88 protein-coding genes, 3 tRNA genes and 7 pseudogenes (1 of these 98 running past the window's edge) are annotated in these 115,343 nt (G+C 58.6%); 61 read left to right on the forward strand and 37 right to left on the reverse strand.

The window, feature by feature from the left end; translation table 11 throughout:
• Positions 1-114: 114 nt before the first annotated feature.
• From PKE98_RS19380 to PKE98_RS19390, 3 genes are all read right to left on the reverse strand, one after another.
• Entirely contained in the window at positions 115-969 is an 855-nt protein-coding gene (locus PKE98_RS19380) for a sulfurtransferase (RefSeq protein WP_271196967.1), read from the reverse strand.
• A 267-nt stretch (positions 970-1,236) separates the two neighbouring features.
• A tRNA-Asn gene (locus PKE98_RS19385) sits at positions 1,237-1,312 on the reverse strand.
• Positions 1,313-1,408: 96 nt separating this feature from the next.
• On the reverse strand, positions 1,409-2,605 hold the full coding sequence (locus tag PKE98_RS19390; protein ID WP_271196968.1) for an amino acid aminotransferase: 1,197 nt from the start codon (positions 2,603-2,605) through the stop codon (positions 1,409-1,411).
• A 187-nt stretch (positions 2,606-2,792) separates the two neighbouring features.
• Between PKE98_RS19390 and uvrB the strand changes: the two genes are divergently transcribed.
• Positions 2,793-4,808 (forward strand): excinuclease ABC subunit UvrB, encoded by a 2,016-nt coding sequence (gene uvrB / locus PKE98_RS19395; protein WP_271196969.1) that lies wholly within the window; start codon positions 2,793-2,795, stop codon positions 4,806-4,808.
• 11 nt (positions 4,809-4,819) lie between these two features.
• Here uvrB and PKE98_RS19400 read toward each other — a convergent pair whose 3' ends face one another.
• Positions 4,820-5,923, reverse strand: a complete 1,104-nt coding sequence (locus PKE98_RS19400; RefSeq protein WP_271196970.1) for a DNA alkylation repair protein — start codon at positions 5,921-5,923, stop codon at positions 4,820-4,822.
• Positions 5,924-6,291: 368 nt separating this feature from the next.
• Here PKE98_RS19400 and PKE98_RS19405 point away from each other — a divergent pair, with 368 nt between their 5' ends.
• The 5 genes from PKE98_RS19405 to PKE98_RS19425 all read left to right on the forward strand — a co-directional run bounded on the left by PKE98_RS19405 (position 6,292) and on the right by PKE98_RS19425 (position 11,014).
• Entirely contained in the window at positions 6,292-6,420 is a 129-nt protein-coding gene (locus PKE98_RS19405) for a PA1414 family protein (RefSeq protein WP_271196971.1), read from the forward strand.
• Between the two features lie 137 nt (positions 6,421-6,557).
• Positions 6,558-7,568, forward strand: coding sequence for a DUF2804 domain-containing protein (locus tag PKE98_RS19410; protein ID WP_271196972.1), 1,011 nt, complete (start codon positions 6,558-6,560; stop codon positions 7,566-7,568).
• A gap of 118 nt (positions 7,569-7,686) precedes the next feature.
• A complete protein-coding gene (gene slyA / locus PKE98_RS19415; RefSeq protein WP_271196973.1) occupies positions 7,687-8,124 on the forward strand; it encodes a transcriptional regulator SlyA in 438 nt (145 codons plus the stop codon).
• 335 nt (positions 8,125-8,459) lie between these two features.
• A complete protein-coding gene (locus tag PKE98_RS19420) occupies positions 8,460-10,580 on the forward strand; it encodes a FimV/HubP family polar landmark protein (RefSeq protein ID WP_271196974.1) in 2,121 nt (706 codons plus the stop codon).
• 137 nt (positions 10,581-10,717) lie between these two features.
• A complete protein-coding gene (locus tag PKE98_RS19425) occupies positions 10,718-11,014 on the forward strand; it encodes an Rdx family protein (protein ID WP_271196975.1) in 297 nt (98 codons plus the stop codon).
• Here the strand turns inward: PKE98_RS19425 and PKE98_RS19430 are convergent, their stop codons facing one another.
• The 4 genes from PKE98_RS19430 to PKE98_RS19445 all read right to left on the reverse strand — a co-directional run bounded on the left by PKE98_RS19430 (position 11,015) and on the right by PKE98_RS19445 (position 13,743).
• Positions 11,015-11,506, reverse strand: coding sequence for a hypothetical protein (locus PKE98_RS19430; protein ID WP_271196976.1), 492 nt, complete (start codon positions 11,504-11,506; stop codon positions 11,015-11,017). It abuts the gene before it with no gap.
• Between the two features lie 121 nt (positions 11,507-11,627).
• Positions 11,628-12,521 (reverse strand): DMT family transporter, encoded by an 894-nt coding sequence (locus PKE98_RS19435; RefSeq protein WP_271196977.1) that lies wholly within the window; start codon positions 12,519-12,521, stop codon positions 11,628-11,630.
• Positions 12,522-12,568: 47 nt separating this feature from the next.
• Positions 12,569-12,904, reverse strand: coding sequence for a tRNA-binding protein (locus tag PKE98_RS19440; RefSeq protein WP_271196978.1), 336 nt, complete (start codon positions 12,902-12,904; stop codon positions 12,569-12,571).
• 89 nt (positions 12,905-12,993) lie between these two features.
• On the reverse strand, positions 12,994-13,743 hold the full coding sequence (locus tag PKE98_RS19445; RefSeq protein WP_271196979.1) for a helix-turn-helix transcriptional regulator: 750 nt from the start codon (positions 13,741-13,743) through the stop codon (positions 12,994-12,996).
• Between the two features lie 139 nt (positions 13,744-13,882).
• Between PKE98_RS19445 and PKE98_RS19450 the strand changes: the two are divergent.
• Both PKE98_RS19450 and PKE98_RS19455 read left to right on the forward strand, forming a co-directional pair.
• Positions 13,883-14,689: pseudogene (locus tag PKE98_RS19450) on the forward strand (UDP-2,3-diacylglucosamine diphosphatase); the annotation flags it as partial.
• Positions 14,690-14,766: 77 nt separating this feature from the next.
• Positions 14,767-15,804, forward strand: coding sequence for a glycosyltransferase family 4 protein (locus PKE98_RS19455; protein ID WP_271196980.1), 1,038 nt, complete (start codon positions 14,767-14,769; stop codon positions 15,802-15,804).
• A gap of 138 nt (positions 15,805-15,942) precedes the next feature.
• On the opposite strand, the gene PKE98_RS19460 is transcribed toward PKE98_RS19455, so the two are convergent.
• From PKE98_RS19460 to PKE98_RS19470, 3 genes are all read right to left on the reverse strand, one after another.
• Positions 15,943-17,331 carry an adenylate/guanylate cyclase domain-containing protein gene (locus PKE98_RS19460; protein WP_271196981.1) on the reverse strand — a complete coding sequence of 463 codons (1,389 nt, stop codon included), beginning with the start codon at positions 17,329-17,331 and terminating at the stop codon, positions 15,943-15,945.
• A gap of 181 nt (positions 17,332-17,512) precedes the next feature.
• Positions 17,513-18,097: an HD domain-containing protein gene (locus PKE98_RS19465; RefSeq protein WP_271196982.1), complete on the reverse strand. Its 585-nt coding sequence runs from the start codon at positions 18,095-18,097 to the stop codon at positions 17,513-17,515.
• Between the two features lie 168 nt (positions 18,098-18,265).
• Complete coding sequence (locus tag PKE98_RS19470; protein WP_271196983.1) at positions 18,266-18,583, reverse strand: Mpo1-like protein; 318 nt, start codon at positions 18,581-18,583, stop codon at positions 18,266-18,268.
• A gap of 170 nt (positions 18,584-18,753) precedes the next feature.
• On the opposite strand from PKE98_RS19470, the gene PKE98_RS19475 reads away from it, so the two are divergent.
• Positions 18,754-19,755 carry an AraC family transcriptional regulator gene (locus PKE98_RS19475; RefSeq protein ID WP_271196984.1) on the forward strand — a complete coding sequence of 334 codons (1,002 nt, stop codon included), beginning with the start codon at positions 18,754-18,756 and terminating at the stop codon, positions 19,753-19,755.
• Between the two features lie 145 nt (positions 19,756-19,900).
• Here PKE98_RS19475 and PKE98_RS19480 read toward each other — a convergent pair whose 3' ends face one another.
• Positions 19,901-21,355: a TrkH family potassium uptake protein gene (locus PKE98_RS19480; protein WP_271196985.1), complete on the reverse strand. Its 1,455-nt coding sequence runs from the start codon at positions 21,353-21,355 to the stop codon at positions 19,901-19,903.
• A gap of 160 nt (positions 21,356-21,515) precedes the next feature.
• On the opposite strand from PKE98_RS19480, the gene PKE98_RS19485 reads away from it, so the two are divergent.
• The 13 genes from PKE98_RS19485 (at position 21,516) to rluB (ending at position 53,597) form a co-directional block, all read left to right on the forward strand.
• Positions 21,516-22,064 (forward strand): nitroreductase family protein, encoded by a 549-nt coding sequence (locus tag PKE98_RS19485; RefSeq protein WP_271196986.1) that lies wholly within the window; start codon positions 21,516-21,518, stop codon positions 22,062-22,064.
• 425 nt (positions 22,065-22,489) lie between these two features.
• Positions 22,490-27,556, forward strand: a complete 5,067-nt coding sequence (locus PKE98_RS19490) for a hypothetical protein (RefSeq protein ID WP_271196987.1) — start codon at positions 22,490-22,492, stop codon at positions 27,554-27,556.
• 294 nt (positions 27,557-27,850) lie between these two features.
• Positions 27,851-31,876 (forward strand): beta strand repeat-containing protein, encoded by a 4,026-nt coding sequence (locus PKE98_RS19495; protein WP_271196988.1) that lies wholly within the window; start codon positions 27,851-27,853, stop codon positions 31,874-31,876.
• Positions 31,877-32,141: 265 nt separating this feature from the next.
• Positions 32,142-34,688, forward strand: coding sequence for a calcium-binding protein (locus tag PKE98_RS19500; RefSeq protein ID WP_271196989.1), 2,547 nt, complete (start codon positions 32,142-32,144; stop codon positions 34,686-34,688).
• A 115-nt stretch (positions 34,689-34,803) separates the two neighbouring features.
• Entirely contained in the window at positions 34,804-37,320 is a 2,517-nt protein-coding gene (locus PKE98_RS19505; RefSeq protein ID WP_271196990.1) for a calcium-binding protein, read from the forward strand.
• Between the two features lie 63 nt (positions 37,321-37,383).
• On the forward strand, positions 37,384-39,852 hold the full coding sequence (locus PKE98_RS19510) for a calcium-binding protein (protein ID WP_271196991.1): 2,469 nt from the start codon (positions 37,384-37,386) through the stop codon (positions 39,850-39,852).
• Between the two features lie 92 nt (positions 39,853-39,944).
• On the forward strand, positions 39,945-42,458 hold the full coding sequence (locus PKE98_RS19515; protein ID WP_271196992.1) for a calcium-binding protein: 2,514 nt from the start codon (positions 39,945-39,947) through the stop codon (positions 42,456-42,458).
• Positions 42,459-42,526: 68 nt separating this feature from the next.
• Positions 42,527-45,067 carry a calcium-binding protein gene (locus PKE98_RS19520; protein WP_271196993.1) on the forward strand — a complete coding sequence of 847 codons (2,541 nt, stop codon included), beginning with the start codon at positions 42,527-42,529 and terminating at the stop codon, positions 45,065-45,067.
• Between the two features lie 113 nt (positions 45,068-45,180).
• Positions 45,181-47,733 carry a calcium-binding protein gene (locus PKE98_RS19525; RefSeq protein ID WP_271196994.1) on the forward strand — a complete coding sequence of 851 codons (2,553 nt, stop codon included), beginning with the start codon at positions 45,181-45,183 and terminating at the stop codon, positions 47,731-47,733.
• 133 nt (positions 47,734-47,866) lie between these two features.
• Positions 47,867-49,585, forward strand: coding sequence for a type I secretion system permease/ATPase (locus PKE98_RS19530; RefSeq protein WP_271196995.1), 1,719 nt, complete (start codon positions 47,867-47,869; stop codon positions 49,583-49,585).
• Positions 49,582-50,907: an HlyD family type I secretion periplasmic adaptor subunit gene (locus PKE98_RS19535; RefSeq protein ID WP_271196996.1), complete on the forward strand. Its 1,326-nt coding sequence runs from the start codon at positions 49,582-49,584 to the stop codon at positions 50,905-50,907. Before PKE98_RS19530 ends, PKE98_RS19535 begins: the two co-directional genes overlap by 4 nt.
• A gap of 2 nt (positions 50,908-50,909) precedes the next feature.
• Positions 50,910-52,217 carry a TolC family outer membrane protein gene (locus tag PKE98_RS19540; RefSeq protein ID WP_271196997.1) on the forward strand — a complete coding sequence of 436 codons (1,308 nt, stop codon included), beginning with the start codon at positions 50,910-50,912 and terminating at the stop codon, positions 52,215-52,217.
• A gap of 114 nt (positions 52,218-52,331) precedes the next feature.
• Positions 52,332-53,597: a 23S rRNA pseudouridine(2605) synthase RluB gene (gene rluB, locus PKE98_RS19545; protein ID WP_271196998.1), complete on the forward strand. Its 1,266-nt coding sequence runs from the start codon at positions 52,332-52,334 to the stop codon at positions 53,595-53,597.
• A gap of 58 nt (positions 53,598-53,655) precedes the next feature.
• Here the strand turns inward: rluB and fabB are convergent, their stop codons facing one another.
• The 3 genes from fabB to PKE98_RS19560 all read right to left on the reverse strand — a co-directional run bounded on the left by fabB (position 53,656) and on the right by PKE98_RS19560 (position 57,642).
• Positions 53,656-54,876 (reverse strand): beta-ketoacyl-ACP synthase I, encoded by a 1,221-nt coding sequence (gene fabB / locus PKE98_RS19550; RefSeq protein WP_271196999.1) that lies wholly within the window; start codon positions 54,874-54,876, stop codon positions 53,656-53,658.
• Positions 54,877-54,887: 11 nt separating this feature from the next.
• Positions 54,888-55,403 (reverse strand): 3-hydroxyacyl-[acyl-carrier-protein] dehydratase FabA, encoded by a 516-nt coding sequence (fabA, locus tag PKE98_RS19555; protein WP_108098153.1) that lies wholly within the window; start codon positions 55,401-55,403, stop codon positions 54,888-54,890.
• Between the two features lie 307 nt (positions 55,404-55,710).
• Complete coding sequence (locus PKE98_RS19560; protein WP_271197000.1) at positions 55,711-57,642, reverse strand: ATP-binding protein; 1,932 nt, start codon at positions 57,640-57,642, stop codon at positions 55,711-55,713.
• Between the two features lie 232 nt (positions 57,643-57,874).
• On the opposite strand from PKE98_RS19560, the gene PKE98_RS19565 reads away from it, so the two are divergent.
• From PKE98_RS19565 to sixA, 3 genes are read left to right on the forward strand one after another with little or no spacing between them, the layout of a single operon-like run.
• The gene (locus tag PKE98_RS19565) at positions 57,875-58,897 is read left to right on the forward strand and encodes an NAD(P)H-dependent glycerol-3-phosphate dehydrogenase (RefSeq protein WP_271197001.1); all 1,023 of its coding nucleotides are present in this window, start codon (positions 57,875-57,877) and stop codon (positions 58,895-58,897) included.
• 33 nt (positions 58,898-58,930) lie between these two features.
• Positions 58,931-59,281 (forward strand): DUF4389 domain-containing protein, encoded by a 351-nt coding sequence (locus tag PKE98_RS19570; RefSeq protein WP_271197002.1) that lies wholly within the window; start codon positions 58,931-58,933, stop codon positions 59,279-59,281.
• Positions 59,281-59,739, forward strand: a complete 459-nt coding sequence (gene sixA / locus PKE98_RS19575) for a phosphohistidine phosphatase SixA (RefSeq protein WP_271197003.1) — start codon at positions 59,281-59,283, stop codon at positions 59,737-59,739. The genes PKE98_RS19570 and sixA overlap by 1 nt, the downstream gene beginning before the upstream one ends.
• A 105-nt stretch (positions 59,740-59,844) precedes the next feature.
• Here sixA and PKE98_RS19580 read toward each other — a convergent pair whose 3' ends face one another.
• The 10 genes from PKE98_RS19580 to PKE98_RS19625 form a co-directional block, all read right to left on the reverse strand.
• Complete coding sequence (locus PKE98_RS19580) at positions 59,845-60,747, reverse strand: hydroxymethylglutaryl-CoA lyase (RefSeq protein ID WP_271197004.1); 903 nt, start codon at positions 60,745-60,747, stop codon at positions 59,845-59,847.
• A gap of 153 nt (positions 60,748-60,900) precedes the next feature.
• Positions 60,901-62,847 carry an acetyl/propionyl/methylcrotonyl-CoA carboxylase subunit alpha gene (locus tag PKE98_RS19585; RefSeq protein WP_271197005.1) on the reverse strand — a complete coding sequence of 649 codons (1,947 nt, stop codon included), beginning with the start codon at positions 62,845-62,847 and terminating at the stop codon, positions 60,901-60,903.
• Positions 62,844-63,644, reverse strand: a complete 801-nt coding sequence (locus PKE98_RS19590) for a gamma-carboxygeranoyl-CoA hydratase (protein ID WP_271197006.1) — start codon at positions 63,642-63,644, stop codon at positions 62,844-62,846. The genes PKE98_RS19585 and PKE98_RS19590 overlap by 4 nt, the downstream gene beginning before the upstream one ends.
• Positions 63,645-63,671: 27 nt before the next feature.
• Positions 63,672-65,279, reverse strand: a complete 1,608-nt coding sequence (locus PKE98_RS19595; RefSeq protein ID WP_271197007.1) for a carboxyl transferase domain-containing protein — start codon at positions 65,277-65,279, stop codon at positions 63,672-63,674.
• A 143-nt stretch (positions 65,280-65,422) separates the two neighbouring features.
• Positions 65,423-66,586 carry an isovaleryl-CoA dehydrogenase gene (locus PKE98_RS19600; protein ID WP_271197008.1) on the reverse strand — a complete coding sequence of 388 codons (1,164 nt, stop codon included), beginning with the start codon at positions 66,584-66,586 and terminating at the stop codon, positions 65,423-65,425.
• A gap of 45 nt (positions 66,587-66,631) precedes the next feature.
• Entirely contained in the window at positions 66,632-67,009 is a 378-nt protein-coding gene (locus PKE98_RS19605; protein ID WP_271197009.1) for a MerR family transcriptional regulator, read from the reverse strand.
• A gap of 90 nt (positions 67,010-67,099) precedes the next feature.
• Positions 67,100-67,750, reverse strand: coding sequence for a DUF502 domain-containing protein (locus PKE98_RS19610; protein ID WP_271197010.1), 651 nt, complete (start codon positions 67,748-67,750; stop codon positions 67,100-67,102).
• Positions 67,751-67,771: 21 nt separating this feature from the next.
• Entirely contained in the window at positions 67,772-68,422 is a 651-nt protein-coding gene (locus PKE98_RS19615) for an RES family NAD+ phosphorylase (RefSeq protein WP_271197049.1), read from the reverse strand.
• Between the two features lie 29 nt (positions 68,423-68,451).
• Positions 68,452-68,856 (reverse strand): MbcA/ParS/Xre antitoxin family protein, encoded by a 405-nt coding sequence (locus PKE98_RS19620; protein ID WP_271197011.1) that lies wholly within the window; start codon positions 68,854-68,856, stop codon positions 68,452-68,454.
• A 72-nt stretch (positions 68,857-68,928) separates the two neighbouring features.
• Complete coding sequence (locus PKE98_RS19625; RefSeq protein ID WP_271197012.1) at positions 68,929-69,837, reverse strand: LysR family transcriptional regulator; 909 nt, start codon at positions 69,835-69,837, stop codon at positions 68,929-68,931.
• 160 nt (positions 69,838-69,997) lie between these two features.
• Here PKE98_RS19625 and PKE98_RS19630 point away from each other — a divergent pair, with 160 nt between their 5' ends.
• Positions 69,998-71,224 carry an acyl-CoA dehydrogenase gene (locus PKE98_RS19630; protein WP_271197013.1) on the forward strand — a complete coding sequence of 409 codons (1,227 nt, stop codon included), beginning with the start codon at positions 69,998-70,000 and terminating at the stop codon, positions 71,222-71,224.
• Positions 71,225-71,295: 71 nt separating this feature from the next.
• On the opposite strand, the gene PKE98_RS19635 is transcribed toward PKE98_RS19630, so the two are convergent.
• The gene (locus PKE98_RS19635; protein WP_271197014.1) at positions 71,296-71,574 is read right to left on the reverse strand and encodes a peptidylprolyl isomerase; all 279 of its coding nucleotides are present in this window, start codon (positions 71,572-71,574) and stop codon (positions 71,296-71,298) included.
• Between the two features lie 205 nt (positions 71,575-71,779).
• Between PKE98_RS19635 and PKE98_RS19640 the strand changes: the two genes are divergently transcribed.
• Positions 71,780-72,985, forward strand: coding sequence for a PilT/PilU family type 4a pilus ATPase (locus tag PKE98_RS19640; protein WP_271197015.1), 1,206 nt, complete (start codon positions 71,780-71,782; stop codon positions 72,983-72,985).
• Between the two features lie 3 nt (positions 72,986-72,988).
• On the opposite strand, the gene PKE98_RS19645 is transcribed toward PKE98_RS19640, so the two are convergent.
• Complete coding sequence (locus tag PKE98_RS19645) at positions 72,989-73,720, reverse strand: substrate-binding periplasmic protein (RefSeq protein WP_271197016.1); 732 nt, start codon at positions 73,718-73,720, stop codon at positions 72,989-72,991.
• 228 nt (positions 73,721-73,948) lie between these two features.
• Between PKE98_RS19645 and PKE98_RS19650 the strand changes: the two genes are divergently transcribed.
• Positions 73,949-74,194 carry a transmembrane sensor/regulator PpyR gene (locus PKE98_RS19650; RefSeq protein ID WP_271197017.1) on the forward strand — a complete coding sequence of 82 codons (246 nt, stop codon included), beginning with the start codon at positions 73,949-73,951 and terminating at the stop codon, positions 74,192-74,194.
• Positions 74,195-74,211: 17 nt separating this feature from the next.
• Here the strand turns inward: PKE98_RS19650 and PKE98_RS19655 are convergent, their stop codons facing one another.
• A complete protein-coding gene (locus PKE98_RS19655) occupies positions 74,212-74,796 on the reverse strand; it encodes a TetR/AcrR family transcriptional regulator (RefSeq protein ID WP_271197018.1) in 585 nt (194 codons plus the stop codon).
• Between the two features lie 140 nt (positions 74,797-74,936).
• On the opposite strand from PKE98_RS19655, the gene PKE98_RS19660 reads away from it, so the two are divergent.
• The 3 genes from PKE98_RS19660 (at position 74,937) to PKE98_RS19670 (ending at position 77,205) form a co-directional block, all read left to right on the forward strand.
• The gene (locus tag PKE98_RS19660; RefSeq protein ID WP_373877886.1) at positions 74,937-76,151 is read left to right on the forward strand and encodes a YbfB/YjiJ family MFS transporter; all 1,215 of its coding nucleotides are present in this window, start codon (positions 74,937-74,939) and stop codon (positions 76,149-76,151) included.
• Between the two features lie 66 nt (positions 76,152-76,217).
• The gene (locus PKE98_RS19665) at positions 76,218-76,703 is read left to right on the forward strand and encodes a glutathione peroxidase (protein ID WP_271197019.1); all 486 of its coding nucleotides are present in this window, start codon (positions 76,218-76,220) and stop codon (positions 76,701-76,703) included.
• A 10-nt stretch (positions 76,704-76,713) separates the two neighbouring features.
• Positions 76,714-77,205 carry a MarR family winged helix-turn-helix transcriptional regulator gene (locus tag PKE98_RS19670; RefSeq protein ID WP_271197020.1) on the forward strand — a complete coding sequence of 164 codons (492 nt, stop codon included), beginning with the start codon at positions 76,714-76,716 and terminating at the stop codon, positions 77,203-77,205.
• On the opposite strand, the gene PKE98_RS19675 is transcribed toward PKE98_RS19670, so the two are convergent.
• The gene (locus PKE98_RS19675; RefSeq protein ID WP_271197021.1) at positions 77,189-79,513 is read right to left on the reverse strand and encodes a hybrid sensor histidine kinase/response regulator; all 2,325 of its coding nucleotides are present in this window, start codon (positions 79,511-79,513) and stop codon (positions 77,189-77,191) included. The genes PKE98_RS19670 and PKE98_RS19675 overlap by 17 nt on opposite strands.
• A 104-nt stretch (positions 79,514-79,617) precedes the next feature.
• Here PKE98_RS19675 and PKE98_RS19680 point away from each other — a divergent pair, with 104 nt between their 5' ends.
• Together PKE98_RS19680 and msrC are read left to right on the forward strand one after the other, a co-directional pair.
• Positions 79,618-80,508: an ATP-binding protein gene (locus tag PKE98_RS19680; protein WP_271197022.1), complete on the forward strand. Its 891-nt coding sequence runs from the start codon at positions 79,618-79,620 to the stop codon at positions 80,506-80,508.
• On the forward strand, positions 80,505-80,987 hold the full coding sequence (msrC, locus tag PKE98_RS19685; RefSeq protein WP_271197023.1) for a free L-methionine (R)-S-oxide reductase MsrC: 483 nt from the start codon (positions 80,505-80,507) through the stop codon (positions 80,985-80,987). The genes PKE98_RS19680 and msrC overlap by 4 nt, the downstream gene beginning before the upstream one ends.
• A gap of 144 nt (positions 80,988-81,131) precedes the next feature.
• On the opposite strand, the gene PKE98_RS19690 is transcribed toward msrC, so the two are convergent.
• Positions 81,132-81,902, reverse strand: a complete 771-nt coding sequence (locus tag PKE98_RS19690) for a hypothetical protein (protein WP_271197024.1) — start codon at positions 81,900-81,902, stop codon at positions 81,132-81,134.
• 223 nt (positions 81,903-82,125) lie between these two features.
• Here PKE98_RS19690 and PKE98_RS19695 point away from each other — a divergent pair.
• The 7 genes and pseudogenes from PKE98_RS19695 to PKE98_RS19725 all read left to right on the forward strand — a co-directional run bounded on the left by PKE98_RS19695 (position 82,126) and on the right by PKE98_RS19725 (position 90,099).
• Positions 82,126-82,201 (forward strand) — tRNA-Glu (locus tag PKE98_RS19695).
• 24 nt (positions 82,202-82,225) lie between these two features.
• Positions 82,226-82,301 (forward strand) — tRNA-Gly (locus PKE98_RS19700).
• Between the two features lie 225 nt (positions 82,302-82,526).
• A pseudogene (locus PKE98_RS19705) lies at positions 82,527-83,795 on the forward strand (tyrosine-type recombinase/integrase); the annotation flags it as partial.
• Positions 83,796-84,163: 368 nt separating this feature from the next.
• Positions 84,164-84,337 (forward strand): annotated as a pseudogene (locus tag PKE98_RS19710) (group II intron reverse transcriptase/maturase); the annotation flags it as partial.
• A 143-nt stretch (positions 84,338-84,480) separates the two neighbouring features.
• Complete coding sequence (locus PKE98_RS19715) at positions 84,481-85,752, forward strand: IS4 family transposase (RefSeq protein ID WP_271197026.1); 1,272 nt, start codon at positions 84,481-84,483, stop codon at positions 85,750-85,752.
• 656 nt (positions 85,753-86,408) lie between these two features.
• The gene (locus PKE98_RS19720) at positions 86,409-88,889 is read left to right on the forward strand and encodes a LuxR C-terminal-related transcriptional regulator (RefSeq protein WP_271197027.1); all 2,481 of its coding nucleotides are present in this window, start codon (positions 86,409-86,411) and stop codon (positions 88,887-88,889) included.
• Positions 88,890-88,938: 49 nt separating this feature from the next.
• The gene (locus PKE98_RS19725; RefSeq protein WP_271197028.1) at positions 88,939-90,099 is read left to right on the forward strand and encodes an NAD(P)/FAD-dependent oxidoreductase; all 1,161 of its coding nucleotides are present in this window, start codon (positions 88,939-88,941) and stop codon (positions 90,097-90,099) included.
• Positions 90,100-90,471: 372 nt separating this feature from the next.
• Here PKE98_RS19725 and PKE98_RS19730 read toward each other — a convergent pair whose 3' ends face one another.
• The 4 genes from PKE98_RS19730 to PKE98_RS19745 all read right to left on the reverse strand — a co-directional run bounded on the left by PKE98_RS19730 (position 90,472) and on the right by PKE98_RS19745 (position 95,247).
• Positions 90,472-91,521 (reverse strand): DMT family transporter, encoded by a 1,050-nt coding sequence (locus tag PKE98_RS19730; RefSeq protein ID WP_271197029.1) that lies wholly within the window; start codon positions 91,519-91,521, stop codon positions 90,472-90,474.
• A gap of 79 nt (positions 91,522-91,600) precedes the next feature.
• Positions 91,601-94,594 carry a Tn3 family transposase gene (locus tag PKE98_RS19735; protein WP_271197030.1) on the reverse strand — a complete coding sequence of 998 codons (2,994 nt, stop codon included), beginning with the start codon at positions 94,592-94,594 and terminating at the stop codon, positions 91,601-91,603.
• 3 nt (positions 94,595-94,597) lie between these two features.
• Positions 94,598-95,008 (reverse strand): putative toxin-antitoxin system toxin component, PIN family, encoded by a 411-nt coding sequence (locus tag PKE98_RS19740; protein ID WP_032489630.1) that lies wholly within the window; start codon positions 95,006-95,008, stop codon positions 94,598-94,600.
• Positions 95,008-95,247, reverse strand: coding sequence for a ribbon-helix-helix domain-containing protein (locus PKE98_RS19745; protein ID WP_039594173.1), 240 nt, complete (start codon positions 95,245-95,247; stop codon positions 95,008-95,010). Before PKE98_RS19745 ends, PKE98_RS19740 begins: the two co-directional genes overlap by 1 nt.
• 201 nt (positions 95,248-95,448) lie before the next feature.
• Here PKE98_RS19745 and PKE98_RS19750 point away from each other — a divergent pair, with 201 nt between their 5' ends.
• The 4 genes from PKE98_RS19750 to PKE98_RS19765 all read left to right on the forward strand — a co-directional run bounded on the left by PKE98_RS19750 (position 95,449) and on the right by PKE98_RS19765 (position 99,278).
• Positions 95,449-96,084 (forward strand): recombinase family protein, encoded by a 636-nt coding sequence (locus tag PKE98_RS19750; RefSeq protein ID WP_271197031.1) that lies wholly within the window; start codon positions 95,449-95,451, stop codon positions 96,082-96,084.
• A 74-nt stretch (positions 96,085-96,158) separates the two neighbouring features.
• Positions 96,159-97,406, forward strand: a complete 1,248-nt coding sequence (locus tag PKE98_RS19755; RefSeq protein WP_271197032.1) for a tyrosine-type recombinase/integrase — start codon at positions 96,159-96,161, stop codon at positions 97,404-97,406.
• On the forward strand, positions 97,403-98,335 hold the full coding sequence (locus tag PKE98_RS19760) for a tyrosine-type recombinase/integrase (RefSeq protein ID WP_271197033.1): 933 nt from the start codon (positions 97,403-97,405) through the stop codon (positions 98,333-98,335). Before PKE98_RS19755 ends, PKE98_RS19760 begins: the two co-directional genes overlap by 4 nt.
• Positions 98,328-99,278: a tyrosine-type recombinase/integrase gene (locus PKE98_RS19765; protein ID WP_271197034.1), complete on the forward strand. Its 951-nt coding sequence runs from the start codon at positions 98,328-98,330 to the stop codon at positions 99,276-99,278. Before PKE98_RS19760 ends, PKE98_RS19765 begins: the two co-directional genes overlap by 8 nt.
• Here the strand turns inward: PKE98_RS19765 and PKE98_RS19770 are convergent.
• Positions 99,197-99,697: a hypothetical protein gene (locus tag PKE98_RS19770; protein ID WP_271197035.1), complete on the reverse strand. Its 501-nt coding sequence runs from the start codon at positions 99,695-99,697 to the stop codon at positions 99,197-99,199. The two genes, PKE98_RS19765 and PKE98_RS19770, sit on opposite strands and share 82 nt — an antisense overlap.
• 172 nt (positions 99,698-99,869) lie before the next feature.
• On the opposite strand from PKE98_RS19770, the gene PKE98_RS19775 reads away from it, so the two are divergent.
• Positions 99,870-100,070, forward strand: coding sequence for a site-specific integrase (locus PKE98_RS19775; protein WP_271197036.1), 201 nt, complete (start codon positions 99,870-99,872; stop codon positions 100,068-100,070).
• Positions 100,071-100,157: 87 nt separating this feature from the next.
• Here PKE98_RS19775 and PKE98_RS19780 read toward each other — a convergent pair.
• Positions 100,158-100,253 (reverse strand): annotated as a pseudogene (locus PKE98_RS19780) (IS66 family transposase); the annotation flags it as partial.
• Between the two features lie 81 nt (positions 100,254-100,334).
• Between PKE98_RS19780 and tnpB the strand changes: the two are divergent.
• Entirely contained in the window at positions 100,335-100,694 is a 360-nt protein-coding gene (gene tnpB / locus PKE98_RS19785; protein WP_271197037.1) for an IS66 family insertion sequence element accessory protein TnpB, read from the forward strand.
• A gap of 18 nt (positions 100,695-100,712) precedes the next feature.
• Positions 100,713-101,420: pseudogene (locus PKE98_RS19790) on the forward strand (transposase); the annotation flags it as partial.
• Here the strand turns inward: PKE98_RS19790 and PKE98_RS19795 are convergent.
• Complete coding sequence (locus tag PKE98_RS19795; RefSeq protein ID WP_271197051.1) at positions 101,406-102,095, reverse strand: tyrosine-type recombinase/integrase; 690 nt, start codon at positions 102,093-102,095, stop codon at positions 101,406-101,408. The pseudogene PKE98_RS19790 and the gene PKE98_RS19795 overlap by 15 nt on opposite strands.
• A 21-nt stretch (positions 102,096-102,116) precedes the next feature.
• Here PKE98_RS19795 and PKE98_RS19800 point away from each other — a divergent pair, with 21 nt between their 5' ends.
• The 14 genes and pseudogenes from PKE98_RS19800 to PKE98_RS19870 all read left to right on the forward strand — a co-directional run.
• The gene (locus tag PKE98_RS19800; RefSeq protein WP_271197052.1) at positions 102,117-102,257 is read left to right on the forward strand and encodes a hypothetical protein; all 141 of its coding nucleotides are present in this window, start codon (positions 102,117-102,119) and stop codon (positions 102,255-102,257) included.
• Positions 102,258-102,529: 272 nt separating this feature from the next.
• A pseudogene (locus tag PKE98_RS19805) lies at positions 102,530-102,718 on the forward strand (transposase domain-containing protein); the annotation flags it as partial.
• Positions 102,719-102,745: 27 nt separating this feature from the next.
• Positions 102,746-102,913: pseudogene (locus tag PKE98_RS19810) on the forward strand (IS66 family transposase); the annotation flags it as partial.
• Positions 102,914-103,216: 303 nt separating this feature from the next.
• Positions 103,217-104,419, forward strand: a complete 1,203-nt coding sequence (locus PKE98_RS19815; RefSeq protein ID WP_271197038.1) for an alkane 1-monooxygenase — start codon at positions 103,217-103,219, stop codon at positions 104,417-104,419.
• Between the two features lie 160 nt (positions 104,420-104,579).
• Positions 104,580-104,966 carry a rubredoxin gene (locus PKE98_RS27215; protein WP_373877888.1) on the forward strand — a complete coding sequence of 129 codons (387 nt, stop codon included), beginning with the start codon at positions 104,580-104,582 and terminating at the stop codon, positions 104,964-104,966.
• 43 nt (positions 104,967-105,009) lie between these two features.
• Complete coding sequence (locus PKE98_RS27220) at positions 105,010-105,540, forward strand: rubredoxin (protein WP_373877889.1); 531 nt, start codon at positions 105,010-105,012, stop codon at positions 105,538-105,540.
• Between the two features lie 32 nt (positions 105,541-105,572).
• Positions 105,573-107,024, forward strand: coding sequence for an aldehyde dehydrogenase family protein (locus PKE98_RS19835; protein WP_271197039.1), 1,452 nt, complete (start codon positions 105,573-105,575; stop codon positions 107,022-107,024).
• A 40-nt stretch (positions 107,025-107,064) separates the two neighbouring features.
• The gene (locus tag PKE98_RS19840) at positions 107,065-108,723 is read left to right on the forward strand and encodes a GMC family oxidoreductase (RefSeq protein WP_271197040.1); all 1,659 of its coding nucleotides are present in this window, start codon (positions 107,065-107,067) and stop codon (positions 108,721-108,723) included.
• An 85-nt stretch (positions 108,724-108,808) separates the two neighbouring features.
• Complete coding sequence (locus PKE98_RS19845) at positions 108,809-110,425, forward strand: long-chain-fatty-acid--CoA ligase (RefSeq protein WP_271197041.1); 1,617 nt, start codon at positions 108,809-108,811, stop codon at positions 110,423-110,425.
• Positions 110,426-110,528: 103 nt separating this feature from the next.
• Complete coding sequence (locus PKE98_RS19850) at positions 110,529-111,218, forward strand: OmpW/AlkL family protein (RefSeq protein WP_271197042.1); 690 nt, start codon at positions 110,529-110,531, stop codon at positions 111,216-111,218.
• Between the two features lie 1,110 nt (positions 111,219-112,328).
• Entirely contained in the window at positions 112,329-112,883 is a 555-nt protein-coding gene (locus PKE98_RS27225) for a methyl-accepting chemotaxis protein (protein WP_373877890.1), read from the forward strand.
• A gap of 522 nt (positions 112,884-113,405) precedes the next feature.
• The gene (locus tag PKE98_RS19860; protein WP_271197044.1) at positions 113,406-114,095 is read left to right on the forward strand and encodes a patatin-like phospholipase family protein; all 690 of its coding nucleotides are present in this window, start codon (positions 113,406-113,408) and stop codon (positions 114,093-114,095) included.
• A 17-nt stretch (positions 114,096-114,112) separates the two neighbouring features.
• Positions 114,113-114,442, forward strand: a complete 330-nt coding sequence (locus PKE98_RS19865) for a patatin-like phospholipase family protein (RefSeq protein WP_271197045.1) — start codon at positions 114,113-114,115, stop codon at positions 114,440-114,442.
• Positions 114,435-115,343, forward strand: partial view of an efflux RND transporter periplasmic adaptor subunit gene (locus PKE98_RS19870; RefSeq protein ID WP_271197046.1) — the 5' portion only. 168 nt of this gene lie beyond the right edge of the window; only the first 909 of its 1,077 coding nucleotides appear in the window; it begins with the start codon at positions 114,435-114,437; the stop codon falls past the right edge of the window. The genes PKE98_RS19865 and PKE98_RS19870 overlap by 8 nt, the downstream gene beginning before the upstream one ends.

Raw genomic sequence — 115,343 nt, forward strand, 5'->3', positions numbered from 1 at the left:
GGCATCACTCGATCTCCCGATTCGATGAAGCCCTTAAGCCTAAATGCGTTACCTATGTCTCCCGACACCCGTTACCTATGTCCCCCGGCTGAACACGTAACACACCCTACGACGTCAAAGGCCAGTGGCGACGGGGCGGCTCGGGTCGATGATCCATTCGCTCCATGAGCCGGCGTACAAAGGGGCCAACGGGTACCCGGCGAGGCTCAGGGCGAACAGGTTGTGGCAGGCGGTGACGCCGGAGCCGCAGTAAGCTACCAGGCCGTCTACAGAGCGTTCGCCCAGCAAGCCGGCGAAACGGGCATGCAATTGCTCGGCGGGCAGAAAGCGCCCATCGCTGCCGAGGTTATCGGTGAATACCGCGCACTGTGCGCCGGGGATATGGCCGGCCACCGGGTCAATAGGTTCGACCTCGCCTTTGAAACGCGGCAGGGCGCGGGCATCTATCAAGGTGAGCTCCGGGTCGCCTAGCAGCATTTCGAGCTGCTCGGCACTGAACACCAAGCTGTTATCAGCAACGCCCACAAAGTCGCCGGCGGTTCGCTCCGGTACCACGTGATCCAGCGGCAGGCCGGCTTCTTTCCAGGCCTTCAGGCCGCCATCAAGCAGGTAGACATTGTCGCGCTTGCCCAGCCAGACCAGCAGCCACCAGACGTGGGCGGCGAAGGCGCCGGGGCCGTCGTCGTAGAGAATCACTTCGCCGTCGTTGTTCAGGCCCCAGGCGCGCAGTTGCTCGACGAGCGTCTGCGGGTTGGGCAGCGGATGGCGGCCGGTGCGGCCTTTGACGATGGTGCCGGACAAGTGCTGCTCAAGGTCGGCAAACACGGCGCCGGGAATATGCCCCTCGTTGTAACTGCGCTGGCCGTACGCCAGGTCGTCGAGGGCAAAGCGGCAGTCGAGCACCAGGCGCGTGGTGTCTGCCGGGCGGCTGGCGAGTTCGGCGGGGGTAATCAGTTGCGCGAGGGGCATGATGGGCACCTGAAAGGAAATCGGGCGCTCATCATAAACGTAGATGTTGTTTTTATAAGGGGCTGCCAAAAACACGTAGGCATTAAAAAGCCCCGGTCGAAACCGAGGCTTTTGAAGTTGGCTTCACGACCTGGACTCGACAGCGAAGCTGAATGCGCTTTAGCGCTACCCGAAGGGTGAGGCCGCAGGCCGAATAACCTGGGACGACGTCCCGGAGAGAGTCCGACGGGAATAAAAAAGCCCCAGTCGAAACTGAGGCTTTGAAGTTGGCTCCACGACCTGGACTCGAACCAGGGACCCAGTGATTAACAGTCACTTGCTCTACCAACTGAGCTATCGCGGAACAGCTGTCTTGCGACAACGGGGCGTATCCTACTGATTCAAAAGGGGAAGTCAAGCGTGAGCTGGCGTCCCCTTTTGGTTTTTTTCAGTCAATGAATCAGAGCACGTTGGCGATAGCGTGAGTCACGGCGCCGAGGTTGCGGGTGTTCAGCGCGGCGACACAAATGCGGCCGGTGCTGACGGCGTAAATGCCGAACTCGTTCTTCAGGCGCTCAACCTGCTCGGCGGTCAGGCCCGAGTAGGAGAACATGCCGCGTTGCTGAGCTACGAAGCTGAAGTCGCGCTTTGCGCCCAGGGCCGCCAGTTGCTCGACCATGGCGGTACGCATATCGCGAATGCGCACGCGCATTTCGCCGAGTTCTTCTTCCCACAGTGCACGCAGCTCCGGGCTGTTGAGCACGGAGGCGACCACGGTGGCGCCGTGGGTTGGCGGGTTGGAGTAGTTGGTGCGGATTACGCGTTTGACCTGCGACAGCACCTTGGCCGCTTCTTCTTTCGACTCGGTGACGATGGACAGCGCACCCACGCGCTCGCCATACAGCGAGAAGGATTTCGAGAACGAGCTTGAAACGAAGAAGGTCAGCCCCGATTTAGCGAACAGGCGAACGGCTGCGGCGTCTTCTTCAATGCCGTCGCCAAAGCCTTGGTAGGCGATGTCGAGGAAGGGCACATGGTCGCGCTCTTTCAGCACTTCAAGAATGTTCAGCCAATCGTCGGTGCCCAGGTCCACGCCAGTCGGGTTGTGGCAGCAGGCGTGCAGCACGACGACCGAGCGGGCCGGCAGGGCTTTGAGGTCTTCCAGCAGGCCGGCGCGGTTTACACCGTGGGTGCTGGCGTCGTAGTAGCGGTAGTTCTGCACCGGGAAACCGGCGGATTCGAACAGCGCGCGGTGGTTTTCCCAGCTTGGGTCGCTGATGGCGACCACGGCGTCTGGCAGCAGACGCTTGATGAAGTCAGCACCGATTTTCAGCGCGCCGGTACCGCCCAGCGCCTGGGTGGTGACCACACGGCCTTCGGCCAGCAGGGCCGAATCAGCACCGAAAATCAGTTTTTGCACGGCCTGGTCGTAGGCAGCGATGCCCTCGATCGGCAAGTAGCCGCGCGGTGCGTGTGCCGCAATGCGGGCTTGTTCGGCTTGAGCGACGGCACGCAGCAAAGGAATGCGGCCTTCTTCGTTGCAGTAGACACCCACGCCAAGGTTTACCTTGGTGGTGCGGGTGTCGGCGTTGAATGCTTCATTGAGACCAAGGATAGGGTCACGCGGAGCCATTTCGACGGCAGAGAACAAACTCATGATGCGGGAGCTCGAAGAAGAGGGTGGTAAACCAAAACAACCGCCTTGCAACGCAGGTGCTAGGGGTTGCGCAAGTGGGCCGCTAGTATAGCGACCAAGGTTGCGTGGGGCGATAACGTCTGCACGCATTTCGCCAGGTTTGACGTAGGGTTTTTCGCTGCGTCACAGCCTTTTGTCGAGGTAAGTAATGTCGCAGTTTCAATTAGTGACCCGTTTCCAGCCCGCTGGCGATCAGCCAGAGGCCATTCGACAAATGGTGGAGGGCCTGGAAGCCGGGCTGTCCCATCAAACCCTGCTGGGCGTAACCGGCTCTGGCAAAACCTTCAGCATCGCCAACGTCATCGCCCAGGTGCAGCGCCCGACGCTGGTGCTGGCGCCGAACAAAACCCTGGCCGCGCAGTTGTATGGCGAGTTCAAAAGCTTCTTTCCGAATAACTCGGTGGAGTATTTCGTTTCCTACTACGACTACTACCAGCCCGAGGCCTATGTGCCGTCCTCGGATACCTTTATCGAGAAAGACGCCTCGATCAACGACCACATCGAGCAGATGCGCCTGTCCGCCACCAAGGCGCTGCTTGAGCGCGCGGACGCGATCATCGTCACCACCGTGTCGTGCATCTACGGCCTGGGCGACCCGCAGTCGTACCTGAAAATGGTGTTGCACCTGGACCGTGGCGACCGCATGGACCAGCGCGAGCTGCTGCGCCGTCTGGCCGATCTGCAATACACCCGCAACGACATCGACTTCGCCCGCGCCACCTTCCGGGTGCGCGGCGATGTCATTGATATCTTTCCGGCGGAATCGGACCTTGAAGCCATTCGCGTCGAGCTCTTTGATGAGGAAATCGAAAACATTGCCTCGTTCGACCCACTCACCGGTGAAGTGCTGCGCAAGTTGCCGCGCTACACGCTTTATCCGAAAAGCCACTACGTAACGCCGCGGGAAAACCTGCTGGATGCCGTGGAGCACATCAAGGTCGAGCTCAAGGAGCGCCTGGATTACCTGCGCGCCAACAACAAATTGGTGGAGGCGCAACGCCTGGAGCAACGCACTCGTTTCGACATCGAAATGATCGTGGAGCTGGGTTACTGCAACGGTATCGAAAACTACTCCCGCTACCTGTCTGGCCGCGCTTCAGGCGAAGCGCCGCCGACGCTGTTTGACTACCTGCCGGCCAATGCCTTGCTGGTGATCGACGAGTCTCACGTCAGCGTGCCGCAGGTAGGCGCCATGTACAAAGGCGACCGCTCACGCAAGGAAACCCTGGTGGAATACGGCTTCCGTCTGCCGTCTGCGCTGGATAACCGACCCATGCGCTTTGACGAGTGGGAGTCCATCAGCCCGCAGACCATCTTTGTGTCCGCCACCCCAGGCCAATACGAGGCTGAGCATGCAGGACGGGTGATCGAGCAAGTGGTGCGACCGACGGGCCTGGTCGACCCGCAAATTGAAGTGCGCCCGGCCCTTACCCAGGTCGACGACCTGCTTTCGGAAATCAAGAAACGCGTGGCCATTGAGGAACGCGTGCTGGTGACCACACTGACCAAACGCATGGCCGAAGACCTCACCGACTACCTGGCCGACCATGGCGTGCGCGTGCGCTATCTGCACTCGGACATCGACACCGTGGAGCGGGTGGAGATTATCCGCGACCTGCGCATCGGCGCCTTCGACGTGCTGGTGGGCATCAACTTGCTGCGTGAGGGGTTGGACATGCCCGAGGTGTCGCTGGTGGCAATTCTCGACGCCGACAAGGAAGGCTTCCTGCGCTCCGAGCGCTCGCTGATCCAGACCATCGGCCGCGCCGCGCGCAACCTCAACGGTCGCGCCATTCTGTACGCCGACCGCATCACCGGTTCCATGGAGCGCGCCATCGGCGAAACCGAGCGCCGCCGCGACAAACAGATCGCCTTCAACCTGGCCAACGGCATTACGCCAAAAGGCGTGAAGAAAGATGTGCAGGACATTCTCGAAGGCGCCGTGGTACCGGGCTCACGCAGCAACAAGCGCAAAGGCATGGCCAAGGTCGCCGAAGAAAACGCGCGCTACGAAAACGAACTGCGCTCGCCGAGCGAAATCAACAAGCGCATCCGCCAGCTCGAAGAGAAGATGTACCAACTGGCCCGCGACCTGGAGTTCGAAGCGGCAGCACAAATGCGCGACGAAATTTCCAAGTTGCGGGATCGCTTGCTGAAGGTCTGACGGGGCTTGGGTTACGGGATCAGATCAAATCCCGTGCTACCCAGCCGCTCTCCATTGACCAGCACATGGACTGCGTGGTGACCGTAGTAGTGCTTGCGGGTGGTCAGTTCGCGGATCTGCTGGCTGCGGCTCACCACCACCACGGCACCAGGCGCCAAGTCGAGGGTTTTCAGCTTGAACACCTTGCTGGCGCTCTTGCCCGAGGCTTTTACGTAGTCGATGGCGTAGTCCACCACTAACCGCTGCGCTGCTGCGCTGGTGGATTTGAGGGTGAACGACAAGGTCATGGTCTGGCCCAGCTGGAGCTGCTCGGGCGTAACGGCAAGTGCTGTCAACGCCACTTGCGCCGGCTCGCCCGCACCGAGCAAGGCCAGGGCGCGGCGGTTGCCCTGCTTGATCAGGCTGCGCAGGGCGTGGCGGATTATCCAGGCTGTGCGCGGGTCCGCCGGCGACCAGTTTCCCAATTGGCTCAGCAGCAGGTCGGGGTGGTCTTTGCTGATGTCGTTGAGGTGGTTGGCCACCGACTTGCGTACGTACAGGCTGGAGTCGGCCTTGAGGGTTTCCAGAATCGGCCAGGCCAGCAGCGGATCGGCTTGCAGGCGCGCCAGGCGAAATGACCACGGCAACCGTGGCCGCGGCCCTTCGCTGGCGAGGCGGCGAATGTGCTCGTGGTCGTCGTTGGCCCACGCGTGTAGGTAGGGCAGGGTGCGCTCCAGGTCGGCCAGCAGGAAATGGCGAATGGCGAATTCCGACGAGCCGAAGCAGGTGAAGTATTTCAGTGCTTGCATCGAGAGGTCGAAATGGTCGCGGCCATAACTGGCGACAAAGTGGGGCAGGCACAGGCAGACAAAGCCGCTGTTCAGTCGCGGGGCCAGGTCTTGGAGAATGGCCAGGGCGGCGGGAAAGTCGGCGGGCAAGGTAGCGTGTAGGCTTTCGCTAACACGCGCCATTCGCTGCATCACCGACAGCGCATCCAGCCCCTCACTGGCCAGGGCCACAAAGCGTTTGCCGGGGAATGCCGGATACACGGCCTGGGTCTGTTCGGCGATATGACGCAGGCGTTCGCGGTTGAAGATTTCCTTGAGCGCGGGCGCGCTGGTGTCGGTGGCGCTCATAAGAGTCCTGGTGGGCAAAGGCAATCAGGCGAGTCTATCGAGTATGTAGGACATACCGTACATCGGCTAACCCACAAATTTCGCTCGTTAAGCCCTGCGCGAAAGTGGCGCGGCGCTTGGGTTGGTGCCACTCTCAGCGTACAGCCAAATGTTTCACCGGGCTGTACGCGAAACATGCGGTTGCCACAGATCAAAGCACAATCGCTTTCAATAGGCGTAATCTGATCATAAGGTCGGGTAAGTCCTAGGAAGCATGGCCTTCGTGGTATGCCAGCGTGACTGTTTTGGGCTAGAGCGCTTGAGTTCCGAGGATGACGGCCGCATATAAAGAGGCGACCGCCCACTCGCTGTTTAGAGAGGAACAAACGATGAAAATGTGGCTACGTACTTTGGCCTGGAAACTGTCCGTTCTGTTGGGCACTACCCGTCTGCAACCCATCCCTATTCCCACCGAAGAACAGCAACGCCGAATGGCCGCGCAACGGCGCAGACGCTAAGCGCTCGCCGGTTTCTCATCAGCCCGGTGGTTGCCGGGCTGGCCGATTTTGTCGCCTGCCCTGGCGCTCATCGTCACTCCGGTCTGTTATACCCAGTGCTAGCATCCTCGGCTATTTCCGGGGGAGCTGCGCATTCGATGGACCGTCTGATTCAGGCCAATGGCCAACCGCATTTCGGCATTTTTCTTCAGGCGGTTGGTGAGGTTAACTACCGCGATTTCGACTTCCGCTCGCCCATGGGCCGTCCGCGCGGCGCCTTGGCCAAATGGCGGCGCTTTCACCAATTCCAATATTTCGGCCTGATCAGCGACCAGTTGATCGGCGGCTGCGCCCTGGCCAACCTGAGCCTGGCCGGTATCGGTTTTGTGTACCTGTTTCACCCGGCCAGCGGCCGCATGATCGAGCGTCAGTTCAAGCTGCCGCTGGGCATCGGTACGCGGTTTTCCCAACATCCCAATTCCGGCGTTTGCGAGTTGCGCAGCGGCAAGAACCTGCTGCGTCTGGAAAACCACGGCAGCGAAAAACGCCTATCGGTCGAGCTCGACGACGGCACCCGCATCGAGGCTGCCTTCAATGAGCTGGAACCGGCATTCCAGCCGATGTGCCTGAACACGCCCACGGCTACCGATGGTTGGGTGTATGCACAGAAGGTCGCGGGCGTGCGTTGCCAAGGCAGTGTGCAGAGTGCGCTGGGTCGTTTCGACCTCGCTGCCATCGATGCCTTTGCCCACCACGACTGGTCAGCCGGCTATATGCGCCCGGAAACCTTCTGGAACTGGGCCTGTTTGTCGGGCCAGGCAGGCGGGCAGCGGGTGGGGCTCAATCTGTCGTGCGGGGTAAATGAAACCAGCTTTACCGAGAACTGTTTTTGGCTCGACGGCGAGCTTATCAAGGTGGACACGGTGCGCTTCAGTTACGACCGCAATAACGAAATGGCGGCGTGGCGCATCCAGTCGTTCGACGGTCAGGTCGATCTGCATTTCGAAGCCCGCGGCCTGCATAAGGAGCGGTTGAACCTCGGGTTTATCGCCAGTAACTTCAAGCAGATTTTCGGACAGTTCCGAGGCGAGTTGCGACCCAATGGCCGTCCAGCCCTCGTAATTGATGGCTTATGGGGGTTTGTCGAGGACCAGTACGTCAAGTGGTGATGTGGGTACTTTCCTTGCTACGAACGTACTAAGTCTTACAACTCAACGTCTTCCACTTTGGTTTCGGTTATGGTTAGCTGGCTAATTATTAGTTTTAGCTGTGATGCCGAGCCCTTCTATGCCCCACACCGATCAACACCGTTTTGGTATGCAATTGGCCCAGCTGTCGCGCTCCTGGCGCGCCGAACTGGACCGCCGTCTCGCAGGCTTGGGCTTGTCGCAGGCGCGTTGGCTGGTGCTGCTGCACCTAGCGCGTTTTCATGATGAATTACCCACCCAACGCGAGCTGGCGCAGAGCGTCGGCGTAGAAGGGCCCACCCTGGCGCGCTTGCTCGACAGCCTGGAAACCCAGGGGTTGGTCAGCCGCCAGGCGGTGGCTGAAGATCGTCGCGCCAAGAAGATTTGCCTGAATGACTCGGCCCGGCCATTGATTGAACAGATTGAAGCGATTTCCAGCCAACTTCGCCTGGAGTTGTTTGATGGTATTGATGAAGACGAAATACGCCAGTGCCAATTAGTACATGCGCGCATTCTCGCTAATCTGGAAAAGCGTTAACTCCCGCAAGTAGTGGGGCAGACCAAGAGTGTCGTCCCCACCCGCCCAGTGTGCTTTGTAAGCTTTTTGACACCTTCGTCTCAAATTCCCTAAGTGCATCTTTTCTTTGCCATTTATTTGACTGTTTTTCCTTTCTTTTGCGTATCATGGCCAAATGCCGGGTTAACTACGTCACAAATTGCGAAACGTGACCATACTCTTAGGCTGGGGCCTACACGGATGTTTCTCCCCCATTCAGTCTTTTGCTAAACCTTTTGTTAGCACCACAAAACTGGAAGTGCGTGAATACTTGCGCGGTGGTGTGAACATGGAGCGGTAGTTACCGGGAGGCGCCGATGGTTCAGGTTCGACATTTATTGCTGGGGTTGGCCTCGGGCTCGGCTTTGTATTCTGGGTTGGTGTCTGCCCTGGGCCTGGGCGACATCACCTTGCATTCGGCACTCAACCAACCGTTGGTGGCTGACATCGAGTTGCTGGAAGTAGGCGACCTCACCGCCGCCGACATGAAAGTGCGTCTGGCCTCCGATGCCATGTACGCGCGCTCGGGCGTAGACCGCATCATCTTTCTCAACGACTTGCGCTTCACCCCCATGTTGCGTGGCGGCAAAAGCGTGATTCGCGTGGTATCGAGCAAACCGGTACGCGAGCCTTACCTGAACTTCATCGTCGAGTTGGCCCGGCCCAATGGCCAGCTGTACCGCGAATACACCTTGCTGCTCGACCCGCCAAATTCCTCGGCTTACAACAGCGTTGCCGCTACACCGGCAGCTTCTGCGGCGGCTTCGAGCAAGCCGCGCGCCAGTGCGCCGGCAGCACCGGCCAAACCCCGCGAAGTGCCACCAGCCAAGCTTGGCAAGCGTTATGTCGTGGCCAGCGGCGACAGCCTGTGGACCATCGCCACGCGCCTGCGCGCTCAGGGCAGCAACGCTTCGCAGCAACAGCTGATGGACGATATCCACGCCCTCAATCCGCAAGCCTTTGGCGGCAATGACATGAGCCGCCTGCAAGTGGGCGCCAATCTGTTGCTGCCCGATGCCGCGCCTGTTGCCGCCACACCAACCGATGCGGCCGAGCCGCCGCCCACCTTGAGCGTGGTGGATGACGCGCAGCCGGTCCCATTGCCAAGCACCCCGCTGGACCCGCAGGCCGAGATGATCGTGCAGATGCAGCGCCGTTTGGACAGCGAGCTGGCTCAACACGCGGACGAAAACACCAAGCTGCAACAATCCCTGGCTGACTTGCAGGTTCAGGTGCAGCAGTTGATGGAGCAATCTGCGGCCAAGGACCGGGAGCTGGCTGAGCTTAAAGCTAAGCTCAACGCCCAGCCGCCCGTTGCCCCTGCTGCCGATACCGACGCTCGCAAACTGCCGCCTGCCGTTGTTGCGCCCACTCCGGCACCGGCCGAAACCAATACTTGGCTCGGCGTGGCCTGGGGCCTGGGCGGTTTGCTCGTGCTGGCCTTGCTTGGCTTACTGTTCTGGCGCCGCAGCCGCCAGGAGCCTCAGCCCTCGCCGGTGGTCGTGGTAACCCCTGTACCGACGGCCGATGATGACGATGAGTTTGAGCTGGACGACATGGTCACTCCGGCCGCCGAGGTTGCCCCCGTTGCGGCTGCGCCGAGGGTAGCCGCCGCTATTGCCGAACCGCGCCCGAGCACTCCCAGCGACACCCTCGAAGGCGCCAATATCTATATCGCTTACGGCCGTTTCAGTGAAGCCGCCGCCAGCTTGCGCCGTGCCCTGGACGCTGAACCGCAGCGCAGCGATATTCGCTTCCGCCTGCTGGAAGTATTGGCGCAGTTGGGGGATGCCCGCGGCTTTCAGCAGGAGGAAGAAATTCTGCTCGACGCCGGTTATGCCGACGCGCCCATTGCCCAGCTCAAGGCCCGCCACCCCGACCTGCTTACCCGCCCGCAAACCGAGACGGCGCAGTTCGATGTGCTCGACGACGTGGTGCTGGAACTGGACGATGTGCAGCCGCTGGCCAGCGCAGCGCCGCCCGAGGACGATCAGTTCAATCTCGACGACTTCTCCCTGGACCCCGACTGGGACGTGATCAGCCCGTTTTCCGCCAGCGCCCGCAACAAAGCCGAGGCGGCGAACAAAGCCAGCAACGACGGCGAGCCGGCCGCCGACCTTGGCCAGGCCGTAGACGTGCTCAGCCCGTTCTCGAACACTGCCATGGTGGTGGAAGAAACCCACGACGAAGGCTGGTTTGGCGAAGGGCTGGATGATGACGCCTACCTAAGCCAACCGCTGGTGGAAGAGGGCGCTTCGTTGGGTGACCTGGACCATCTGGAAGCGCGACGCGACAACCTGGCCAAGTTCAACCAGGCGCTGGCGTTTATCGAACAGGGTCACCTGGAAAGCGCCTGCGACATCCTCAATGAGTTGATCAATGAGGGTGATGAGGAGCAGAAACGCGAAGCCTCTAAGCTCTTGGCAAAGATCGCTTAAGCGTTTGGTTTTTCGAACACCGCTCGCCGCGGCATTCTGAGTCTCGCCTGCGTGAGGGCAATGGAGTTAGCTCCCGTCATCCCCGCTCAGACGGGGATCCAGAATGTTGTGCCGAACACCCTCTTCCAAGGCACGTCATGACCCCAAAACCCGAAGTCACCATCACCTACTGCACCCAATGCCAATGGCTGCTACGCGCTGCCTGGCTGGCGCAGGAGTTGCTGTCCACGTTCAGCGATGACCTGGGCAAGGTCAGCCTGCAACCGGGCACCGGTGGCGTGTTTGTGATTACCTGCAACGGTGTGCAGATCTGGGAGCGCAAGGCCGACGGTGGTTTTCCCGAGGCCAAGGTGTTGAAGCAGCGCGTGCGCGATGTGATCGACCCGCAGCGCGACCTGGGCCATAACGACCGGGCCGCGCCAGCGGCAGACTGATCAGTTGATGCTGTAACCGCGCCCGTTCAGGCAGGCGCCCAGCGCGCGGCGGTAGTAGTCGGCAGCGCTTTGCGCAGGCGCCACGGTGGCGCTGGCGGGGTCGAAGCCGCTCTGGCTGACAGCCCAGCTGTGGCATTCATAGCGATCGCGGGCCTGCTGGTCGGCGGTCTGGCCGCGGGCCGGGTAGGCGATGACGTCGTAGCTGGTTGGTGGAACCGTCGCCACGGTTTGCGGTGCTTGCACCACGACGTATTCCTTACGATCGGCGTTCCACATGTAGTAGGAGCCGGCTGCGAGGAAGTACAGCGCGCTGCCAATCCACAGTTCACGCGCCGCATCCGGCAGGCCATGGCCGTGGCCGGGCCCGGGGCCGCCCCAGCCAGGGCCTGGGCCGCCGGGGCCACCCGGACCGCCACCAGGGCCGGCCAACGCCGGCAGCGTAATCAGGGCTAATAACAGGGCGATGCCCGAGCGGGGCAGTGAAGCGGTCATGTGGGGACTCCGATAGGTCTGGCGGCGCTTTGCGGCCGGTGTCCATTATCGAAGTGCCGGTGCGGCGTGGGTGTCAGGCCTGGGTAAAACCTGTGTAAACCCCTTGGTACATTTGCTTAGCTCAAGGCCGTGCGGCCTGGGCGTCCACCGGCTCCACGGCTTTGCCATCGCCCATGCGCGCCGAGAGAAAGATGGCGAAGATAATCAGGGCGCCGCCGGCCATCATCCGTACGGTCGGGGTCTCCGAGAAAATCAGCCAGGCGAAGGTGATGCCGTACACCGGCTCAAGCGCGAATACCACGGCGGCGGTGCGCGCCTTGAGCACATCCAGGCTGGCCACAAACAAGCTATGTGCCACGCCGGTGCAGAACACGCCGAGCAGCGCGATCCACAGCCAGTTCATGGCCGACACGCTGGCAAGTTCCGGCGCCGCAAACGGCAGCAGGCACAGGGCGACCACCAGGTTCTGACACAGCGCCGACTGCACCGGCCCGACCTTGCCGGAGCCGGCGCGGTTGACCAGCGACAGCAGCGCAAACAGCAAGCCCGAGAGCACACCCCAGAGCAGCCCCGTGGTGGCGCCGCTGGCCAGATTGAACTCGGGGGTGACCAGCACCAGGCCGATGCTCACCAGGCACACCAGCACGATTTCGTTGCGGCGAATACGCTCGCGGAAAATCAGCCCTTCGAGAATCACCGTTAGCGCCGGAAAACTGGTAAAGCCCAAGGTGGCGATGGCCACACCGGCGACCTTCACCGAGATAAAAAAGCTCACCCAGTGCCCGGCCAGTAACACGCCACCCAGCGTCAGGCGGCCCCAGTCATTGGCTCGCAGGCGTTGCCACGGAATGCGCGCAATCAGCCCGGCAAACGCCGCCAATGCCAGCACGGCAAACAGCGCGCGGCCAAACACAATCATGCTCGGCGTGGTGGTGGCGAGTTTGCCCAGCACCCCGGTGAAACCGAACATCAGGGCGCCGCAATGCAAAGCGGTAAGGGCGGAGCGGTGGTTCATGCTGGTCCTTGTCGGTGTGCTGTAGTGCTTTTGTGCAGGAGCGGTGTTTACGCCAGGCGTGCGCCGTTAGGCAAAGGCTGTTCGAAGGTGGCCAAGACTACCCGATTTTCCGCGTCATACGCGCCGGTTACCAGCACCTCGGAACGTACGCCGGCAATGGACTTCGGCGCGAAATTGCACACGCACAGCACCTGCTTGCCGATTAGGCTGGCAGCGCTGTAGTGGTCGGTAATCTGCGCACTGGAAGTTTTCAGGCCCAACGGCCCAAGGTCGATTTGCAGCACGTAGGCGGGCTTGCGCGCTTTGACGTTGGGCTCGGCATTGAGCACCGTGCCAACACGCAGTTCCACGCGCTCGAAGTCTTGCCACTCGATGGTCGCCATTGCCCACTCCCGATTGCTGAACGATCGCCGCAGTGTAGGGAGCGCCGCTCGCACTGTCTGTCGCCAGGCTCGCGGTTATTGTCGTCAGCCTATTGCTGGCGGCGCAGTTGCCGGGGTGTGGTGCCGTGGTGGCGGGCGAGGGCGGCGGTAAAGGCGCTCTGAGAGGTGTAGCCCACTCGCTGGGCAATTTCGCCCACGGCCAGTTGGGTATCGCGTAGCAGTTGCAGGCCGTGTTGCAGGCGCCGCTGGCGCACGTAGTCCATGGGCGTTTGCCCGGTTTGCTGCAGAAAACGTGCGTGAAAACGTGCCGCCGACAGACCGCTCACGCGTGCGAGGTCAGCCACTTGCAGCGGGTGGGCGGCATGCCGGTCGATATAGCTATCGAGGCTGGCCAACGGCAGTTCGCCGCGCTCGGCCAGCGGTACAGGCGCGCTGGCGATGCTCGCCAATAACAGCGCGGCACCTTGCTGGGCAATCACCGGGTCGTGAATCGGGCTCTGCACCAGCCAGCTCAGCAACTGCTGTTGCGAGGTGCCGAGGGTCAGGGTTTGTGGGCTGTCGAGCAGGCGTTGGCTGGTGGCAGCGTGGCTGCCGAGGCGGCTGTGCAGCCAGGCGCTGTCGGGCACGTCGAACACCATGCAGTCGCTACCCTCACGGCTTTCGCAGGCGTGGTGCGAACCGCCGGGGATCACTAGCAATTGCTGGCCGCGCAACAAGCTGCCATAGCCCTCCACCTCGAATTCCAAGCGCCCGTTCAAGCCGAAGACGATTTGCGCGTGCTCGTGGCTATGGGCGATCAGCTCATCGCTGTAATGACGCAGGGACAGTATCGAGTGCATGGAAAACTCCTCGGCAGAGAGGCGCAGTTTACCTGTGCAAAGGTCGCAGGAAAGGGTTGTCATCAGTTTGCCTTGCGCCTGTAATACGCAGGTCACCGCCGGGCCTCACTCTCCGATAAACCCTGCCGGAGGCCGCCCCATGAGCAGTGCTCAGCTCGCAAAACCCAGCCGCAAGCAACGTGTCCGCACCCTGTGGATTTCCGATGTGCACTTGGGTACCAAGGATTGCCAGGCCGAACACCTGGCGCAATTTCTCAAGCGCTACCAGGCGGACAAGGTGTATCTGGTAGGGGATATCATCGACGGCTGGCGCCTGCGCAGCGGCATCTTCTGGCCTCAAGCCCACACCAACGTGATTCGCCGTCTGCTCACCATGAGCAAGCGCGGCACCGAAGTGGTGTACGTCACCGGCAACCACGACGAGTTTCTGCGTCGTTACTCCAAGCTGATTCTGGGCAATATCCAACTGGTGGATGAAGCCGAGCACATCACCGCTGACGGGCGTCGCCTGCTGGTGGTGCACGGCGATCAGTTCGACGTGATCACCCGCTACCACCGCTGGCTGGCCTTTCTCGGCGATTCGGCCTACGAATTTACGCTCACCCTCAACCGCTGGCTCAATCACTGGCGGCGCAAGTATGGCTACGGCTACTGGTCGCTGTCGGCGTACCTCAAGCACAAGGTCAAAACGGCGGTGAACTTTATCAGCGATTTCGAAGAAGCCATTGCCCATGAGTGCAATAAGCGCGGCTTCAACGGCGTGATCTGCGGCCATATCCACCATGCCGAAATTCGTCAGATGGGCGAGGTTGAATATATGAACTGCGGCGATTGGGTAGAAAGCTGCACGGCGCTGATCGAACACCTGGACGGCAGCATCGAGCTGTATCGTCTGGCCGATGACCAGGCGCGACAAGCGCAGATCGCCGAGCTGGAACGGGCAGCGGCGGCCGTGGCGGGTGCTGCCGTCGGCGTGGCGATGGCCAGCGAGGCAGCCAGCGCCACGGCGCGCGAAACCGTTGTATGAGGATATTGATCGTCACTGATGCCTGGTCGCCGCAGGTAAACGGCGTGGTCACCAGCTTGCAAGCGTTGATTGCCGAGCTGCGTGGCCTGGGGCATCTGGTCAAGCTGCTGTCGCCTGCCGACTTTCGCCATGTGCCGTGCCCGACCTACCCGGAAATTCCGCTGGTGTGGGATGTGTGGAATGTGGGCGCAGCGATTCGTAACTTCCGTCCGGACTGCGTGCACCTGGCCACTGAAGGGCCGTTGGGCTGGACCGCGCGGCGCTGGCTGAAAAAGCGCGGGCTGGCATTCTCCAGCGCCATTCATACCCGTTTTCCCGAATACGTACACACCCGCTGGCCGCGGATTCCGCTGGCGTGGGGGTACGCCTACCTGCGTCGTTTTCACCAACCCAGCCAGGCCGTGTTGGTCACCACCGCACGCTTGCGTGCCGAGTTTCAGGGCTGGGGCTTGCAACGGCTACAGCTGTGGCGCAAAGGCGTGGACCTGGGGCGTTTCCAGGCCACGGTTGAGGTGCCCAGGCGCCTGGTGTTCCTTTACGTGGGGCGGGTGGCGCCGGAGAAAAATCTGGAGGCCTTTCTGCGCCTGGATCTTCCTGGAGAAAAACAGGTTATCGGCGACGGCCCGCAGCGGGCGGAGCTGCAGACGCGTTATCCGCAGGTCAGCTTTCTTGGTTACCAGCATGGCTCGGCACTGGCCAAGGCTTATAGCGAAGCCAGCGTATTGGTATTTCCGTCGCGTACCGACACCTATGGGCTGGTGATGCTTGAAGCCTTGGCCAGCGGTACGCCGGTGGCAGCGTTCCCGGTGCCGGGGCCGCTGGATGTGCTGGAGCAGGGTGTTAGCGGGGTGATGGACGAGGATTTGCGCAGCGCTTGTCTGGCGGCTTTGAGCCTGGACCGGCAGCGGTGTGAGCAGGCGGCGCAGAAATTGTCGTGGCGGGCGTCGGCGCTGGAGTTTCTGGTGCAGCAGCCGTTGTTGGATGGCGAGTTGGTTGAGGTGGGCGCTGAGAAGGTTGTGGAAGCTACCGCTTGAACCACATTCCAACACCGTCATTCCCGCGCAGGCGGGAATCCAGAATAGTCGTCACAGCGGAAATTCTGGATCCCCTCTGGTCGTAGTGCTGGAGGGTGAGGGACCTGCGCGGGGATGCCGGTAGAGTGGGCGCGGTTGTTAAACAATCACCTTGTCGCGCAACTTCTCCGCCGCCAGGTTCAGCGCCTGAATCACCCGCTCCTTGTCGTAGTTCTGAATGCCGTTGGTATCCAGGTACATGGAGAACCCCGGCAGTTCATGCTCGACATAGCTGGAAGCCGCGCCCAGGTCGCGGCGGAAATCCACCACCTGATAAATCTGCACCGGGCGGGTAAAGCCTTTGACGGTGATCTGACCCTTGTCGCGGCACATGATCACGTCTTTGACCAGCGAATAGGTTTCGTGGGAAATCAGAATTTCACCCGACTCGGCGGCACTTTCCAGGCGGCTGGCCAGGTTTACGTCGCGGCCGATGATGGTGTAGTCCATGCGCGTATCGGCGCCGAAGTTGCCCACGGTGCAGTAGCCGGTGTTCAAGCCCATGCGGATTTCAAGCGGCTTGGTAATGCCCTGGGCGCGCCATTGCTGGCGTAGCACTTTCATGTGTTTGCGCATGGCAATGGCCATGGACACGGCATTCACCGCGTCTTTTTTGGCGCCCTGGCTGGACGGGTCGCCAAAGAACACCATCACGCAGTCACCGATAAATTTGTCGATGGTGCCCCCGTACTTGAGGGTGATTTTCGACATTTCGTTGAGGTAGGTGTTGAGCAGGTCGGTCAGGGCTTCGGCTTCCAGCTCTTCGGACAGCTCGGTGAAGCCTTTGATGTCGGAAAAGAACACCGTCAGCTTTTTGCGTTGGGTTTCCAGGCGCACGGCTTTCTTGCCGCTGAAAATCGACTCCCACACCTGTGGCGACAGGTATTTGGCCAAATTGCGCGCCAGGCGGGCGGCTTTTTCCTGCTCACGTTTGATTTCGCCACGGGCGACGTCCAGCCGCAGGCCCTGTTGGTGCACAAAGTAAGCGGTGATGCAGATATACAAGGTACTGAACAGCACGCTGATTACCGATACCAGGGTCGGCGTGGTGGTTTTCAGCTCCGGTTGCACCAATACGCTGGTCAACACCATGGCGCTGACGGTTATCAGCAGCGCCAGGCCCAGGTAGCGCAGGCCGCCGATGATCAGCGCGCTGAACACCAGGGTCAGCACGATCATCAGGCTCGGCACCGCCGAGAAACCCAGCAGGGTTACTGCCGCACCGCTATGCAGCGCATCGATGAATAAAAGAACCAGATTGGTTTGCCGCGGGTGGTCGTGTTTGAAGCGTTGGCTCAGGTGGTGCGCCAGATGGGGATAGAGCAGGGCGTAGGGCACCATCCACAGGATGTTGTAGCCGAAGTAGTTGGTAAACGTGCCGGCCGCAATGCTGGCGGCCATGGCAATGTAGGCCAATACCCGCGAGTAGTACTCGCGAAGAGGCAAAGACGGTAAGTCAATGGGGCGCTCGATACTGGCTGACTTCATAGCGTTGACACGATCCCTGCTGATTTTCTGACGTCTCTGTAGGACGCCTTCGCTCTCTGCAAAACAGAGGCCATGCTTTAGATTGGTGGGGGATCATAACCAGCAAAAGTTTCAGCGCCAATAGCGCCCGCTGAAAGGCCGGAACCAGGGGCTCCGGCGGCTTTCAGGTGGCTTTATGCCATTACTTGGCGTGTTCGGTCGCAGCCTTGTAAACGGAGTTTTTCGGCTGGGCAAAAACCCGGCGCAGCATGGGTTCGAAAAACTCCAGCGGCAGGTGCTCGTATTCGGGGTCGAAGGCGGCGGCATCGTACTTGGCGCAGAACTCGATGGTCGGCAGGTATTGCGGGTGGTCCTTGAATTGCTCGCGCAGCAGTCGGTCCATGCCCAAGTGGTGGAAGAAGTAGTAGCCCTGGAAGATGCCGTGCTTTTCCACCATCCACAGGTTCTCTTCGCTGACAAAGGGCTTGAGCATCGCCGCCGCGATATCCGGGTGGTTGAAGGTGCCCAGGGTGTCACCGATGTCGTGCAGCAGTGCGCACACCACATATTCCTCGTCACGGCCGTCGCGGTGGGCGCGGGTGGCGGTTTGCAGAGAGTGGGTGAGGCGGTCGACCGGAAAACCACCAAAATCGCCGTCCAGCAGCTTGAGGTGGGTCATCACGCGGTCCGGCAACTGCTTGGCGAAGGCCATAAAGTCCTGGGCGATGATGGCCCAGTCTTCGGCGGTGCCGTCTTTCATATGGGTAAAACGGGCGTGTGCATTCATCAGGGTTCTCCGCGTTTTTATTGTTGTTTGGATAGAAAACTAATTCCCTTCTTAACGTGCCGCAGCGAAGGCCAGGCAAGGCAAAAGAGGTGAGCAAGCGCAGTTGGCTGCAGCCAATGAGCATTGCGAATCTGTCTTTGACGCCGCCTGGCCGAAGAGGCGGCGCGTTTAGAACGGAATTCGGCCGGTGAAGGCGTCTTTGAGCATCACCCAGTCGCCGGCGAGGCTCCAAAGTGGGTAATCGAATGTGGCAGGTCGATTCTTCTCGAAGATGAAATGCCCGACCCAGGCAAAGCCATAGCCGGCCAGCGGCATCGCCAGCAGCCACAACCACTGCTGCGTGAACAGGGCGTAGCCGAGAATGCTCAGCACCAACAGGCTGCCTACGTAGTGCAGGCGACGGCAAACGGGGTTGCTGTGCTCTTGCAGGTAGTAGGGGTAGAACTGCGCAAAGCTGGTGAAACGTTCGGCGGCTTGCGTGCTCATGGCACACCTCCTGTTTTTGTAGGTTGTAGGTAGGGCACGGTGAAACAAAGTGTAGGCCGAGTGTCTTCGTGGGCCAGTGACAATCAGCGCCACTTTGTTATCTTTGCGCACGTTGCGCGTTGGCGCGGCAACCCATTCTTGCCACAAGAACCTAGAACAAGAATTCCTGCATGAGCGAACGTACGACTTCTTCGAGTTGGGTCCTGGCCATCGTCAATGGCCTGGAAATGGGTGGCGTCGATTGCCGTCAGCTCTTTGCCGAACTGGGCCTGGACTACGAGGCCTTGACCGACCCCGACGCGCGTTTTTCCCAGGATGGCATGACCCGCCTCTGGGGGCGTGCCGTGCAGTTGTCGGGTAACCCGGCCATCGGCCTGAACCTGGCCAAGGTGGTGCGCCCGGCCTCGTTTCATGTGGTGGGCTATGCGTGCATGTCCAGCCGCAGCCTCAAAGAAGGCTTCACCCGACTGGTACGGTTTCAGCGAATTATTGCCGAGGGCGCCGACCTCAACTTCCGCCCGTTGCCCGAAGGCTACGCGCTCACCCTGGCCATCCACGGCGACCGCCTGATTCCGGCGCGCCAGAGCGCCGAGGCGTCGCTGGCCTACACCCTGGCGTTCTGCCGCTGGATTACCGGCAAAGAGCTGCGCCCGCTAAAGGTGTGTTTTCAAGGCGAGCCGCCGGCTGACCTGGCGCCGTACCAGCAAGTGTTCCAGGCCCCGCTGCAATTCAACGCCGAGCACTACGCGCTGGTGTTCGAACGCGCCGACCTCGACGCGCCGATTCCCAGCGCCAACCCGGCATTGGCACAGTTGCACGACCGCTTCGCCGGCGAATACCTGGCGCGTTTCTCCGAAAGCCGCATGACCCATCAGGCCCGCCAACTGTTGTGCCGTTTGCTGCCCCAGGGTGAACCCAAGCGCGACACCGTGGCCCAGGCCTTGCACTTGTCGCAGCGCACCTTGCAGCGGCGTTTGCAGGAGGAGGGCACCAGTTTTCAGCAATTGCTGGACGACACTCGCCGCGAGCTGGCGGTGCAATACCTCGCCCAGCCCGATTTGACGTTGTTGGAAATTGCCTACCTGCTGGGCTTTGCCGACCCCAGCAACTTTTTCCGCGCTTTCCGCCGCTGGTTCGACAGCACGCCGGGTGAGTACCGCGCGCAGATGTAGGGGGAATACTGTCGCGATCTACCTGCGAACCGCCGTTGTCCCCGCGAAGGCGGGCTCCCAGTGTGGTGTGACGTGCGATGTTAGCTGGCCTATTCTGGACCCCGTCTATGCGGGGGCGACGGTGAAGGCCCGGCGCGATTCGCCGTCAATGCCGCCAAAACGCCGGCACCATCAACACCAGCACGGTGATGATTTCCAGCCGGCCCAACAGCATGCCAAATGACAGCAGCCACTTCGCGCCATCCGGCAGACTGGCAAAGTTACCCGCCGGGCCGATCACTTCCCCCAGCCCCGGGCCCACGCCGGACACGGTGCTGGCTGCGCCCGTCAGCGCGGTAATCCAGTCCAACCCCATCAGCGACAAGCCCAGGGCGATGCCGCAGATGGTGATGCCGAAGAAAAACGAGAAGGTCAGAATCGAGCGCACCACGTCTTCGTCGAGGCGGTGGCCGTTGTAGTTCTGTTTGATCACCGCACGCGGGTGAATAAGCTGGTGCAGGTTGGCGCGCAGCAGGATATACGCCACCTGGAAGCGGAAGATCTTGATGCCGCCCGCCGTCGACCCCGAGCAGCCGCCGATAAAGCCCAGGTAGAAGAAGATCATCAGCGAGAAGTTGCCCCACAGGCTGTAGTCGCCCAGGGCAAAGCCTGTGGTGGTCATCACCGAGGTGACGTTCACGGCCACATGGCGCAGGGCGTCGTACCAGGGCAGGTCGGTGGTCGCCCAATACCAGAGCGTCATCACCAGCCAGGTGGCGAGCAGCAGGCCGATAAAGCCGCGCACCTGTTCATCGCGGATCAATGCCTTGCGGTTACCCCGCAACGTGGCGACATACAGGGCAAACGGCAGGCTACCCAGAATCATGAGCACCACCGCCACCCAATGCACCGCCGGTTGCGGCCAGTGCGCCAGGGATTGGTCCGAGGTGGAAAACCCACCCGTGGAAATGGCCGACATCGCATGATTGATGGCATCGAACCAACTCATGCCGGCCAACCACAACGCCACCGTGCCGAGCAGGGTGATGCCGGTGTACGCCAGGGCGATGTACTTGGCCACCATATGGGAGCGCGGCATTACCTTTTCCGAACGGTCGGAAGACTCGGTCTGGAACAACCGCATGCCACCAATGCGCAGCAGCGGCAAAATCGCCACCGCCATGCCGATAAAGCCGATACCGCCAAGCCAGTGCAGCAGCGAGCGCCAGATCAGAATGCCTGGCGAAATGCTGTCCAGCCCGCTGAGCACCGTGGAGCCGGTGGCGGTAATGCCGGACATGCTTTCAAAAAACGAGTCGGTGTAGCTGATGTGCTGGGTGAGCAGAAAGGGCAAGGCGGCGAAGATGCACACGGCAATCCAGCTGCTCACGGTGAGCATGTACATGTCGCGAGGGCGCAGGTGCACATGCTCGGGCTTGCCCGGCAACACCAGCGCCAGGCCCGCCAGAAAGGTGATCAGGCTGGACCAGAGAAAGGTATTGATCTCCGCCGCGCGGTTGAAAATCAGCAGGGTCACCACCGGCACCACCATGCTGATGGCCAGGGTGATCAGGAAAATACCGATGATAAAACCAATGGTGCGCAGCGTCGGTGAGACCATGCAGACAGGCTCTGGAAAGGGCAGTGGCACATTCTAGCGATAACCTGTGCAGCAAGGCGCGTGGTTTCTTGCCTGGCGGGGCCTGCGATTAAATCCGCGCGGTTATTTTCCGTATCACCCACTAGAATGCCCGCTGTACCTATTCAGGAGATGGCCCCCCATGGATGCGCTTGATGCTCTGCTCAACCGTGTTTCCGCACCTCGTTTGACTGAACCCGCCCCCGACGCCCTGCAACGCCAGGTGCTATTTCGCGCTGCCTTGCGTGCGCCGGACCATGGGCAATTGCGCCCTTGGCGGTTTCTGACGGTGGAAGGCAGTGACCGCAATCGTCTGGGCGAGCTGTTCGCCTCGGCGCTGGGTGCCGACGCCACACCGGAAGCGCTGGCCAAAGCCTTGGCCATGCCGCTGCGTGCGCCGCTATTGGTGGTGGTGATCGCCCGCGTGCAGGAACACCCCAAGGTGCCGGCCCAGGAGCAAGTGCTGGCCGCCGGTTGCGCGGCCCACGGCATTTTGCTGGCGGCCCATGCGCAGGGTATTGGGGCGGTGTGGCGCACCGGCGAGCTGTCTTACAACGCCCGTGTGGCCAAGGGGCTCGGTCTGGCAGAGAACGAACAGATTATTGCGTTTCTGTATCTGGGTACCCCGGAGCGTGAATTGCGTACGCCGCAGGACCTGCCGCTTGAGCAATTCGTTCAGGCCTGGCCATAAGGCTCCCGCGCCGGACGGTTTATGGGCTGTCTCGGGTGTTCGGATTTTTGTGTCTGCATGCACGGTTCTGGATCCCAGCCTGCGCTGGGATGACGGCGGTTTGGACCGCCATCACCGTCATCCCAGCGTAGGCTGGGATCCAGAATCTACGGAGCAGGCGGCGGCTCCGAAGCCACCCTCATACGACGACCAGTCGCAATAAATCTCGCGTCCCGCCATCCCCGTCTATCGCTGAATCCGCTCTAGAACGCCGGTCTGAACGCCTGGCTATAACTCAGATAGCCTATTGCCAGCAGGTAACGCGCCTGATACAAAGCCCGCCTGTGACACAAAACCAGCGCCATTTTTTTAACTATTCGAAGTTGGCGTTTGCCGCAGCGGCTGCTGCGGCAAGCCCTGCTGTATGACCTGCAAGGAAAGGGACGATGAGCATCACGATCAATGGAAACCAAACGGACTTCAGTTTCACCCGCGACGGCAGCACCCTTCAGGTTCTGAATGCAAACGGCGACGTGGTGCGCGAACTCACCAATGACTTCACCGTGGTGTTCGCAGACGGCACCGTTAACCTGTCTCAAAGCATCAATAATCTTGCCGCCGAGTCGTCCACGACCTCCTTTGGTTCGCCTTCGTCCACCGTCCTCACCGGCGGTGGTTATGTGCTCACCTGGGAGTACTACAACAGCGACGACTCCGAAAACGGCATTCTGCTGCAGCAGTACGATGCCGCTGGCGCGCTGGTGAAGCAGACCACGCTCACCTCATCCGAAGCCGAAGACCCCAGCGTTACCGCCAAAGACGATGGCGGCTATATCGTGGCCTGGAGCGCTTCGACCGACTCCACCAGCAGCATTCTGATTCAGCAGTTCACTAAGGCCGGCGTTGCCACCGCCAAGGCGCAAACGGTTGCCACCAGCACCGGTGCGGAGCTGGACGATGCGGTGATCGCGATGCTGCCTGGTGGCAAGTTTGTGGTCACCTGGTCGGCGATGACCGAAGACGACAGTAATGGCGACTGGACCGAAACCGGTGACCTGTTCTCGCAAGTGTTCAACGCTAACGGCACCAAAGTCGGCGCTGCGCAGAAAATCAACGGCGCCACGGTTGAAGGTACGGTGGCAGAAGATCAGAACGTGCTGCTTACCGACGATGGCTTTCTGGTTGCCTATGTCAAAGAGTGGTCGACCGCTGGCGTAGACGGCCCCGTTTACCACAGTGCTCTGGAAGTGCGCAGCTTCAACGCTAATGGCGTGCCGACCGCAGCGCCAAAGGAACTGACCAGCCTCGACAGCCAGTACCAGAACGCGTCCTACCCGGCGCTGCTGGTCACCGACGACGGCTATCTGATGACGTGGGTAGCCACCATCATCAACCCCAACCAGAGCTATGGTCGTGGCCTGCTTGGGCAGAAGCTGGATAAAGACTTCAACCCGGTCGGCGGCGAGCAGGCGTTGACGCCCACCACCGATTCCGGTGCCAACGATGCCAGCCTCACGCAGTTGTCCAACGGCCAATTCGTTGCCGTGTGGACCACCTTCGAGGGCGGCGCCGGCAATTCCGTGTATGCCCAGGTCTATTCCGATGCCCTGGAGAAAATCGGCGGCAGCATTCTCGTCAAGGCAGCGGCAGGCACCTATGAACCGAATGTAACGGCGCTGGATAACGGCGAGTTTCTGGTCAATTGGGTTGCCAATAGCTACTCCGAGCAGACCCAAGGCGCAGAAATGCTCAGCCAGCGTTATGACGCCAATGGTAATTCCATCGGCAATATCACCACCGTTATCAGCGGCGACGACAGCGACAACACCCTGACCTGGAACGGCGCAGGCGCCGTGACCCTGCAAGGCTATAACGGTGACGACACGCTCACCGGCGGTGCTGGCGACGACACCCTCGATGGCGGCAACGGTAACGACACCGTGATTGCCACCGGCAACCTGGCCGACAGCAGCTTCAGTCTGCAGAACGGTGCGGTAGTCCTTAACGGCCCGGCCGGCAAGGACGCCTTGATCAGCATTGAGAACGTGCAGTTCGACGACGCCACCCTCGCCATCAGTGACGGCAGCACCGACCTTGAAGTAGACGCCCAGGTCGCCAGTGAAACGCCAGCCACCGCCACGCTCGGCAATGGCGATCAGGTTGTGGTGTGGAAAGAGGGCGGCCTGGTGCAGGTGCAAATCCTGCGCGATGGTGTCTGGCAGCAAGCCAGCAGTAGCCAAATCGTGCTCGACGAAGATTCGCTCGGTGTTTCCGCGTGGCGCGATGGTTTTATCGTCACCGGGAGCAGCCAGAGCGCCAACAATGCACTTGTTATGCAGGTGTATGACCAAGATGGTCAGCCGGTGACCAGCATTTTGCAGCAGCCCGTCACTGAGGAGCGGGAGCTTGGCGATATCAGCGTCACTCAGGTGAAGGACGGCGGCTTTGTTCTGGCCTGGACCGAGCAGACGCCCGAGCACTGGGTAGAGGACGGCTCCGGGGAGGGGCATTACGAAGAGGCTGTGGGTAACGCCTACGTGCGGCTTTACGCCAATGATGGGGGCTTTGTCAGCGCGCCCGTGGCGCTGGCTACTGGCTCGCTGAGCGCGTTCGAACCAAGCGTCAGCGCCCTGCAGAACGGCGGTTTCGTGGTGGTGTGGGAATACGTTAACGACGCCAAGGAAAGCGAGGAGATCTACATCCAGCGCTTCAAAGCGGACGGCTCGCTGGACGGCAAGGCCAGCCAGGTGAATACCGGCACCAAAGGCGATCAGGGCGACCCGGCAGTGGCAACCCTGGCCGACGGCGGCTACGTAGTGACCTGGACCCGCGAGACTGACGACGACATCCGCGACGGCAACCAGGTTATCGAGCGCACCACCGCCATCGATATCTTCCAGCAACGCTACACCGCTGATGGCAAAAAAGCCGGCGGCGAAACCCAGGTGAACCAGGGCACTGGTTTCCACAACGACCCGGTGATCACCGCGCTCAAAGGCGGCGGCTACGTCGTCGCCTGGGCCACCAGCGATGAGCGTGAAATTTACAGCGGCGACTCCTCGCTCTTCGCGCAAATTTTTGACAAGAACGGCGTGAAAGTTGGTGACCAGCTGGTTGTCGCTACCTCCGACGACGAAGACTACTTCCCCTCGATCAGTGCGAGCGCCGATGGTGGCTTCCTGATCACTTGGGAAGCTGGCGAGCGCAACGACGACAACGCCCGCGACATCTACGCCAAGCAATACGACGCCAACGGTAACTCGACAACGCTGACCGGTGACAGCGGTGACAACACCCTGACCTGGACCGGCAAAGCCGGCATCACATTGAACGGCGGCGTCGGCGACGACACACTCACCGGCGGCGAAGGCAACGACACCCTGCTCGGCGGCGATGGCATGGACGTGCTCGATGGCCAGGGCGGCAGCAACCTGCTGATTGGCGGCGCTGGCGACGACACCTACGTGGTGCACAGCAACCGTGACGTGATTCGCGAAGCAGCGGAAGGCGGCTATGACGTAGTCGAGGCCTCCGTCAGCTGGACGCTGGGCGATAACCTGGAGCACCTGGTTCTGACCGGCACGGCCGCCATCAACGGCACTGGCAACGCGCAGGACAACCGCATCGAGGGCAACGATGGCGCCAACACCCTCAACGGTGGCGAAGGTCACGACTGGCTGTACGGTGGTGCTGGCGTCGACAAACTGTTTGGCGGCACCGGCGATGACACCTATCTGGTCGACTTGGTCATCAAAGGCACCGGCGCCAAGGCGACCGTTGCGCTGCAAGACACCGTCACCGAGAAAGCCGGTGAAGGCGAGCGCGACATCCTCGCCTTGCAACTGAGCCCCGAAGAAGTGGCCAAGCTGGCCAACGCCAGCAGCGTCACCACGCTCACCCTGGGTGCCAACATCGAAGAGTTCGATGCCACGCTCACCGACGGGCTGAAGCTCAATCTTACCGGTAACGCACTGAACAACACCCTGATCGGCAACGACAGCGACAACGTGCTCAATGGCGGCGCGGGTATCGACGCATTGGTAGGTATGGCTGGCGATGACACCTATGTAATCGACAGTCTTGACGAGCTGGAGCTGGTCAATAACTGGGCCGGCGAGCTGGTGACCGACGATGGCAATGACACCCTGCGTATCGCCCTGAAAGGCGGCACGGCAGCCAATTCGCTGACGATCAACCTCGATGAGTACGCCAACCTGATCGACGTCGAAAACGTACAGCTCACCGGCACCGGCGTGTTCACCGTGGTTGGCAACGACCTCGACAACCGGCTCGACCTGGGCAAAGCCACCGGCACGCTTAACGGCGGCCAGGGCAACGACACCTACGTGCTGACCAGCAAGGCGACTCAGGTTATCGAAACCGCCAACGCCGGTACCGACACCATCGAGGCATCGTTCACTGCCAGCCTGAACGACTACACCAACATCGAAAACCTGACCCTGACCGGCAAAGCGGCCATCAACTCCACCGGCAACGGCGAGGCCAACGTGCTGACCGGCAACGATGGCGCCAACATCCTCGACGGCGGCGCGGGCGCCGACAGGCTGATCGGCGGCAAGGGTAACGACACCTATATCGTCGACGACGCGGGCGATACCGTCATCGAAGTGGACGGTGGCGGTGTGGACACCATCAAGTCGTCGATCGACTTCAACCTCAGCAACACACCCTTTGTGGAAAATCTGACGTTGACCGGTACTGGCAGCCTGAGTGGTTTCGGCAATGCCCTGGCCAACACCCTGACTGGTAACAGCGCTGACAACCTGCTGTATGGCGGTGCGGGTGCCGACAAGCTGATCGGTGGTGAAGGCAATGACCTCTATATCGTCGACATGCTGGTAAAAGGCACCGGCAGCAAAGCCACGCTGGTGCTGGAAGACACCATCGTCGAGAAGGCAGGTGGGCCTGACCGCGACACCCTGTATCTGCAGGTAGGCGACGATGCGCAGGCCAAGCTCGCCACAGCCAAGGCCACCACCCTGACCCTGACCAACTACCTGGAAAACGTCAACGCCAGCGACACCGGCCTGGTGAAACTCAACCTGACCGGCAACGCGTCGGACAACGTCATCACCGGCAACAACGCCGGCAATACGCTCAACGGTGCTGCCGGCAACGACCTGATCATTGGTGGTAGCGGTGACGACCTGATCATCGGCGGCTTGGGTACTGACACCCTTACCGGCAATGGCGGTGCTGATACCTTCAGCTTCACTTCCCTGAAGGACCTGGGCCTGGGTGGCACTCAGGATGTGATCACCGACTTTGAGTCCGGCACTGACCATCTGGACTTCAAGGCTCTGAAAGGCTGGACGTTCAGCGGTGTAGTAGGTGAAGACCATCAAGCTACAGGTGCCAAGCAGCTGTGGGCGGTGGTCGAAAACGGCGACACCATCGTCTACGGCAACAGCGGTGGCAGCGCCGACGCGGACTTCTCCATCAAGCTGGCAGGTGTGACCAACCTGGCGAGTGCCGACTTCGTGCTGGCATAAACCGCCAACCGATGCTGTAGCCAAAAGGGCAATCCGTTACGCGGGTTGCCCTTTTTGTTTGTCGGCTAGAGAAATGTGATGCAGTTCACATCTGTTAATTGCTTAGGGAACTACTGGCCATTGCCACATGTCGCGCCGAAAAAATGGCCGATTGCCAGTATTTTTGGCCTCTGGTAGAAGTGTCGGGCCTGACACATATCCGTCCGGCTACCAATCAGCATTTTCTCGACATCATGTGCGCCTACACAGAAAGGACTCCTGTGAGTGTCGGGATCAACTAGCCAGGAATGGACTATGCCCACCTCAGTCAGCGGTAATCAGGCGCTTTATACCTTCAGTCGTCACGTTGATGGCACGCTTCTAATTGCTGAAAAGGCTGATCCGAGCATCGTCGTTACGGCGGCGTTGGGGGAGGAAATCACCTTTACCGGCGATGGTTCCATTCTGAGCTACTACGAATACTTTGATGACTCAGTCGCTCCGCCGGTTCTGGTCAGCGTGCTCGAACTGCTTGAGGGCACCAGCGATATCACCTGGACCGGTACCAGCCCCGTCGAGCTGTATGGCCTTGATGGTGCAGACATCTATAAAAGCGGCGCTGACGATGATTACATCGACGGCGGCAATGGTATTGATACCGTTATTGCCACCGGCAACATGGCTGATTACACATTCGAAGTAACCCCTGGCATTAACCTGGGCATGGACGACACCAGCGGTACCGATGGCTACGACGTGTTCCGCGACATCGAGAAATTCCAGTATGCCGACGGCACAATCACCGTGCACGACACCACGGCCAAGCTGGAAGACGACTACAACACCCTCTCCGAACCGCCGACCATCACCACCCTGGCCGACGGCACTCAAGTAATCGTCTGGAAGCAGGACACGGGCATTCGCGTTCAACATCGCAACGGCGATCAGGTGCTGTCCGACGATATTCTCGCCAGCACCGGCTCGGCCGTGGAGCCGGTGGTGTCGGCGCTCAATGATGGGTTTGTGGTGAGTTGGACGGTGAATTCCGAAGTCAACTCGTCCTCCCTGTTCACCCAAGTATTCGACCAGAACGCAGGCTCCGTTGCGCTGCACGAATACGTGGTGCCAAACCTCGCCGACCGTTGGGATCTGTCGACCGTTGCGCTGGAAAATGGCGGCTACGTCATCGCCTGGACCGAGGAAACTCAAGGTGGCGGCGCGCCAGACAAAGCCTATGTGCAGACATTCGACGCCAACGGCGTAAACACCAGCACGCCCGTTGCCCTGGCCACCGGCATCAGCTCCTACCCAAGCGTTTCCGCCCTGCACAACGGCGGCTTTGTGGCCGTATGGGAAAACGAAGACGCCAAAGGCAACGAAGAAATCTACCTGCAGCGCTTCACCGAAGCGGGCGCCAAAGACGGCAAGGCCGTTCAGGTAAACACCGGCACCACGGGCGGTCAGTACAACCCTGAAGTGGTCACCCTGGACGATGGCAGTTTTGTGGTGAGCTGGACCCGTGAGACAACCCAGAGCAACAACATTTTCATGCAGCGTTACAGCGAAACCGGTACCAAGCTGGGCGCTGAGACCCAGGTCAATACCACCAACGGTTTCTACGGCGAGTCGTCGGTCACTGCATTGACCACCGGCGGCTACGTGGTTACCTGGGCCACTTCGGATGACACTGAAACCGCTAACGGCACCTCGTTCGTCTACGCGCAAATGTTCGACAAGAATGGCGCCAAGGTGGGCATCGAGCTGATCGTGGCCAAGTCGTCCCACCATGACTTCTACCCAGCCATCACTGCGACCGCCGAGGGTGGTTTTGCGGTGGCGTGGGAAAGCTACAACCTTAACGCCGAAAACGACGGCAACATCACCTACAAAATCTTCGACGCGCAGGGCAACTTCCGCACCCTGACCGGTGATGACGGCGACAACACCCTCAACTGGAGCGGAACCGTTGGCGTGACCCTCGACGGCGGCCTGGGTGATGACCATCTTAACGGTGGTGATGCCGCCGACTTGCTGATTGGTGGTGTTGGCGCCGACGCCCTCAGCGGCGGCAAAGGCAACGATATTTATGTGGTTGACGATGAAAACGACGTGGTGACCGAGCAGCTCAACCAAGGCACCGACACCGTCCGCTCCAGCGTCAGCTACGCCCTCGCCGACAACGTGGAAAACCTGACGCTGACCGGCACCGCAGACATCAACGCCACCGGCAACAACCTTAACAACGTGATCACCGGTAACGCTGGCAATAATCAGCTCTATGGTGGTGCCGGCGCCGATACCTTGATCGGCGGCGAGGGCGATGATCTTTACCTTATCGATGACACCAAAGACACCATTGTCGAGAAGGCCGGTGAGGGCAGTGAAACGGTATTTTCGTCGGTCACCTGGACGCTGGGTGCCAACCTGGAAAATCTGGTTCTCAATGGCGCGGCCGCCATCAACGGCACCGGTAACGCGCTGGCCAACAACCTGCTCGGCAATTCCGGCAAGAACACCCTCAATGGCGGCGACGGCGACGACACCCTCGACGGCGCAGCAGGCGCTGACGCCCTGGTCGGTGGCAAAGGCAGCGATACCTTCAAGGTCGATCTGGTACTCAAAGGCACCGGCGCCAAGGCTGTGGTCGCGCTGGAAGACACCGTGACCGAAGCCGCCAACGTTGGCGATATCGACACACTGATTCTGCGCGGTGGTTTCAGCACCGACGCCGCCACCACCCTGACGCTCGGCGCCAACCTGGAAACGTTCGACGCCTCGCTCACTGGTACCACCAAACTCAACCTCACTGGCAACGCCCTGGCCAACACCCTGATAGGCAACGCCGCCGACAACGTGCTCAACGGCGGCGCCGGCATCGATACGCTGATTGGCGGGGATGGCAATGACACCTATGTGGTCGACAACGTTGCCGAGCTTGGACTAATTGAGGAAGGCATTGGCGAAGGTATCGATCTGTTGCGCGTTACCTACAAGGGTGGCGTCACTACCCCGCAAGCCACTATCAATCTGGGCGTGAGTAACCTCGTCAACGTTGAGCGTGTCGAGGTGACGGGCACCGGGCTGTATACCCTGGTCGGGAATGACCGGGACAACACGCTCGACGCCGGCAAGACCGCCAGCCTGTTGCTGGGTGGCAAAGGCAATGATGTCTACTTCGTGGCGCACAAAGACGCCCAGGTGGTCGAGGATGATGCGAACGGTGATGACGGGGTCGATACCGTGGTTGCCTCGGTGTCCTTCGCTATCGGCGACAACGTCGAGAACCTGACCCTGACCGGCAAAGCCGCTATCAATGGCACGGGTAACGAACTCGAGAACCAGATTATCGGCAACGACGGCGCCAATATTCTCGATGGTGGTACCGGCGCGGACACCCTGACCGGCGGCAAAGGCAACGACACCTATATCGTTGACGACGCCAATGACGTGGTGAGCGAAGACGCCAGTGAAGGCACCGACCTGATCAAGGCCTCGATCAGCTTTGACCTGGGCAACACCCCGTACGTGGAAAACCTGACGCTGACCGGCAGCGACGATATCAATGCCACCGGTAACGACGGGGCCAACACCCTGACTGGCAATAGCGTTGCCAATACGCTGGATGGCGGTGCAGGAGTCGACAAGTTGCTGGGCGGCGCGGGCGAAGATACCTATATCGTTGACTTGATTGCCAAAGGCAGCGGCGCCAAGGCCACCGTGGCGCTGCAAGACACCATCACCGAGAATAAAGGCGAGGGCGATCACGACACCGTGGTTCTGCGTGCAGACAGTGACCTCTTGATCTCGCTGTCCGGCGCCACCAAGGCCACCACCCTGACCCTGGCCAACTACCTGGAAAATATCGACGCCAGCGGCACCGGCACCTTGAAGCTGAACCTGACCGGCAACGCGGCCAGTAACGAAATTACCGGTAACGATGCCGCCAACGTGCTTAACGGTGGCGCGGGCGACGACATCATTGATGGCGGTGACGGCGCTGACGTCATCATTGGCGGGCTGGGTGCCGACACCCTTACCGGTGGTGCCGGTGCCGACTCGTTCACCTTTACCTCCTTGAAAGAGCTCGGGCTGGACGCTACGCAAGACGTAATCACCGACTTCACCTCCGGTGAAGACACCCTCAACTTCAAGGCGCTAAAAGGCTGGACCTTCAACGCGTCGGCCACCGAGGCGACGGGCACCAAGCAGTTGTGGGCTGTGTCCGACGGTGTCGACACCTACGTTTATGGCAACAGCGGCGGCACCCCGGTTGCAGACTTCGCCATCAAGCTGGTCGGGGTGACTGCGCCCTTGACCAGCGCCGACTTCGTGCTGGCGTGACCGATGCGCTGAAGCGCTAAACAGGCTGGAGCAAAAGGGGCAATACGCATCGCGTGTTGCCCCTTTTGTTTGGCGGGCGGATCAACGGTGGCGCTGGCAGCCGTGTAATCGACAGACGGGCGGGAATGACGCTTTAGTTGGCTGCAAGTGTGCCGACACTCTCAACTTCAAGGGTTTCAAGCGCTGTATCGTTTAGCGAAGCCGCTTTCTGCTTCGTCCAAGCAGCGCATTCAATTCCGCATCCTCAGTACGTCCGGGAGTGCTCATGGCGACGATCAAATCCAGCGATACCCGCACGGTTGTAGACGAACTGGCTACGCAACTGCTTGACCTGTTGCACAACGGCAACGAAACCGCGACCGACGTGAGTGCACTGGCAGGCTATATCGGCGGTGGCGGAGCCGTGGTCGACCCGGAAGATTCGGCGACGTACAACATTACCGACAGCAAGGTCACGCAAACCCTCGAGCTTGCCGGCGTAGACGGGCCACAGAGTACCTCCTACACGCTCACGGGCAGCAAGCTCAAGGATGCAACGCTCGCCAACGCCACCAAGCTGGTGGTGAGCCATTCGGAGACCGAAGAGCTCGCCGAAGATGAAACTTCGTCCACCTCGGTGACCAAAAGCACTGAGACCACCACCCTCAAGGTCAACCCTTATAACCCGGCGCAGCTGGACGTCACCCAGGTAGCGCTCGCCGGTCAATACACCGGCACGCAAACCGATGCCGATGGTTCGTTGAAAACCGTGGGCACCACGTCGGGCAAATTTGCCGGTTTGCAGCAGTACCTGCTTAACGACGACAACGAGCTGGCGCTGCAGACCATCACCATCAAGGCCTTTGACTACACCTTCCAAGGCACGCAAAGCGGCGCCTACTTCGGCACAAAGCTCACCGGCAGCTTTCTCGAAAACTTTGCCGTGCAGAGCAAAAGCGGCCTGACCTACGACAACAGCACCGGCGTGCTTTCGGGTGCGCTGGACAGCCTGTCCTATGCATCTACCCAGCTCACCAAACTGCAAGGTTTTTCCGACGGCTACGAGCACCGTTACACCGCCACGGCGTTTACCGCGCAGATGCTCGAAGCCCTGGCCAATGCTGCCGCCAACGACACCCCCGAGTTGCGCAAAGCGGCGCTGCTGGGTGGCGACGACACCATTACCGGCAGCAGCCTGGATAGCAATTACCTGGAAGGTGGCGCAGGCAATGACCGCATCACCGGCAATGCCGGCAGCGACGAACTGTACGGCGATGAAGGTGACGACCAACTGTTCGGCCTGGCCGGTGACGACACCCTGTACGGTGGCGACGGCAACGATGTGCTCGACGGCGGTGCTGGCAGCAACTGGCTGATTGGCGGCGCCGGCGATGACACCTATGTCATCAACAACGCGCTGGAACTGGTTGGCATCAACACTGACGGCACCCAGAGCTTCAGCGATACCGGCAGCGATACCCTGCGCATCACCTACAAGGGCGGCACTGCTGCGGCCCCGGTTACCGTGAGCCTGGTCGCCAGCAACCTGGCTGCGGTCGAGAACGTGCAGCTCGCCGGTGCTGGTGTGTTCACTGTGATCGGCAATGCCCAGAACAACATCCTCGATGCCGGTAAAACCGCCAGCACCCTGAGCGGTGGCAGCGGCCACGATACCTACTATGTGAACGTAAAAGGCACCACCGTGGTGGAAGCGGCTGCCGGCGGCACCGACACCGTAATTGCCGCCATCAGCTACGCCCTGGGTGCCGACGTCGAAAATCTGACCCTCGCCGGTAAAGCCGCGCTCAACGGCACCGGCAATGCACAGGCCAACGTGCTGATCGGCAACGACGGCGCCAATATCCTCGACGGCGGCGCTGGTGCCGATAGCCTCGCCGGCGGCAAAGGCAACGACACCTATATCGTTGACCACCTGGGTGACGTCGTCACTGAAGCGCTGAATGCGGGCATAGATACGGTCAAGTCGTCGGTATCGTTTACGCTGGGCATCAACCTGGAAAACCTGACCCTGACCGGTACCGCACAAACGAGCTTCTACGCCACCGGCAATGCGCTGAACAACACCCTGATCGGCGATGCCGGCAACAATCACCTCGATGGTCGTGCTGGCGTAGACAAGTTGCTTGGCGGCGCCGGCGACGACACCTACAGCGTCGACCTGATCGCCAAAGGCGTCGGCGCCAAAGCCATCGCGGCGCTGGAAGACGTGGTGACCGAGCGAAAAGGCGAGGGCGACAACGACAGGCTGGTGCTGCGCTTGAGCGACGACGCTGAAACCAAACTGGCCGGCGCCACCAAGGCCACCACCCTGACGCTGGCCAACTACCTGGAACACCTCGACGCCAGTGGTACTGGCGTGGTGAAACTCAACCTGACCGGCAACGCGGCCGGCAACCGCCTGACTGGCAACGACTGGGGCAATGTGATCAACGGCGGTGCGGGCAATGACAGCATTGATGGCGGCGCCGGCAATGACCTGATCATTGGCGGGGTGGGGGCGGACACCCTCACCGGCGGTGCCGGCAACGACACCTTCAGTTTTACCTCGTTGAAAGACCTGGGACTGGAAGCGAGGCAGGACACCATTACCGACTTTACCGTTGGTGAAGACACCCTAAATTTCAAGGGCTTCAAAGGCTGGAGCTTCGATGCAGCGGCGACTCAAGCGACGGGCGCCAAGCAGCTGTGGGCCGTGGTCGAGGCCGGTCACACTACGCTTTACGGCAACAGTGGGGGCACGCTTACCGAAGACTTTTCCATCAAGCTGCTTGGAGTCACTGAGCTGGGGGCAGGGGACATACTATTTGGCTAGACCCCACTTCCTCATTCAAGGCCGTAATGGCACTATGGTCCGTTGTATCAAAGCAGTAATAAATCGCGGGTAACGCCAAGGTTTCGGCGATAAAACACCATATCAGGGATAGAAAATGGCGACGATCAAATCCAGCGATACCCGCACGCTTGTCGATGACCTGGGTTCACAATTCGTGGACCTGCTGCGCACCGGCAGCGAAGCCGGCGAGCCGTTTCGCGTTATCAGCGACTACATCGCGCAAGGCGGCTCGATAACCGACAAGCAAGCCAGTCAGACCGTCGACTACCCCTTGGCCGACGCGCCCCATACAACGACCTACACCCTCACCGGCAGCCAGCTGCGAGACCCCGTGCTGGCCAATGGCACCAAGCTGGTCGATCAGACGCATGAAACTGAGTCGGGCTATGACGACGACAGTGAAATGAATTACGACTCCAGCACCCAGTACGTCGACACCTGGACGACCCAGGGCAACCCCTACGACGCCGGCCACCTGACAGTCACCGGTTACACCTCCACGGCCAAGGGTACGGGCACCTGGAGCGACGACGGCACCACCATCAAGGCGGTGCTCTCTGGTTCGGCAAAATTTGTCGGCCTGGAGCAGTACGTTGCCAACAACGACGGCGATCTGGTGCTGCAAACCATCACCATCAACTCGGCGGCCCTGACAGCCAACAGCACGCAAAGCGGCACCTCTTGGGGCACCAAATTCACCGGCAGCGTGGTGGACACGGTCTCTCTGCTGAGCAAAACCGGCCTCACCTACGACGCCGTAGCCGGAACCTTCACCGGCGTGCTGGACAGCCTGACGTACAACTTCGGCTATTCGGTGAAAGCCTCCGGCTACGCCGAGAACTATCAGGACAGTTACAGCGCCGGCGCCTTCACCCAGGCCATGCTGCAAGCCCTGGCCGATGCCGTGAGCAACGAAACCGTCGCCTTGCACAAGGCGGCCCTGTTGGGCGGTGACGACACCATTACCGGCAACAGCAAAGAGGGCAATTTCCTCGAAGGCGGGCTGGGCAACGACCGCGTTACCGGCGCTACGGGTGACGACACGTTGTATGGCGATGAAGGCAACGACCTGTTGTTTGGCCTGGGCGGCAATGACGTCCTGTATGGCGGTGACGGCAACGACGTACTCGACGGCGGTACCGGCCTTGACTACCTGATCGGCGGCGCCGGCGACGACACCTATATTCTCGACCGCGACCTTGAGCTTGGCCGTATCAACACGTACCTGTCGCAAACCTTCGATGACGACGGAACCGACACCCTGCGTGTCACCTACAAAGGCGGCACTGCTGGCGCCCCGGCGCTGATCGCCATGACCGGCAGTCTGGCCCAGGTGGAGAACCTGCAGATTACCGGCACCGGCGTTTTCGGCGTATCGGGCAACAACCTGAACAACGTGCTCGACGCGGGCAAAACCGCCAGCATGCTGAGCGGTGGCCTGGGTGATGACACCTACGTGGTGGCGGTGAAAGGCGCTGGGGTCTTCGAGAACGAGGCCAGCGGTACAGACGCCGTTCTCGCCTCGCTCGCCTACGCCCTGGGCGCCAACGTCGAAAACCTGACCCTTACCGGCAAAGCCGCCATCAACGGCAAGGGCAACGAGTTGGACAACACCCTGACCGGCAACGACGGCGCCAATATTCTTGACGGAGGCGGCGGTGAGGATGTGCTGGTAGGCGGTAAAGGCAACGACACCTATATCGTGGGTGACCTCGGCGAGGTGGTAACCGAAGCACTCAACGAAGGCATCGATACGGTCAAGTCGTCGGTGGCGTTCACCCTAGGCGCCAACCTGGAAAACCTCACGCTAACCGGCACGGCACAAGACAACCTGAGCGGCACCGGCAACGCGCTGAAAAACACCCTGACCGGCGATGCCGGCGCCAACCACCTCGATGGCGGAGGCGATGTCGACAAGCTGTTCGGCGGCGCTGGCAACGACACTTATACGGTCGATTTGATTGCCAAGGGCGTGGGCAGAAACGCCACCGTCGCCCTGGAAGACAGCATCACCGAGAAGAAAGGCGAGGGCGACCACGACACGCTGATTCTGCGCATCAGCCAGGAGACGCAAGTCAAACTGGCCGAGGCCAGCAAGCTGACCACCCTGACGCTGGCCACCCACCTGGAAAACCTCGACGCCAGCGGCACCGGCACCTTGAAGCTCAACCTGAGCGGCAATGCGGCTAACAACATCATCACCGGCAACGACGGTGGCAACGCACTCAATGGCGGTGTCGGTAACGATCTGGTGATCGGTGGCAGTGGCGATGACCTGATCATCGGCGGCCTGGGTGCCGACACCCTCACCGGTGGCGCTGGCGCCGACACCTTCAGCTTCACCTCGATCAAAGACCTGGGCCTGGACGCCACGCAAGACATCATCACCGACTTCACCAGCGGCCAAGACCTGCTCAGCTTCAAGGGGCTTAAAGGCTGGACGTTCAACGCCTCGGCGACACAAGCCAGCGGTGCCAAACAGCTGTGGACGGTGTTCGATGGCAACGACACCACGGTTTATGGCAACAGCGGCGGCAGCCTGGCTGCGGACTTCACCATCAAGTTGGTGGGCGTAACAGCGCTGGCGGAATCGGACGTTTTGTTCGCTTAACCCCACGCGGCCCCCATCGCACCTTTCACTGAAAACTAACCGCTCCAGAGCAGGGACTGAACAATGGCCACGATCAAAACGACCGACAGCAGAACGGTCGTTGACAACCTCGGCTTGCAACTGACCAGCCTGCTGAAAAACGGCACCTCTGTCGGCAGCTCACTCGGTCAGATCAGCAAGGACCTGGCCACTGACGGCGCTGCATCCGGAGCGGACCCGTACGCGATTACCGACACCAAGATGACTGAAACCGTTAGCCAACAGGCACCCAACCTGACCTCGTTGATAACCTACACGCTCACGGGCAGCCATCTCAAAGACCAGGCGCAGGCGCAGGCCTCCAAGTTGGTGTTGAACGGTACGGCCACGCTTTCGGCCAATGGCGTTACCTCGGTCGCCACGTACAAATCGACCGGCTCCCTGGCGCTGACGGGCAACCCGTACGATCCCGACGATATGGCAGTCACACAGGCGGCTTACTCCACGCAACAAATGATCAATTACGGTGGTCAGGGCAAAACCAATCAGAGCACCACAGTGTCGTTTCGCGGCGAGGAACAGTTCGGCGTTGATGGCGCCGGCAACACGTTCGAACAAAGCATCCTGGTCAAGAGTTTCACCAGCGCCGTGAAGCTCACGTCCACCAGCGCCTTCGTTAACAGCACCGCCCAGGAAAACATCAGCCTCACCAGTGCCAGTGGTTTGAGTTATGACCTCGGCACCGGCTCGATTTCCGGCGCATTGGACAAGCTGACCTATACCGCCAAGACAACCAGCTCCAACGACCTTGTCATACCGGCGTTTAGTAACAGTTACACCGGTGGTGCGTTCACCGCCGACATGCTCGACGCCCTGGCTGAGGCTGCCTTTGCCACCGGTGCCTTCGCCGACACCTATGCCGCGCGCAAAGCGGCGATTTTCGGCGGCGACGACACCATTACCAGTGATGCCAAGAAGGCTAACTACATCGAAGCAGGTGCCGGCAACGACAGCGTTACCGGTGGGGCTGCGGCCGATGAGCTGTACGGCGACGAAGGCAACGACAAATTGTTCGGCCTGAGCGGCAATGACAAGTTATTTGGCGGCGATGGCGACGACGTGCTCGATGGCGGAGCCGGTGTCGATGTGATGGTGGGCGGCGCTGGTAACGACACCTATGTCATCGATAATGCCCAGGATCTGGAGCGGGTCAACTTTGATGGTGTATCGGGGTATCTGGACGACGGCGTCGACACCCTGCGCATTACCTACAAGGGCGGCTCTGTCGCCACGCCGGCCGACATCCAGGTGCTCTTCGACGTCGAGAACCTGACCATCGCTGGTACCGGTGTATTCAGCGTGATCGGCAGCGACGCCGACAACGTGCTCGATGCCGGCAACACCGCCAGCACGTTGAACGGCTATTCGGGCGACGACACCTACTATGTCCGCATGAAGGGCGCCACCGTGATCGAGGACGACGCCAATGGCGCCAACGGCAATGACACGGTTATTTCCTCCATCACCTACGCCCTTGGCGCCAACGTGGAAAATCTCACCCTGAACGGCAAAGCCGCCCTCAACGGCACCGGCAACGCGCTGGCTAACGTGCTGACCGGCAACGACGGCGCCAACATTCTCGACGGCGGCAGCGGTGCCGACAGCCTGGCCGGGGGCAAGGGCAATGACACCTATATCGTCGATAACCTGGGTGACAGCGTGACCGAAGCGCTCAATGCCGGCATCGACACCGTGAAGTCGTCGGTGTCTTTCACCTTGGGCGCCAACCTGGAAAATCTGACCCTGACCGGTCTGGCGGCGGCCGACACGTCCGCAACGGGCAACGAACTGAACAACACCCTCATCGGTGATGCGGGCGACAACACAATCGACGGCCGTGCCGGTGTCGACAAGCTGGCCGGCGGCCAAGGTAACGACACCTACCTGGTCGACCTGAGCGTCAAGGGCACGGGCACGAAGGCGACCGCTGCCCTGGAAGACAGCATCACCGAGAAGAAAGGCGAGGGCGACCATGACACGCTGATTTTGCGTGCGAGCCTGGACACCCACACCAAACTCGATGCGGCGACCAAGGTCACCACCGTGACGCTGGCCAACTACCTGGAAAACCTGGACGCCAGCCAGACCGACGACCTGAAGCTCAACTTGACCGGCAACGCCGCCAACAACGTGATCACCGGCAACGATGCCGACAACCTGATCATCGGCGGCCTCGGTGCCGACACCCTCACCGGCGGTGCCGGTAGCGACACCTTCAGCTTTACCTCGCTAAAAGACCTGGGCCTGGACACCACGCAAGACATCATCACCGACTTCACCAGCGGCGAAGACCTGCTCAGTTTTAAAGGCCTCAAGGGCTGGACGTTCGATACCGGCGCTACGCAAGCCACCGGCGCCAAACAGCTGTGGGCGGTGGTCGACAATGGCGACACGATTGTGTACGGCAACAGTGGCGGAACGCCGGACGCGGACTTCTCCATCAAGCTGGTGGGCGTGACGACGCTGGCTGCCAGCGATGTCAGCTTCATCTGAACAGCGCTAACCGATCCGATGACTGAGCACGCGGCAAGGCAGTGATGCCAAGCCGCTCACCCCACACGCGCGCTCCACGGCAGGGATAGAACATGGCGACGATCAAAACCAGTGACACCACAACGCTTGCCGATGGCCTTGCCACGAAGCTTATCAACCTGCTCGGCTCCGGCACCGGGGCCGTCGGTGCGTTGGACGTGGTGGGCACTGCCATGGAGGCTGGCAGTGGCGGGGCAACCCCTCCCCAGGTAACGGACACCAAGGCCGTGTTGAGCGTCACCAACAGTGGGGTCACGACCGCCTTTACCCTGACCGGCACGCAGCTGACCCATGACGAGGTGGCGAATACCACGCGGCTGGAGGTTACGCAGTCGGGCACTTGGCTGTCTCAGTCCAACGGTTTCAACCGCACGGACACCGTAAAGGGCACGGGCACGCTGGCGATCTCGGGTAATCCGTACGCCCGCGATCCCGTGGAGATTTCGCAGATTTCCAACAATCAGCAATTGAGCTCCTTGCTTAAAGCGGCCGCTGGCTCGGTAAAGCAAGTCACGACCACGACCCTGTCGTTTACGGGGCTGGAACGCTATGTGCCCTACGATGCGGATGACTCGGAGCTGCAGAGCACCACCATCAAGACCTACAACGCAGCGGTCAAAGTCACCACCAACGGCTCCGTCAACGGCCCCGTCAAAGGCAGTTCCGAAGACAGCCTGGCGCTGACCAGCAAGGGTGGCTTGAGCTACGACGTAACCAGCGGCGTGCTGACTGGCGGGGTGGACAAGCTCTCCTACGTGTTGGCGGCGACCCAGACTCAGCAGGGTTTTACCGTGGCCTTCGAGCACCGCTATACCGCTGGCGTGTTTACCCAGCAGATGCTCGATGACCTGGCGCAAGCCGTGTTTACCAACAGTGCCAGCCTGGCCTACGACGCCATCCTGGGCGGCGACGACAGCATTACCGGCGCAAGCAAAACCGCCAACACCCTGGCCGGTGGCGGCGGCAATGACAGCATCACCGGCAATGCGGGGGCGGACACGCTCAGTGGTGATGCGGGCGACGACAAGCTGTTCGGCCTGGCGGGCAACGACACGCTGTACGGCGGCGACGGTAACGACGTGCTCAACGGCGGCGCGGGCATCGACAGCCTGTTCGGTGGCGCAGGCAATGACACCTATATCCTCGACAACGCCGCAGAGCTGGCCCAGGTCAATGCCTCGGGCGGCTTCGCCGATGCCGGCAATGACACCCTGCGCATCACCTTCAAGGGTGGCTCGGCGACCACGCCGGCGCTTATCGATATGACCGCCAACGCCAACCTCGCCAACGTCGAGAACGTGCAGATCACCGGCCCGGGCGTCTTCAACGTGATCGGCAACGCCCAGGCCAACGTGTTCGACCCCGGCAAAACCGCCAGCACGTTGAGTGGTGGTGCGGGCGACGACACCTACTACGTGCGCATCAAAGGCGTGACGATCACCGAGAACGCGGCCAGCGGTAACGACACGGTGATTTCGTCGCTCACCTACGTGCTGGGCAGCGATCTCGAAAACCTCACCCTGACCGGCAAAGCCGCCCTCAACGGCACTGGCAACACGCGCGACAACATCCTTATCGGCAACGACGGCGCCAACGTGCTCGACGGCGGCAACGGCGCGGACAGCATGAGCGGCGGCAAGGGCAACGACACCTATATCGTCGGTAGCGTGGGTGATGTGGTGGCCGAAGCGCTTAACGAGGGGATCGACACGGTCAAGTCGTCGGTGGGCTACACCCTGGGCGCCAACCTGGAAAACCTGACCCTGTTTGGCTCAACGCCTGCGGGCCTTTCGGCCATCGGCAACGAACTTAAAAACGTCATCACCGGCAATGGCGGCAATAACCTGATCGATGGGGCGGGCGGCGTCGACAAGCTGCTCGGCGGCGCCGGCAACGACAGCTATATCGTCGACCTGCTGGCCAAGAGCACAGGCGCCAAAGCCACCGCCGTGCTCGAAGACACGGTGATCGAAAAGAAAGGCGAAGGCGACAGCGACACGCTGTACCTGCGCATCAGCCAGGACACGCAAAACAAACTCGCCACCGCGAGCAAAGCCACCACGCTGACCGCCGCTGCCAACCTGGAAAACCTGGATGTCTCCGGTACGGGCACCGTGAAACTCAACCTGACCGGTAACGTGGACATCAACAGTCTCATCGGCAACGACGCCGACAACGTCATCAACGGTGGCGCCGGTAACGACTTCCTCTATGGCGGCGGCGGTGACGACCTGATCATTGGCGGCCTGGGAATCGACACCCTCACCGGCGGCGCCGGTAGCGACACCTTTAGCTTCACCTCGCTCAAAGACCTGGGTCGGGACACCACGCAAGACATCGTTGCCGACTTCCACACTGGCGAAGACGTGCTCAGTTTCAAAGGCTTCAAGGGCTGGACGTTCGATACCGGCGCTACGCAAGCCACCGGCGCCAAGCAGCTGTGGGCGGTGGTCAGTGGCAGCGACACGATTGTGTACGGCAACAGCGGCGGCAGCCTCGAAGCGGACTTCTCGATCAAGTTGCAGGGGACAACGACGTTGGCCTCCACCGATGTTGTTTTTGCCTAGGCAATTGAACGGGCCGCTCGCGCGGCCAGGTTTCTTCAGGGATCAACGTTGTAAAACAGGGACAGAAAATGGCAACAATCAAGACTAGCGACACCAAGGTCGTTATTGAAAACCTGGGTACCAAACTGCTCGATCTGCTTCATGCAGGCAGCCATACCGGCGAAGCTATCGATGAGCTTGGCTTCTACATGGTGGACGACGGTGCCGACGCCGGTCCGGGCCAGACGGTCCAGTACGCCATTACTGATACCAAGGCCACTCAGGCCATCAGCACCGCGTACGACAATGGAAAGTCGGCGATCAAGTACACGCTCAGCGGTACTGACCTGAAAGACTTTGATCTCGCCCACGCCAGCAAGCTGGTGTTCGACCGTTCAAGCGCTTTCAAAACCTTCGATGCCGGTAGCGGCATTACCCAGACCGATAAAAACAATTTCAGCAGCGCGGTGACGCTCACGGTCAATCCGTACACGCCGACGGCGCTGGAAGTTAGCAAGATCGTCGGCAGCGGCCAGCAGAGCACGTTGATGAAGATGGCTGGCGCCTCGTTGAACATCGTCGGCACAACGACGATGTCTTTTTTGGGGCTTGAGCAATATCACAGGGCTAGCGGCACGACCGAGCTGCAAAACATCACCATCAATAGCTATTCCGTTGCGCTCAAAGGCACCAATAGTGGCACCTATGATGGAGTTCCGTTCGGCGGCAACTCTACCGAAAGCTTCGCCCTCAATAGCAAAGGCGGTCTGAGTTACGACACCAGTTCGGGGCAGCTTACCGGGGCGCTGGATAGCCTCTCGTATGTCTCGTACCACACCACCAAAGCCGACGGCTATTCCGAGACGGTGGAACACCGCTACAGTGCTGGCGCGCTTACGCCGGAAATTCTCGACGCGTTGGCCGGGGCGCTTGCTGCCGACACCTACGCAACCCGCAAAGCAGCGCTGTTCAGCGGCGACGACATCGTCAGCGGCGTTGCCAAGCACAACAATTACCTGGAAGCAGGTGCCGGCAATGACCGGGTGACAGGGCATGCTTTCGCAGACACGCTGTATGGCGATGAGGGCAACGACCTGCTGTTTGGCCTTGGCGGCACCGACACGCTGTATGGCGGCGATGGCGACGATGTGCTGGACGGCGGTGCCGACGTGGACACGATGAGTGGCGGTGACGGTGATGACACCTATGTTCTCGACGATCAAAACGAGCTGTCCAAGATCAACCGCAACGGTGCTGCCGATCACGGCAGCGACACGCTGCGCATTACTTACAAAGGCGGCACCATTGCCGTCCCCAGCGGCATTGACCTGACGTTCTTCACTCTGCCGAGTGTCGAGAACGTGGTTATTACCGGCACGGGCGTCTTCGACATAACGGGCAATAGCGCCGATAACATTTTCAAACCGGGCAAAAACATCAGCACGATGACCGGTGGCCTGGGCAACGACACCTACTATGTCGCCGTTAAAGGCATGACGGTCATCGAAAGCGCCGTGCCTGGAAATGACACGGTTATCTCCTCGATCACTTACGCCTTGGGCGCCAACGTCGAAAACCTTACCTTGATGGGCACGGCCGCCATCAACGGCACCGGCAATGAGCTGGAAAACATCCTGATCGGCAACCAGGGCGCCAATGTGCTCGACGGCGGCGCCGGAGCCGACAACCTGGCCGGCGGCAAAGGCAACGACACCTATATCGTGGATGATCGCGATGATGTGGTGACTGAGGAACTCAATGCCGGCATTGATACGGTCAAGGCCTCGTTCGATTACACCCTGGGCGCGAACCTGGAAAATCTGACCCTTGTCGGCAGCGACGACGCAGGCCTGTGGGGTATTGGTAACGAGCTGAACAACACCATCATAGGCAATACCGGCAACAACTATCTCGCCGGCATGGATGGCGTCGACAAGCTGATTGGTGGCAAAGGCGATGACGTTTACTACGTCAGTCTGGCGGTCAAGGGCACAGGCAGCAGAGCCACTGTCGGCCTGGAAGACACCGTGGTCGAAACCAAAGGCGGGGGCGACCACGACTCGTTGATTCTGCACGCAGATCGTCCCGCTGTGGACGTCGCTAACGGTGCGGCAAAGACCATTACGGTGGTGCTGGCAGCCAACCTGGAAAATATGTACGCCACCAATACCGGTGCCATGAAACTCAACCTGACCGGTAATGCTGCCAACAATTCGCTTACCGGTAACAATGGCGACAACGTGATCATCGGCGGCGCCGGTAATGATGTGATTGAAGGGGCGGGCGGCGAGGACGTGATTGTTGGCGGCCTGGGTACGGACGTGATGCTCGGCGGCACCGGTAATGACACCTTCCGCTTCGACTCTGTCAAAGACCTTGGTCTGGATTTGGCCCAGGATCTGATCATGGACTTTACCAGCGGCGAAGACGTGCTCAGCTTCAAAGGCTTCAAAGGCTGGAGTTTCGATACCACGGCGTCTCAAGCCTCCGGCGCCAAGCAGCTGTGGGCCGTGGTTGATGGCGCCAATACCACCGTTTACGGCAACAGCGGCGGTAGCCTGGATGCCGATTTCGCCATCACATTGATAGGCACCACGACGCTGGCGGGGGCGGACATTGTATTTGCCTGATCCAACCGATTCAGCGGCTGAAGAACGCTTTTTTTGCACGCGGTAAGACAGTCATACAGAGCTGGTAAAAAGCCGGCTCGCACACACTAAAAAGTTCATGACAGGGATGGACCATGGCGACGATCAAGACCAACAGCACCGCGACCCTCGTGCAGGACCTCGGTGACAAGCTCGCAAAGCTGCTGGGCTCTGCCAGCGGAGTGAGTGCTACGGTGAAGGTGGTAAGCGATGAAATGGCTGCTGGCACCGCCAGCCAACTGACCGACACCCAGGCAACGCTGTCTGTGAACAGTTCGGGTGGCGGCAGTCAGCTGTCAACTACGTTCACGCTTACCGGCACTGACTTGAAGGACCAGAATGAGGCCAGCGCAAGCAAGTTGGTTATCGTGCGTTCGGGCACGGGAAAATCCTTCGAAAACCCGATTACTGCCACCGACACCGTAAAGAGCACGGCCACGGTAATGCTGGCGGGCAACCCCTATAGCCAAGACTCTCTGGATATTTCGCAGATCACGAGCAGTCAACAGCAAAGCACGTTGATGCGAGCCCCCGGCGGCTCAATGACAATTTCGGCTACAACCAAGGTTTCGTTCCTGGGGCTGGAGCATTACGAGGCCAGCGCCAATCAGAGTGCTTCGCTGCAAAGCACCTTCATCACCACCTACAGCGCCTCGCTTATCAGCAAAACCAGCGGCTCCTACCAGGGCTACGTGATCAAGGGCAGCTCCGAGGAGAGCCTGGCGTTGAGCAGCAAGACCGGCTTGAGCTACACCACCGGTACTGGCGAGCTGAGCGGTGCGCTGGACAGCCTCTCGTATGTGTCTTACATGAACACCAACGTGTCAGGCGAAACCGAGCGCACTGAGCACCGCTATACCGGCGGGGTGTTTACCCAGGAGATGCTGGACGCGCTTGCACTTGCGGCGTTCACCAAGACCACAGCGGCGAAGAAAGCGGCCATTCTGGGCGGCGATGACACCATTATCGGTGTCCATCCCGGCGCCAACACCCTTGAAGGGGGGGCCGGCAATGACACCATCACCGGCAACTCCGGTAGCGATACGCTCTATGGCGACGAGGGCGATGACCTGCTGTTTGGCCTGGCCGGTGAAGACACCCTGTACGGCGGCGATGGCAACGACGTGCTCGACGGCGGTGCCGGTATGGACAAGATGATTGGTGGCAGCGGTGACGACACGTATGTCCTCGACAGGGCGGTCGAGCTGGATTACATCAACTACAGCTATGGCATGGCTGGGTACGCCGTAGTCGCTGACGCCGGCAACGACACGCTGCGTATCACCTACAAAGGCGGCACTGCCAGCGCGGCCTCGGCCATCAACCTGACCGCGGTTAGCCTGGTCGAAGTTGAAAACGTGAGAATCACCGGTACCGGCGTTTTCAACGTGACCGGTAACGCTCAGAACAACATCCTGGATGCCGGCAAAACCGCCAGTACCTTGAGCGGTGGCCTCGGTGACGACACCTACTACGTTGGCGTAAAAGGCACCTCAGTCATCGAGAATGACGACAGCGGTACCGACACCGTGATCTCGGCAGTTACCTACGCCCTCGGTGCTAACCTCGAGAACCTCACCCTCACCGGCAAAGCCGCCATCAACGGCACCGGCAACGAACTGGCCAACACGCTGATCGGCAACGACGGCGCCAATATTCTCGACGGCGGTGCCGGTGCCGACAGCCTCACCGGCGGCAAAGGCAACGACACCTATATCGTTGATCACCTCGACGATGTGGTGACCGAAGCCCTCAACGAAGGCACTGATACGATCAAGTCGTCGGTGTCGTTCACCCTCGGCGCCAACTTCGAAAACCTCACCCTCACCGGCGCGGCGCAAGACAACCTGAGCGGCACCGGCAATGCATTGAAAAACACCATCACCGGTGATGCCGGCGCCAACTATCTGGATGGCGGCGGCGAGGTCGATACGCTGATCGGCGGCAAGGGCGACGACACCTACTTCGTGGACCTGATTACCAAAGGCTCGGGCACCAAAGCCACGCTGGCGCTGCAAGACAGCATCAGCGAAAAGAAAGGCGAGGGCGACCGCGACATGCTGGTTCTGCGTATCAGCGAGGAAACGCAGGACAAGCTGGCCACCGCCAGCAAAGTAACCACCCTGACGCTGGCTAACCACCTCGAAGACCTTTATGCCCTCAACACCGGCTTGCTGAAGCTCAACCTGACCGGCAACGCAGCCAACAACACGATCTTCGGTAGCGACGGCGGCAACGTGCTCAATGGCGGCGCCGGTAATGACATGGTTGTCGGTGGCACGGGCGATGACGTGATCATCGGCGGGCTGGGTGCCGATGTTCTCGTCGGTGGCGGCGGGGCGGATATCTTCCGCTTTGCGTCGTTGAAAGAGCTGGGGCTTGGCACTACCAAGGATGTGATCAGCGACTTCAACAGCAGCGAAGGCGACACCCTTGAACTCAAGTTCCTCAAGGGCTGGACCTTCAACGGTGTGGGTGCCGAGCATCAGGCCACGGCGGCCAGGCAGCTGTGGGCGCAAGCGTTTGACGAGAACGGGGAAACCGGGTTGATTCTGCACGGCAACAGCGGTGGCACCCTTGCCCCCGACTTTTCCATCAAATTGGTCGGTATCAACACGCTTACAGAGGGAGACCTTGTGCTCGGCTAACGGTAAGATATCGCCCCAATTCAGGCCCGGTCAGCGAATGCTGGTCGGGCCTGTTCATGTTCTGCTCAAGCCAGGCTGCAACGGAACTGCATATTCGCGTTAACCCGCTTGGCGGCGGGTGGGAATCGCTCACATGTCTGTCACCCCTAGAACCGAACTGGAACACGCGCTGACGCTGTGCCGCAGCAGCTTTATTTCCGTTGGTTTCTTCAGTTTTTTCGTCAACCTGCTGATGCTGGTCCCCAGCTTCTACATGTTGCAGGTTTACGACCGCGCCGTTGGCAGTGCCAGCGTGCCGACCCTGGTCATGCTGACCCTGATCATGCTGTTGCTGATGTCCACGATGGGCGCTCTGGAGTGGGTGCGCTCGCGCATCATGGTGCGGATCAGCACCCGTCTTGAGGTGTTGCTGGGCCAACGCCTGTATGACGCCAGTTTCAAGCAGGCGCTGCAAAGCGGCGGTATGCGCGCCTCGGCGCAACCGTTGAGCGACTTAAGTGGCTTGCGCCAGTTTCTGACCGGTAATGGCCTGTTCGCGTTCTTCGACACGCCGTGGATTCCGATTTATCTGGCCGTGATGTTTATGCTGCACCCCTGGTACGGCTGGGTGGGCGTGATCAGCGCGGTGTTGTTGGCCGCCCTGGCCCTGGTGAACGAAAAGGTCACCCACAAAGCCCTGCAGGACGCCAACCGCGAGCACCTGAGTGCCACCGGGTTTACCAACAAAAGCCTGCGCAACGCCGAGGTGGTGGAGTCCATGGGCATGCTGCCGCACTTGCGTCGGCGCTGGCTGGACAAGGTCGACCGGGTGTTGCAATTGCAGGGGCAGGCCAGTGAGCGCGCGGGGCTGATTTCGGCGCTGTCGAAAAGCTTTAGGCAGATCGTGCAGTCGCTGATTCTCGGCGTGGGCGCGTACCTGGCCATCAACCACGAAATCAGCCCCGGGCTGATGATTGCCGGCTCCATTCTGCTGGGCCGGGCGCTGGCGCCCATCGATCAATTGATTGGTAGCTGGAAAGGCTTTGTCGGCGCGCGTTCGCAATACGCCCGCTTGCACGAGTTGCTGGAAAAGATTGCCGCCCAGCCTGAGCGAATGTCGCTGCCGGCGCCGGAGGGTGCTATCAGCGTTGAAGGCCTGAGCGTGGTGCCGCCGGGCGGCGCGTCGCCGGTGATCAAGAACCTCACGCTGCAGGTGGCCAGTGGCGAGTCGGTGGGCATCATCGGGCCGAGCGGGGCGGGCAAGTCCAGCCTGGTGCGCGCCTTGCTGGGCATCTGGCCGGCAGCCGCCGGTGCAGTGCGCCTGGACGGTGCCGAGATTACCCAATGGCGCCGCGAAGAGTTGGGCCGCTACGTGGGTTACCTGCCGCAGGACATCGAGCTGTTTGAAGGCACCATCAGCGAAAACATCGCGCGCTTCGAAGACGTGGATGCCGAGGCCGTGGTGCAGGCCGCGCGCATGGCCGGGGTGCACGAGCTGATTCTGCATTTGCCGCAAGGCTACGACACGGTTATCGGCGCGTCCGGCGGCGGGCTGTCCGGTGGGCAGCGCCAACGCATCGGTCTGGCCCGAGCGGTGTACCGTTCGCCGCGCCTGGTGGTGCTCGATGAGCCCAACTCCAACCTCGACGAAGCGGGCGAGCAAATGCTGGCCCAAGCCCTGCACAAGCTCAAACAAAGCGGCGCCACGGTGTTTGTGGTGACGCACCGTCCGAGCATCGTCGCCCACCTCGACAAACTGTTGGCCCTCAACGAAGGCCAGCTGGCGCTCTACGGCCCGCGCGACAAGGTACTGGCCAAACTGCAAGGCCCGGCAACCACACTGCCAACCAATCGGGCGAGCCAACAACCATGAGTACTGCGAACGCGATGGATCATTCCGCCCGCCTGAACAACCTGGCGACCGATGATCGACCGACGCGTCGCATCGGTTATCTGATTCTGCTGGCCACCTTCGGCGTATTTGGCGGTTGGGCCGCGTTCGCGCCGCTCGATAGCGCCGCCCTGGCGCCGGGTGTGGTGACGGTGAAGAACTACCGCAAAACCGTGCAGCACCTGGAAGGTGGCATTGTGCGTGAGCTGCGTGTGCGCGACGGTGACCAGGTCAAGGCTGGCGATGTGTTGCTGGTGCTGGATTCCACCCAGGCGCGCGCCGAGTCGGAAATGATCCGCAGCCAGTTGAGTGCCGCCCTGGCCCAGCAAGCGCGCCTGGTGGCCGAGCGTGACGGGCTACCGGCACTGGTGCCACCGGCCGGGCTGGATGTTAGCGACCCCCGTGTACGCGAGGTGCTGGACAGCGAAGCGCGGGTGTTCCAGACCCGTCGCACGGCGCTGCAAGGGGAGGTGGGCATTCAGCAAGAGACCATCGTGCAGTTGCAGGAGCAGATGCGCGGTCTGCAAGCCAGCACCCTCAGCAAGCAAGAGTTGGCAGCCTCGTACAAAGAGGAAATCGGCGACCTCAACGCCTTGCTCAAAGATGGCTTTGTCGACAAGCAGCGCCTGCGTGAGCAGGAGCGCAGCCTGTCGCGGCTGCAGGCGGAGATTGCCGAACAGCAATCCACTAGCGCGCGCACCAAGTTGCAGATTGGCGAGGCCAAGCTGCGCATTTTGCAGATCACCACCAACTTCGCCAGCGAAGTGGCCAACCAGTTGAGCGAAGCGCACACCAAGGCGTACGACCTGCGTGAGCGGCTGTCGGCGTTGCAGGACCGCACCAAGCGCACAGAAATTCTAGCGCCGGAGTCGGGCATGGTGATGGGCATGACCGTGCACACCATCGGCGGAGTGGTGGGGCCGGGTACGGCCTTGCTGGATATCGTGCCGGTAAGCGAAGCGCTGGCCATCGAGGTGCATATTTCGCCGCAGGATATCGACCGTGTGGCCGTGGGCCGGCTCGCGGATATTCGCCTCAGCGCGTTCAAGAGCAGTACCACGCCGGTGATTGAAGGCAAGCTGGTGTATGTGTCTGGCGACCGTCTGGTGGAGCAGCAAACGGGCCAGGCCTATTACCTCGGCCGTCTGGAGCTGACCGACAAAGGCCGCGAGCGCTTGGGCCCTCTCACCCTGGTGCCGGGCATGCCCGCCGAGGTGCTGTTGAACACCGGCGCGCGCACTTTGCTCGAATACCTGCTCAAACCGGCAAGCAATGCGCTGGCCCGCTCGCTGATTGAGGATTGACGGTGAAGTTTTACGTTGCGTGCGTATTCGCACTGTTGCCGGTAATGAGTGTGGCGAGCGAGGCGCAAACCGATCTTTGGCAGCTGCATCAGGAGGCCAGCAGCGCCGACCCGCGCATTTTGCGGGCCCAGGCGCAGATCCAGAGTGGTGAAGGGCGCGCCCGTGAGGCGTTCGGCCAGATGCTGCCGCAGGTAAGTGCCAACAGCAGTTTCAACCGCAGTACCCGCGATGACGAGTTCAGCCGCGACACCTATAACGGCCAACGCTATGCACTCGGGATTAGCCAGGCCATCTACGACCCGCAGGTGTGGCGCAGCTACAAGAAATTCGAGGCGCTGGCCGCACAAAGCACTTTCGAGGCTGAAGATGCGCGGATTCAAAGCAGCATCGATCTGGCCGGGCGTTATTTCGATGTGCTGGCCGCCGAAGACGAGCTCGAACGCACCAAAGCCGAACTGCAGGCCACCGAGCGCAACAAGCAGCAAGTGGATGCGTTGTTCGGGCGAAAAATGGCGATGGTCACCGACGTGCTCGAACTGCAAGCGCGCAGCGATACCTTGCAAGCCAACCTGATCGACGCCGAAAACCAGGTGCTGACCGCTCGTGAGGCGGTGTCCGAGCTGGTGGGGCGGCCGGTGGTCGAGCCGTTCAAACGCATCGCCGCATCGCCGGTGTTCACCCTGCCAGCCCAGCAGCAGGATTACTGGGTGGACACCGCGCTGCACAACAACCCGGCCATCAGCGCACGGCAGTTGCAGATCAAGGCAGCCGAAGCCGCCGTTAGCGAAGCCAAGGCCGGGCATCTGCCGCGTGTGGGCCTTAACCTCACGGCGCAGCGCAGTGACATTGGTTACGAAGGTTCGCTGAACCCGCGCACTGACAGCTATGTGGGCTCGCTGGACGTGCAGATTCCGCTGTACAGCGGTGGTTCGACCAGCGCCCGGGTGTCGTCGCTGTATGGCGACAAGGAAGTGGCCGAGCAGGAACTCGAAGCCTTGCGCCGGCAGGTGGAGCGGGAAACGCGGGTGGCGTACCTGAGCCTGAATTCGGGCATCAGCCGCATCAAGGCCACGCGCCAGGCGCTGGATTCGGCCAGCAAGTCGCGCGTCGCCACGGAAAAGGCCTTTGGTTTTGGGGTCAAGAATGCTGTGGATGTGCTGGACAGCATTCAGGAAGAATTCCGCGCCCGGCGCGACCTTTCCCAGGCGTATTACAAATACATCACCAGCCTGCTGGTGCTGCACCGCTGGAGCGGGCGCTTGAGCGATGCCGATATCCGCGCCGCCAACGATTGGCTGGCCGAGCCCTAGGCCATGATGCATTAGCCGATAGATGCGCTAGGCTTGCTGAGCGGCGCAGCGTATGATGCGCGCCCCTCGACGAGACCTCGTCGAGGTATCTGATGACTACACCGGGAGGTGCCTATGAGTGAATCGGAAGAATACAGCCCAGCAGGGGAAAAACTGCAGAAAGTCCTGGCCCGTATTGGCATGGGTTCACGTCGCGACGTTGAAGCCTGGATTGCCGAAGGCCGGGTCAAGGTCAATGGCAACTTAGCCACCTTGGGTCAGCGCGTTGATCTGCATGACGCCATCGCTGTCGATGGCCGCTTGCTCAAACGTGAAGAAGCCAGCGAAGAAACCCGCCGCGTGCTGATCTACAACAAGCCTGACGGCGAGATCTGCACCCGCGACGACCCGGAAGGGCGTCCCACCGTTTTCGACCGTTTGCCGCGTCCAAAAGATGGCCGCTGGATCAATATCGGTCGCCTCGACATCAACACCACCGGTTTGCTGATGTTCACCACCGACGGTGAACTGGCCAACCGCCTGATGCACCCCTCGTACCAGATGGACCGTGAATACGCCGTGCGCGTACGCGGTGAAGTCGACGACGAAATGATCGAGCGCCTGAAGGCCGGCGTGATGCTCGAAGACGGCCCGGCGAAGTTCACCGACGTGCAGGTAGCGCCGGGTGGCGAAGGCTTCAACCATTGGTACCACTGCGTGGTGATGGAAGGCCGCAACCGCGAAGTGCGTCGTCTGTGGGAATCGCAGGGACTGGTGGTCAGCCGCCTGAAGCGCGTACGTTTCGGCCCGGTATTTCTCACCTCCGACCTGACCATGGGCCGCTGGCGCGAAATGAGCCAGCGCGAAGTAGACATTCTCGCCGCCGAAGTAGGCCTGGCGTCTGTGCAGCAAGAGGGCATGAAGCAGAAGACCAAGGAAAAGCTCGACCGCTTGCAGCGCAAGTCGGCCAAGCCGGTCGGCCGTGGCACACGCCCGGAGCGTACCTTGCGCCCAGCGTTGGACGGCGGCCCGGAGCGTCCTGCTCGTGCTCCGCGTGGTGAGGGCGCTGATCGTCCTGCTCGTGCTCCACGTGGTGAGGGTGCTGATCGACCGGTGCGTGCGCCGCGTGGTGAGGGTGCTGATCGTCCTGCGCGTACACCGCGTCCGGAAAATGGTGAGCGTCCGCAGCGCAGCGGCCCACGTCCGGATTCGGCGCCACGTGGTCGTGGTACGCCGGTCGCTGAGCGCCCGAGCGATACCAACAAGAAACGCCCGGCCGGCAAGCCGGTGCGCGTCGGTATCGAGTTGGCTGATCGCCCGGCGCGCAAGCCAGCGCCCAAGCGTGGCGGGCCCTCGGGTGGTGCTGGACAGCGTCCGGGGTTCGGTCGCAAGCCGAAGTAAAAATTGAAGCAAAAAAAAGGGGCTCTTAATGAGCCCCTTTTTTATGCCGCCAATCAGATCACTTGCCAGCCCAGCGCTTCATTACCAAGGTAGCGTTGGTGCCACCAAAGCCGAAGCTGTTGCTCATCACGTGATTGAGGGTGACGTTTTCCTGGGTCTTGGTGGCGATCGGCAGATCGGCCACTTCCGGGTCCAGTTCGTCGATGTTGGCCGAACCGGCAATGAAGTTGCCTTCCATCATCAGCATGCAGTAGATCGCTTCGTGTACGCCTGCGGCGCCCAGGGAGTGACCGGACAGACTCTTGGTGGAGCTGATCGGCGGGGCCTTGTCGCCAAACACCGCACGCACGCCTTTGATTTCCGCCACATCGCCTACCGGAGTCGAGGTGCCGTGGGTGTTCAGGTAGTCAATCGGGCCGTCAACGGTGGAAAGCGCCAGCTGCATGCAGCGGATAGCGCCTTCGCCGCTTGGGGCGACCATGTCGTAGCCGTCGGAGGTCGCGCCGTAGCCGACAATTTCGGCGTAGATTTTCGCGCCGCGGGCCAGAGCGTGTTCCAGCTCCTCGACCACCACCATGCCACCACCGCCAGCGATCACGAAGCCGTCACGCTTGGCATCGTAAGCACGGGAGGCTTTTTCCGGGGTGTCGTTGTACTGGGTGGAGAGGGCACCCATGGCGTCGAACAGGCAGCTTTGGCTCCAGTGTTCTTCTTCACCGCCACCGGCGAAGACCACATCCTGTTTGCCCAACTGGATCTGCTCCATGGCCTGACCGATGCAGTGAGCACTGGTGGCGCATGCCGAGGAGATCGAGAAGTTCACGCCCTTGATCTGGAACGGCGTGGCCAGGCAAGCCGATACGGTGCTGCCCATGGTGCGGGTAACGCGGTATGGGCCGATGCGCTTCACGCCTTTTTCGCGCAGGGTGTCGATGGCTTCCATCTGGTTGATGGTGGAGGCGCCGCCGGAACCTGCGATCAGGCCGGTACGCGGATTGCTGATCTGTTCCGGGGTCAGGCCCGAGTCCTCGATCGCCTGCTGCATCGACAGGTAGGCGTAGGCCGCGGCATCACCCATGAAGCGGAACACCTTGCGGTCGATCAGCTCTTCGAGGTTGAGGTCAACGGAGCCGGAAACGTGGCTGCGCAGCCCCATTTCAGCGTAGGACGGGTTGTGGCGGATACCGCCCCGGCCAGCACGCAGGTTGGCGGAGACGGTGTCTTTATCATTGCCCAGGCAGGAGACGATACCCAGACCGGTGATCACGACGCGACGCATGCGGATAACCCTTAAAAATTGTCAGTGGAAGTGAACAGGCCGACACGCAGCCCTTCAGCGCTGTAGATCTCGCGGCCATCGACACTCACAGTGCCATCGGCGATGGCCAGCACCAGGGAGCGGTTGATGGTGCGTTTGATCTGAATGTTGTAGGTGATTTTCTTGGCGGTCGGCAGAACCTGACCGAAGAATTTCACTTCGCCCGAACCCAGGGCGCGGCCGCGGCCGGGGTTGCCTTGCCAGCCTAGGTAGAAGCCCACCAGCTGCCACATGGCATCCAGGCCCAGGCAGCCCGGCATTACCGGGTCGCCTTCGAAGTGGCAGGCGAAGAACCACAAGTCCGGGTTGATATCGAGTTCGGCGACCAGCTCGCCTTTGCCGTATTTACCGCCGGTGTCACTGATATGCGTGATGCGATCGACCATCAGCATGTTAGGGGCGGGCAGTTGCGCGTTACCTGGGCCGAATAGCTCGCCACGACTGCAGCGCAGCAAGTCTTCCCGAGTGTAAGCGTTCTGTTTGGACATGCGAGCTCCTCAATAATCCCCGTGCGGCAGGGCTAAGCGAATCATCTAGGCTGGTGCGATATTGGAATGATGCCCCATGTATGTAGGGCTTCGTAGCTACCAGCGTAGTCATAGACTGTTGCGTTGAAGTGAAAGTCACAGACTCTGAGCACAGTTGTACACCCAATGTTCCGTCTGCCCGGCAAAGGGCCATGCGCCACACCCGTGCCCGACGCACTCTACCATTGTCGGCGCCGGCTGGGTCCCACCCTGACGCGCTCATGTTGTAACGCTATTACGACTATGTGACAGCTAGGCATGTTCCCGTTCAACTGCCGCTCTGGCTACTCGCCAAAGGTCGGGGTGCCACCCAGGCTTGCAGAATGCGTTGCAGGTCGGCGCGCTTGAACGGCTTGGCCAGGTAATCGTTCATGCCAGCCTGCAGGCAGGCCTCGCGGTCGCCCTGCAAGGCGTTGGCGGTGAGGGCAATGATCGGAACCTGGGCACGCTCGGGCAGGCGGCGAATCTGGCGAGTGGCTTCGTAGCCATCCATCACCGGCAGCCGGCAGTCCATCAGCACGGCGGCAAACTCATGACGTTCCACGGTGCTCAGTGCCTGAGCGCCATCGCCCACCAGGCTGACTTGATAGCCAAGGCTGCGCAGCATGGCTTCGATCACCGTCTGGTTGACCGGGTTGTCTTCCACCAGCAGCACCTTGTGGCCTATGCCGGAGCTGGCGTCGTCCACGCTGGCCTCCACGGCCCGCTCGTTGTGGCGGGCAAAGGGCAGCGGAATTTCCAGGGTAAAGATGGAGCCCCGGCCTTCCTGGCTTTCGGCATTCAGGGTGCCGCCCATGCGCTCGGCCAGGGTGCGGGCGATGGGCAGGCCCAGGCCGGTGCCACCGTAGCGGCGGGAGATAGAATTGTCGGCTTGCTGGAAGGCATCGAACATATGCTCCAGACGCTCCGGCGAGATGCCGATACCGCTGTCGTGCACCGCGCAACTGAACCACAACACTTCGTTGTCCAATGCCTGCCAGCGGGTTTCGATGCGGATGTTGCCTTCCTCGGTGAACTTCAGCGCGTTACCCAGCAGGTTTACCAGAATCTGGCGGATGCGCGTGGGGTCGCCTTTGACCACCAACTGCTCCAGCCCTGGCTGCGTATCCAATTGCAGCGCCAGGCCGCGCTGGTGGGCGCTGTGCTGGAACACCTGGGCCGAACTCTGGATCAACTCCAGCAGGTTGAAGGTAATGCGCTCCAACTCCAGGGCGCCACGCTCGATACGGGAGAAGTCGAGGATATCGTTGATGACCTTGAGCAGGTGCTCGGTGGACTCGGTAGCCAGCGCCGAGTACTCGGCCTGCTCGTCGGTCATCTCGGTGGTTTCAAGCAGCTGCAACATACCCAGCACGCCGTTCATGGGGGTGCGCAGCTCGTGGCTCATCATCGCCAGAAAGTCGGATTTGGCCCGGTTGGCCTGCTCGGATTCTTCCCGCGCTTTTACCAGCTGGGCGATGCTTTGCTGCTGCTCCAGGCTGGCCTGTTCCAGGGCGCTGGCCAGGTTATTGATGTGCCGGGCCAGGCCGCCGAGTTCGTTGTCGTCCACCTCGGGCAGGGCGGTGCGGTAGTTGCCGGCCTGAATGGCTTTTACCGCATCGGCCATGGTGCTGATCGGTTGCGACAACCGCCAGGCCAGGCGGCGCGCCACCAGAAAGGTCAGCAGCAAGGCAAACAGGGCCAGCACTGTGGCTTTGAGCAGGATGGCCTGCTGCTGGCTATTGAAGGCATCGTTGGACATGCCCACCACCACGCGGCCGAGGTAGTCGTTGTCCATATGGTTGCCGCCGCTGCCGGCCGAATAGGGCAACTCTTTACTCAGGGCCAGGCGTTGCAGGTGAATGGGCGCATGGAAAATCTCCACCTGGGTGGCGCTTTTATCCTGCGGGGCGGCTTGTTCTTCGTAGGCGAGGATATTGTCCTGGCGGTCGCGCACCTCGATAAACCGCACATGGGGCGTGTCGAGCGTGGCTTTGAGCAGGGTGTTGAGCACCTGGATATTGCCGGCAATCACCCCGTATTCGGTGGCCGGTGCCAGTTGGTTGGCGATCAGCTGACCGGTGTGGTTCAGCTCCTGGCGCAGGTCCTGCAGGCGCACGAAGGTGAAAAAGCCGGTGAGCAGCAACGTCAGCAGCAGGGCCGGGCCTACGCTGATCAGCTGGGTGCGGGTATGGATGTCCCAACCACGGCGCAGCTTCATGGAATTAAAACTCCTCCGCTTCCATTGCGTGAAACGATCGTGTCCATGCCTGGCGCTGCGGGATGTTATTCAAAGCGGGCAAGTCTACCTGTTCATACGGCCATCGGCGCGGTGGGGCTGTGGTTTTTGCGTCACGCCCCGCAAAGGGTAGCGCGCAACACTGGCCGCAGCGCGGTTGCTCCGTAATAATGCCGGCAGCCCGCCATGCACGATGGCTCACTACGGATTGGTTATGACAGTTCAGCAACCCATTGCAGTTCTCGGCGGCGGCAGCTTCGGCACTGCCATTGCCAACCTTCTGGCCGAGAACGGCAACCCGGTACGCCAATGGATGCGCGACCCTGAGCAGGCCGAAGCCATCCGCACCAACCGCGAAAACCCGCGTTACCTAAAAGGGGTGAAAATTCACCCCAACGTCGAGGCCGTCACTGACCTCGCCGACACGCTCATCGCCTGTGAACTGATCTTTGTCGCCTTGCCCTCCAGCGCCTTGCGCAGCGTGTTGCAGCCTTTCGCCGACGTGCTGGCCGGCAAGCTGCTGGTCAGCCTGACCAAGGGCATCGAAGCGCAAACCTTCAAGCTGATGAGCCAGATCATCGAAGAAATCGCCCCGCAAGCGCGCATTGGCGTGTTGTCCGGGCCGAACCTGGCCAAGGAAATCGCCGCCCATGAGCTGACCGCCACCGTGGTCGCCAGCGAAGACGACGAGCTCTGCCAGCGCGTGCAGGCCGCCCTGCATGGCCGCACGTTCCGCGTGTATGCCAGCGGCGACCGTTTTGGCGTGGAGCTTGGCGGCGCGCTGAAGAACGTGTACGCCATCATTGCCGGCATGGCGGCGGCGTTGGAGATGGGCGAGAACACCAAGAGCATGTTGATTACCCGCGCGCTGGCGGAAATGACCCGCTTTGCCGTGAAGTTGGGCGCCAACCCCATGACCTTCCTGGGCCTGGCGGGCGTGGGCGACCTGATCGTCACCTGCTCCTCACCCAAGAGTCGCAACTTTCAGGTGGGCTACGCCCTGGGCGAAGGGCTGAGTCTGGAAGAGGCCGTTACCCGCCTGGGCGAAGTGGCCGAGGGCGTCAACACGCTCAAGGTACTCAAGGTGAAGTCTGAACAGCTGCAAACCTATATGCCGTTGGTAATGGGCTTGCACGCCATTCTGTTTGAAGGGCGTACGCTGGCGCAGGTGATCGAGCGGCTGATGTTGGCCGAACCCAAGACCGACGTCGACTTCATTTCCACCACCGGCTTCTGATAGCCGCTGGTTCTACGTGATAGGGAGAGTGCCATGAGTGACAACCTCGACAAGAGCCTGGAACGCGAGTCCATCGGCCTGCGTATCGTCTGGATGCTGGTGTTCACCCTGTGCTGGCAGATCGCCGCGACCCTGCTGGGTTTCGTGGTGCTGATTCAGTTGGTGTACCGGGTTTTCTACGGCGCGCCGAACGCCAGCTTTCTGGCCTTTGGTGACAGCCTCAGCCAATACCTGGCGCAGATCGGCCGTTTCGGCACTTTCAACACTGAAGAAAAGCCCTGGCCGTTCGCCGATTGGCCGACCGCCCGTGAACCCGATGGCGAAGCGGCCCACAGCATCCCGCCCGCGCCGCATCCAGTGCGTGACGAAGAGCCCAAGCTCTGATGCGCTTGTGGTTACTGCGCCACGGAGAAGCCTTTCCCCAGGCACCCACGGATGCCGAAAGGCCGCTAACGCCCCATGGTCGTGAAGAAGTGCTGCACAGCGCGGCGCAGCTGCACGGCCGGCCGCTGTCGGCCATTCTCGCCAGCCCTTATCTGCGTGCGCAGCAAACCGCTGAACTGGTGCGCCAGGCCATCGGCTTTCGCGGCGCGGTGGGCACGGCGCCGTGGGCGACGCCCGATAGCGACGTGCGCGAAGCGTTGAGCTACCTGGACGAGCGCGACGATGCCGAAATTCTGCTGGTCAGCCATAACCCGTTTCTGGGTGAGCTGGGCGGGCTGTTGATTCATGGCCACCGCCAGCAGCCGTTGCCGATGCGCACGGCCAGCCTGGCGGAATTGGAAGGGGATTTTGCGGCGGCGGGGTTGATGCAGTTGTTGGCGTTGGTGCATCCGCAGTAATTTTTGAGGCCTTCGCGATTCTGGATCCCGGCCTGCGCCGTTTTGAAAAAGAACGCCGTCATCCCGGCGAAGGCCGGGATCCAGAATCTCGGCTGAGACAAACCTCTACTGCTTCGCCAAAACCGCCTTAGCCGCCCGCGATCCATTAGCCTTGCCCAGCACCTCGCAAATCCCCTGACCGGCAGCAATCAGCCTGGCCATGTCGATGCCGGTTTCGATACCCATGCCGTTAAGCATGTACAGCACATCTTCGGTCGCGATATTGCCGGTGGCGCCCTTGGCATACGGGCAGCCACCTAAACCGGCCACCGAGCTGTCGTACACCGAAATCCCTTCCTGCAGGCTGGCGTAGATATTCACCAGGCCCTGGCCATAGGTGTCATGGAAATGCCCGGCGAGTTTGTCGCGGGGAATATCGCGGCCCACCACCTCGAACATTGTCCGGGTGCTGCTCGGCGTGCCGGTGCCGATGGTGTCGCCCAGGCTCACCTCGTAGCAGCCCATGGCAAACAGCTCGCGGGCCACCATCGCCACTTGCTCTGGCGCGACCTCACCCTCGTACGGGCAGCCCAGGACGCACGATACATAGCCGCGCACGGTGATCTGGTGCTGTTGCGCCAACTCCATTACCGGTTGAAATCTCGCCAGGCTGTCGGCGATGGAGCAGTTGATGTTCTTCTGCGAGAAGGCTTCGGAAGCTGCGGCGAATACCGCCACTTCGGTCACGCCGGCTTCTATGGCCGCTTCCAGCCCCTTGAGATTGGGCGTTAGCGCGCCATAGGTAATGCCCGGCAGACGCTGGATCTGCGCAAACACCTCGGCCGAGCCAGCCATCTGCGGCACCCACTTGGGCGAGACGAAGCTGCCTACCTCGATATAGCCCAGACCTGCGGCAGACAGCTGGTTAACCAACTGCACCTTGGCCTCGACGCTAATGGCCTGTTTTTCATTCTGCAAACCATCACGCGGGCCGACTTCGACCAGACGGACGTGGGAGGGCAGGGGCATAGTAAGTCTCCAAATGTGGTGCTACGTTGAACGCGCGCTGGCCTGCAATTCTGGGTTCCCGCCTGCGCGGGAAGGACGGATGTTTGCCCTTTAACACCGTCACCCCCGCGAAGGCGGGGGGCCAGGGGCGAAGGGACCACCGGCGACGAGCTTTTACGCCGAACCGGGTTCCAATTCCACCAACACCGCGCCTTCGGCCACCATCTCGCCTTCAGCGCAATACAGCGCTTTAACGATGCCGTCCTGTGGCGCGCGGATGCTGTGTTCCATTTTCATTGCTTCCAGCACCACCAAGGCGGTGCCGGCTTTTACAGTTTGGCCCGGTTCGACCAGCACGCGCACGATACTGCCGTTCATGGGCGCCGTCAGCCCGCCGTGTTGTTGATGGCTGGCCTGGGCAGCGGCAATCGGGTCGAACAGCTGCACGGCGTGCAGTTCACTGTGCCAGTGCAGGAACAGGGTAGCGCCTTGGCGGATTGCCAGGTGCTGGCGGCGCAGGCCGTCCTGTTCCACCTGCACATAGTCACCCTGGCGTCGCACGCTGGCGTCATTGCCGCGCAGGCGCACCACCTGTTGTTCGCTGCCGCAGCTCAAGTGCAGGTCGGTTTCGCTCGGCAAGCCGGCACGCCAGCCGCTGGTGCCAGCCCAGGGTGCATAAGGATCATCGTCGCGTTGCTGCGGCACTTGCGTCAGCTGCCAGGCGCGGGCGGCCAGTTGCCAGAATGCCGGCGGCAACTCGGCGGGCGCTGGCAGCAACTGCTCCTGATAGCGTGGAATAAATCCGGTATCCAGCTCTGCGGCCGCAAACGCCGGGTGGGCCAGGATGCGTTGCAGGAAAGCCAGGTTGGTTTTTACGCCGCCGACGGCAAACTCATCAAGCATGGCCAGCAGGCGCAGGCGCGCCTCTTCGCGGTTGGCGCCCCAGGCAATCAGCTTGCCCAGCATCGGGTCGTAGAAGGGCGACACCTGATCACCTTCGGCCACGCCGCTATCTACCCGGCGGCCTTCGCCCGGTGCCGATTCGCGGTACAACTGCAACGTGCCGGTGGCCGGCAGAAAATCATTTTGCGGGTCTTCGGCGTACAAGCGCACTTCAATGGCATGGCCCATCAGCGGCACCTGCTCCTGCGTCAGCGGTAGCGCTTCGCCACGGGCCACGCGGATTTGCCAGGCTACCAGGTCGAGGCCAGTGATGGCTTCGGTCACCGGGTGCTCCACCTGCAGGCGGGTATTCATTTCCATAAAGAAGAAATCGCCGCGCGCATCCAGCAGAAACTCCACCGTGCCGGCACCGACATAACCGATGGCCTGCGCCGCTTTTACCGCCGCTTCGCCCATGGCTTTGCGCAACTCGGGGCCGAGGCCCGGGGCCGGTGCTTCTTCGACTACTTTCTGGTGGCGGCGCTGAATCGAGCAGTCGCGCTCGTTCAGGTACAGGCAGTTACCGTGCTGATCGGCAAAGACCTGGATCTCGACGTGCCGGGGTTTGAGTACGTACTTTTCCACCAGCATCTGGCTGTTGCCGAACGACGACAGTGCCTCGCGCTGGGCCGAGGCCAGGGCTTCGGCCAGCTCGCTCTCCTGTTCCACCACCTTCATGCCCTTGCCGCCGCCACCAGCGGTGGCCTTGAGCAGCACCGGATAGCCGATGCGCTCGGCGGCCTCGCGGAAGGTGGCGATATCCTGGGCGTCACCGTGGTAGCCGGGCACCAGGGGCACGCCGGCTTGTTCCATCAGCGCCTTGGCGGCGGATTTGCTGCCCATGGCATCAATGGCCGACGCCGGTGGGCCGAGAAAGATCAGCCCGGCAGCTTCAATGGCGCGGGCAAAGCCGGCGTTTTCCGAGAGAAACCCGTAGCCTGGGTGAATGGCCTGGGCGCCGCTGACCTTGGCCGCCGCAATCAGTTTGTCCACCAGCAGGTAGCTTTCCGCCGGCTTGGCCCCGCCCAGGTCAACGGCCAGGTCGGCCTCGCGCACATGGCGGGCGTTGCGGTCGATGGCGCTGTGCACGGCCACGGTGCTGATGCCCAACGCTTTGGCAGTGCGCATCACGCGGCAGGCAATTTCGCCGCGGTTGGCGACTAATAGACGGTCGATCATGGCTGCGGCTCCTGCCAGGCGGGTTTGCGTTTATTTAGAAAGGCGTTCAGGCCTTCCTGCCCTTCGGCGCTGACGCGGATGCGGGCGATAGCATTTTCGGTGTAGCGACGCAGGGCCGGGGTCAGTACGCCGCTGCCCACTTCCTGCATCAGCTGCTTGCTCGCTTGCATGGCCTGCGGGCTGTTGAGCAGCAAATTGGCGGTCCAGTTAGCGACCTCGGTTTCCAACTGCTCCGGCGCGTAGCACTCGGCGAGCAGGCCCAACTGTTGCGCCCGTTCACCGTCGAAGCGTTCGGCAGTGAGCGCGTAACGGCGGGCGGCGCGTTCGCCAATGGCTTGCACCACAAAGGGACTGATCACCGCCGGCGCCAGGCCGATACGCACTTCCGAGAGGCTGAATTGCGCATCGCGTGTGCCGATGGCCATGTCGCAGCAACTGATCAACCCCAGCGCGCCGCCATAGGCCGCGCCCTGCACCACGGCCACCGTCGGCAGCTTAAGGTGATACAGGCTGTGCATCAGCTCGGCCAGCTCGCGGGCGTCGTTGAGGTTGGCGTTGTAGTCGAGCGCGGCGCACTGCTGCATCCAGGCCAGATCGGCACCGGCGCAAAAGTGTTTGCCACGCCCGCGCAGCAGCATAAAGCGCAGGCTGCGGTCGGCTTTGATGGTGTCCAGGGCGAGAATCAGCTCGCGGATCATCTCAGCGTTAAAGGCGTTGTTTTTCTCCGGACGGTTGAGCCACAGGGTGGCAATACCGTTGGCGCAGATGTCCAGTTCAAGAGTGGTGAAATCGGTCATGGCACAAGTCTCGTCGGGGTGGCCGGATTACATCCGGAACACACCAAATTGGGTCGGCTCGATGGGCGCATTCAGGCTGGCGGACAGCGCCAAGGCCAGCACGTCGCGGGTTTGCGCCGGGTCGATCACGCCGTCATCCCACAGGCGGGCGCTGGAGTAGTAGGGGTGACCCTGCTGTTCGTACTGGGCCAGAATCGGCTGCTTGATCGCCGCTTCTTCTTCGGCACTCAACTGCTGGCCGCTGCGCTCGGCCTGTTCGCGCTTTACCTGCGCCAATACGCCTGCTGCCTGCTCGCCGCCCATTACGCCGATGCGCGCGTTGGGCCACATCCACAGAAAACGCGGGTCGTAGGCGCGGCCGCACATGCCGTAGTTACCGGCACCAAAGCTGCCGCCAATGATCACGGTGAATTTCGGCACCTTGGCGCAGGCCACGGCGGTCACCAGCTTGGCGCCGTGCTTGGCGATACCGCCGGCTTCGTATTTCTGCCCGACCATAAAGCCGGTGATGTTCTGCAAAAACAGCAACGGAATGCCGCGCTGGCAGGCCAGCTCGATAAAGTGCGCGCCTTTTTGCGCCGACTCGGCGAACAAAATGCCGTTGTTGGCGATGATCGCCAGCGGGTAGCCGTTGAGGTGGGCGAAGCCGCACACCAGCGTGCTGCCGAACAGGGCTTTGAATTCGTCAAATACCGAGCCGTCGACCAGGCGCGCAATCACCTCGCGCACGTCGAAGGGCTGTTTGGCGTCGGCGGGAATTACGCCGTACAGCTCGTCGCTGGCATACAGCGGCGCCTGCGCCGGACGGCTGTTCACCAGGCCTTGCTTGCGCCAATTGAGGTTGCTGATGCAGCGTCGCGCCAGGGCCAGGGCGTGTTCGTCGTCTTCGGCGTAGTGGTCGGCAACGCCGGAGGTTTTGCAGTGCACGTCGGCACCGCCCAGGTCTTCGGCGCTCACCACTTCACCGGTGGCTGCGCGCACCAGCGGCGGCCCGGCGAGGAAGATGGTGGCCTGGTTACGGACCATGATGGTTTCGTCCGACATGGCCGGCACATAGGCGCCACCGGCGGTGCACGAGCCCATTACCACGGCGATTTGGGCAATGCCCATGGCACTCATATTCGCCTGGTTGAAGAAGATGCGGCCGAAGTGCTCGCGGTCGGGGAACACCTCGTCCTGGCGCGGCAAGTTGGCGCCGCCCGAATCCACCAAATAGATGCACGGCAGGCGGTTTTCCTTGGCGATGGTTTGTGCGCGCAAGTGTTTTTTTACTGTGAGCGGGTAGTAGCTGCCACCTTTAACCGTGGCGTCGTTGGCCAGAATCATGCACTCCACGCCCTCGACGCGGCCGATGCCGGCGATGACGCCCGCCGCTGGCACGTCTTCGCCGTACACCTCGTGGGCGGCCAGTTGGCCGATTTCAAGAAAGGCCGAGCCAGGGTCGAGCAAGCGGTTGATGCGTTCGCGTGGCAGCAGTTTGCCGCGCGAGGTATGACGCTCTTGCGCTTTCGCGCCGCCGCCTTGCTGCACCTGGGCGAGCAGGGCGCGCAGGTGGTTGACCTGCTCGAGCATGGCGCCGGAGTTGGCGGCAAACTCGGGGCTGCGGGTGTTGATCTGGGTGGTAAGGATGGCCATGGGGCGCTCCTGGGAATGCGATTTTTCTCCCCTCTCCCGCGTGTGGGAGAGGGGCCGGGGGTGAGGGCCAGCCACTCGCAGATCGTGCGCGCAGCGACCCTCACCCTAGCCCTCTCCCAGAGGGAGAGGGGACCGATCAGGGTTTAACGGGTTTCGTTGAACAGCTCGCGGCCAATCAACATGCGGCGGATTTCGCTGGTGCCGGCACCGATCTCGTAGAGCTTGGCGTCACGCAACAGGCGGCCGGTGGGGAATTCGTTGATATAGCCGTTGCCGCCGAGAATCTGAATGGCATCCAGGGCCATCTGCGTAGCGCGCTCGGCGCTGTAAAGGATCACCCCGGCGGCATCTTTGCGGGTGGTTTCACCGCGGTCGCACGCGTTGGCTACCGCATAGAGATAGGCGCGGCTGGCGTTGAGCTGGGTGTACATGTCGGCGACTTTGCCTTGGATCAGCTGGAATTCGCCGATGGCCTGACCGAACTGTTTGCGGTCGTGGATATAGGGCACTACTACGTCCATGCAGGCCTGCATGATGCCGATGGGGCCACCGGACAGCACCACGCGCTCGTAGTCCAGCCCGCTCATCAATACCTTCACGCCGCCGTTGAGCACGCCGAGGATGTTTTCCTCCGGCACTTCTACGTCATCGAAAAACAGCTCGCAGGTGTTGGAGCCGCGCATGCCGAGCTTGTCGAATTTGTTACTGCGCGAGAAACCCTTCCAGTCGCGCTCGACGATAAACGCCGTGATGCCGTGCGGACCTTTTTCCAGGTCGGTCTTGGCGTAGATCACGTAGGTGTTAGCGTCCGGGCCGTTGGTGATCCAGGTCTTGCTGCCGTTGAGCACGTAGTGGTCGCCACGCTTGTCGGCGCGCAGTTTCATCGACACCACGTCGGAGCCAGCATTGGGCTCGCTCATGGCCAGCGCACCGACGTGCTCGCCGCTGATCAGCTTGGGCAGATACTTGGCTTTTTGCGCGGCAGTGCCGTTGCGGTTGATCTGGTTGACGCACAGGTTGGAGTGGGCGCCGTAGGAGAGGCCGACAGACGCCGACCCCCGGCTTATTTCTTCAATGGCGACCACATGGGCCAGGTAGCCGAGGCCGGCGCCGCCGTATTCTTCGCTAACGGTGATGCCCAACAAGCCCATGTCGCCGAACTTTCGCCACATGTCGGCGGGGAACAGGTTTTCGCTGTCGATGGCCGCGGCGCGGGGCGTGAGTTCAGCGGCAACGAAGGCTTGCACCTGGTCGCGCAGCATGTCGATGGTTTCGCCGAGGGCAAAGTTCAGGGATGGATAGCTCATGGGGCACCTGCTGATTATTTTTGTTAGGCGTTGGCCGGGAATGGGTTAGGCGGGAACCTGGGCCATGGCGGCCAGACAGCGCTCTTCGGCGGTGTCGAGTTCCAGTTGCATCTGTTCGATATCGAGTAATTGCTGGCGCAGCTGTTCGCGGCGCTCGGCGATTTTGCGCATAAAGGTTTCGAGTTGTTTGTGGTTGCCGGTGGGGTCGTAAAGTTCGATCAACTCGCGGCATTCGGCCAGGGAAAAACCGATGCGCTTGCCGCGCAGAATCAGTTTCAACGACACCTTGTCGCGCGCTGAATAAATGCGCTCCTGGCCACGGCGCTCAGGGTTGAGCATGCCTTGTTCTTCATAGAAGCGAATGGCGCGGGTGGTGATATCCAGCTCGCGGGCCAGATCGGAAATGCTGTAGGTCGTCGGCATGGGAACACGCTCTAGGGGATGCTTACCTTTACGTTAACGTAAAGCAGCTTTCCCTACAGCGTCAAGACGGTTTTTTTGCTAGCGCGCCGGTTATTCGGTTTTGCGTGGGCTGTTCGGGGGCGGGTTGATGCCCATGGACACGTAGATGCTGGTAAAGGCATCGACGCCGATATTGGCCGGTTTTACCCATTCCACCGGTACGTAGAGCAGGCCGCCACCAATGGGAATAGGGGCGGTGGGCACCAGCACGGCGTAGTAATGGCGGCCGTCGATGTCGATGGGTTCGGGGTTTGGCATCAGCGCCAGAACAGCCACACCGTCGCCACTAAAGAAACACCACACCGGGCTCATGGCATTGATATCGGCGCCTTCTTTTTTATCCAGCAAGGCAACGAAGCGATCGGCCAGGTTGTATAGCTTGCCGAAGAGCGGAATGCGCCGCAGGGTTACATCCGTCAGCCAGGCCAATGGCTTGCGCAGGCCGAGCTGAACGGCCAGGCCGAGCACGTAGATCGCGACCACCAGTAGTACCGTACCCAAACCGTACGCCAGGTAGGTGTTGGTAGCAAAGGGTTGGCCCATGGCGGCGAATACGCCGCCGATGTAGGTAGACGGCCCGATCACGCGGTTTAGCAAGCTGACCACCCAGGTCAGCAGTACCAGCGTCAGGGTGAGCGGCAGCAGCACGATCAGCCCCGCCAACCAGGTGGTCAGCAGGGAGTTAACACTTTTCTTCAGCATCGGAACGTCCGGGATAGGCAATCAGGCGATAGCCTTGAGAGTGAAGACCTGGGTGATTTGTTGCAACTGACCGTCCCACACATAGCGCAGGTGCTCACCCTGTACCGGCAGGCTGGCCGCGGGTGGTCGGAACAGCGCGGCGCACTCGCCGTCGGCGTGCCGCACGCTGCGGTACAACAAACCCCAGGAGCGCAGCTTGCGGCGTTCGGCGGCAAAACGTTGGGGCAGGGCATAGGCCTCCGGATCGGGGTCGTAGAGTTCGTCGAAGCCCTGACGGATATCGTCCAGCGGCTGCACCACCTTGCACACGTAGGTACGTAGCGTCAGTTCCATGCTTGGCTCCTGAGTGGCGCGCATAAAACGTTCGCGGTGGTAGCGGGTTTCGGCAATGGCGGTTTGCAGGCTATTGCCGCAGTAGTACACGCCGTATTGACCGTCGGTGAAGCGGCTCCTGGCGCCAACGTGGGTAAATGCCGCCATCAGGGGCGAGGCGCCGGGCCCGCACACCCTGTCTTCGGGTGCTACATGGTTGAGCAGCCCCGCTTCTTCGCGCAGGCGGTCGTTGGTCAGGCTTTCAATGAGGAAGGCTGTTTCCAGATCGGCAGGGTCCAGCACATCTTCAAAAACCGAAATCGGCGGAAAGGCGCTGGAAACGATGCGATAGGCCCTCATCCATGGGGGCAGAACTTGAGTGGGTTCTTTCAACCACGTACTCCATCCAGGTAACGACGTACCACGGCAATATCCATCACGCTGCCTGCCAGCATCAACTGTAAGGCGCTGAGGCCGTTGAAGGGCGCTTCGCTGTTTGCCTTGCGAATCCATTCGTACGTCGAGGGTTTGTCGCCAAACAGAATACGCAGCGATTTGTGGATGCCCATCAAGTACGACACCCGCTCCAATGTATCGCGTGGCAGTCGGATTTCCGGCAACTGACGGTATTTGTACAGGGTGCTGCGGCCGATGGAGCCAAGCAGCACGGTCTGTTCCTCCACCGAGCAGTTCCATTTTTCCATCAGATTGAAGAAAAACTTCAGCGCCACGTGGCCCGCATGAGCTGAATCGAGATCCAGGGGGGCGCTGTTGGAGGGGCTGGCGAGCGACATGGTGACTCTCCACAAGTAGACATAATGAAGACTTTAGTCCGTTTGTGGAGATGCCGCAACCGGAGTGTCACATCAGGCTTCCTGCGCGCTTACCTGCTGAGCCAGTTCGATCATCTGCTCACGCATCCAGCGATTGGCCGGGTCCTGATCAGTGCTCTCGTGCCAGTAAAGGTGAGTTTCCACTGCCGGTACTTCAACCGGCACGCCGACGTAATGCAGGTCATGGCTGCGGGCAAAGCGTTCAGGCACGGTCATGGCCATATCGGTTTTCAGCATGACCATCGAGGCCATAAGGTAGTGCTGCGAGCGCAGGGCGATCTTGCGCTGAATGCCCATCTTGCCCAGCGTCAGGTCGACATAGCCCAGGCCGCTGCGACGGCTGGAAATATGGATGTGGGTGAGCGACATGTACTCATCCAGGGTTAGCTTTTCTTTCGCCAGCGGGTGGCCTTTACGGATGGCGCATACATAGCGGTCGGAAAGCAGTTTGACGTGGCGCACCTGTGGGTCGGTGTTCAGCGGCGCGTCGACGGCAAAGTCCAGGCGCCCGGCTGCCAGCTCCTTGGTGGTTTCGCGGCGTTTGGACAGAAAGCTCTCGATCTGTACTGACGGCGCCTGACGACGCAGGCGTTGAAACAGCGGCGGCAGAATGATCTCTTCGGTGAGGTCGGTCATGCTGATGCGGTAGGTCTTGTTCGCCTGCAGCGGGTTGAACGTGCGACTTTCCTGCACCGATACACGCAACAGCGACAGCGCATTGCGGACCGGGCCGATGATGTTCTGCGCCATTGGCGTTGGCACCATGCCTTGCGCGGTGCGTACAAAAAGCGGGTCGTTAAAGGTTTCGCGCAGGCGTGCCAGGGCGTTGGAGACGGCGGGTTGGGTGATACCGACAATCTGCCCGGCGCGGGTCAGGTTGGCTTCGGTATAGATGGCGTCGAAGACGATAAAGAGGTTGAGATCGACCTTGCTCAAATTCATTGCCAACGCGCTCCTGATCTTATTGGGATTGTGCTCAGTATCAGCCAATCATATATCGGTGATGAATGTTTATACACGCCGAGAATAGGTTAGATAAATTTTCGTGGCTGTTCTAGGCTCATTTCCACTCTCACCAACAGCCCGTCAGAAGGTGTCTCCGATGGATTTCGCTTACTCCCCCAAGGTTCAAGAACTGCGCGAACGCGTTACCGCATTCATGGACGCTTATGTCTATCCCGCCGAAGCGGTGTTCGAAGCTCAAGTGAACGAAGGTGATCGCTGGCAGCCCACCGCGATCATGGAAGAGCTGAAAGCCAAGGCCAAAGCCGAAGGGCTGTGGAACCTGTTTCTGCCGGAATCGAAACTGGGTGCCGGCCTGACCAACATGGAATACGCGCCGCTGGCCGAAATCATGGGTCGCTCGTTGCTGGGATCCGAGCCGTTCAACTGCTCGGCACCGGATACCGGCAACATGGAAGTGCTGGTGCGCTACGCCAACGAAGAACAGAAAAAACGCTGGCTCGAGCCGCTGCTGGCTGGCGAGATCCGTTCGGCCTTCGCCATGACCGAACCGGGTGTAGCGTCCTCCGATGCCACCAATATGGAAGCCCGTGCCGAGCGCGTGGGTGATGAATGGGTTATCAACGGCCGCAAATGGTGGACCTCTGGCGCTTGCGACCCGCGTTGCAAAATCATGGTGTTCATGGGCCTGAGCAATCCTGATGGCCCGCGTCACCAGCAGCACTCGATGATTCTGGTGCCGGTTGACACCCCCGGGGTGAAAATTCTGCGCCCATTGCCGGTATTCGGTTACGACGATGCGCCGCATGGCCACGCCGAAGTGCTCTTTGAAAACGTCCGTGTTCCTTACGATCACGTGCTGCTGGGCGAGGGCCGTGGTTTCGAAATTGCCCAAGGTCGCCTTGGCCCAGGTCGTATTCACCACTGCATGCGCTCCATCGGCATGGCCGAGCGCGCGCTGGAACTGATGTGCAAACGCGCTGTTAGCCGCACTGCTTTCGGCAAGCCGCTGGCGCGTCTGGGCGGCAACGTCGACATCATTGCCGACTCGCGGATGGAGATCGACATGGCCCGCCTGTTGACTCTGAAAGCGGCCTACATGATGGATACCGTCGGCAATAAGGTGGCCAAGAGCGAAATCGCTCAGATCAAGGTTGTGGCGCCAAACGTGGCGCTGCGCGTGATCGACCGTGCCATTCAAATGCACGGTGGTGCCGGTGTGTCGAACGACACCCCGCTGGCCTATATGTACGCCATGCAACGTACCCTGCGTCTGGCCGACGGCCCGGACGAAGTGCACCGCGCCGCCATCGGCAAGTTTGAAATCGGCAAGCACATGCCTGCGGATATGCTGAAAAGCCACTAAGGCCTAAGGGAAATGGAAAGCCCGCCCGGATAGACCGCGGCGGGCTTTTTTGTGCCTGGAAATCGCGCCGCCTAATCGCGGTAAAACACTTGCACCAAGTGGTAGCCGAACTGGCTTTTCACCGGGCCATGCACCGTGCGCAACTCTTTCTTGAAAATCACCGAGTCAATGGATTTCACCATTTGTCCTGGTCGCACCTCACCCAGATCACCGCCTTTTTTGCCGGACGGGCAGGCGGAGTACTTTTTCGCTAACACATCGAACGCCTCACCGCCGGCGATACGTTTTTTCAATGCGGCAGCTTCAGTCTCGGTTTTTACCAGAATATGGCGAGCCATTGCTTTTGCCATGTGGGCTCCTGAAAAGGTGCGGGGCCGACGCCACGCCTACAAAAATCAGTTAACTATTTAGCACTTGCATCGGTCTGGCTAAACGCTTGGGCGCCATAGTGTGCCAGTATTCGGCGCGTCGTATAAATGACGCCAAATACCTGCCAAATATATCGTTCACTTTGGCCTACCGTATTAACTCCACCGATTGAAGGAGATGTGCCCCATGGACTTGAATCCGATGCTGAAAATTCTGGCGACCCAGGATGGTTCAGATCTCTACTTGTCTACCGGGGCACCGCCCTGCGCCAAGTTCAACGGCGTGCTCAAACCGTTGAGCGCCGAGCCCTTGAGGTCGGGGGAAATTGCGGCGGTGGCCGATTCCATCATGGATTCGGCCCAGAGGGTCGAGTTCGAAAAAGAGCTGGAGATGAATCTGGCGATCTCTCTGGCGGGCATCGGTCGCTTTCGCATCAATATCTTCAAACAGCGCAACGAAGTCTCGATTGTGGCACGCAATATCAAGATGGATATCCCTAAGTTTGAAGACCTCAAGCTACCGGAAATCCTGTTGAAAACGGTGATGGAGAAACGAGGCCTGGTGTTGTTTGTCGGTGGTACGGGTTCAGGTAAATCCACCTCGCTGGCGGCGTTGATCGATTACCGCAATCGCAACAGCGGCGGTCATATCATCACCATCGAAGACCCGGTGGAGTACGTGCACCGGCACAAAAAATCGATCATCAATCAGCGCGAAGTCGGCGTGGATACCCGCAGCTTTCACGCGGCGCTGAAAAACACCCTGCGCCAGGCGCCAGACGTGATTCTGATTGGCGAAATTCGTGACCGCGAAACCATGGAGCACGCCCTGGCCTTTGCCGACACCGGTCACCTGGCGATTTCCACCCTGCATGCCAACAACGCCAACCAGGCGCTGGACCGCATCATCAATTTCTTCCCCGAAGAGCGCCGCCCGCAGTTGCTTAATGACCTGGGCAATAACCTCAAGGCTTTTGTTTCACAGCGTTTGGTAAAAACCGTCGACGGCAAGCGCCGCGCCGCGGTGGAGGTGCTGTTGGGTACGCCGACCGTGCGAGACCTGATCAAGCGCAGCGAGCTTAGCGAGATCAAGGAAATCATGGAGAAGTCGCGCAACCTCGGCATGCAGACCTTCGATCAGGCGCTGATCGAGTTGGTCAATGAGGGCGCGATTGATGAAGAGGAGGCAGTGAAAAACGCCGACTCGGCCAACAACGTGCGCCTCAAGCTCAAGCTCTACCGCGAAACGCCAACCGCCGCCGCGCCGGTTGCCGCGCCCGTGGCGCCTGCAGCCAAAGTGGCGGATGCCGGCGACTGGGGTATGGAGCTGAAGCTGGAAGACATCGAGGAAGAGGCGCCGCCGCCGGAAGATCCAGGCCGCCACGGTATTTGAGGGCTATTGGGTAGGCAAGCCGAGGTAGCGCGCGCGGATGCGGGCGATGCTGCCATCGGCACGTAGCGCTGCCACGCTGCGGCGCAATGCCGTGACCAGTTTTTCGTCGCAGGCTTTGGAGCAGGCCAGATACATCTCGGTGGTGGCCATTTCCGGGCCTCTGAGCAGTGCTTTGCTGTTGCTGCGGGCCCAGTCGTATTGGCCCTCGGGCACGGTGGTGAACCAGGCATCGATGCGGTTCAGTTCCAGCAACCTTATTGGTTTTTCACCCAGTTGCAGTGAGTAGATCTGGTCGGCACGGAAGCCTTGGCTGCGCAAGATTTCTTCCTGCGCCGTTCCAATTCCCACGCCAATGCGCTGGTAGCGCAGGCGTGCCTGCTCAAAGGTCTGTACCGGTTCGGTAAACGTGAAGAAGGCCCGCGGCAGGGGCAAAATCGTGGCAATCCACGTGTATTGCTCTTCCCGAGCGGGTGTGCGAGAGAGCGGAATCAACAGGATGTTACGGCCCTCACGCGCGTTCTTTTGTGCACGTAGCCACGGCTCTGACTTGATGACAGCTTGGTAGCCGGCGCGCTTGATTGCCTCCAATGCGGCATCACCGACCAGGCCGTGGCCATTGGGGTCGGTGGAAGCCAGGGGCATGGCATCGGGGATGTAGATGACAACGTGGGGCTGCTGGGCAAGCGCACCGGTTACAACCAGCCAGAGTACTAAGCAGGTTTTTCTCAGCAGCATGATGGCTTCCGGATGGCGCGGTAACGCTAGTATAGCGGCGCGTCAGCAACACACGCTGTGGAGTCATTAAGACAGCTGTGTGTCATTGTGACCTTTTGTTAGCGTATGTCTTATTGACTGCGTATCCATGCAAATGATTGATTTTTAATGATTTTAAAGTTGGCATGTATCCTGATATCCCTTGAGTACGGAACGAAGAACTTCCCGCACTTAATTGGAGGATCGACCATGTTTACTTACCTGAGCTGCCCCAGAAACGTACTGCATATCTCCAACCAACTGTTGCTCGGCGGTCTGGCATTGTTGGTGGTGGGCGTGTTCGTCGCCTACGGCTACGAAGGCCGTTTGAGCCTGCCAACGTTGGTAGCGGCGCACGCTGGTGTGATTCTTGGCCCAACCGCGCTGAAGATCGGTTATGTGATGCGTCTGATCGCCCATTACAACCTGAACAAAGCTCAGGCATTGGCCTGCTGAAATGCCTGGCGCGGCGATCAGTTGGCCGGGCAGGGCGGCACAATCAGCTCTATCAGCGCGTCAGCGGTGGCTTGCAAGCGATCGGTTTCAGGGTACAGCCGCTCAATCACCACAATGCCGCGCGTAAGGGTGACCAGCAGACGGGCGGCGTCGGCAACGGGTAGCGCCAACGGCTCGCTGGCCCGGCGCAAACGCTCGGCGAGCAGGCTTTCCAGACCGTCTACCATGCCGCGCAATACCTCGCGTATTGGCTCCGCGCTGGCGTTTTCGTCCACCGTGGTTTTCGTTGACAGACAGCCGCGCGCCGCCTCCCCAGATTTCATTGAGGCAATGGCAAAGGTGAAAAACGCCTTGAGCGCACTACGAGTGTCAGCAGGTGCCAGGGTTTCGCTAGCCGCAGCCAGAAAGCCTTTCTGGTAGCGGGCAAACACCGCCAGAAAAAGGCCCTGTTTATCCCCATACGCGTTGTACAGCGAACCGCGCTGCACGCCAGTGGCTTCGGCCAACTCCGGCATGGAGGTTGCGCCGTAGCCGTTACGCCAGAAAACTTCCAGCGCGCGCTCCAGGGTGTGTTCTTCATTGAATTGACGTATTCCGACCATGGGGCGAGTTTCACTCTTGTTTGTCAGTGCTGTCAATAATGCCTTGACAGAGGTTCGTTTGGTTACAACACTAGCAAGCATGACAGGTATGTCAAAGATGGCGCGGACAGCCGATCAGCCTATTGCCAAGCGAGCCCAGTATGCCCACTCAACGATGCGTGACCCATGGCGTTCCCGATGCGCCGCAGCCCAGTGTGATGCACGCCATTGTCGCCGGTCTTTGCGCCAGCCTGGTGGGCATTGGGCTGGCGCGCTTTGCTTACACCCCGTTGATCCCGTCCTTGATCGAAGCCCATTGGTTTTCGGCTAACGACGTGATGTACCTCGGTGCCGCCAACCTGGTGGGCTACCTGGCTGGCGCCCTGAGCGGTCGGCCACTGGCGCGGCGCCTGGGTGGGCCCTGGACTTTGCGGTTGATGATGGCCCTGGCCTCGCTGGCATTTCTGGCCTGTGCCTTTCCCGTGTCGGAGCTGTGGTTCTTCGCCTGGCGTTTTGTGTCTGGCCTGGCGGGCGGGGCGATCATGGTGTTGGCGGCCACCAGCGTGCTGCCGTTTATTCCGGGGGCGCGCAAAGGGCTGGCCAGTGGCGCGATTTTTCTCGGCCTGGGCATGGGGATAGCCGCCTCCGGCACCTTGGTGCCGCTGTTGCTTAACCTGGGCTTGCAGCAAACCTGGATCGGTCTCGGGGTGCTGTCCGGCGTGCTGACGGCAGTGAGCTGGGCCGGGTGGCCGCGGGTGCCGGAGGGGGCGCCGGTGGTGGCGCATGGCACGCAAGCGAAAACGCCGGCGGCAATGAAGTTGCTCTACGCCCAATACGCCTTGATGGCGGTGGCCTTGGTGCCGATGATGGTGTTTCTGGTGGACTACGTGGCCCGCGGCCTGCATTGGGGGGCGCATTGGGGCGCCATGGTGTGGGTGGTGTACGGCATCGGTGCGATTCTGGGGCCGATGGTGTACGGCGCGCTGGCCGATCGCATTGGCTTTGGCAGCACCGGCCGTGTAGTGCTGGGTGTGCAGGCGGTGGCCATTGCATTGTTGGCGCTAAACCACAGCGTGCCGGTCCTGGTGGTGGCGGTGCTGGTGATCGGCTCGTTCCCGCCCGGCATCGTGCCAGTCAACCTTGGCCGTATCCAGCATCTGTTACCGGGCGACCTGAGTGCGCAAAACCATGCGTGGAGCCGCGCCACTACTGCGTTTGCATTGTTCCAGGCGTTGGCTGGTTATGCGTATTCCTATCTGTACGCGGTAAGCGGCGGTAACTACACGCTGCTGTTTGCAATCGGTGGAGGCGCGGTGGTGCTGGCGCTTGCGCTGGACTTCATCGGGCCTTCAGCCAAGGCGGCGTCCAATTATTAAATTGCACACAATTGAATTGATCGCTATCTTGTTGGCTGCTAACCCCTATTCGCGGAGCCTGCACCCATGACCGACACTCTTTTCAGCATTCCAGCCACCACTATCAAAGGTGAGCAGAAAACCCTGGCCGATTTCGGCGGCAAAGCCGTGCTGGTGGTCAACACCGCCAGCAAATGTGGCTTCACTCCCCAATACAAGGGCCTTGAGGAGCTGTGGCAAACCTACAAAGATCAGGGGCTGGTGATTCTCGGTTTCCCGTGCAACCAGTTCGGTAAGCAAGAGCCAGGTAACGAAGGAGCGATCTCGGAATTCTGCGAGCTGAACTACGGCGTGAGCTTTCCGCTGTTCAAGAAGATCGACGTAAACGGCGCCGATGCTCACCCGCTGTTTGTGCAGTTGAAAAAGCGCGCGCCGGGTCTGCTGGGTAGCCAGGGCGTAAAATGGAACTTCACCAAATTCCTGATTGGCGCCGATGGCAAAGTGGTTAAGCGTTTTGCGCCGTTGACCAAACCTGAAGAATTGACCAGCGAGATTGAAGCGCTGCTCAAGTGAGCTTTTTGTAATGACTCAACATGAAGCCCCGCCGGCAGCGCCGCAATTGGACGCTGCCACCGCGCTACAGCTCGACCAGCAGCTGTGTTTCAAGCTGTATGCCGCCTCGCGCGCGGTGATCCGTGGCTACAAGCCGATGCTCGATCAACTCGGCCTGACCTACCCGCAGTACCTGGCGATGCTGGTGTTGTGGGAATGGCAGCAGGTGGCGCCCGAGCAGCCAACGGTCAAGGCTCTGGGCGAGCGTTTGCTGCTCGATTCCGGCACTTTGACGCCGCTGCTTAAGCGCCTGGAGCAATTGGGCCTGGTGGCGCGCCAGCGCAGTTCGCGCGATGAACGCGAAGTGCACTTGGCACTGACGGCTGAAGGGCTGGCCTTGAAGGCGCAGGTGTTGCCGCTCAAGCAGCAGTTGCTGTGCGAAAGCGGCTTTAACCTGGATGAACTCGATGGCTTGCGTGAGCAACTGGGCGGCCTGCTGGACCGCTTTATAACAGCGCCGTAGCCGGCAGCCATTGGTGTAGCAGGGCCAGCAGTTCGTCGCGACGGAACGGCTTGGCCAGGTAGTCGTTCATGCCCGCTGCTGTGCAGCGTTCGCGCTCGTCGGGCAGGGCATTGGCGGTCAGGGCAATGATCGGCAAGTCGGCCCAGCGCGCTTGCTGGCGAATACGTCGGGTGGCTTCGTAACCATCCATCACCGGCATATTGCAGTCCATAAGCACCAGGTCGATCTGTTCGCGTTCCAGCACCTCCAGGGCTTCCGCGCCGTTGAGTGCCAACAACACCTCGCAGCCGGCTTTGCTCAGCATGCCCTTGGCCACCAGCTGGTTTACCGGATTGTCTTCTACCAGCAGCACTCGTTTTTGCTCCAGCGCCACGGGCACGCCCTGCGGTGCGGGCGCGGCCACGGTTTCGCCGCCGGGTTCGAGTGAGCGTTGCAAGGCTTTATGCAGGGCTGCGCGGGCCAACGGGCGCGGTAGCTGAAAGATAGGCGCCAGGGCGCTGGCTTGTTCGCTGGGCAGGAAGCTGCCATAGGCGCTTATAAACAGTACGGTGTGTTTGAAGTGCTCGCGCAGGCGTGGCAGGTCGTCGGCGCGGTCGGTTATTACCAGGTCGGCGGTGAGCAGGGGTTGCGGGCTGCAATTGTCCAGGCGCTGGTACGCCAGGCCCCAGCCTGGCAACAGGTTTTGCAGCAAGTCGGCAAGTCCACTTCGCTCGTTGCACAGCGCCACCACCCGGCCTTGCAGGGCCGGCAACAGCAGCGGCGGGGCGGCGCTGGGCAGCGGCAGTTCAACGTAGAATTCACTGCCAGCGCCGAGTTTGGACTTCAGCGTCAGCGTGCCGTGCATCGCTTCGCACAGCTGACGGGTCAGTGCCAGCCCCAACCCGGTGCCGCCGTATTGGCGGGTGATGGTCGCACCGGCCTGGGCAAACGGTTGGAAGATGCGCGCCTGGGCATCTTCGGCAATGCCGATACCGCTGTCGGTAACAGTGATGCGCACGCCGGGGGCGGTATAGGTGATGCGGATATCCACCCGCCCGCTGTGGGTAAATTTGAGGGCGTTGGACAGCAGGTTGCTGACCACTTGCCGTACCCGGGTAGGGTCGCCCAGTAGTAGCGCGGGCAGGCGCGGGTCGATCAGGCAGGTCAGTTCGACATTGCTGGCAGCGTTTTGCGAGAGCAGGTTAGCGGTGTCTTCCACCAGCGTGGCGAAGTCGAACGGGATCGACTCCAGCTCCAGCTGACCGGCTTCGAACTTGGAGAGGTCGAGAATATCGTTTAGCAACTCCACCAGCACCTTGCCGGAGTTGTGGGCAATGCTCAGTTGCTGGCGCTGTTCGGCGCTCAGGTTGCTGTCCAGCGTCAGGCCGAGCATGCCCAGCAGGCCATTGAGCGGTGTGCGTATTTCGTGACTCATGTTGGCCAGAAAGGTGGCGCGGGCAAGGGCCATCTGGTTGGCCTGGGCGCGAGCGGTTTCCAGCTCCTGATTGGAGAGCGTGAGCCGAGTGTTGCTGGCCTTAAGTTCATTGGTGCGCGCGGAGATGATGTTTTCCAGCTCACCCAGGTACTGCGTGAGCTGGTCTTCGGCCTTGCGCCGATGCTCGACTTCTTCCGAGAGACTGGAAAGCTGCTGGTTGGTGACGTCCACCAGAATGCCGATTTCGTCGTTCTCGTGTCCGGCCGGGCAGGGCAGCTTTTGCCGGGTAGGGCGGCGCAGATCGCGAGCGCTAATGGCCTGAATCACATCGGTGAGTGGCTTGGTCAGCATGAAATAGAACACCACCAGCAAAATCAGCGACAGCAGCAGGCTGTAGGCAAAACCGCTGAGCAGCGTGACCAGGGAGCGACGCAGAAAGTTGTTGCCGAAGGCGAAGGTGTCCACTTCCAGGCGCAGCAGGCCGATGGTTTCTTGTGGCGAATGGCTGACGAACAGCGGGTCTTCGAATTGCCGGCTCTGGCCAAACAGGCGGTCGCTGAACCAGCGGTAGGGGCTGCTAATACGCGGGCGTTTGGCGCTGGCAAGGCTCGTGCCGGTGTCGTCGACGATCTGCGCGCTGTTTACCGCAGGCGAGCGCAATAGGCCGGCGACCAGTTCCTGAGCCAGTTCGGTGTCGATGTTGTAGGCAATGCGGGTCGCCGGGTTATGGCTGATCTCCAGCAATGCACGAATCTCGCGGTTGATCGAGGCGTCTTCACTGGCATAATCGCTGCTCACCTGCAGCAGGCTGAGCAAGGTGCCGAGGATCAACGCCACGAGAACCGTCAGACTGGCCTGTTTGAATGACAGGCGATGGGTGAACGTTATATCCATAAGGTAGTGCGCCGGCCTCGTCTCTGAGCACAGGGCAAGCATAGCTGAATAGATTCGCCGCTGACCCTGACCGCATCGAGTATTTCCCCACCAAGGAGTAAGTCGTGGACTCCCGTTTGAATGCCTTTCTGGAGCGTGCCGATTCTGTGTTGGCGCGCCTTGATCCCTTGCTGCCGACCCTGCGTGTTGAGCTGGATTGGAACGATACCGTGGCTGCCCGTTGGCACCGCGAGGGCCGTGGCGGCTACCTGCAGCCGTTGGAGGTGAGCCTGGACATGCGCCTGACCGATCTGATCGGCGTGGACACCCAGCGCGATCACCTGGCGCGCAACACCCGTCAATTCGTCGCCGGGCTGCCGGCCAACCACGCGCTGTTGTGGGGCGCGCGTGGTACGGGTAAATCGTCGTTGGTGCGGGCGCTGTTGGCCGAGCTGGCCGGCTCGGGCCTGCGCTTGATCGAGATCGAGCGCGACTACCTGGCCGACCTGCCGCGTATCGTCGAATTGATCGCCAAGCTGCCGCAGCGCTTTGTGCTGTTCTGCGACGACCTGTCGTTCGAGGCGGGTGAGGGCGATTACCGGGTGCTCAAGAGCGTGCTCGACGGCTCGCTCGAGCGGGCGCCAGACAACGTCCTGCTGTACGCCACCTCCAACCGCCGCCACCTGGTGCCGGAAAAGGAAAGCGATAACCTCGACAGCAAAATGGTCAACGGCGAGCTGCACCCTAGTGAGGCGGTGGAAGACAAGATCGCCCTGTCAGACCGCTTTGGTCTGTGGCTGTCGTTCTACCCCTTTACCCAGGAACACTTCCACGATGTGGTGCGTCACTGGATCGGTGTACTGGCGACCCAAGCCAACCTGGACTGGCAGTGGAACGAAGAATTGGGCGTGCTTGCTGCGCGTTATGCCACCAGCCGTGGCAACCGTAACGGCCGCTGTGCCTATCAGTTCGCCCGCAATTGGGTGGGCATGCAGTTATTGGAGAAACAGTCGTGATCGACTTGCAACAGACCGGAAATGGGTTGGAAGGCTATGGCCTGCTGGCCGCACAGCTGGAAGCGCTATTGGCCGATGAGCGCGATTTTGTCGCCAATGCGGCGCAGTTTTCGGCGTTTCTGTATACCCAGCTGGAGGACCTGAACTGGGCCGGCTTTTACCTGAACAAGCACGAGCAACTGGTGCTGGGGCCATTCCAGGGGCAGGTGGCGTGTGTGCGCATTCCCTTTGGCAAGGGCGTATGCGGCGCGGCGGCCAGCAGCCTGCAGACGCAACGGGTAGAAGACGTGCATGCGTTTCCCGGCCATATCGCCTGCGACAGCGCCTCCAACAGCGAGTTGGTGGTGCCGTTGGTGAAAGAAGGGCGCTTGATTGGGGTATTGGATCTGGATAGCCCGAAGCTTTCGCGATTCACCGAAGTCGACCAGCGCGGGATCGAAAACCTGGCGGCGATTTTTTTGCGGTTGACCGAATGCTAAGTCAGCAAAAGCATCGAGGCTAACGCCTCTCCTGCAAGGTAACGCGACCCACTGCAGGAGAGGCTTCTGCCTCGAGATGTTGATCTTGAATAGACACAAAAAAGCCCGGTCCTTAACCGGGCTTTTTTGTGAGCGACCCAGACCTCAGTCGTACATATTCTTTTTCTTCCAGTCTTCATCGCCGTCCAGAGATTTCAGGCCGTCGGTAAGCTCGTTGGCTTCGTCCACCACGGGCTTGGTGTTCTCCAGCACCATGGAGTTGGCCCGTGCCAGCTGCTTTTCCAGCACGCTAAGCGGCGTTTGATAGCGTTTGGCGTCGGGCTGCTTGCGGATGTACTGCACGCCGCGTTCGAAGGCCAGGCGCGCATGGCCCGGTTGCCCCTGCTGCATGGCGTTCTGGCCGGCATTGCTAAACAGCTCGATATGCACCTGCACCAGAATGTGCCGCACTTCTTCCAGCCAGCGCTTTGCCTCGCCACTGGGCAACAGGTTGTCCTGAGCAGCGCGGGTGATCTGGCCGTGGAGGATTTCCAGGGTCACGCGTACTTCTTTGGCCTTGGCCTCGTTGTGAATCAGCTGAGGCTGATTGCGCACGACAATGGCATCACCTTGGGCGACCAGGCCGCGTAACTCCTCAACCTGGTCTTTCACTTTGGCTTGGCTCTTGTCGACGGCCAGCAGGCGCTCGGCGAACTGCAGCATAAAGCGGGTGAGGAGCAGCTTGAGGCCAGGCGTCATGAACTGCCCCGGCAGTGAATCCGATACGTCTGCGCAGCGGCGCAGGCGGTCCGCAAGGTCGGCCTTCTGGCGGGCCTTCTCCAGCTTGTTGTTCTCTACCATATGGTTGATATAGCCGATCAGAAACAGGATCACGATGCCGGCTACTATCAGTAGAGTGATTACGAGTGGGGACACCGGATACAACCTCTCAACTACTGGGTTTTGCCCGAGTGTAGTGCCTATGTGCTATTGCGGATAGATACCCCCTACGTTCTAAGCAGAAGTCATTGATTTAAAATAATTTTCACTGAAGTGTTGACGACCTTCAAAAGGCTCCCTAGAATTCGCGCCACTTCGCAGCGTAAGGCAACAAGCAAGCGCTGGGGAGAGTGGAAAATGTGCGTCATGCACAACCTGTGTCCCCTTCGTCTAGTGGCCTAGGACACCGCCCTTTCACGGCGGTAACAGGGGTTCGAGTCCCCTAGGGGACGCCATTTTCCAGGTAAGACGCTGTAGATGCGGGAATAGCTCAGTTGGTAGAGCACGACCTTGCCAAGGTCGGGGTCGCGAGTTCGAGTCTCGTTTCCCGCTCCAAATTATGATCTACAGACGTCCATTGAAGTCTGTAAGTCATTGAAAGAAGGGCCGCAAGGCCCTTTTTTCGTTCCAGCGAAATCTACTGAGAACCACCCCCAGCCAGGGCTTTTAAGTCCATTTTTAAGTCCATCTTTACGGGGTGCGCGGTTTCCGGATTGTTGCTGGAGGAGTGAGGTCGGCGAGACAAGCATCTAGCCCTGACTTGTGTTCAGGAGCTATACCATGGCACTCACAGACGTCGCTGTCCGGCAGGCCCGGGCGACTGGCAAAGACTATACCCTTCCTGACTTCGATGGCCTTTCTCTGGCGGTATCCGCCACGGGCGGCAAGTCCTGGCACTTCAGATACTACTGGTCTGCCAAACAGAAGCGAATGTCCCTGGGCACCTATCCGGAGGTCAGTCTCCGGGAGGCGCGAGCGTTGCGCGATGAGGCCCGCGCCCTGTTGGCGAAGGGCATCAACCCCAAGATCGACCGTAAGCAGAAGCTCCGGACTGTCCGTTTGGCGACGGAGAACAGTTTTAAGGCGGTATATCTGCAGTGGCTTGAACACCGCAAGCTGGAACTCAAGGAAGGCAGGCAGAGCACGCTCTCGCAGATCCAGCGCATCTTCGACAAGGATGTGTTGCCTGTTTTGGGCACCATGTCCATCTATGAAGTCCGCCGTCCTGACCTGTTGGATGTACTCGCCAGGGTCGAGAAACGTAGAGCGTTCACGACTGCGGAGAAGGTGCGCACCTGGTTCGGGCAGTTGTTCCGCTTTGCCATGGTGAAAGTCGAAGGGCTGGAGAGTAACCCTGCATCCAATCTGGACGTGGTTGCTGCGCCTAAACCACCCGTCGCCCACAACCCCTACCTGCGCATGCACGAGCTCTCCGAACTGCTGCACAAGCTGCGTGGCTATAGGGGCAAGATCACCACGCAACTCGGTATTCGTCTGTTGTTGCTGACAGGTGTGCGTACCGGCGAACTGCGCTTGGCGACCCCTGATCAGTTCGATCTTGAGCGCGGCCTGTGGATCATTCCTCCCGAGGTGGTCAAGCAACTGCAGGACGGCATGCGCAAGCGTGGGCAGCGGCCGCAGGATATTCCGCCCTACGTCGTGCCGTTATCGGTCCAGGCCATCGAGATCGTTCGCTACCTACTGGAGCAGGTCAAACCTGCACAACGTTATCTGTTGGCTCACCGTGGTGATCTCAAGAAGCGCATCAGCGAGAACACGCTGAATGGAGCGCTCAAGCGCATGGGCTACAAGGACCTGCTCACCGGCCATGGCATCCGTGGCACGCTCTCCACCGCGCTCAACGAGATCGGTTATCCCAAGATTTGGGTGGATGCGCAACTCTCGCACGCTGATCCCAATAAGGTCAGCGCCACCTACAACCATGCTCAGTACGTTGAGCTTCGCCGGAAAATGATGCAGGACTGGTCTGATCGGCTCGATCTGCTGGAGCAGGGCGAGGTTAAAGCTGCGAGTGCGCATTTGACTATGAGTGATTGAGACGAACGTAAGTGAACCATCGAAGAAGTGTCGATAATTGCAGACGATATCGAAACCAGAGACTCGACAACGCTCTGGGACAAGTCAGACGGGCGCCTGGGTTCTGGTCTGGCGGTATCCGGCATAGAGGTGGCGTGACGATCATTCAGGCACAGGTACGGAACATGGGAATCTGTCATTGCGATGCCAAGGGAGCGATTCAACCAGAGACCCTGCGGAGAATTTGAGTACCGATGCGCAATACAGAGGCGGAGTCATGCGTAGTAGTGATGAAGGGACTGTAATGGTTCTGGAGCAAAGGCATGGCCTTATTCGGCCGGATGATGAGGACAACTGTGCAGCAGGATGATCTTCGCCAGATGGCAAAACCCTTCGAAATACCCAAGCGAATTCTCTGGGAGGCTTGGAAGCGCGTGGCTGCCAATAATGGTGCGCCCGGCGTGGACAAGGAGAGCATCCAGTCCTTCGAGGGAAATCTTGGTCCCAATTTGTACAAGCTATGGAATCGGATGAGTTCGGGGAGCTATTACCCGTCAGCCGCTGGTACTGCACCAATGTCATCAACTTAAGAAATTTCCCTATAAATATCATATAATTAGCGCTCAAATCAGCGCATAGGAGAAACGCTCTTGGCCTCTCAATCCACACCGTTTGACAGCACCAGCCAAACCCTGGCTTGAAAATTGTACAAATTTTAACCAGTTCGCTTGATTGTCCCGCCTTTATCGCTGCCCACCGCCAGCAGCCGCAAGATTTTACCCGCCGCCGCCAACTGACCTTCAAGAACCTCGTCCTGTTCTTGCTGAATCAGCCGCGCACCGCCCTGCAAACCGAGCTCGATCAGTTCTATCGCGTACTCAATCAGGCCTCGGTCGAGACCCAGGTGGTCACCGCGCAGGCTTTCAGCAAGGCTCGCAACAAGCTCAAGCCCGAGGTCTTCGAGAGCCTCAACCAAGCTCTTCAGCAACAGATCGACAGCCTCGGCCTGCGTCAGACATGGCGCGGGCTACGCGTACTCGCCGTGGATGGCTCCAGCGTCCATTTGCCGCTGGAACCGGCCATGGGCCGCTTCTTCGGCCTGCACGGCGAGCAGCCTACGGCCCGACTGTCCGCGCTCCATGACGTAATGGACGGTCAAACCCTGCACAGCTTGATCGTGCCCGCCGAGGTCGATGAGCGTGATTGCGCCCACCTGCACCTCGCGCATCTGCCCGCCAACAGCCTGACGCTGTTTGACCGCGGCTACCCCGGGCACTGGCTGTTCGCGCTGTTTGAGCAGCAACAGCGGCATTTCCTGATGCGCCTGCCTCGTGGCTACAACGCGCAGGTCAAACAGTTTCTCCAGTCGGGTCAGGTCGAGGACACACAGTTCTTTGCTGCCAGTCACCCCGAGGCGCGCCTGTTCTGTACAGAGGCCGGCGTCGATCCCGCGGCCCAGCTCAAGTTGCGGTTGGTTCGGGTCGAGCTGGCGAGCGGCGAAAGTGAAGTGCTGGTGACCTCCCTGCTGGATCGACAGGCCTTCCCGGTGACGGTGTTTGCGGATATCTACCACCGCCGCTGGGGCATCGAGACGGACTACCGCCGCCTCAAGCAGACCCTGTGCCTGGACAACTTCAGCGGCCGCAGCGTGGTGGCCGTGAAACAGGACTTTCACGCCGGGCAACTGCTGAAGAACCTGACGCTGTTGATGCACCACCTGCTGCAGCCGGTCATCGAGCAGCGCCACAAAGAGCGCAAGCTGCGCTGGAAGGTCAACTTCACCCAAGGGGTATCACGTCTCAAAAACACCCTGATCGACCTGCTGGTGCGCCCCTGCGCGCAAGGTCTGGTTAACGTGATGAAGTTGATGGCCAACAGTCTGAGTGCCGTGCGCCCTGGCCGCAGCTTCCCACGCCAGCGTAAGCGCCTGGCCAGCCGTGGCTGCGAGGGCTACAAACCGACGCGCTAAGAACCAGCACTACCGCCCGAACTGTCGTGCAAAAAAAGCTGGCCAGAAGCGGCCGGCACGCGCTCGCCCGGAAAACGAGAACCCCGCCCGCCGAGGCGAATCGGCATTCAGTAAGCTGCCGTCAAGGCTGCGTCTGCGCTGAATTGGGGAGCAAAAATCGGTGACGGCGCTGCTGTAACCAAGCGCTCAAGTCCTGGGTTTGCTTGCCCCAGCCAGGGCTGGGGGCTTAAGTTGATGACATTGGGTACTGCACTCGGACAACGGCAGCGCGATACCTGCCGCGCCAGGCTATTTGTCGCGTCAGCTGATTTGTCGAAACTATAGGTTGGGGTGTCATAAGAGCTGCCATGTCGAGCTATTTACCGCTGTGCGTAAATTTCCCACTATCCAGAATATTTACTACACTTTAGTGTAGTTTATACATTTAACAATTGGAATATCATAAGAAGAGCGCTGTTCCACTGGAGCAAAATAGTAAAGTGAAAATAAGATCAATAAATCATGGTTTGCCGATTTCTAAAACAAGGTCGGGTAAAGTTGAGGCGCTAATAAATGCCAAGGTCTACAGTCGCATATATAGACCCCGATTGAGTTGCGCGAATGAAACTGCGGCCAGAGTATGCTTTTACAGAGCCCCGCCTGGATATGGAAAAACCGTGGCTCTAGCGTTCGAATGGCTACGCCACAGAACAACCGGATATCCTGCAGTATGGATTTCTTTAGGAGAAGATTCTTACAGTGAAGTTGACATCTGTGCAGAGATTATTGAGCAGCTTGAAACTTTCGGGCTAGTAAACTTCAGTCATGTCAGAGAGAACGAGAGCAAGCCAGCACTCTTGCGAAAACTTGCATCCAGTCTTTGGAATAACACCTCAATCAATGAGATAGAGGTGCTGATTTGTTTGGATAATATAAGCCATGACTTGGGCCTCCCGGTGCTGCACGCGATTGTAACATTCATATTAGAAACACCAAAAAATATTAGATTTGCAGTTGCAGGTAATACGATAAAAGGGCTATCCCAACTTAAACTTGCAGGCGCAATGCAGGAATATTCCGAGAAAGACTTAGCCCTTACCGTAGACGAGGCGGTGGCGTTAGCGGAGGCGGAGGCCGTTCTTGGACTTACTAAGGTGCAGATAGAGACCTTGGTACAAGAGGTGGAAGGATGGCCCGCTATTATAGGGCTTTTGTTAAAAAGTGAACTTCCAGCCAAGTCTATTTCAGAAGTATTTGAAGTAAATAATTACTTAAATGACGAAATATTTGAGGCGCTTTCCGAGCAGCAGCGTGTTTTTCTTGTGAACTCTTCGTTACTCGATTTCGTGACATATGACAGCTACAATTACGTGTTCAAATGCACCAATGCGACCAATTTTATTAGATTTTTTAGTGTCGATTACATGTTGTTTCGTCCGGTAAAAGGTGAGGCCGCGCAGTTTACATTGCATCCAGTATTGCGCGATTTTCTTCAACGTATTACATGGACTGAAAATCCTGCTAAAAAATCCTACCTGCTTAAACGCGCAGCTTTCTGGCACTGGCGTAGGGGCGAGTTCCAGTATGCTATACGTATAGCCCTTCGGGAGAATAACAGTCGCTGGGCAGTCGGCCTGAGCGAAGAGATAATTTTAGATTTAGCATTTCGCCAGGGCGAAATATTTACATTAAGACAGTGGCTATCGGAAATGCCGGTGAAGGAGTTGTACAAACATCCCACAATAGTTATTGGTTACGCGTGGGTGTGTTTTTTCAGTCTGCAGGGCGCGCGAGCAACCAAATTACTTGAAAATCTACTTGTCCAGTTCCGGCCCGATAAAACAAACAAATGGCAAGAAAAAGGATGGCCGCAGCTTGTGTTAGCAATAGGTAAAGCAACGAATGATGAAATGCTTTCGAGTGAGGACCTCTGTAACAAGTGGATTAGTTTATTTGGGGATTCAAACGCAGTTGGCAAGGGGGCTGCGTTGACCTGTTTGGCGTTTATCTTTGCCAGTGAGTATAGGTTTGCAGAGTTAGAGAAGGTGCTGGCCCAAGCTCAAGCCGTGAACAAATTTGCCAACCAGAAATTTGCTTTTGGTTGGCTGAATGTCGCCCAGATCCAACAAGCGCTAGCAAGCGGTAAAATTAGCAGGGCGAAGAAAATTTTGACTCAAGCACGCACGGACAGCGACACACAGAGTAATGAGACCGCGTTCACTTCCAAAATGTTGGATGCTCTAGAGCTTGAAATAAATTATGAACTGGGTCATTTGGACACATCAGAAGAAAAGCTTACCAAAATTCTAGAGTTCATTGCCAATCACGGAGTGACAGACTTGTTCTTTTCCGTATGCCGCACTGTGTCAGCTTGGCGGCTTGGAAGGAATGACCTCAATGGTTCCATTGAGATTTTGGAGTGGGCGAAGGCACATGCGATTGAAAAAAATCTACCTAGATTAGAATTTATGAGCCAAATTGATATCTGTCAGCGCTCAATTTTTCAAGGCGTAACGAATGTAGATAAGTTACAAGAATGTGAAGAATTAGAAGTTTTCTCCGGGCCGCACTCCCCCCCCCTCCGCGCACGCCTAATGCTTTTTCGATCAATCGAGTCCTCCCAATCTCATAACTTTAAGTTTGCCGCGCACAGAGCGTTATTGGCTATTCATCAAGCCCGAAAAATTGGCGCAGGCCAATTGGAAGTCCGCGGATTATTATATTTAGCGGGAGCACAAGCCGGTGCTGGCACACTAAATAAAGCCCGGCATAACATAGCTTACGCGTTGGAAATGGCAAAGCAGCTTCAATGTTTTCAAACAGTACTTGATGAAATGCGTTTAATTAAAATAGCAATACCGGCATCACGTGAAATGTTCGCAGTAGCTAACGTAGACCAAACGATTGCAAATTTGAGCCTGTCAAGAATAGTGGACACTATAAATGCCCCGTTGAATAACGATGGTACGTCTTTGACGCTGAAGCAGATCAGCGTCTTGAGATATGTAAAGGATGGTTATTCGAACAAAGAAATAGCGGCCGCTCTGTATGTTACCGAAGATACTGTAAAATGGCATATGAGGAAAATATTCACCTTTCTTAATGTAAAGAGTCGCACGCAAGCAATAATTGAAGCCGAGCGCCAGAGTTTCATCTGAGGTGACTGGCACTAAGTGAAAACAATGGAAGATATATCGGAGAGATTATATGAAAATTGTTATTGTTGGCGCCGGGACAGCTGGAGTAAACGCAGCGTTCTGGCTTCGTCAATATGGCTATACAGGGGAAATTAGGCTTTTGAGTAATGAGGCTGTTGCGCCTTATCAGCGGCCTCCTCTATCCAAGGCTTTTCTGACAAGCGAAACTGCGGCATCCACACCACTAAAATCCGAAGACTTTTATAAAAACAACAACATTAATATTTCGTTGAATACAGTGGTTGTATCAATTAATGTGGAGCGCAAGGTGGTTTCTGCTAAAAACGGGGAGGAGTACACATATGATAAATTGATACTTGCAACAGGTGCTAACGCGCGCAGGTTAACCTGTGAGGGATCTGAATTGTCTGGAGTTTGCTATTTACGCAACATAGAAGACGCCAAGAATTTACGTAGAAAACTTGCGGAAAGTACGTCTGTTGTTGTGTTGGGCGGCGGAGTGATCGGGCTTGAAGTCGCCTCAGCTGCGGTGGGCTTAGGGAAGAAGGTTACAGTAATAGAAGCCGCCCCGCGAGTAATGGCGCGCGTTGTAACGCCAGCAGCAGCCAATTTGGTCAGAGCCCGCCTTGAGGTTGAAGGAGTTGAGTTCATGTTAAATGCGAAATTAACCTCCATAAAGGGCATGAATGGCCATGTGGATAAATGCGTCTTAGCAAGTGGCGAAAAAATTCAAACAGATTTGATTGTAGTTGGAATCGGCGCTATACCTGAACTAGGATTGGCAGTTGAGGCAGCCCTTGAAGTGAGCAATGGTGTTGTGGTTAATGAACAAATGCGCACTTCGGATATTAATATATATGCAATCGGCGACTGCGCACTAGCAAGGAACCCTTTTTTTGAGGCAATGGTACGTTTAGAAACAATTCATAATGCTGTTACACAAGCTCAAATTGTCGCAAGCGGTATTTGTGGAACGTCAAGACCAACACCAACCCCGCCACGGTTCTGGTCTGATCTTAAAGGGATTACACTACAAGGACTTGGCGCTCTAAAAGATTACGACAAACTCGTTGTGGCAACCAATACAAAAGCTGTTGAACTAGAAGTTCTTGCGTATAAAAATGAAATACTGATTGCAACCGAGACAATAAATTTACCGAAACGTCAAGGTTTACTTGGCGAGAGTATAACAATGCCTGAGTATCAATGATTATCGGACATCCTAAGGATCCTCTGAAGTAGCCATGCATTTCTGGCTGACTTCAGCTTCCGCTGATTTTGAAAGCGGAAAAACGATCAGGTCACCTGCTTATTTTTGTATTTTTAGCTGCCGCGAGCATCTCGCGGCAGCTATTGCCCATATTACGGGCGCACCTCTCCTGCATTGGTCAGTAAATGTTTGGGTCGCGGTAGGGACGGCAGTTACCTGCCGCCCCCCGCACAGATCCGTACGTGCGGAACTAGGGGTTTGGGGAGCAATGGAACCAAAAACCAACGTAAGCCCTAAATCCGCAGTTTGGGAGCGACGGGGAACAGAAAGTGCACTTAAGTCGCCGCCAAGGCTGCCAGCCCCCATGCACATCTAATGGTTGTGCCGATGGTGTGAGTCTGGGAAGTGTGGATGCGTGTGGGTCAACGGCTCGTGTTGATGCCGATGTCGGTGCTTCGTGCCAGGCTCGACGGGTTCGTCGTGCAGATGTTGATGGTGTTCGTCATGGATATGCTCGTGCTCATGTTCCAGCGCCTCGTGCCTGTGTTCATGCTCGTGGCGTTCTGTCAGGTGTAGCCAGATGCCAAGCGCCATTAGCACTCCGGCGATCAGCAGCGGCAGCGTGATCGGATCACCCATCACTACCGCAAGGGTCGCCCCCAGGAACGGCGCTACAGAGAAGTAAGCACCTGTACGGGCTGTACCGAGATGACGCAGGCCGACGACGAACAAGGCCAAGCTGACGCCGTAGGCGAGGAAACCCACTATCAGCGCGCCGGCCAGGTTGGGTAACGGCGGCAACGTCGCGCCTAGCGCGAAGGCCAAGGCGAGGTTGACCGAGCCGGCGACCAAACCTTTGACCGAAGCAATCCAGGTGGCGTCTGACAGCGAAACCTTGCGCGTCAGGTTGTTGTCGATACCCCAGGCGAAGCAGGCACCTAATATCGCCAGTGCAGGCCACAAGCCGGCGAAGCGGGCTTCACCCGGCCAGCTCAGCACGACCGCACCGGCCACGATGGCCACCATGCCCAGCGCGATGCGGCGGTCAAAATTCTCCTTGAAGGCGAACCACGCCAGCAGGGCCGTGAACACGCCCTCGGCGTTGAGCAACAGTGATGCGCCCGATGCTGGCATGCCGGTCAGCCCCACCATCAACAACACCGGCCCAACAATGCCGCCTGCTCCAATCGCGCCGGCGAGCCACGGTACTTCGTGGCGCGGTAGACTAACCGCTGGGGCGCGGCTCAGGAGCCGGTACAGTGTTAGCCCCACCCCTGAGCCAAGGTAGAGCAGGCCCGCCAGCAGCCAAGGACTGACACTGTTCAACAGCAGTTTCGCCAGCGGTGTTCCCGCGCCGAACAGTACGGCAGCACCCAGTGCTGCCAACACGCCGGGTTGGCGCAGCCCTTCCTTCCAATTCATTCGTTCAGCTCCTCAGTTTGGTGGGACACAGCCGTGGTTATAGGCACCCGCAGATGCATAAAGCGCAGACCCGTTCAGATCACAGATCGTCGTCTGGATTGCGCAGCGGCCGCAGTTCGCCGCGCGCGACTTCTTCCGGCACCGCGAACGAATACCGCCCAAGCATGTTGATGTGCTCGTAGATCAGCGGTGATAGCCGGGCCAAATCCTCTTCCAGCACCGGGTAGCCGTGCTGCTTGAGGCGTTCCACGGCCGCTGTCATGTAGAGGGTATTCCACAGCACGATGATGTTCACCACCAGGCCCAGAGCGCCGAGCTGGTCTTCCTGGCCTTCGCGGTAGCGCTGACGTAGCTCGCCGCGTTTGCCGTGGAACACGGCGCGGGCCAAGCTGTGCCGACCTTCACCCCGGTTCAACTGGGTCAGGGTGGCGCGGCGCTTGGACTCGTCGTCGATGTAGGTCAGCGTGTGCAGGGTCTTCTCGATCCGTCCGAATTCGGCCAGCGCCTGGGCTAATCGAGTGGGGCGATCCCCGGTTTGCAAGGTGCGCATGATGCCGGTGGCCGGTACCCGGCCGAGCTTGAGCGAGCCGGCCAAGCGCAGCAGATCGTCCCAGTGTTCGGCGATCAGGTCGAGTTTGACCGACTGGCGGGCCAGCCCGTTGAGCTTGCCGTAGTCCGCGTCCGGGCGCGTGCGCCAGAAGCGGGTACCGCCGACATCGGCCAGCCGCGGACTGAAGTGATAGCCAAGCAGGCGGAACAGCCCGAACACCACATCGCTGTAGGCCCCGGTGTCGGTCATGATTTGCGTCGGCTGCAATTCGGTCTGCTGTTCCAGCACGACCGCCAGCAGTACCAGGCTGTCGCGCAGGGTACCGGGCACGGTGATGGCATTGAGGCCGGAGAACTGGTCGGAAATCAGGTTGTACCAGGTGACGCCCCGGCCGGTACCGAAATACTTCGGGTTGGGGCCGGCATGCACGGTGCGCACCGGCACGACGAAGCGCATGCCATCGGCGGAGGCGACCTCACCACCACCCCAGACCTGAGCCAGCTCCAGTTGGCTTTGCGCACCCACCAGAATGGCGTTAGCCGCTGACAGGGTGTCGTCACGGATATAGTTCTGGCTGACCCAGGACAGTCGGTCACGGCGCAACGCCGGATTGTCGTTGCGGATCAAGGGTTCCAGGCCGGTGTTGCAGGCCCCGCCCAGCAGCACCGCGCAGAGGCTGGTGATCAGGTTGTCGGCCCGTGCATTGCGTTCGGACACATGGCTGAACGCTTCGGCGAAGCCGGTGCGGGCGGCGATTTCCAAGAGGATTTCCGGCAGATCGACACGCGGCATCAAGTCGGCCACGGCCGCACGCAGTTGCAGCAACGAGTTGGGCTCGTCCAGCTTGTCCAGCGCGCCGAGCGACAGTTCGGTCTTGCCCTCGGTGTTCTCGCTCAGTTGGATCGCGGGGTTGTCGGGCAGGCGTGCGGCCACCGCCTGCCAGGTCGCATCCAGTTCCGCGCTCAGCGCGTCCAGGGTGGTGCCGGCGTCGATGGTCAGGCCCAGCGAACGGCAGATGATCGGCCGCGCCGCCAGCCATTCGGCCCCGTCGAGCAGGCCGAGGCGCGGATCGGAATAGCGCCAACTGGGCGAGACGAAGACATCGCGGCGGCGTAGCGCGGTACGCAGGGCATCGAGCGTGCAGAACACATAGGCGCCCATGTCGAGGGAACCATCTTCGCGGGTGATGTGCTTCTGCCAGCCCTTGGCCACGATCTCCTGCGGCGCATCATCCTCCGGTTTCCTACGGGGCAGGTTCAGTTGCAACCAGTCGAGGCTGGCGGTCACACCCTTGCCGGCCGGGCTGAAGCCAAAGCGGATGTGCTTGAGCAGATCAGGCAGGAAGCGGCGCACACTGCGGTAACGCTCTTCCAGTGCGAGGAAGTACACGTCATCGACCGGACGGATCAGCGCGTTGACCTCTTCCAGAGCCTTTTCCAGGGTAGTCCTCGGCAGGTCGTTAAACAGCCGGGCGCGCACGCTGTCATCGCTGATCGAGCTATCCAGCACGACCTTGCACGCGGCGGCGAGTGTCGCGGCCGCCCGATCCAGGTCTTTCAGGCTGCGCATGCGCGCCTTCTTGTCAGCCTTTTCCGCATTGCTGAACAGATCGCGCAGCAGCGCTTCCAGAACCTCCAGGGCGTCGTCGTGCGCCGTCGCCTCCAGACAGAGCGCGAAGGCCACCAACGTCGCCATCCGCCGCGATGCCGGCAGCCGATTGATGGCCGTGACCTTGGCGGTATTGGCGAAGCGGGCCAGGGCCGCGATACGACTGGGCGGGATGTGCGCCGCCGCCGGCAAGCTGATCCCAATGCCACGCACGTCATCGAGCCGACGTAGCGACCGGATCAGCGCGGGGCCACTGACCATCACCGGGCCGGAGCGCAGTTGATCCAGCCGGGAATAGCGGTTGCCTTCGGCCACCGTCAGCAAGTCTTGCAGTTGCAGTCGCTGTTCCTCGGTCACGCTGCGGCCCAGCGTGAGCCAGAGGCGTTCTTCGACCCGGCTACGCAGTTGGGCGATGAAGCGTTCCAGTTGAGAAACGCCAGGCAGGAGGACTTTGTGGGTCAGCAGCCAGGTAGAGGCGCGCTCAAACAGCACACCAGGCCGGTCGGTGCCCGTCCAGCAAAGCGCATAGAGCCAACGACTCAAGCGGAAGCCGACACCAGGGTCAGTAAAATGGCGATAGCCATAACGTTCTTGGATATCGGCCGCATGTATCCAACGGCGATGATCGCTATAGCGCTGAAGGCAGTCAGGATCGGCGATTACCAGCTGGCGACAAAGCACATGTAGGACTTCCACTGGCACGGCGGTGGGCTTGTCCGGCAAAACGCCCACGAAGCGGACGGTGGTCAGCAGAACTGCATAACCCAGGCGGTTATGGTTACCCCGCAGCACCTGGACGGCTTCACGGTCTTCATCGCTCAGGTGGAAGTAACGTTCCAGTTCTTCACGGCTGGGGGCATCGACATAGCGGCCAAAACCGTCGCGTTGCTCCTGAGTCAGAAAACCGACCGGCATCGATCACAGCACCTCGGCGCAGAACACGGCGGGCGTGACGATCCGCGTGCGCTCGATGTGCCCGCGTTGCAGCAGGCCAGCGCGGCGATCACCGGTCACCAGGTAGTCCGCATCGCCTGCCAAGGCCATGGCCAGCAGAAACGAGTCATCCGGATCATCGGCTTCGACCTCGATGGTCAAACGCTCCAGTACCACAGCCCGTTGCAGGTTATTGATCATGGCTCCCACTTTGGCGGGCTGAAGAATGGCCTGGAGCTTGGGGTAGCGGCTGGCCCGGCGAATTTCATCGAGCTGCATCCGCGAGGTCACCACCTCGAAACGCGAGGCGCGCCAGGCACGGTAGATCGCATCGGGCGCGCCATGCGGCGAGATCAGGGCGCTGAACAGGATGTTGGTATCCAACACGACCCGCATCAGCGCTTACGTGCCCAGGCGAGTGCTTCGTCAACCGCGTCGGTCAATTCTGCCTCGCTCAGATGGGCATTGGCGGCCTTGGCCTGCTCTGCGCTCAGTTCCAGGATGTGGGCGCGTACTGCCTCTTCGATGAAGCGCGACAAGTCGCCTTTCCGGCCACCGCCCTGGCTGGCCAGAAACATCCGAAGCGACTGGTCGGTGTCGGCCGAGACGGCGACATTCCAGCGAATGGTATTCATGGCGTTCTCCGCTAATAGGTGTTTGTGTGTTTATACGCCAATCGCAAAGGGCGATGCAATGGTTCGACAAAACGAAGGTTTTGCCGAACTCTATCGAGGAATGGCTCGGTTCGTTAACCTCCCCGCGCTACGGTTCAAATAACTGGTACGCTTTATCAAAGTTCTACTATCACTAACGCAGTCGAGTAAACGGTACTTTTGATGAAGATCGGTTATGCACGGGTGAGCACTCGGGATCAGAAAGCCGACCTCCAGGTCGATGCCCTGAAACAGGCAGGGTGCGAACGCATCTACCAAGACATCGCCAGCGGCGCGAAAAGCGCCCGGCCGGAGCTGGACAAGCTGCTGGCCAACGTACGGGCGGGCGATGCCGTGGTGATCTGGAAGCTGGATCGCTTGGGGCGCTCGCTCAAGCACCTGGTCGAACTGGTCGGCGAGCTGGCAGAGCGTAAGGTCGGCTTGCAGAGCCTGAATGACCCAATCGACACCACCCACGCCCAAGGTCGCCTGGTGTTCAACCTGTTCGCCTCCCTGGCCGAGTTCGAGCGCGAGCTGATCCGCGAACGCACCCAGGCGGGTTTGTCGGCCGCACGGGCGCGGGGCCGAATCGGCGGACGTCCCAAGGGCCTGCCAGCCAAAGCCGAGGCCACCGCCATGGCTGCGGAAACTCTGTACCGCGAGGGCCGACTGAGCGTCAGCGCCATCGGCGAGAAGCTGCACATCTCCAAGAGCACGCTGTACAGCTACCTACGGCACCGGGGCGTCAAGATCGGCGCATACCAAAAGAGCGCCCGGTTATGTGGCGCCCGGGCGGGGAAGTATTGCCACCCTTGGTGATGGCCGTTTTCTACGCCACATAAATCGGTGGTGGCTATGGTGGGATCTCCCTTGTTGAAACAGGAGATCCGATCATGTTCGAGCTCTTATTCAAATACCCTGCTGTGTTAGCGCGCCATCGAGAAGGGCCGTTGGCCGAAGACCGGGAAAAATTTCTTCAGCACTGTGCCGATCAAGGAATGGCACACGGCACTCTGCTTCGGGTGGCACGTGAGCTGTTGGTGATCGCCCGGCACGTCGATGTCGGCGCACAGGAGCCGGTCACTCCCCTGCAAATCGAGGCGGCGGCAGGTTGCTGGGGCGATTTGCAGCGACGACGAGGCCGCAGCACGGGCTCCCGGTGGTCATCGGAACTGTTCGTTCGGACTGCCACCAACTGGCTGCGCTTCCTGGGACGCCTGGCGGCGTCTGAGCCGATACGAACGGCTCATACGGCACTGATTGAGTCCTTTGCCGCAGATTTGTCGGAGGCTCGGGGCTTGTCCTCGCATACGATAAAGAGTCGCTGCTGGCATACCGAGGCGTTCCTCAATGGGCTCAGAGCGCAGGACCGCGCCCTTGGTGAGGTGACGGTTGAGGATGTGGATGCCTTTTTGCAACGTCGAGGCAAGGAGGGCTGGAAGCGAGTTTCCGTCGCCACTTGTGCAGCCGCCTTGCGATCGTTCTTTCGCTACGCCGAGCAACGGGGCTGGTGTGCCCTCGGCATTGCCGCCGGCATTGCGGGTCCGCGCGTGTTCAAGGACGAAGGGCTTCCGGTTGGACCGGACTGGGCCGATGTCCAACGCCTGATCGGTGACGCCCGTGGAGATTGCGCTCGCGACATCCGCGACACGACGATCCTGATGTTGTTCGCCATCTACGGGTTTCGCAGCGGTGAAGTGGCGGGGCTTCGTCTCGATGACGTGAACTGGACCGAGGACCGGATTGACCTGTCACGCCCGAAGCAGCGGCACCGCCAGGCGTATCCCCTCCTGCCGTCAGTGGGTGAGGCGATCCTGCGCTACGTGGAGCAGATCCGGCCGCACAGTCCTTGTCGTGAAATCTTCCTGACCTTGCGTGCACCGTTTCGAGCGCTCTCCGCCAGTGGCCTGTATCACGTGGTCAGAAGCCGCCTGGAAACACTCGGGATTCGGAGCCTGCGGCGGGGACCGCATGCGCTGCGCCACGCCTGTGCCGGGCGTCTCGTAGCCCAAGGGCTGTCGCTGAAGGAAATTGGCGATCATTTGGGCCACCGCAGCGCCGATGCAACTCGGACCTACGCCAAGGTCGATGTCGTTGGGTTGCGTGAAGTCGCGCAGTTCAATCTGGGAGATCTGCTATGAAACTCGCGGACGCTGTTGCCCGATACGTTGAACATAAACAGTCAATGGGGATGCGGTTTCACACCGAGCGGCGAACGCTGAAATCGTTCTGCCAGTGGCTCGGGGAGACCGACCTTGCCCAGATCGAGCCGGATCCGGTCCGTGCCTTCCTGGCCGGTACGGGCCCCGTCACCCGCTTCTGGCAACGCAAGCACGAGGTGCTGGCCGGTTTCTATCGCTTCGCGGTCGCCCGCGGATACGTGACCAACTCGCCGCTGCCGAGGACCGTGCCGAAGCCGTCTCAGCACTTTGTCCCCTACATCTTCTCGCTTGCCGAACTCAAGCGGCTCCTGGATGCCACTGAATCGTGCGAGCATTCGCGCGGTGCCATGACGGCCGCCACCTGCCGAACACTTCTCCTGCTGCTTTATGGCACAGGTCTGCGGATCAGCGAAGCGCTGTCGCTCACACTGGCGGACGTCGATCTGGATCGTGCGTTCTTGGTGGTTCGCGAGAGCAAGTTCTATAAGACCCGGTTGTTGCCGATCGGCCCGGATCTGCAAGGGATCCTGAGTCAGTATCTGGCTCGACGCCCAGGCGATCGGGCCGCCGACTCGCGATTCATCGTTTCGCGCACGGGGACCGCCGTTTCACGGGCGGCGGCCGAAGGCACCTTCTGCCGGCTGCGGCAGCATGCGAACGTGCTGCGTCACGATGATGCTCGCTATCAGCCGAGGTTGCATGACATAAGGCATACCTTTGCCGTTCATCGGCTGGTGTCTTGGTATCGCGCCGGCGCTGACGTGCAACGTCTCTTGCCGCATCTGGCTACCTACCTTGGCCACGTCAATATCGCCGCGACTCAACGGTATCTGACGCTGACTCCGGAGTTACTCGGCGAGGCGAGCGAGCGCTTCGAACGCTACGCCATGGGAGGACATCATGACTGACGTCTTGCTGCTCGGACCCTGGATCCGACGCTTTCTGCTGGAGCACCTGGTTGGCGAGCGGAACCTCGCACGCAATACGCAACTCAGCTATCGCGACGCACTCAGCCTGCTCCTGCCGTTCGCCGCCCGCGAACTTAACCGGTCCGTCGATCGACTGACCGTCCTGGATCTCTCGGTCGATCTTGTCCGCCAATTTCTGACTGACCTCGAGACTTCCCGGCACTGCGCGATTCCGACCCGCAACCAGCGGCTCGCCGCGATTCACGCCTTTGCCCGTTTCGTGGGCGAACACAGCCTGGAACACATCGCCTGGTGTGGGCAGATTCGTTTACTGCCGTTCAAGAGGACGACGCGCGCAGCCATCGCCTATCTCGATCAACCGGAAATGGATGCACTGCTTGCCGCGCCTGATCGCCGTACTGCCCAAGGAAGCCGGGAGTACGTGCTGCTCCTGTTTCTCTACAATTCGGGCGCGCGCGCAGACGAGGCCGCCAAACTGCAGATCCGGGACATCAACGTCGCCGCCTCGTCGGTTCGCATCCTGGGCAAAGGCGGGAAGGTGCGGCACTGTCCGCTGTGGCCGCGCACCCTGCGCGCGCTTGGCGAGCTGATCGGCGAGCGCGCCGGTGTCGAACCGGTGTTCCTCAACCGCCGCGGTTGCGCGATCACCCGCTTCGGCATCCACACCTTGGTCGAACGCAGCGCGCGCAAGGCACAAGTTAGCGCGCCCTCGATGGCCAACAAGCGGGTCAGTCCACACACCATTCGCCATACAACAGCCTGCCATCTGCTTCGTGCCGGCGTTGACATCAACACGATCCGGGGATGGCTTGGGCACGCTTCGCTGGACACCACCAATGTTTACGCCGAGATCGACCTGGAGATGAAGGCGGGGCCCTCGCCAAACTGGTGCTTAAGAAAATCCCGGACGAACGGCACGTAGTTGATGATCGTTGCCGTGACCAAACCACGTGCTTCGCACAAATACTGCGCATAGTCTTGGGCACAGCGCTCAACTGCGGTCAGTCGGGCGGGCTCGACCTTCTCCTTGGGAATCACGCCTTCACCACGCAGAAAGGTAATGAGGTGTTGCAGCACCGCCGTATCACCGCGACCAGGGCGCAGATGCCGGGTGCGATCACGTAAATACTCAACAGCGTGCGCACTGCAGATGCTTTGCACCTGGATTCCGCTTTGCCCTAGCCATCGACTGAAACCTGCAGCGATCCGGACGTGCCGCCTCAGCGAAAAGGCGCGGTACCCCTGTTCGCCCACGAAGTTCGCAAATGACGCAAGGTGTGCCGCCACAGGCCCTTCAGGCAGCCGCGATAAAACGACTTGCTCATGGATGAAGTAGGTCATGATCGACTCCTCTCCCCGAATGACGGGGGTTGCTGAGAGGAGTCCAGATTATCTTTCTCTAGGCTGCCGCAAGTACTTGATAAATCAGGAGCTGATAACAGGACAAGACATAGTCAGGAAGGGTAGATAGTGCCGTCTATGTCTTCAGCGACATAGGCGGCATACGACGGCCATGCACCTTCTGCAGGCCGGAGTGGACATCACCGTCATCGCGCTATGGTTGGGCCACGAAAGCCCGGTCACCACCCACGGTTATGTTGAGGCTGACCTGGCCATGAAGGAACGTGCGCTTGCCACCATCGGCCCACCCGAAACCAAGCGCACGCGCTATCGTCCGACTGACGCCCTGCTGAAGTTTCTGGAAAGTCTCTGAAATTATGCAAAGTCGGCAGTGGTTGGCGGCCAGGCGCGCCGCCATCCACTGCTGCATACCCGACATAATTTCCGACTGCGGATAATTGCGGCCGATGACGAAGGGCCGGATGGCCCGCTCGGCAGCGTTGTTGTCGATCGGCAGGTGTCCGGCCTCGATGTAGCGTTCAAGCCGGCTCCAGTGTAAGCGCTCCATAAACCCCACCTTCAAATGAACCGATAGCCCGCCGATGCTGAGCTCCCGATTTCTTTCTGGAGCCAGCTCATGATGCGTCCCGATCCCAAGGTCAAAGCCGTTTACCTCTACCCCAAGCCGGTCGATTTCCGTAAATCCATAAACGGTCTGGCGGCCCTGGTCGAGCTGGATATCAAGGTTGCGGTGTTCGACCCGGTGCTATTCGTCTTTCTCAACCGCACGCGCAGCCAAGTGAAAATTCTGTACTGGCATCGCAACGGCTTCTGTCTGTGGCTCAAGCGCTTGGAGGCCGAGCGGTTCAAGACCAAACCGGATGCGGGTGACGAAGCCATCGAGCTGACTGTTCGGGAACTGAACCAGCTACTGGAGGGGATCGACCTCTGGGGTAACCAACCGCACAAGGTGCTGACGCCACGTTTCGTCACCTGAGTCGGTATAATCCACGGCATGATTTCTGTGCCCGAAACCCTTCCTGACGACCCCGTCGCACTCAAGCAACTGCTCGCGGAGGTGCTGTCGTCGGCGCAGGAATTGGCCAAGGACAAGGACGGACAGATCGAGCACCTACGCGAACAGAACGCGCTGCTGATCCAGCGCCTGTTCGGCCGTAAATCCGAGCAGAGTGCCGACCCGGATTCGCAGCAGCTGGAGTTCTTCAACGAGGCCGAAAGCCTGGCCGAAGCCGCGCCTGAAGCCGCTACCGAAGAGATCGAGGAAGAGGTCGTCGCGCCGGCCAAGCGCCGTGGCAAGCGCAAGCCGTTGCCGGCTGAACTGCCTCGCGTCGAAGTCGTCCACGAACTGCCCGAACACGAACTGACCTGCGAGTGCGGCTGCCGCAAGCAGCCCATCGGTGAAGAAACCAGCGAACAGTTGGAGATCATCCCGATGCAGGTGCGGGTGATCCGCCATATCCGCAAAACCTACGCCTGCAAGGCCTGCGAAGCAGCGCCGGTCACTGCCGACAAACCGGCCCAGCTGATCGAAAAAAGCCTGGCCAGCCCCAGCGTGCTGGCGATGTTGCTGAGCACCAAGTATGTCGACGCAATTCCGCTGTATCGCTTCGAAAAGATGCTCAGCCGCCACGGCATCGACATCCCCCGGCAGACCTTGGCGCGCTGGGTGATCCAGTGCGGCGCGCAGTTACAACCCTTGATAGCGGGCAATCGCCTCACCGGCGGGCACTGGAAGGGGCAATTGCTGCACGCGTTTGCTCTTGCTAGTGCCGATCGTAAGCGTGCCGTTGCGCCAGTCGACCGATTGCAGTGTCAGGTGGGCCACTTCATCGCCACGCAAGCCGAGGTCAAGCAGGCAGCGTGCGATGGCGTAATCACGCAGTTCGACCGGATTTGAGCAATCGAACGCCTTGAGAAACGCCGCCAACTGGGCGTCCGAGAGCGCCTTGGGCAAGGTGGCATGCCGCCAGTCCGCGACTCTCGGGAGGCTAGCCGAGAGTGCGTCGGTCGACTCCCCCAGCAAGGCACGGAAACGAAAATAGCTACGCAAACTGTTGCACCCTGCCCGCAGCGAGGCCGGTCGCAAGCGCGGGATCAAGGTAGCTACAAATGCATCAATCTGGGCAACGGACAGTGGCGATAGGACAAGCGGCTCGGCTCCGAAGCAGTTAGCGAGAAGTGCCCCGACGTCTTTGCATCGACGAGCATTTGTTTGGGGGGCCACGCCGCAGATGTTCTGAAGATAATCGCCAAACCGGTCAAGCTCAGTTGTGATCGGATCATCTGTGGATGATTTCACTGGTCGCCGTTGTGCCAGCAGCTTCAGCAAGTGCCGGAGTGCCGCCCGGGTATTGACCGTGCCGGAATGCAGCGACATAGAACAGGTACAGGCAGGTAAATGCTCGCGTACGAAGCGCTCGGTGAGCACTGCGTCAATGCTCTCCACACACAGCGCTTTGGCCTTCATCCACTGGCCGAAGTGGGCCAGAGCATGCAGATAGAGGCCGATCGTGCGCTTAGCGTAGCGCTGGACAAGTAGGGCTTCGAGGTAAGGAACGACCGTGGCGCTGAGCGGGCTGTCGTTGAGCTCGTTGCGGCAAGAAAGTCTCGCCAGGTATTGATCCGTAGGCATGGTGTGCTCCTGTAGAGGGGGACGGGCTCTACAGAAAACCACCGAAAATTATGGCGTGTCCGAAACGCGCCGGGAGACCCGGACAGCAGGTGGACTATGCGATCACGAAACCGGGCACGGGCGAACTGAGCATAATTTCCGACTGCGGATAATTCTTATTATGCCAATCTTGGCAGAACCGCAAAAATTGGCTGTTTACTGGTTCAGAGCGCGCCGGCCGTCGCGCCGCAGCCATCCAGAGCCTGCTGGCCACTGCCAAACTGAATGGCATCGAGCCCGCCGCCTGGCTCAAGGATACGCTGGAGAAGCTGCCCACCTGGCCCAACAGCCGAATCGATGAGCTATTGCCACTCGGCTCCTCAACCTGAGTAAAGGGGGGCGGCTGGACGCTTACCGTGCCGATGAAAATCTGCGTGATCAAACATGTGCGTAAGGTCTACGCCTGCCGTGGCTGTGAAACCGCGCTGGTCACTGCTGAAAAACCGGTGCAACTGATCGAAAAGAGCATGGCCAGCCCCAGCGTTTTAGCGATGTTGCTGACCACCAAATACGTCGATGGCCTATAGCGACCGGTCAGTTTTCAGTCGGCAGAACAGCCCCTACTGGTCAGTTTTCGGTCAGCGGCAACAGGCCCTAAACCAGTGTCCAGAATTCGTTGGCCGCAACAGTCTGTGCGGGGGTGGGCAGGTGACTGCCATTCCTACCGTGACCCAAAGAACTACACCAATGGGTAGTTGAGGCGAGCTAGGGTGGGTGCGATTTTGACCATGTCAGATGTGGGCGGAGGTGGCTGATATTTACCTGTTGGGGTAGGAGCCAGGCTGTGTGGTGCTCGCAAAGACTTATTGAAAAATAGGAGAATAAAAATGATTGAAAAAAATAACGTTCTGGATTTAGTTCCAGAATACGTGGACAAAAAGAAATATTTTTGGATGCTTTCAACTCTCTGGCCGGCAACTCCGATGATTGGGATCTGGCTTGCCAATGAGACAGGGTGGGGTGTTTTTTATGGTCTAGTCCTAGCTGTATGGTACGGGTTTCTTCCATTGCTTGATGCGGCATTCGGTGAGGACTTTAACAATCCACCTGAAGAGGTAGTCGAGAAGCTGGAGAAGGAACGTTACTATCGGATTTTAACCTATCTAACAGTTCCAATGCATTACGCAGCACTAATCGTGTCTGCTTGGTGGGTCGGGACTCAGCCTATGTCGTGGTTCGAAATCGGCGCGCTAGCCTTGTCACTGGGCATCGTGAATGGTCTAGCACTTAATACTGGTCATGAGTTGGGTCACAAAAAAGAAGCATTTGATCGTTGGATGGCGAAAATTGTTCTGGCTGTTGTGGGGTACGGACATTTCTTTATTGAGCACAATAAAGGCCATCACCGTGATGTTGCTACACCGATGGATCCTGCGACGTCACGTATGGGGGAAAATATTTATAAATTTTCGACCCGTGAAATTCCAGGGGCGTTTCGCCGTGCGTGGGGACTTGAGGAGCAACGCCTTTCGCGCCGCGGGCAAAGCGTTTGGAGCTTAGAGAACGAGATTCTCCAACCAATGGTTATCACCGTTATCCTCTACACTCTCCTCCTTGCTTTCTTTGGTCCGAAAATGCTGGTGTTTCTTCCAATCCAGTTGGCCTTTGGATGGTGGCAGTTGACCAGCGCCAACTATATTGAACATTACGGTTTGCTGCGTGAAAGAATGGCAGATGGGCGATATGAACATCAAAAGCCACATCACTCTTGGAACAGTAATCACATCGTCTCGAATCTAGTTCTGTTCCACCTTCAGCGTCACTCTGACCATCACGCGCACCCAACTCGTTCATACCAATCATTACGTGATTTCCCAGGCCTACCTGCACTCCCGACTGGTTACCCCGGTGTATTTCTCATGGCAATGATCCCTCAGTGGTTTCGGTCGGTCATGGATCCTAAAGTGGTGAATTGGGCAAATGGCGACCTGAGCAAGATTCAAATTGACGACTCAATGCGTGCAGAGTACATGAAGAAATTTGCTCATGTTGAGGCTAGTGATAATCAAGGCGCAAAAGCAACGGTGTAATAGATGCCTTGATGGTCAGTTCTACAGTTGAAAGTGCCGGCAGGTTTAGGTTTTTGAATCTGTCGGCAGCACCCGATAACAGTATTTTCGAGAGTTTGGCTTGTGCTGTGTATACGCAGGTCGACGGACCTCGAACACAGGCTCTACAAGAGGGGGAATAATGGCTAAGTACCAGTGTCCAGACTGTCAGTATATCTATGATGAATGTAGAGGGGAGCCGCACGAAGGGTTTAAGCCCAGTACTACGTGGGATGAAATTCCCGAAGATTGGGCCTGCCCAGACTGTGCCGTTCGAGACAAAGTTGACTTTAAGATAATTTGGGATCCGCAGTGCGAGCTCGTACAACAAGAGAGCAACTATCCTGGAGTTAAAAATGAAAATCACGCTGCTGAATATATTTTATTAGATCTCAAAAAGACCAGTCCTGAACCAAAAAATAAGGCTGAAAAAATAAGTTTGGCCGATGAGCTTGAAGTGGTCACCATAAATCAGCGGCAAAGCCAAACGCAAGCTGTACGTAGGTCTTCCGCAAAGAAAAAAAAATAATGAACATCCTTTAAGGGTGGAGTTAATTAATAGGGTGATAAACATGGCTAGCTATAAGTGTCCAGATTGTAAATATATTTATGATGAAAGTAAGGGTGAGCCGCATGAAGGGTTTGCTCCAAATACTCTTTGGGTTGCCATTCCTGAAGAATGGTGTTGTCCAGATTGCGCCGTTCGAGACAAGCTAGATTTTGTAATGATTGAGGGGATCGCAGGGGAGGTAAATATCAGTCCAAGCAGTACTCTATCCGGTCTGAATAAAATGGGTGGTTCTGATGTAAACGCTGGAATATCAAATGCGACGATGATCGTAGAGAGCGCGCTTGACGTTGCAGTTGCAGAGCAGAAACTAGAAGGACAAAGTAAGCCACAGGTAACTAAACCACAGAGCGGAGCAGCATTACTTAAATGGATCTGTATTACTTGCGGCCATATATATGACGAGGAGTTAGGTGACGAGGTCGAGGGATTTGCTCCAGGTACTCGTTTTGAGGATATCCCTAATGACTGGTGCTGTCCGGATTGCGGGGCCACTAAAGAAGACTATGTGCTCTATCAAGAAAAATCAGCCTAATACATTTAAAGTTCTTCAGGAAAATAATAAAAATGAATATGCACACTGGGCTAGCTGGGTACAGTTCAAATACTGAAAGAAACTCGATAATTGAAATATTTAATTCGCAAAAAAAGGCAAGTAGCGCTCGCCGGGGGACACTTAGCTTAGCAGAGCGCATGGCTGCTCTTGATGTACTTAAAGAAATAATTCAGCGGCGTGAGTCAGAAATTATCGCTGCACTTGCGGCAGATTTCCGTAAGCCGGCGAGCGAGGTAAAGCTGACAGAAATATTTCCGGTATTGCAAGAAATAAGTCACGTAAAACACAACCTGAAAACCTGGATGAAGCCACGAAGGGTGAGGGCAGCACTTAGTGTGCTGGGCACCAAAGCACGACTTTGTTTCGAGCCAAAGGGGGTTTGTTTAATCATTGCGCCTTGGAACTATCCCTTCAATCTTAGTTTTGGCCCACTTGTCTCTGCGCTGGCAGCTGGCAATAGCGTTATTATAAAGCCATCTGAGTTGACCCCGCATACTGCTCAGTTGATAGGCTCTATCATTCGGGAAGCCTTTTCCGCGGATTTAGTCGCTGTGGTGGAGGGCGACGCCACTGTTTCTCAAGAGCTGTTGGCGCTACCATTTGACCATATCTTCTTTACAGGTAGCCCGCGAGTTGGGAAATTAGTAATGCAAGCCGCAGCGAAAACACTGGCTTCGGTTACGTTGGAGCTAGGCGGAAAGTCCCCAACGATTATTGGCCCGACAGCAAACTTAAAAAAAGCTGCTCGTAACATTGTCTGGGGAAAGTTTTCGAATAATGGACAGACATGCATCGCGCCTGACCATGTATTTGTGCACAAAAGTATAGCCCATGATTTTAATAAAATCATCATAAAAGAAATTATGCGGGTTTATGGAAAAGATTTTGAGGCGCAAAAGAAATCGCCGGACTATTGTAGGATTGTAAGTGATCAACACTTCAATAGACTCTACGATCTCATAGGTGACGCAAAAGCAAAAGGAGCGGAAATTTTACAGGGAGGTGATATTGATGCGCAGGAAAGATTTGTAGCGCCAACTTTAATATCTAAAATAACTCCGGAGATGGATATTTCGCGAGAGGAAATATTCGGTCCATTACTGCCTATTATTGAATATGATGATATAGACTATGTGGTTAATCAGATACGCGATAACCCTAAGCCTCTGGCGCTTTATATTTTCTCTGAAGATATAAGATTTGCTCAAGATATTGTGGCTCGCACGAGTTCTGGGTCAGTTGGAATAAATCTAAGTGTCGTTCAATTTTTGCATCCCAATCTTCCTTTTGGTGGGGTTAATAATAGCGGTATTGGCAGTGCTCATGGGTTTTATGGTTTTCAGGCTTTTTCACACGAGAAGCCAACTCTGCAGGATAAGTTATCAATTACACACTTGTTGTTTCCCCCTTATACGGAAAAGGTTAAGCGATTAATTAGCATGACGGTAAGGTACTTGAGCTGAAGTGGTACTGCGATATTTTTCTTTTAGGGATAACATGAATATGTATGATTATATAATTGTTGGTGCTGGATCCGCTGGATGTGTTCTCGCTAATCGCCTTTCAGCCGATCCGTTGAAGCGTGTTTGCTTACTTGAGGCAGGGCCGCGAGATACAAACCCGTTAATTCATATGCCGCTAGGTATTGCTTTACTTTCTAATAGTAAAAAACTTAACTGGGCATTTCAAACTGCACCGCAGCAACACCTTAATGAGCGCAGTCTATTTTGGCCCCGAGGGAAAACGCTAGGTGGTTCAAGTTCGATCAATGCGATGGTCTATATCCGGGGGCATGAGAATGATTACCATGCTTGGGAGCGCGCGGGGGGGGCTTATTGGGGATGGAACCGTGCTTTAGAGTTGTTCAAAACACTTGAGCGCAACCAGCGGTTTGATAAATCAAACTACCATGGTACGAGCGGAGAATTGGTTGTTAGTGATTTAAAGGATATAAATCCACTGAGCAAATCATTTGTCCAAGCTGGTATGGAGGCTAAAATTAGCTTCAACGGTGATTTTAACGGTGCTCACCAAGAGGGCGTAGGTTTTTATCAGGTAACCCAAAAGCATGGGCAACGCTGGAGCTCCGCTCGTGCATTCTTGCATGATGCGATTGATCGACCTAATCTAGATATCATTACTGAAGCGCATGCTACAAAAATACTTTTCGAAAATCGTAAGGCAGTAGGGGTGTCTTATATAAAACGCAATATGAATCATCAGGTTAAGACCACAAATAGCGGTGAGGTGATTCTTTCTCTTGGTGCGGTCAACACACCTCAACTTTTAATGCTGTCTGGAGTTGGTCCGGCAGCCGAGCTTAAGGAGCATGGCATTACCCTAGTACACGACCTTCCTGAAGTTGGACAAAATCTTCAAGACCACTTAGATATTACTCTGATGTGCGCTGCAAATTCCAAAGCACCGATAGGCGTGGCGTTCTCTTTTATACCTCGTGCGGTTGTAGGTTTATTTTCCTATATTTTTAAGCGTAAGGGGTTTCTGACGAGCAATGTGGCAGAGTCAGGTGGCTTTGTGAAAAGCTCTCCTGAACGTGATCGACCTAATCTTCAGTTTCACTTCCTGCCAACCTATTTAAAGGATCACGGTCGTAAAATAGCTGTTGGTTATGGTTACACGCTACACATATGTGATCTTTTACCTAAAAGTCGAGGGCGGATTGGTCTTAAAAGTGCTAACCCTCTGGATGATCCACTAATTGCTCCCAATTATCTTAGTGACCCTGAAGATATTAAAACTATGATTGCTGGCATTAAGATTGGCCGCGCTATCTTTAAGGCCCCATCCATGGCTCAGCATTTTAAACGGGAAATAGTCCCTGGTCCTGCTGTTGCTAGCGATGATGAAATAGTTGCAGATATTCGTAGTAGAGCTGAGACGATTTATCATCCAGTAGGTACTTGTAGAATGGGTAAAGATCCATCGTCAGTTGTTGATCCAAGCCTGAAAGTGCGTGGATTAACAAATCTAAGAGTTGTTGATGCGTCCATTATGCCGAATCTAGTCGCCGGGAATACAAACGCTCCGACGATTATGATTGCTGAAAATGCTGCGGAAATAATTTTGCGGAAAATTGATATGGATTCATCGGATGCGAGCATTAATTTTAGACACAATAATTTATCGCCAGAACTGCTTTAGCGTTGGTTTTCACTCAATGTATGAGCAAGCGTTTTACTGAAGTAACTGCTATAAATATGTTTAATCGTCGATCTGGAACCGCGCTATGATTGGTAATATGATGCATAAGCAGTTGATCATTAGTTCACTTATTGATCATGCTGAGCGATACCATGGTAATACAGAGGTAGTTTCTGTTGAAACTTCTGGCGAAGTAACAAGGACGTATTGGTCTGGGGTGGCACAGCGTGCCCGTAAGCTTGCGTCCGCACTAGGAAAAATGGGGCTCACACAAAGTGATCGTTGTGCAACCATTGCCTGGAACAATGTTCGCCATCTTGAGATTTACTTCGGTATTTCAGGTGCTGGGATGGTGTGCCATACAATCAACCCTAGGCTATTCAAAGAGCAGATCGCTTATGTGATAAATCATGCGGAGGACGAAGTAGTATTCTTTGATGAGACATTCTTGCCTATAATTGCTGAGTTGGATGGGCTATTAACAACGGCCAAAGCCTTTGTCTTGATGGGTTGTGCAGATTTACAAGCTTCCGCGAAGATACCAGGATTGCTTTTCTACGAAGATCTGATTCGACAAGGTGATGATGACTATGTATGGCCTGATGTCGATGAAAGTCAGGCTTCTAGTCTCTGTTATACTTCGGGTACTACGGGAAATCCTAAGGGCGTACTTTACTCACACCGCTCCACAGTTCTACATTCGATGACGACTGCAATGCCAGATACGCTAAATTTGTCTGCGCGAGATACAATTTTACCAGTCGTTCCGATGTTTCATGTAAATGCGTGGGGTATTCCATACTCAGCTGCTATGGTGGGTGCAAAATTAGTTCTTCCGGGCCCTGCGCTTGATGGCGCTAGCTTAGCGAAGCTAATTGACCAGGAACGTGTCAGTATTGCTCTTGGAGTGCCTGTTATTTGGCAGGGGTTGTTAGCCTCCTTAGCAGAAAGTGGATCGAAAGCAGAAAGCCTTACTCGAACTGTTGTAGGAGGCTCAGCGTGCCCTCCATCTATGATTAAAGAATTTAACGATCTATATGGTATTGAAGTTATTCATGCTTGGGGTATGACTGAGCTTTCGCCATTTGGTACGGCAAATACGCTGCTCGGGCATCAAGTGAATTTGCCATTGGATATAAAACTTGCATTGCGCCAAACCCAGGGGCGTCCACCTTATGGTGTCGAACTCAAGATAGTTGATGATGAGGGTGCCACACTGCCTGAAGATGGTGTCATCAAAGGCAATCTTATCGTTCGAGGTCATTGGGTTATTAAAGATTATTTTCGTAGCACTATTGGTACAACCCTGTCGAATGGATGGTTTCCAACTGGTGATGTGGCCACTATTGATCACGATGGATTCATGACGATTTGTGATCGTGCAAAGGATATCATAAAGTCCGGTGGCGAGTGGATTAGTACAGTAGAGTTAGAAGGTATTGCGATTTCGCATCCAGCGATAGTTGATGCTGCAGTCATAGCGGTAAAGCACGAAAAGTGGGATGAACGTCCGCTTCTTGTTGTAGTCAGAGCCCCAGATTCAAGTCTTACGGACAATGATTTGCTTTATTATTTCGAAGGAAAAGTGGCTAAATGGCAAATTCCTGATGCTGTAATATTTGTTGATGAGTTGCCGCGCAATGGAACTGGTAAAATTCTGAAGAATCGTTTGCGTGAGAGATACGCTGATATTCTAGCGTGACACTTTCGCTGCGTACTCAGGCTGATTTTTTGAAAGTCAGTCTCTGTGAAAGGTAGTGATTTGTTTCATAAGTTTACTTTTATAATAAAAATGGAGAGGCATCATGAGTCCAGCTTTTGTGAAAAATATCTCAATGTGGATTTCGGTAAGTGGTTCTGTGTTAGGTGCCGCCGACGCGTTGTCAGGCGAAACCTATTCGAGAGGAGCTGGTTACAATAAGGGCGACTGGGTTGCAAGCTTAAACCTGTCTAAAGTTTATGTCGACGAGACATTGGGGCCGTTAAATGTAGGCGGGTCTACTGTGCCTAGTGCTGCTGTAAGCATTGGCAATGACACAACAGTTACTTTTGATATTGCCTACTTTATTACTGATAAGGTGGCGCTGGATCTTTTTGTGGGAGTTCCAGCTAGAGCTAAGTTTCAAGGTGAAGGCTCCATCTCCGCGCTGGAACGAGTCAGTGAAGTTGACTATGGTCCTGCAATTTTATCACTCCAATATCATTTCGATAATTTCGAACGATTTCATCCATATGTTGGGCTTGGTGTCGGGCGGGTATTTTTCTTTGACAAAACTGATGGCGCCTTGACTTCATTTGATATCGAAGACAAATGGGCGCCTGCTGTTCAGGTCGGCCTTAGGTATGACTTTGGTAACTCATGGATGGTAAATTCAGATATACGCTATATTCCGTTTGAAACTGATGTCTCTGGCACACTTGGATCGGCGCCTGTTTCTACCAAGATCGAGGTTGATCCTTTCATTCTGAGCGTCGGTGCATCATATATGTTCTGATTGTTTATTGTTGTTCATTTAACAGCATTCTTTAGGTTGAAAAGAGTGCTGTTAAATTTATTTTTGAGATAAAAATATTTAACTTTTGTGGTGTTTGTTTAACTCTATATTTCTTGTGGTGGAGGGGGCGTGAGTATCAATAGTTCGCTACGGCATCGTTTTTTATTGATTGTTGCTATGGCAGTGTTTTTGTTTTTGGTTGCGCTGTTTGGTATGCGATTAATGTATAAGTTGACTGAGTTCTCTTATTATGAAAGGGAGCATGTTGTTGCCTTAAGTAATGTACATTATGAGTTGCAGAAAAAAGAAGCAAACATTATTTATATAATGGAGCAGGTTCGGAGGGCGCGCAGGCAAACTGTATCTGTAAATGGTATGTGGGAGGGTGACAAAGCTCTTTTAAAATTATTAGGGAAGGGGTTGATCCTAGAGCTTTCTGATACTTCATCAGAAAGGCTTGGGCAGTTCGTTGAGTATGCAAGTGGTATTTATAAAGATAGGATTTCTTCTGAGCAGATTAAGGAAATGAAACGGCTTGTGAGTTGGTCGTATAATAACTCTGATCGCTTTGGGGTTGAGCTTGCAGATATTTCGCGACGTGTTAAATCTTATGTATTTTTCACTTTTGTAGTAATTAATGGTCTCTTCTTTTTCATTATTTATCTTCTTATGAAGAGAACCCTTGAGTCGATGACTGGAATGATTCATGTGATGGATGGCATGTCAAAAGGTGATCTTACATACTGTGCTGCACCGAGAAATGATGAAATAGGTAAAATGCAGTTATCCGTCATGGCTATGGCTGCTGGAGTGCGCGCCTTGATTGAATCAATAAAAAACGTACAAGTTGATCTGTCTAATTCAGCACTTGAGGCTTTAAGGGTTTCACAGGGTACGTCTAGTGATCTATGTAAACAGTCAGCTAAGGTTGACGAATTTGTCAGTGCATTATCACAGATTTCTTCCGCAATAACGGAAACATCCAATGCGGCAAATAAGTCTGAAGTACTGTCATCTGAGGGGCAGCGGTTGGCGGTTCTTGGTCAAGAGTCTATTGGTAACGCTGTCTCATCTATAAATGCTCTGTCAGAATGGGTTAATGATTCATGTATGGCTATTAAGTGCATTGAAACTGATATTGCAAAAATAGGTACAATTGTTGATATTATTGATCAAATCACAGATCAAACAAATCTTCTGGCTTTAAATGCGGCAATTGAGGCGGCACATGCCGGCGAGGCTGGGAAAGGATTTGCTGTTGTAGCTGATGAAGTTAGAAGCTTAGCTCAGCGTACAAATAATTCCACCTATGAAATACAGGCAATGATCGCGTCTTTAAATAAAAGCATATTAGTTGCTCTCGATGTAATTAAAAACTGTGTGGTTGAGTCAGAAAATAGTGTCGTTGCAGCTGGCGAAGCTAGTAGATCAATTTATGAGATTGTAGATTCTGTATCCAAAATAATGTTGCAGATTTCACAAGTTGCAACCGCTTCAGAAGAACAGAGCGCAGTTGTAGAAGATATGTTGGGTAATGCGAATGTTATTAGAGACATTGCTGCGGGGGTTGAGCTGGGTAGTGTCAGGATAACGGAAGTAAATCAATCTTTAGTTAAATTGGCTGGCAGTTTGGGTGGGGCTGTAGAGGTATTTAAGTTAGATTGATTTTAGATTGCTCTGTAATTTTTAAAAGTGCGGTTTTTAAGGCTTCGTGTCGACCGTACCTAGATGCTGCGTGTGGCGGCGGTTGTTTCCGATTTTGGCCTATGAGCATTAGTAACGTGCAAGGCTAAAGACAGCGGCACCGAGCGGCCTTAGCGAACGGGTGTGGAAGTCACAATTCAAGTCTAGCGTGGCCGTGCCTGTGGTTGTCAATGTGACAGCCATAAAATTCGTCTACAAATCAGCGACTCACAAGAATTGCCATCCTGCAAAATAAACAGGTACCCCTGTGGGTGAACTAATGTTGTCAGCGGTGCTGAGTATAGGTTCATTAATCGTCGTGTTTGTGTACGGCGCTCCGATTTTGAAGGGACTGCCTTTTATTTGGTCTGCTTGGCTTCATCGATGCCATTCCTGGCAGTATCTGGTTGTTTAACTACATCTGGCCCAGCGGCAGCAAGGAATGAATAGACAAAATGTCAGCCGAGTTATTTGTCACGAGCGTTAGATCAGAAGGATAACGACATGACCTCTTCGCAGGATACGGACCATTCCGACTGCGGTGTAGTACCAGGGCAATCACGTAAAGTAGGCCTGGCGCTGGGCAGCGGTTCGGCGCGTGGGCTCGCTCATATTGGTGTGATTCGTGCCATCGAAGCAGCCGGCATCGAAGTGGACGTCATCGCTGGCACCAGTATCGGTGCACTGATCGGGGCGATCCAGGCTGCCGGCCAACTGGAAGAACTGGAAACCACCTTTCAGTCGTTCGACTGGAAAATGACGGCTTCTTTCTTCGATGTAGTGTTGCCTAGGTCGGGCTTGCTCGACGGTGCGAAAGTTAGCGCCTTGCTACGCGCGCACGTTCAGGCCAAGCCTATCGAGGCATTGCCTACGCCCTTTGCCTGCGTTGCAACCGATATCGTCAACGGCGAGGAGATCGTGATCCGCTCGGGCGACCTGATCGAGGCTGTGCGTGCAAGCGTCTCGGTACCCGGCATCTTCACCCCGGTGCGCAGCAACGGTCGGATTCTGGTAGATGGCGGACTCACCAATCCCGTGCCGATAAGCGTCGTGCGCGCTATGGGAGCCGGCCTGGTGATCGCAGTCGACCTCAATCAACAATCGTCCCCGGAAAGAACTTCAAACTGGTGCAGGATTGTGATGCTTCGACCAGTACAGGAGACGGTCCGGCAGACAAGTTTTCACGTTGGGTAGGTGACTATCGGCTAAGCATGACGGATATCAAGCGCAAGTTGATTGCTGGGGATGATTCCGTCTCGATGCAATTCAGGACATGGCTTTCCCAGGAACCGCTGCCCAATATTTTCGACGTGTTGCTAGCCTCGATTAACATCATGGAAACGAGAATCACACAATCGCGCTTGAGCTTGGATCGACCGGATTTGCTCATCCAGCCTCCGGTGGGACACATCCGTTTTCTGGACTTCGGGCACGCCGAGGAAATTATTGCCATCGGTTATGAACACACTCAGCGGCAATTGGCCTCACTATCACCCCATATCTTGCGAAGCCTGCAAAAAAGGAACACCCCCTGTGAATAGAGCCATCCACACCATACTGCTGGTATTGACTTCTGGCGTGCTGGCAGGATGCGGGCAGTCTGCGGATATGCCTTCAACTGTAGGTCTAAAAATCTGGAATCTGAGTACTTTTACAGTGGCTGCTGTCGATGTCCCTATTGACTACACGACCGTCGGCTCCGTGGTGTCCGACCAGCGCATAGAGGTCACGTCCAAGGTGAGTGGTTACATTCATGAGTTGCAGGTGCGGGAGGGTGACCGGGTGCAGCGTGGAGAAATCATTGCCAAACTCGATGGTGCCAACATCGAAGGTGACATCCGCCAGAGCAGGGCGGAACTTAGTGCGGCCAACTCAGCCTTTGCCGATGCCCAGATCGATTTCGAGCGTTTTAAGCGCCTCTATGAGCGGGGTTATATTTCCGAGTATGAGTGGCGCAAGATCCGCCTTAAGCGTGATGTTGCCAAAGAGTTACTGAATCAGGCGCAAGCCGTGCAGGAGACGGTGGATGCACAGCGCGCCTACATCGAAATAAGGAGTCCAGGTGACGGCGTGGTGGTGGCTCGCTTGAAGCGTGCCGGCGATATGGCCCAGCCGGGCGAACCGATGCTCATCCTGGAGGTAGGCCGTACCTTGCTGTTCGACACGTCTGTCAGCGAAGCCCATGTTGCTGCGATTGCAGTAGGGAGTTCGGTACGCGTGAAGATCGATGTGCTGCCTCAGGTGCTACAAGGTATGGTAAGCCGTATCGTGCCCTCGGGTGACCCGGTCAGCCGCAGCTATCAGCTGAAAATCGCGCTGCCCAATACCAAGAACCTGCTGCCGGGCATGTTCGGCCGTGCCAGTTTTGTCATCGGGGACAGCCAGGCTGTGCTAATTCCGCCGCAGGCGCTGGTGGAACGAGGTGGACTGCGCGGAGTGTTC

Source organism: Pseudomonas turukhanskensis (assembly GCF_027922365.1).
In the GTDB taxonomy this organism is placed as follows: Bacteria; Pseudomonadota; Gammaproteobacteria; order Pseudomonadales; family Pseudomonadaceae; genus Aquipseudomonas; species Aquipseudomonas turukhanskensis.

What these genes read in the sequence shown, in the direction of transcription:
- PKE98_RS19655 (WP_271197018.1), bottom strand. Translation starts at nt 74,796, where the DNA reads ATGGTCGGAATACGTCAATTCAATGAAGAACACACCCTGGAGCGCGCG.
- PKE98_RS19635 (WP_271197014.1), bottom strand. Translation starts at nt 71,574, where the DNA reads ATGGCAAAAGCAATGGCTCGCCATATTCTGGTAAAAACCGAGACTGAA.
- PKE98_RS19860 (WP_271197044.1), top strand. Translation starts at nt 113,406, where the DNA reads ATGACCTCTTCGCAGGATACGGACCATTCCGACTGCGGTGTAGTACCA.
- PKE98_RS19775 (WP_271197036.1), top strand. Translation starts at nt 99,870, where the DNA reads ATGCACCTTCTGCAGGCCGGAGTGGACATCACCGTCATCGCGCTATGG.
- PKE98_RS19640 (WP_271197015.1), top strand. Translation starts at nt 71,780, where the DNA reads ATGGACTTGAATCCGATGCTGAAAATTCTGGCGACCCAGGATGGTTCA.
- PKE98_RS19675 (WP_271197021.1), bottom strand. Translation starts at nt 79,513, where the DNA reads ATGGATATAACGTTCACCCATCGCCTGTCATTCAAACAGGCCAGTCTG.
- PKE98_RS19560 (WP_271197000.1), bottom strand. Translation starts at nt 57,642, where the DNA reads ATGAAGCTGCGCCGTGGTTGGGACATCCATACCCGCACCCAGCTGATC.
- PKE98_RS19615 (WP_271197049.1), bottom strand. Translation starts at nt 68,422, where the DNA reads ATGAGGGCCTATCGCATCGTTTCCAGCGCCTTTCCGCCGATTTCGGTT.
- PKE98_RS19470 (WP_271196983.1), bottom strand. Translation starts at nt 18,583, where the DNA reads ATGAGCACGCAAGCCGCCGAACGTTTCACCAGCTTTGCGCAGTTCTAC.
- PKE98_RS19580 (WP_271197004.1), bottom strand. Translation starts at nt 60,747, where the DNA reads ATGCCCCTGCCCTCCCACGTCCGTCTGGTCGAAGTCGGCCCGCGTGAT.
- fabB (WP_271196999.1), bottom strand. Translation starts at nt 54,876, where the DNA reads ATGCGTCGCGTCGTGATCACCGGTCTGGGTATCGTCTCCTGCCTGGGC.
- PKE98_RS19730 (WP_271197029.1), bottom strand. Translation starts at nt 91,521, where the DNA reads ATGAATTGGAAGGAAGGGCTGCGCCAACCCGGCGTGTTGGCAGCACTG.
- PKE98_RS19660 (WP_373877886.1), top strand. Translation starts at nt 74,937, where the DNA reads ATGCCCACTCAACGATGCGTGACCCATGGCGTTCCCGATGCGCCGCAG.
- PKE98_RS19595 (WP_271197007.1), bottom strand. Translation starts at nt 65,279, where the DNA reads ATGGCCATCCTTACCACCCAGATCAACACCCGCAGCCCCGAGTTTGCC.
- PKE98_RS19840 (WP_271197040.1), top strand. Translation starts at nt 107,065, where the DNA reads ATGTATGATTATATAATTGTTGGTGCTGGATCCGCTGGATGTGTTCTC.
- uvrB (WP_271196969.1), top strand. Translation starts at nt 2,793, where the DNA reads ATGTCGCAGTTTCAATTAGTGACCCGTTTCCAGCCCGCTGGCGATCAG.
- PKE98_RS19495 (WP_271196988.1), top strand. Translation starts at nt 27,851, where the DNA reads ATGCCCACCTCAGTCAGCGGTAATCAGGCGCTTTATACCTTCAGTCGT.
- PKE98_RS19480 (WP_271196985.1), bottom strand. Translation starts at nt 21,355, where the DNA reads ATGGTCTCACCGACGCTGCGCACCATTGGTTTTATCATCGGTATTTTC.
- PKE98_RS19430 (WP_271196976.1), bottom strand. Translation starts at nt 11,506, where the DNA reads ATGACCGCTTCACTGCCCCGCTCGGGCATCGCCCTGTTATTAGCCCTG.
- PKE98_RS19425 (WP_271196975.1), top strand. Translation starts at nt 10,718, where the DNA reads ATGACCCCAAAACCCGAAGTCACCATCACCTACTGCACCCAATGCCAA.
- PKE98_RS19745 (WP_039594173.1), bottom strand. Translation starts at nt 95,247, where the DNA reads ATGAATACCATTCGCTGGAATGTCGCCGTCTCGGCCGACACCGACCAG.
- PKE98_RS19380 (WP_271196967.1), bottom strand. Translation starts at nt 969, where the DNA reads ATGCCCCTCGCGCAACTGATTACCCCCGCCGAACTCGCCAGCCGCCCG.
- PKE98_RS19865 (WP_271197045.1), top strand. Translation starts at nt 114,113, where the DNA reads ATGACGGATATCAAGCGCAAGTTGATTGCTGGGGATGATTCCGTCTCG.
- PKE98_RS19475 (WP_271196984.1), top strand. Translation starts at nt 18,754, where the DNA reads ATGAGCGAACGTACGACTTCTTCGAGTTGGGTCCTGGCCATCGTCAAT.
- PKE98_RS19505 (WP_271196990.1), top strand. Translation starts at nt 34,804, where the DNA reads ATGGCGACGATCAAATCCAGCGATACCCGCACGCTTGTCGATGACCTG.
- PKE98_RS19625 (WP_271197012.1), bottom strand. Translation starts at nt 69,837, where the DNA reads ATGAATTTGAGCAAGGTCGATCTCAACCTCTTTATCGTCTTCGACGCC.
- PKE98_RS19845 (WP_271197041.1), top strand. Translation starts at nt 108,809, where the DNA reads ATGATTGGTAATATGATGCATAAGCAGTTGATCATTAGTTCACTTATT.
- PKE98_RS19565 (WP_271197001.1), top strand. Translation starts at nt 57,875, where the DNA reads ATGACAGTTCAGCAACCCATTGCAGTTCTCGGCGGCGGCAGCTTCGGC.
- PKE98_RS19590 (WP_271197006.1), bottom strand. Translation starts at nt 63,644, where the DNA reads ATGACCGATTTCACCACTCTTGAACTGGACATCTGCGCCAACGGTATT.
- PKE98_RS19530 (WP_271196995.1), top strand. Translation starts at nt 47,867, where the DNA reads ATGTCTGTCACCCCTAGAACCGAACTGGAACACGCGCTGACGCTGTGC.
- PKE98_RS19665 (WP_271197019.1), top strand. Translation starts at nt 76,218, where the DNA reads ATGACCGACACTCTTTTCAGCATTCCAGCCACCACTATCAAAGGTGAG.
- PKE98_RS19645 (WP_271197016.1), bottom strand. Translation starts at nt 73,720, where the DNA reads ATGCTGCTGAGAAAAACCTGCTTAGTACTCTGGCTGGTTGTAACCGGT.
- PKE98_RS19770 (WP_271197035.1), bottom strand. Translation starts at nt 99,697, where the DNA reads ATGACCTACTTCATCCATGAGCAAGTCGTTTTATCGCGGCTGCCTGAA.
- PKE98_RS19400 (WP_271196970.1), bottom strand. Translation starts at nt 5,923, where the DNA reads ATGAGCGCCACCGACACCAGCGCGCCCGCGCTCAAGGAAATCTTCAAC.
- PKE98_RS19650 (WP_271197017.1), top strand. Translation starts at nt 73,949, where the DNA reads ATGTTTACTTACCTGAGCTGCCCCAGAAACGTACTGCATATCTCCAAC.
- PKE98_RS19815 (WP_271197038.1), top strand. Translation starts at nt 103,217, where the DNA reads ATGATTGAAAAAAATAACGTTCTGGATTTAGTTCCAGAATACGTGGAC.
- PKE98_RS19440 (WP_271196978.1), bottom strand. Translation starts at nt 12,904, where the DNA reads ATGGCGACCATCGAGTGGCAAGACTTCGAGCGCGTGGAACTGCGTGTT.
- PKE98_RS27215 (WP_373877888.1), top strand. Translation starts at nt 104,580, where the DNA reads ATGGCTAAGTACCAGTGTCCAGACTGTCAGTATATCTATGATGAATGT.
- PKE98_RS19515 (WP_271196992.1), top strand. Translation starts at nt 39,945, where the DNA reads ATGGCGACGATCAAAACCAGTGACACCACAACGCTTGCCGATGGCCTT.
- PKE98_RS19610 (WP_271197010.1), bottom strand. Translation starts at nt 67,750, where the DNA reads ATGCTGAAGAAAAGTGTTAACTCCCTGCTGACCACCTGGTTGGCGGGG.
- PKE98_RS19765 (WP_271197034.1), top strand. Translation starts at nt 98,328, where the DNA reads ATGACTGACGTCTTGCTGCTCGGACCCTGGATCCGACGCTTTCTGCTG.
- PKE98_RS19485 (WP_271196986.1), top strand. Translation starts at nt 21,516, where the DNA reads ATGGATGCGCTTGATGCTCTGCTCAACCGTGTTTCCGCACCTCGTTTG.
- PKE98_RS19460 (WP_271196981.1), bottom strand. Translation starts at nt 17,331, where the DNA reads ATGAAGTCAGCCAGTATCGAGCGCCCCATTGACTTACCGTCTTTGCCT.
- PKE98_RS19725 (WP_271197028.1), top strand. Translation starts at nt 88,939, where the DNA reads ATGAAAATTGTTATTGTTGGCGCCGGGACAGCTGGAGTAAACGCAGCG.
- PKE98_RS19740 (WP_032489630.1), bottom strand. Translation starts at nt 95,008, where the DNA reads ATGCGGGTCGTGTTGGATACCAACATCCTGTTCAGCGCCCTGATCTCG.
- PKE98_RS19605 (WP_271197009.1), bottom strand. Translation starts at nt 67,009, where the DNA reads ATGCCGACGACCTACAGCATTTCCGATCTGGCCCGCGAGCTGGATATC.
- fabA (WP_108098153.1), bottom strand. Translation starts at nt 55,403, where the DNA reads ATGTCCAAACAGAACGCTTACACTCGGGAAGACTTGCTGCGCTGCAGT.
- PKE98_RS19410 (WP_271196972.1), top strand. Translation starts at nt 6,558, where the DNA reads ATGGACCGTCTGATTCAGGCCAATGGCCAACCGCATTTCGGCATTTTT.
- PKE98_RS19795 (WP_271197051.1), bottom strand. Translation starts at nt 102,095, where the DNA reads ATGTCGCTGCATTCCGGCACGGTCAATACCCGGGCGGCACTCCGGCAC.
- PKE98_RS19620 (WP_271197011.1), bottom strand. Translation starts at nt 68,856, where the DNA reads ATGTCGCTCGCCAGCCCCTCCAACAGCGCCCCCCTGGATCTCGATTCA.
- PKE98_RS19445 (WP_271196979.1), bottom strand. Translation starts at nt 13,743, where the DNA reads ATGCACTCGATACTGTCCCTGCGTCATTACAGCGATGAGCTGATCGCC.
- PKE98_RS19390 (WP_271196968.1), bottom strand. Translation starts at nt 2,605, where the DNA reads ATGAGTTTGTTCTCTGCCGTCGAAATGGCTCCGCGTGACCCTATCCTT.
- PKE98_RS19490 (WP_271196987.1), top strand. Translation starts at nt 22,490, where the DNA reads ATGAGCATCACGATCAATGGAAACCAAACGGACTTCAGTTTCACCCGC.
- PKE98_RS19510 (WP_271196991.1), top strand. Translation starts at nt 37,384, where the DNA reads ATGGCCACGATCAAAACGACCGACAGCAGAACGGTCGTTGACAACCTC.
- PKE98_RS27220 (WP_373877889.1), top strand. Translation starts at nt 105,010, where the DNA reads ATGGCTAGCTATAAGTGTCCAGATTGTAAATATATTTATGATGAAAGT.
- PKE98_RS19405 (WP_271196971.1), top strand. Translation starts at nt 6,292, where the DNA reads ATGAAAATGTGGCTACGTACTTTGGCCTGGAAACTGTCCGTTCTGTTG.
- PKE98_RS19760 (WP_271197033.1), top strand. Translation starts at nt 97,403, where the DNA reads ATGAAACTCGCGGACGCTGTTGCCCGATACGTTGAACATAAACAGTCA.
- PKE98_RS19500 (WP_271196989.1), top strand. Translation starts at nt 32,142, where the DNA reads ATGGCGACGATCAAATCCAGCGATACCCGCACGGTTGTAGACGAACTG.
- PKE98_RS19735 (WP_271197030.1), bottom strand. Translation starts at nt 94,594, where the DNA reads ATGCCGGTCGGTTTTCTGACTCAGGAGCAACGCGACGGTTTTGGCCGC.
- sixA (WP_271197003.1), top strand. Translation starts at nt 59,281, where the DNA reads ATGCGCTTGTGGTTACTGCGCCACGGAGAAGCCTTTCCCCAGGCACCC.
- PKE98_RS19420 (WP_271196974.1), top strand. Translation starts at nt 8,460, where the DNA reads ATGGTTCAGGTTCGACATTTATTGCTGGGGTTGGCCTCGGGCTCGGCT.
- PKE98_RS19750 (WP_271197031.1), top strand. Translation starts at nt 95,449, where the DNA reads ATGAAGATCGGTTATGCACGGGTGAGCACTCGGGATCAGAAAGCCGAC.
- PKE98_RS19455 (WP_271196980.1), top strand. Translation starts at nt 14,767, where the DNA reads ATGAGGATATTGATCGTCACTGATGCCTGGTCGCCGCAGGTAAACGGC.
- PKE98_RS19755 (WP_271197032.1), top strand. Translation starts at nt 96,159, where the DNA reads ATGTTCGAGCTCTTATTCAAATACCCTGCTGTGTTAGCGCGCCATCGA.
- PKE98_RS19585 (WP_271197005.1), bottom strand. Translation starts at nt 62,847, where the DNA reads ATGATCGACCGTCTATTAGTCGCCAACCGCGGCGAAATTGCCTGCCGC.
- PKE98_RS19570 (WP_271197002.1), top strand. Translation starts at nt 58,931, where the DNA reads ATGAGTGACAACCTCGACAAGAGCCTGGAACGCGAGTCCATCGGCCTG.
- tnpB (WP_271197037.1), top strand. Translation starts at nt 100,335, where the DNA reads ATGATGCGTCCCGATCCCAAGGTCAAAGCCGTTTACCTCTACCCCAAG.
- PKE98_RS27225 (WP_373877890.1), top strand. Translation starts at nt 112,329, where the DNA reads ATGGCTATTAAGTGCATTGAAACTGATATTGCAAAAATAGGTACAATT.
- PKE98_RS19800 (WP_271197052.1), top strand. Translation starts at nt 102,117, where the DNA reads ATGCTCGCGTACGAAGCGCTCGGTGAGCACTGCGTCAATGCTCTCCAC.
- PKE98_RS19525 (WP_271196994.1), top strand. Translation starts at nt 45,181, where the DNA reads ATGGCGACGATCAAGACCAACAGCACCGCGACCCTCGTGCAGGACCTC.
- PKE98_RS19850 (WP_271197042.1), top strand. Translation starts at nt 110,529, where the DNA reads ATGAGTCCAGCTTTTGTGAAAAATATCTCAATGTGGATTTCGGTAAGT.
- PKE98_RS19435 (WP_271196977.1), bottom strand. Translation starts at nt 12,521, where the DNA reads ATGAACCACCGCTCCGCCCTTACCGCTTTGCATTGCGGCGCCCTGATG.
- PKE98_RS19520 (WP_271196993.1), top strand. Translation starts at nt 42,527, where the DNA reads ATGGCAACAATCAAGACTAGCGACACCAAGGTCGTTATTGAAAACCTG.
- rluB (WP_271196998.1), top strand. Translation starts at nt 52,332, where the DNA reads ATGAGTGAATCGGAAGAATACAGCCCAGCAGGGGAAAAACTGCAGAAA.
- PKE98_RS19630 (WP_271197013.1), top strand. Translation starts at nt 69,998, where the DNA reads ATGGATTTCGCTTACTCCCCCAAGGTTCAAGAACTGCGCGAACGCGTT.
- PKE98_RS19670 (WP_271197020.1), top strand. Translation starts at nt 76,714, where the DNA reads ATGACTCAACATGAAGCCCCGCCGGCAGCGCCGCAATTGGACGCTGCC.
- PKE98_RS19465 (WP_271196982.1), bottom strand. Translation starts at nt 18,097, where the DNA reads ATGAATGCACACGCCCGTTTTACCCATATGAAAGACGGCACCGCCGAA.
- slyA (WP_271196973.1), top strand. Translation starts at nt 7,687, where the DNA reads ATGCCCCACACCGATCAACACCGTTTTGGTATGCAATTGGCCCAGCTG.
- PKE98_RS19600 (WP_271197008.1), bottom strand. Translation starts at nt 66,586, where the DNA reads ATGAGCTATCCATCCCTGAACTTTGCCCTCGGCGAAACCATCGACATG.
- PKE98_RS19535 (WP_271196996.1), top strand. Translation starts at nt 49,582, where the DNA reads ATGAGTACTGCGAACGCGATGGATCATTCCGCCCGCCTGAACAACCTG.
- PKE98_RS19835 (WP_271197039.1), top strand. Translation starts at nt 105,573, where the DNA reads ATGAATATGCACACTGGGCTAGCTGGGTACAGTTCAAATACTGAAAGA.